Origin of the sequence: Paenibacillus rhizolycopersici (genome assembly GCF_014947195.2) — a bacterium.
Lineage (GTDB): Bacteria > Bacillota > Bacilli > Paenibacillales > Paenibacillaceae > Fontibacillus > Fontibacillus rhizolycopersici.
This window is the reverse complement of sequence record NZ_JADCNN020000001.1, coordinates 57,672-173,014: the sequence shown is the minus strand read 5'-3', so window position 1 is coordinate 173,014 and position 115,343 is coordinate 57,672. Positions and strand designations below refer to the sequence as shown.

General features: G+C 52.5%; 104 protein-coding genes (2 of these 104 cut by a window edge). 23 read left to right on the top strand and 81 right to left on the bottom strand.

From position 1 onward, the window contains the following. The 8 genes from IM700_RS00785 to IM700_RS00750 form a co-directional block, all read right to left on the bottom strand. Positions 1-215: the 5' portion of an ABC transporter permease subunit gene (locus IM700_RS00785; protein WP_193415667.1), read on the bottom strand. It extends 664 nt beyond the left edge of the window; only the first 215 of its 879 coding nucleotides appear in the window; its start codon is at positions 213-215; the stop codon falls past the left edge of the window. Between the two features lie 26 nt (positions 216-241). Beyond that, on the bottom strand, positions 242-1,699 hold the full coding sequence (locus IM700_RS00780; protein ID WP_336244860.1) for an extracellular solute-binding protein: 1,458 nt from the start codon (positions 1,697-1,699) through the stop codon (positions 242-244). Positions 1,700-1,739: 40 nt separating this feature from the next. Then, positions 1,740-2,768, bottom strand: coding sequence for a LacI family DNA-binding transcriptional regulator (locus IM700_RS00775; RefSeq protein ID WP_193415668.1), 1,029 nt, complete (start codon positions 2,766-2,768; stop codon positions 1,740-1,742). 213 nt (positions 2,769-2,981) lie between these two features. Further along, entirely contained in the window at positions 2,982-4,268 is a 1,287-nt protein-coding gene (locus IM700_RS00770) for an alpha-L-fucosidase (RefSeq protein ID WP_193415669.1), read from the bottom strand. 103 nt (positions 4,269-4,371) lie between these two features. Beyond that, positions 4,372-4,653 carry a TfoX/Sxy family protein gene (locus IM700_RS00765; RefSeq protein WP_239483474.1) on the bottom strand — a complete coding sequence of 94 codons (282 nt, stop codon included), beginning with the start codon at positions 4,651-4,653 and terminating at the stop codon, positions 4,372-4,374. A gap of 2 nt (positions 4,654-4,655) precedes the next feature. Next, on the bottom strand, positions 4,656-4,907 hold the full coding sequence (locus IM700_RS00760; RefSeq protein WP_193415670.1) for a zinc ribbon domain-containing protein: 252 nt from the start codon (positions 4,905-4,907) through the stop codon (positions 4,656-4,658). 34 nt (positions 4,908-4,941) lie between these two features. Next, positions 4,942-5,613 (bottom strand): TetR/AcrR family transcriptional regulator, encoded by a 672-nt coding sequence (locus tag IM700_RS00755; protein ID WP_204801101.1) that lies wholly within the window; start codon positions 5,611-5,613, stop codon positions 4,942-4,944. A gap of 156 nt (positions 5,614-5,769) precedes the next feature. Then, the gene (locus tag IM700_RS00750) at positions 5,770-8,265 is read right to left on the bottom strand and encodes a beta-mannosidase (RefSeq protein ID WP_193415671.1); all 2,496 of its coding nucleotides are present in this window, start codon (positions 8,263-8,265) and stop codon (positions 5,770-5,772) included. Positions 8,266-8,400: 135 nt separating this feature from the next. Here IM700_RS00750 and IM700_RS00745 point away from each other — a divergent pair, with 135 nt between their 5' ends. Continuing rightward, the gene (locus IM700_RS00745) at positions 8,401-9,285 is read left to right on the top strand and encodes a helix-turn-helix domain-containing protein (protein ID WP_193415672.1); all 885 of its coding nucleotides are present in this window, start codon (positions 8,401-8,403) and stop codon (positions 9,283-9,285) included. A 16-nt stretch (positions 9,286-9,301) separates the two neighbouring features. Here the strand turns inward: IM700_RS00745 and IM700_RS00740 are convergent, their stop codons facing one another. The 5 genes from IM700_RS00740 to IM700_RS00720 all read right to left on the bottom strand — a co-directional run bounded on the left by IM700_RS00740 (position 9,302) and on the right by IM700_RS00720 (position 17,606). Then, positions 9,302-9,649, bottom strand: a complete 348-nt coding sequence (locus IM700_RS00740) for a hypothetical protein (protein ID WP_155608322.1) — start codon at positions 9,647-9,649, stop codon at positions 9,302-9,304. 93 nt (positions 9,650-9,742) lie between these two features. Then, positions 9,743-15,235 (bottom strand): S8 family serine peptidase, encoded by a 5,493-nt coding sequence (locus tag IM700_RS00735; protein WP_193415673.1) that lies wholly within the window; start codon positions 15,233-15,235, stop codon positions 9,743-9,745. A gap of 173 nt (positions 15,236-15,408) precedes the next feature. Continuing rightward, positions 15,409-16,467, bottom strand: a complete 1,059-nt coding sequence (locus tag IM700_RS00730; RefSeq protein ID WP_193415674.1) for an NAD(P)/FAD-dependent oxidoreductase — start codon at positions 16,465-16,467, stop codon at positions 15,409-15,411. A gap of 129 nt (positions 16,468-16,596) precedes the next feature. Then, positions 16,597-17,298, bottom strand: coding sequence for a PIG-L family deacetylase (locus tag IM700_RS00725; RefSeq protein ID WP_193415675.1), 702 nt, complete (start codon positions 17,296-17,298; stop codon positions 16,597-16,599). Then, positions 17,295-17,606 carry a DUF1806 family protein gene (locus IM700_RS00720; protein WP_155608326.1) on the bottom strand — a complete coding sequence of 104 codons (312 nt, stop codon included), beginning with the start codon at positions 17,604-17,606 and terminating at the stop codon, positions 17,295-17,297. The genes IM700_RS00725 and IM700_RS00720 overlap by 4 nt, the downstream gene beginning before the upstream one ends. A 186-nt stretch (positions 17,607-17,792) precedes the next feature. Here IM700_RS00720 and IM700_RS00715 point away from each other — a divergent pair, with 186 nt between their 5' ends. From IM700_RS00715 to IM700_RS00705, 3 genes are all read left to right on the top strand, one after another. Next, the gene (locus IM700_RS00715; RefSeq protein ID WP_167521286.1) at positions 17,793-18,137 is read left to right on the top strand and encodes an iron-sulfur cluster biosynthesis family protein; all 345 of its coding nucleotides are present in this window, start codon (positions 17,793-17,795) and stop codon (positions 18,135-18,137) included. Positions 18,138-18,380: 243 nt separating this feature from the next. Beyond that, positions 18,381-19,298, top strand: coding sequence for an aldo/keto reductase (locus IM700_RS00710; RefSeq protein ID WP_193415676.1), 918 nt, complete (start codon positions 18,381-18,383; stop codon positions 19,296-19,298). Between the two features lie 91 nt (positions 19,299-19,389). After that, positions 19,390-20,595 (top strand): MFS transporter, encoded by a 1,206-nt coding sequence (locus IM700_RS00705; protein ID WP_193415677.1) that lies wholly within the window; start codon positions 19,390-19,392, stop codon positions 20,593-20,595. Positions 20,596-20,785: 190 nt separating this feature from the next. Here the strand turns inward: IM700_RS00705 and IM700_RS00700 are convergent, their stop codons facing one another. After that, positions 20,786-21,199 (bottom strand): NUDIX domain-containing protein, encoded by a 414-nt coding sequence (locus tag IM700_RS00700; RefSeq protein ID WP_193415880.1) that lies wholly within the window; start codon positions 21,197-21,199, stop codon positions 20,786-20,788. 200 nt (positions 21,200-21,399) lie between these two features. On the opposite strand from IM700_RS00700, the gene IM700_RS00695 reads away from it, so the two are divergent. Further along, positions 21,400-23,295: an FAD-binding protein gene (locus IM700_RS00695; protein WP_193415678.1), complete on the top strand. Its 1,896-nt coding sequence runs from the start codon at positions 21,400-21,402 to the stop codon at positions 23,293-23,295. 63 nt (positions 23,296-23,358) lie between these two features. Here IM700_RS00695 and IM700_RS00690 read toward each other — a convergent pair whose 3' ends face one another. Beyond that, positions 23,359-23,943, bottom strand: coding sequence for a TetR/AcrR family transcriptional regulator (locus IM700_RS00690; protein WP_193415679.1), 585 nt, complete (start codon positions 23,941-23,943; stop codon positions 23,359-23,361). A gap of 124 nt (positions 23,944-24,067) precedes the next feature. After that, entirely contained in the window at positions 24,068-25,720 is a 1,653-nt protein-coding gene (locus IM700_RS00685; protein ID WP_239483506.1) for a methyl-accepting chemotaxis protein, read from the bottom strand. Between the two features lie 406 nt (positions 25,721-26,126). Here IM700_RS00685 and IM700_RS00680 point away from each other — a divergent pair, with 406 nt between their 5' ends. Together IM700_RS00680 and IM700_RS00675 are read left to right on the top strand one after the other, a co-directional pair. Continuing rightward, on the top strand, positions 26,127-26,312 hold the full coding sequence (locus IM700_RS00680; RefSeq protein WP_155608333.1) for a hypothetical protein: 186 nt from the start codon (positions 26,127-26,129) through the stop codon (positions 26,310-26,312). Positions 26,313-26,328: 16 nt separating this feature from the next. Then, a complete protein-coding gene (locus IM700_RS00675) occupies positions 26,329-26,577 on the top strand; it encodes a spore coat protein (protein WP_155608334.1) in 249 nt (82 codons plus the stop codon). 328 nt (positions 26,578-26,905) lie between these two features. Here the strand turns inward: IM700_RS00675 and ssuE are convergent, their stop codons facing one another. From ssuE to IM700_RS00620, 11 genes are all read right to left on the bottom strand, one after another. Continuing rightward, positions 26,906-27,490 carry an NADPH-dependent FMN reductase gene (gene ssuE, locus IM700_RS00670; RefSeq protein WP_193415681.1) on the bottom strand — a complete coding sequence of 195 codons (585 nt, stop codon included), beginning with the start codon at positions 27,488-27,490 and terminating at the stop codon, positions 26,906-26,908. 20 nt (positions 27,491-27,510) lie between these two features. Next, positions 27,511-28,851, bottom strand: coding sequence for an LLM class flavin-dependent oxidoreductase (locus tag IM700_RS00665; RefSeq protein ID WP_193415682.1), 1,341 nt, complete (start codon positions 28,849-28,851; stop codon positions 27,511-27,513). 54 nt (positions 28,852-28,905) lie between these two features. After that, a complete protein-coding gene (locus IM700_RS00660; RefSeq protein WP_193415683.1) occupies positions 28,906-29,373 on the bottom strand; it encodes a DinB family protein in 468 nt (155 codons plus the stop codon). Then, positions 29,370-30,572, bottom strand: a complete 1,203-nt coding sequence (gene solA / locus IM700_RS00655) for an N-methyl-L-tryptophan oxidase (RefSeq protein WP_193415684.1) — start codon at positions 30,570-30,572, stop codon at positions 29,370-29,372. Before solA ends, IM700_RS00660 begins: the two co-directional genes overlap by 4 nt. Beyond that, positions 30,569-31,768 (bottom strand): amidohydrolase, encoded by a 1,200-nt coding sequence (locus tag IM700_RS00650; protein WP_193415685.1) that lies wholly within the window; start codon positions 31,766-31,768, stop codon positions 30,569-30,571. Before IM700_RS00650 ends, solA begins: the two co-directional genes overlap by 4 nt. A 2-nt stretch (positions 31,769-31,770) precedes the next feature. Then, positions 31,771-32,787: an LLM class flavin-dependent oxidoreductase gene (locus tag IM700_RS00645; protein ID WP_193415686.1), complete on the bottom strand. Its 1,017-nt coding sequence runs from the start codon at positions 32,785-32,787 to the stop codon at positions 31,771-31,773. Between the two features lie 14 nt (positions 32,788-32,801). After that, positions 32,802-33,554 (bottom strand): amino acid ABC transporter ATP-binding protein, encoded by a 753-nt coding sequence (locus tag IM700_RS00640; RefSeq protein WP_193415687.1) that lies wholly within the window; start codon positions 33,552-33,554, stop codon positions 32,802-32,804. Beyond that, the gene (locus IM700_RS00635) at positions 33,551-34,261 is read right to left on the bottom strand and encodes an amino acid ABC transporter permease (RefSeq protein ID WP_193415688.1); all 711 of its coding nucleotides are present in this window, start codon (positions 34,259-34,261) and stop codon (positions 33,551-33,553) included. Before IM700_RS00635 ends, IM700_RS00640 begins: the two co-directional genes overlap by 4 nt. Further along, positions 34,258-35,043 carry an ABC transporter permease subunit gene (locus IM700_RS00630; RefSeq protein ID WP_193415689.1) on the bottom strand — a complete coding sequence of 262 codons (786 nt, stop codon included), beginning with the start codon at positions 35,041-35,043 and terminating at the stop codon, positions 34,258-34,260. Before IM700_RS00630 ends, IM700_RS00635 begins: the two co-directional genes overlap by 4 nt. A 30-nt stretch (positions 35,044-35,073) precedes the next feature. After that, complete coding sequence (locus IM700_RS00625) at positions 35,074-35,907, bottom strand: transporter substrate-binding domain-containing protein (protein WP_193415690.1); 834 nt, start codon at positions 35,905-35,907, stop codon at positions 35,074-35,076. A gap of 102 nt (positions 35,908-36,009) precedes the next feature. Then, positions 36,010-36,918 (bottom strand): LysR family transcriptional regulator, encoded by a 909-nt coding sequence (locus IM700_RS00620; RefSeq protein WP_193415691.1) that lies wholly within the window; start codon positions 36,916-36,918, stop codon positions 36,010-36,012. Between the two features lie 233 nt (positions 36,919-37,151). Between IM700_RS00620 and IM700_RS00615 the strand changes: the two genes are divergently transcribed. Then, complete coding sequence (locus tag IM700_RS00615; protein ID WP_155608344.1) at positions 37,152-37,697, top strand: GNAT family N-acetyltransferase; 546 nt, start codon at positions 37,152-37,154, stop codon at positions 37,695-37,697. 141 nt (positions 37,698-37,838) lie between these two features. Continuing rightward, positions 37,839-38,588, top strand: coding sequence for a GTP pyrophosphokinase (locus IM700_RS00610; protein WP_193415692.1), 750 nt, complete (start codon positions 37,839-37,841; stop codon positions 38,586-38,588). An 81-nt stretch (positions 38,589-38,669) separates the two neighbouring features. On the opposite strand, the gene IM700_RS00605 is transcribed toward IM700_RS00610, so the two are convergent. The 3 genes from IM700_RS00605 to IM700_RS00595 form a co-directional block, all read right to left on the bottom strand. Next, complete coding sequence (locus IM700_RS00605; protein WP_155608346.1) at positions 38,670-38,813, bottom strand: DUF3934 family protein; 144 nt, start codon at positions 38,811-38,813, stop codon at positions 38,670-38,672. Between the two features lie 30 nt (positions 38,814-38,843). Further along, positions 38,844-40,082: a DEAD/DEAH box helicase gene (locus tag IM700_RS00600; RefSeq protein WP_193415693.1), complete on the bottom strand. Its 1,239-nt coding sequence runs from the start codon at positions 40,080-40,082 to the stop codon at positions 38,844-38,846. A 339-nt stretch (positions 40,083-40,421) separates the two neighbouring features. Then, positions 40,422-40,580 carry a hypothetical protein gene (locus IM700_RS00595; protein WP_193415694.1) on the bottom strand — a complete coding sequence of 53 codons (159 nt, stop codon included), beginning with the start codon at positions 40,578-40,580 and terminating at the stop codon, positions 40,422-40,424. A 243-nt stretch (positions 40,581-40,823) separates the two neighbouring features. Here IM700_RS00595 and IM700_RS00590 point away from each other — a divergent pair, with 243 nt between their 5' ends. Both IM700_RS00590 and IM700_RS00585 read left to right on the top strand, forming a co-directional pair. Beyond that, positions 40,824-42,599, top strand: coding sequence for an ABC transporter ATP-binding protein (locus IM700_RS00590; RefSeq protein ID WP_193415695.1), 1,776 nt, complete (start codon positions 40,824-40,826; stop codon positions 42,597-42,599). Further along, complete coding sequence (locus IM700_RS00585; protein ID WP_193415696.1) at positions 42,586-44,364, top strand: ABC transporter ATP-binding protein; 1,779 nt, start codon at positions 42,586-42,588, stop codon at positions 44,362-44,364. The genes IM700_RS00590 and IM700_RS00585 overlap by 14 nt, the downstream gene beginning before the upstream one ends. 82 nt (positions 44,365-44,446) lie before the next feature. Here IM700_RS00585 and IM700_RS00580 read toward each other — a convergent pair whose 3' ends face one another. Continuing rightward, on the bottom strand, positions 44,447-44,947 hold the full coding sequence (locus tag IM700_RS00580) for a CarD family transcriptional regulator (RefSeq protein WP_155606560.1): 501 nt from the start codon (positions 44,945-44,947) through the stop codon (positions 44,447-44,449). Between the two features lie 232 nt (positions 44,948-45,179). Between IM700_RS00580 and IM700_RS00575 the strand changes: the two genes are divergently transcribed. Next, positions 45,180-45,374: a hypothetical protein gene (locus tag IM700_RS00575; RefSeq protein WP_193415697.1), complete on the top strand. Its 195-nt coding sequence runs from the start codon at positions 45,180-45,182 to the stop codon at positions 45,372-45,374. 66 nt (positions 45,375-45,440) lie between these two features. On the opposite strand, the gene IM700_RS00570 is transcribed toward IM700_RS00575, so the two are convergent. From IM700_RS00570 to IM700_RS00530, 10 genes are all read right to left on the bottom strand, one after another. Then, positions 45,441-46,301 (bottom strand): restriction endonuclease, encoded by an 861-nt coding sequence (locus tag IM700_RS00570; RefSeq protein ID WP_193415698.1) that lies wholly within the window; start codon positions 46,299-46,301, stop codon positions 45,441-45,443. 385 nt (positions 46,302-46,686) lie between these two features. Continuing rightward, entirely contained in the window at positions 46,687-47,394 is a 708-nt protein-coding gene (locus IM700_RS00565) for a DNA alkylation repair protein (protein ID WP_193415699.1), read from the bottom strand. A gap of 105 nt (positions 47,395-47,499) precedes the next feature. Next, positions 47,500-48,366, bottom strand: a complete 867-nt coding sequence (locus IM700_RS00560) for a formylglycine-generating enzyme family protein (protein ID WP_193415700.1) — start codon at positions 48,364-48,366, stop codon at positions 47,500-47,502. Positions 48,367-48,450: 84 nt separating this feature from the next. Then, positions 48,451-49,083 (bottom strand): glycoside hydrolase family 11 protein, encoded by a 633-nt coding sequence (locus IM700_RS00555; RefSeq protein WP_155606564.1) that lies wholly within the window; start codon positions 49,081-49,083, stop codon positions 48,451-48,453. A gap of 308 nt (positions 49,084-49,391) precedes the next feature. After that, on the bottom strand, positions 49,392-50,906 hold the full coding sequence (locus IM700_RS00550; RefSeq protein WP_193415701.1) for a solute symporter family protein: 1,515 nt from the start codon (positions 50,904-50,906) through the stop codon (positions 49,392-49,394). Between the two features lie 5 nt (positions 50,907-50,911). Continuing rightward, positions 50,912-51,253 (bottom strand): DUF485 domain-containing protein, encoded by a 342-nt coding sequence (locus IM700_RS00545; protein ID WP_193415702.1) that lies wholly within the window; start codon positions 51,251-51,253, stop codon positions 50,912-50,914. Between the two features lie 97 nt (positions 51,254-51,350). Beyond that, positions 51,351-51,650: a hypothetical protein gene (locus IM700_RS23020; protein WP_239483473.1), complete on the bottom strand. Its 300-nt coding sequence runs from the start codon at positions 51,648-51,650 to the stop codon at positions 51,351-51,353. Further along, positions 51,623-51,850 carry a nucleotidyltransferase domain-containing protein gene (locus tag IM700_RS23015; RefSeq protein ID WP_239483470.1) on the bottom strand — a complete coding sequence of 76 codons (228 nt, stop codon included), beginning with the start codon at positions 51,848-51,850 and terminating at the stop codon, positions 51,623-51,625. Before IM700_RS23015 ends, IM700_RS23020 begins: the two co-directional genes overlap by 28 nt. 248 nt (positions 51,851-52,098) lie before the next feature. After that, entirely contained in the window at positions 52,099-53,736 is a 1,638-nt protein-coding gene (locus IM700_RS00535) for an MFS transporter (RefSeq protein WP_193415703.1), read from the bottom strand. Between the two features lie 419 nt (positions 53,737-54,155). Next, on the bottom strand, positions 54,156-55,505 hold the full coding sequence (locus IM700_RS00530; protein WP_155606565.1) for a sodium-dependent transporter: 1,350 nt from the start codon (positions 55,503-55,505) through the stop codon (positions 54,156-54,158). Between the two features lie 167 nt (positions 55,506-55,672). On the opposite strand from IM700_RS00530, the gene IM700_RS00525 reads away from it, so the two are divergent. From IM700_RS00525 to IM700_RS00510, 4 genes are all read left to right on the top strand, one after another. After that, positions 55,673-56,605 carry an AraC family transcriptional regulator gene (locus tag IM700_RS00525; protein WP_193415704.1) on the top strand — a complete coding sequence of 311 codons (933 nt, stop codon included), beginning with the start codon at positions 55,673-55,675 and terminating at the stop codon, positions 56,603-56,605. Positions 56,606-56,729: 124 nt separating this feature from the next. Beyond that, the gene (locus IM700_RS00520) at positions 56,730-58,592 is read left to right on the top strand and encodes a class I mannose-6-phosphate isomerase (protein WP_193415705.1); all 1,863 of its coding nucleotides are present in this window, start codon (positions 56,730-56,732) and stop codon (positions 58,590-58,592) included. Then, positions 58,579-59,586 carry an ROK family protein gene (locus tag IM700_RS00515; RefSeq protein WP_193415706.1) on the top strand — a complete coding sequence of 336 codons (1,008 nt, stop codon included), beginning with the start codon at positions 58,579-58,581 and terminating at the stop codon, positions 59,584-59,586. Before IM700_RS00520 ends, IM700_RS00515 begins: the two co-directional genes overlap by 14 nt. Before the next feature lie 15 nt (positions 59,587-59,601). Then, entirely contained in the window at positions 59,602-62,094 is a 2,493-nt protein-coding gene (locus tag IM700_RS00510; protein ID WP_193415707.1) for a glycoside hydrolase family 38 N-terminal domain-containing protein, read from the top strand. Positions 62,095-62,175: 81 nt separating this feature from the next. On the opposite strand, the gene IM700_RS00505 is transcribed toward IM700_RS00510, so the two are convergent. Together IM700_RS00505 and IM700_RS00500 are read right to left on the bottom strand one after the other, a co-directional pair. Continuing rightward, positions 62,176-64,314 (bottom strand): ATP-dependent helicase, encoded by a 2,139-nt coding sequence (locus tag IM700_RS00505; protein WP_193415708.1) that lies wholly within the window; start codon positions 64,312-64,314, stop codon positions 62,176-62,178. A 161-nt stretch (positions 64,315-64,475) separates the two neighbouring features. After that, positions 64,476-65,900 (bottom strand): MDR family MFS transporter, encoded by a 1,425-nt coding sequence (locus IM700_RS00500; protein ID WP_193415709.1) that lies wholly within the window; start codon positions 65,898-65,900, stop codon positions 64,476-64,478. Between the two features lie 108 nt (positions 65,901-66,008). On the opposite strand from IM700_RS00500, the gene IM700_RS00495 reads away from it, so the two are divergent. Beyond that, entirely contained in the window at positions 66,009-66,587 is a 579-nt protein-coding gene (locus IM700_RS00495; RefSeq protein ID WP_193415710.1) for a TetR/AcrR family transcriptional regulator, read from the top strand. Between the two features lie 82 nt (positions 66,588-66,669). Here IM700_RS00495 and IM700_RS00490 read toward each other — a convergent pair whose 3' ends face one another. Next, positions 66,670-67,665 (bottom strand): tRNA dihydrouridine synthase, encoded by a 996-nt coding sequence (locus IM700_RS00490; protein ID WP_193415711.1) that lies wholly within the window; start codon positions 67,663-67,665, stop codon positions 66,670-66,672. Positions 67,666-67,828: 163 nt separating this feature from the next. Here IM700_RS00490 and IM700_RS00485 point away from each other — a divergent pair, with 163 nt between their 5' ends. Beyond that, the gene (locus tag IM700_RS00485; RefSeq protein ID WP_193415712.1) at positions 67,829-68,476 is read left to right on the top strand and encodes a glycosyltransferase; all 648 of its coding nucleotides are present in this window, start codon (positions 67,829-67,831) and stop codon (positions 68,474-68,476) included. Between the two features lie 53 nt (positions 68,477-68,529). On the opposite strand, the gene IM700_RS00480 is transcribed toward IM700_RS00485, so the two are convergent. The 3 genes from IM700_RS00480 to IM700_RS00470 all read right to left on the bottom strand — a co-directional run bounded on the left by IM700_RS00480 (position 68,530) and on the right by IM700_RS00470 (position 72,875). Then, positions 68,530-71,142: an S-layer homology domain-containing protein gene (locus IM700_RS00480; protein WP_193415713.1), complete on the bottom strand. Its 2,613-nt coding sequence runs from the start codon at positions 71,140-71,142 to the stop codon at positions 68,530-68,532. Positions 71,143-71,392: 250 nt separating this feature from the next. Then, positions 71,393-71,911, bottom strand: coding sequence for an AraC family transcriptional regulator (locus tag IM700_RS00475; protein ID WP_193415714.1), 519 nt, complete (start codon positions 71,909-71,911; stop codon positions 71,393-71,395). 199 nt (positions 71,912-72,110) lie between these two features. Further along, positions 72,111-72,875: a carbohydrate-binding protein gene (locus IM700_RS00470; RefSeq protein WP_193415715.1), complete on the bottom strand. Its 765-nt coding sequence runs from the start codon at positions 72,873-72,875 to the stop codon at positions 72,111-72,113. A gap of 295 nt (positions 72,876-73,170) precedes the next feature. On the opposite strand from IM700_RS00470, the gene IM700_RS00465 reads away from it, so the two are divergent. After that, complete coding sequence (locus IM700_RS00465; protein ID WP_193415716.1) at positions 73,171-74,961, top strand: chitobiase/beta-hexosaminidase C-terminal domain-containing protein; 1,791 nt, start codon at positions 73,171-73,173, stop codon at positions 74,959-74,961. A gap of 45 nt (positions 74,962-75,006) precedes the next feature. Here IM700_RS00465 and IM700_RS00460 read toward each other — a convergent pair whose 3' ends face one another. The 4 genes from IM700_RS00460 to IM700_RS00445 form a co-directional block, all read right to left on the bottom strand. Then, complete coding sequence (locus IM700_RS00460; RefSeq protein WP_193415717.1) at positions 75,007-75,708, bottom strand: response regulator transcription factor; 702 nt, start codon at positions 75,706-75,708, stop codon at positions 75,007-75,009. A gap of 171 nt (positions 75,709-75,879) precedes the next feature. After that, entirely contained in the window at positions 75,880-76,863 is a 984-nt protein-coding gene (locus IM700_RS00455) for an alpha/beta hydrolase (protein WP_193415718.1), read from the bottom strand. A gap of 147 nt (positions 76,864-77,010) precedes the next feature. Then, positions 77,011-77,571 (bottom strand): CBM96 family carbohydrate-binding protein, encoded by a 561-nt coding sequence (locus tag IM700_RS00450; RefSeq protein WP_193415719.1) that lies wholly within the window; start codon positions 77,569-77,571, stop codon positions 77,011-77,013. Between the two features lie 170 nt (positions 77,572-77,741). Continuing rightward, positions 77,742-79,889 (bottom strand): sensor histidine kinase, encoded by a 2,148-nt coding sequence (locus tag IM700_RS00445; protein WP_193415720.1) that lies wholly within the window; start codon positions 79,887-79,889, stop codon positions 77,742-77,744. A 301-nt stretch (positions 79,890-80,190) separates the two neighbouring features. Between IM700_RS00445 and IM700_RS00440 the strand changes: the two genes are divergently transcribed. Further along, positions 80,191-80,547: a putative zinc-binding protein gene (locus IM700_RS00440; protein WP_155606583.1), complete on the top strand. Its 357-nt coding sequence runs from the start codon at positions 80,191-80,193 to the stop codon at positions 80,545-80,547. A 61-nt stretch (positions 80,548-80,608) separates the two neighbouring features. On the opposite strand, the gene IM700_RS00435 is transcribed toward IM700_RS00440, so the two are convergent. From IM700_RS00435 to IM700_RS00410, 6 genes are all read right to left on the bottom strand, one after another. Next, a complete protein-coding gene (locus IM700_RS00435; RefSeq protein ID WP_193415721.1) occupies positions 80,609-81,178 on the bottom strand; it encodes an SF0329 family protein in 570 nt (189 codons plus the stop codon). A 370-nt stretch (positions 81,179-81,548) separates the two neighbouring features. Further along, positions 81,549-82,799, bottom strand: a complete 1,251-nt coding sequence (gene fliD / locus IM700_RS00430) for a flagellar filament capping protein FliD (protein WP_193415722.1) — start codon at positions 82,797-82,799, stop codon at positions 81,549-81,551. A 768-nt stretch (positions 82,800-83,567) separates the two neighbouring features. Continuing rightward, entirely contained in the window at positions 83,568-84,983 is a 1,416-nt protein-coding gene (gene rlmD / locus IM700_RS00425) for a 23S rRNA (uracil(1939)-C(5))-methyltransferase RlmD (protein ID WP_336244869.1), read from the bottom strand. 679 nt (positions 84,984-85,662) lie between these two features. Continuing rightward, positions 85,663-86,553, bottom strand: coding sequence for a diacylglycerol kinase (locus tag IM700_RS00420; protein ID WP_193415723.1), 891 nt, complete (start codon positions 86,551-86,553; stop codon positions 85,663-85,665). A gap of 28 nt (positions 86,554-86,581) precedes the next feature. Further along, positions 86,582-87,403 (bottom strand): sirohydrochlorin chelatase, encoded by an 822-nt coding sequence (locus tag IM700_RS00415; RefSeq protein WP_193415882.1) that lies wholly within the window; start codon positions 87,401-87,403, stop codon positions 86,582-86,584. Between the two features lie 31 nt (positions 87,404-87,434). Beyond that, positions 87,435-87,725: a YerC/YecD family TrpR-related protein gene (locus IM700_RS00410; RefSeq protein WP_059047100.1), complete on the bottom strand. Its 291-nt coding sequence runs from the start codon at positions 87,723-87,725 to the stop codon at positions 87,435-87,437. A 343-nt stretch (positions 87,726-88,068) separates the two neighbouring features. Here IM700_RS00410 and IM700_RS00405 point away from each other — a divergent pair, with 343 nt between their 5' ends. Next, a complete protein-coding gene (locus IM700_RS00405; protein ID WP_193415724.1) occupies positions 88,069-88,572 on the top strand; it encodes a hypothetical protein in 504 nt (167 codons plus the stop codon). Positions 88,573-88,615: 43 nt separating this feature from the next. Here IM700_RS00405 and corA read toward each other — a convergent pair whose 3' ends face one another. The 4 genes from corA to IM700_RS00385 all read right to left on the bottom strand — a co-directional run bounded on the left by corA (position 88,616) and on the right by IM700_RS00385 (position 92,884). After that, positions 88,616-89,575 (bottom strand): magnesium/cobalt transporter CorA, encoded by a 960-nt coding sequence (gene corA / locus IM700_RS00400; RefSeq protein ID WP_193415725.1) that lies wholly within the window; start codon positions 89,573-89,575, stop codon positions 88,616-88,618. Positions 89,576-89,709: 134 nt separating this feature from the next. Next, entirely contained in the window at positions 89,710-90,699 is a 990-nt protein-coding gene (locus tag IM700_RS00395) for an inorganic phosphate transporter (protein ID WP_155606668.1), read from the bottom strand. A gap of 80 nt (positions 90,700-90,779) precedes the next feature. Then, positions 90,780-91,394 (bottom strand): DUF47 domain-containing protein, encoded by a 615-nt coding sequence (locus IM700_RS00390; protein ID WP_193415726.1) that lies wholly within the window; start codon positions 91,392-91,394, stop codon positions 90,780-90,782. Positions 91,395-91,810: 416 nt separating this feature from the next. After that, the gene (locus IM700_RS00385; RefSeq protein WP_193415727.1) at positions 91,811-92,884 is read right to left on the bottom strand and encodes a DUF3048 domain-containing protein; all 1,074 of its coding nucleotides are present in this window, start codon (positions 92,882-92,884) and stop codon (positions 91,811-91,813) included. A 217-nt stretch (positions 92,885-93,101) separates the two neighbouring features. Here IM700_RS00385 and IM700_RS00380 point away from each other — a divergent pair, with 217 nt between their 5' ends. Beyond that, the gene (locus IM700_RS00380; RefSeq protein WP_193415728.1) at positions 93,102-93,584 is read left to right on the top strand and encodes a DoxX family protein; all 483 of its coding nucleotides are present in this window, start codon (positions 93,102-93,104) and stop codon (positions 93,582-93,584) included. A 101-nt stretch (positions 93,585-93,685) separates the two neighbouring features. Here the strand turns inward: IM700_RS00380 and IM700_RS00375 are convergent, their stop codons facing one another. From IM700_RS00375 to IM700_RS00365, 3 genes are all read right to left on the bottom strand, one after another. After that, on the bottom strand, positions 93,686-94,474 hold the full coding sequence (locus tag IM700_RS00375) for a DODA-type extradiol aromatic ring-opening family dioxygenase (RefSeq protein WP_193415729.1): 789 nt from the start codon (positions 94,472-94,474) through the stop codon (positions 93,686-93,688). A gap of 117 nt (positions 94,475-94,591) precedes the next feature. Beyond that, entirely contained in the window at positions 94,592-95,416 is an 825-nt protein-coding gene (locus tag IM700_RS00370; RefSeq protein WP_193415730.1) for an alpha/beta hydrolase, read from the bottom strand. A gap of 145 nt (positions 95,417-95,561) precedes the next feature. Next, positions 95,562-95,783, bottom strand: coding sequence for a hypothetical protein (locus IM700_RS00365; RefSeq protein ID WP_193415731.1), 222 nt, complete (start codon positions 95,781-95,783; stop codon positions 95,562-95,564). A 251-nt stretch (positions 95,784-96,034) separates the two neighbouring features. Here IM700_RS00365 and IM700_RS00360 point away from each other — a divergent pair, with 251 nt between their 5' ends. Continuing rightward, the gene (locus tag IM700_RS00360) at positions 96,035-96,757 is read left to right on the top strand and encodes a DUF1129 family protein (protein ID WP_193415732.1); all 723 of its coding nucleotides are present in this window, start codon (positions 96,035-96,037) and stop codon (positions 96,755-96,757) included. 74 nt (positions 96,758-96,831) lie between these two features. Here the strand turns inward: IM700_RS00360 and IM700_RS00355 are convergent, their stop codons facing one another. The 17 genes from IM700_RS00355 to purB form a co-directional block, all read right to left on the bottom strand. Further along, a complete protein-coding gene (locus IM700_RS00355) occupies positions 96,832-97,590 on the bottom strand; it encodes a hypothetical protein (RefSeq protein WP_155606676.1) in 759 nt (252 codons plus the stop codon). Continuing rightward, on the bottom strand, positions 97,587-98,285 hold the full coding sequence (locus IM700_RS00350) for an ABC transporter ATP-binding protein (RefSeq protein ID WP_155606677.1): 699 nt from the start codon (positions 98,283-98,285) through the stop codon (positions 97,587-97,589). The genes IM700_RS00355 and IM700_RS00350 overlap by 4 nt, the downstream gene beginning before the upstream one ends. An 18-nt stretch (positions 98,286-98,303) precedes the next feature. Further along, positions 98,304-98,678: a GntR family transcriptional regulator gene (locus tag IM700_RS00345; protein WP_193415733.1), complete on the bottom strand. Its 375-nt coding sequence runs from the start codon at positions 98,676-98,678 to the stop codon at positions 98,304-98,306. 47 nt (positions 98,679-98,725) lie between these two features. After that, a complete protein-coding gene (locus IM700_RS00340) occupies positions 98,726-99,484 on the bottom strand; it encodes an ABC transporter permease (RefSeq protein ID WP_193415734.1) in 759 nt (252 codons plus the stop codon). After that, a complete protein-coding gene (locus tag IM700_RS00335; RefSeq protein WP_418888758.1) occupies positions 99,477-100,457 on the bottom strand; it encodes an ABC transporter ATP-binding protein in 981 nt (326 codons plus the stop codon). Before IM700_RS00335 ends, IM700_RS00340 begins: the two co-directional genes overlap by 8 nt. A gap of 407 nt (positions 100,458-100,864) precedes the next feature. Continuing rightward, on the bottom strand, positions 100,865-102,127 hold the full coding sequence (gene ilvA / locus IM700_RS00330) for a threonine ammonia-lyase IlvA (RefSeq protein WP_193415736.1): 1,263 nt from the start codon (positions 102,125-102,127) through the stop codon (positions 100,865-100,867). Positions 102,128-102,265: 138 nt separating this feature from the next. Next, a complete protein-coding gene (locus IM700_RS00325) occupies positions 102,266-102,499 on the bottom strand; it encodes a hypothetical protein (RefSeq protein WP_155606681.1) in 234 nt (77 codons plus the stop codon). 115 nt (positions 102,500-102,614) lie between these two features. Beyond that, entirely contained in the window at positions 102,615-103,886 is a 1,272-nt protein-coding gene (purD, locus tag IM700_RS00320) for a phosphoribosylamine--glycine ligase (RefSeq protein ID WP_193415737.1), read from the bottom strand. 491 nt (positions 103,887-104,377) lie between these two features. Then, positions 104,378-105,925, bottom strand: a complete 1,548-nt coding sequence (gene purH, locus IM700_RS00315) for a bifunctional phosphoribosylaminoimidazolecarboxamide formyltransferase/IMP cyclohydrolase (RefSeq protein WP_193415739.1) — start codon at positions 105,923-105,925, stop codon at positions 104,378-104,380. 131 nt (positions 105,926-106,056) lie between these two features. Further along, complete coding sequence (gene purN / locus IM700_RS00310; RefSeq protein ID WP_193415741.1) at positions 106,057-106,674, bottom strand: phosphoribosylglycinamide formyltransferase; 618 nt, start codon at positions 106,672-106,674, stop codon at positions 106,057-106,059. Beyond that, positions 106,674-107,717 (bottom strand): phosphoribosylformylglycinamidine cyclo-ligase, encoded by a 1,044-nt coding sequence (gene purM / locus IM700_RS00305; RefSeq protein ID WP_193415743.1) that lies wholly within the window; start codon positions 107,715-107,717, stop codon positions 106,674-106,676. Before purM ends, purN begins: the two co-directional genes overlap by 1 nt. Positions 107,718-108,069: 352 nt before the next feature. Continuing rightward, positions 108,070-109,551, bottom strand: a complete 1,482-nt coding sequence (purF, locus tag IM700_RS00300) for an amidophosphoribosyltransferase (RefSeq protein WP_193415744.1) — start codon at positions 109,549-109,551, stop codon at positions 108,070-108,072. Further along, the gene (gene purL, locus IM700_RS00295; protein ID WP_193415746.1) at positions 109,536-111,779 is read right to left on the bottom strand and encodes a phosphoribosylformylglycinamidine synthase subunit PurL; all 2,244 of its coding nucleotides are present in this window, start codon (positions 111,777-111,779) and stop codon (positions 109,536-109,538) included. The genes purF and purL overlap by 16 nt, the downstream gene beginning before the upstream one ends. Then, positions 111,757-112,446 carry a phosphoribosylformylglycinamidine synthase subunit PurQ gene (gene purQ, locus IM700_RS00290; RefSeq protein ID WP_155606686.1) on the bottom strand — a complete coding sequence of 230 codons (690 nt, stop codon included), beginning with the start codon at positions 112,444-112,446 and terminating at the stop codon, positions 111,757-111,759. Before purQ ends, purL begins: the two co-directional genes overlap by 23 nt. A gap of 3 nt (positions 112,447-112,449) precedes the next feature. After that, positions 112,450-112,695: a phosphoribosylformylglycinamidine synthase subunit PurS gene (gene purS, locus IM700_RS00285; RefSeq protein ID WP_155606687.1), complete on the bottom strand. Its 246-nt coding sequence runs from the start codon at positions 112,693-112,695 to the stop codon at positions 112,450-112,452. A 446-nt stretch (positions 112,696-113,141) separates the two neighbouring features. Then, on the bottom strand, positions 113,142-114,041 hold the full coding sequence (locus tag IM700_RS00280) for a phosphoribosylaminoimidazolesuccinocarboxamide synthase (protein WP_155606688.1): 900 nt from the start codon (positions 114,039-114,041) through the stop codon (positions 113,142-113,144). A 35-nt stretch (positions 114,042-114,076) separates the two neighbouring features. Then, positions 114,077-115,343, bottom strand: partial view of an adenylosuccinate lyase gene (gene purB, locus IM700_RS00275; RefSeq protein ID WP_193415748.1) — the 3' portion only. The gene runs 29 nt beyond the window's last position; only the last 1,267 of its 1,296 coding nucleotides appear in the window; its start codon lies off the right edge, out of view; it ends in the stop codon at positions 114,077-114,079.

Here is a 115,343-nt window from a genome sequence, read left to right as displayed (position 1 = left end):
ACCAGTGTGTTCGTCAGCGACTTCCAGAAGAACGGGTCATGCCAGACCTGCGAATAATTCGCAAGCCCGGCATATGGACCGTCCCCCATGAGTCGATAATCCTGAAAGCTGACCTGCAGCCCTTTAACGAGCGGATAATAACCATAGATGAGAAAATAGATGGCTACCGGGATCATCATGAGATATAAAGCTGCATGTTTTCGAAGAGCTTTCATGGTTATCGTCACATCCTATCTTTGGCCTATTCGTCGATGAGATTAGCTGCTTTCAGTTCCTTCTGCATTTGGCTCACCGCATCAGCCGCCGTCATTTCTCCGGACATGGCCTTCAGGGCGTAATTCTGCACGATTTTCTCTGCGTCGGCCCACTCCGGCAAGGACAGCTCCAAAGTGGCGTACTGCTTGACCAGATCCTGCGCTTCTTGAACCCCCGGCAGCTTGCCGAACGGCGGCTTCACGGTTTCGTTGTACCAGAACGGTACGCCGTGGTCCATGTTATGCTCTTTGCCAGTCGCAGTCAGTGTGTACTGGTCGCCGTCCTTCGTGTAATCATCGCCTTCGATCCCCAGGCTGCCCAACGTAATTCCCGCTTCGGTGTGCCAAAACTCCAAGAACTTCTTCGCCGCATCCGGGTGCTCGGCATTCACTGGCATCATCCAGTAGTCCGGATCCCCGCGGCGCATCAGCAGGCTGCCATCCGGTCCTGTTGCACTGGCCAAAGCTTTGGCCTCAAACGTGGTGTTCGGGTCGGCTTCCTTCCGCGTGCTGTTGAACATCCCGACCCAGGCATCCCAATACGTGACCATGCCGACGCGGTCGGTCAGGAACAGGTTGCGCATCTTGCCCGTATCGTTCGTGACGAAGTTCGGGTCCATGATGCCTTCCTTAGTCAGCTTAGCAAACCATTCGTACATCGGGATTGCCGCATCCGACGCATACGGAATCGTCCGTTTTCCGTCCTTCAGCACGTAACGATATTTCAACCCGGCCGCGCTCATGAAGCCTTGAATATCATACAGGCCGGAGGTGCTAAGCCCGTATGTATCGGCTTTGCCGTTACCGTCCGGGTCCTGCTCCTTGAACGCCTTCAGCACGTTATAATAGTCGTCAAGCGTTTTGGGCTCCTGCAGGTTCAGCTTGTCCAGCCAGTCCTTGCGGCCGATCGGCATCGTACCGCCTTGAAACTTGGAGAATACGGCGTAGATGTTACCGTCTTGACCTTTCAGTTGATCCCATTCCGCGGATGGAACGACGCTTGGATCTGACAATTGGCTCGAACCTTGCACGAAATCCGTTAAGTTAGTCAGCGCGCCTTGTTCGACGAAGCTGTTCAGCTTGCCGAGGTCGCTGCCTTCGATGAGGTCGTATTTCTCACCGGAACCTAGCGCTGTCAGCACCTTTTGGTCATAGTCGCTGGCCGGGCGCTCAATTGTCACGTCGATACCCGTTAACCGTTTGATTTCCTGCTCAAATTTGGCGTTCTCCTCCGGCGTTTTTCCGCCTACGTTGGCGGACAAGATGCGCAGCTTCATGTCCCCTGCCGGCGTTTCCGATGGCGCTCCGGTTGAAGCGCTGTTTTGCGTTTCGTCCGTCCCGCCATTCGCCGAGGTACCGTTATTAGGTGTATTTCCGCCGCAGGCCGACAGCAGCATCGAACCAATCGCCAGCAGCGCCATGAGATGAGTCGCTTTCCTTTTCACTGGATGATTTCCTCCTTGGTTTCTCTTCTAGATTCCTATCCTATCCTAGGGTTGATGCGCAGGAGCCACGTACCACGATCTCTGCCGGAATTAGCGTTCGTTTGGCGAGACGCTTGCCGGTTTCGAGCTGCTCCAGCAAAAGCAGCATGGACTCCTGCCCCAGTTGGTCGGCATGAAGCCGAACCCCGGTGAGGGGCGGTGAAAATTCCTGCGCCAATGGGCTGTCGTAAGCGAAGGACAACACGGACAGTTGCTCCGGTATGCTTAGGCCAAGCCGCTCCGCGGCCTGGTACACGCCTAGCGCCATCGAGTCGGTGTCGGCAAGAACCGCTGTGATGCCGGGATCCGCACGCAGTTGGGCCAACACCGTATCGCAGCCAAACGTCATCGACGAGGTGATTCCGTCTGGCTTGTGTACGATCATGTCCCTCGGAGGCGTTAAGCCTGCCTGCTCAAACGCATTCAGGTAGCCTTGTCCGCGGTCAACCGCCACGGTACGGTTCGCCGGAGCATTCAGAAACAGGATGCGACGGTGCCCAAGCGACATCAGGTACTGTGTCGCTTTCGCAGCGATACCGACATTATCGTTGTCGACATAACAGACACGGGACTCGTCCTCCTCCGACGGACGACCGATGACAACGATGGGAAGGTCCCGCTGTAAGCAATCCTCAATTCGGGAATCACCGATCACCGCATCAAGGATAATCTCGCCGTCCACCGGATCGGAGGCGATGTGTTCCACCTGATTTTTGTAGGTAGAAGACACGTTGTTGATTAACAGGCGATACCCTTGCTCATAACATACGGGCAGCACCCCGTTGAGCAGCGAATACTGAAACTGGTTCAGCTTCGCCTTCTGTTCGCCCCGCATATTCAGGCCGACGATGCGCGTCGTTTTGTTCACCAGACTACGGGCCCAGTAGTTTGGTCGGTAATTCAGCTCTTTTGCCACCCGGAGAACCTCTGCCGTCACTTCCTTGCTGATCGGGCGTTTTTTGCTGAACACACTGGATACCGTGCTCTTTGATACCCCCGCCGCCTTTGCCACATCATCAATCGTTGCCAAGGTCACTCGATCCTCTCTACAATTCGTACTAGTACGAACCTAGATTAAACCGGTTTTGTTAAAACCGTTTCGTCTTCCCGTCTGAAGTTTGTAAAATTGCAGCGCTGCGGTCTGTAAAACCGGTTTAACTGAAATGAATAGATTGCACAAAAAAAACGGCCAATCGGCCGTTTTTCATCGATAGAAAATGAATGTGTCTCGCAATCTCTAACTCTAGTTATGGGTGACAACGGCGCCGGATCCGCCGTACATTTCGATGGGCTCGGCAAACTCCAGCTTCAGGACAGTGACCTGCGCATGGCAATCCTCCGGCGTCATATATATCCACGTCGTACCCGGAATGTTAAACCAAGGCACACCACCATGGATGTCATAGTTCAGCTCCTTGCCCGTATGGAGGACGGTGATTTTGCGGATTGGATTGCATAATCCCTTTAAGCAGACGCTTTCCTTCGGATCATCGTAAACGAATAGATACAACGTCCTCCGGTCTTTGCTGAGCGTGCTTCCGCCTAACCAATACCGGGTCATGATCCCTTCGGCGGTTCCATACACCGCTTCTTCGTGCGTTCGAATCCAATCGCCCAATCCAAGCAGGATATCGACTTGTCTCGAATCGATCGTCCCGTCCTCGCGGGGACCGATATTGAGCAGCATGTTGCCGCCCATGGAAATACAGTCGCAGAACATCCGGATCATTTGGTTTAACGATTTATAGTTGTGGTCCTTCGGTTGATAACCCCAAGACGTATTGATCGTCGTGCAGAACTCCCAAGGTCCTTCGGGTCTTGTGATCGGCAGCCCTTGCTCCGGCGTTTTGTAGTCTCCATGGCCGGCTAGGCGCGAATTGAAGATGAGATCCGGGTTAAAGGAGCGAAGATAAGTTTTAAACTCCGGCAATCCCCACTGCTCCGCGCTGCGTTCCCAGTCTCCGTCGAACCAGAGTAAATCAACTGCGCCGTACCTCGTTAAAATCTCCTTCAGCTGATTCCGATTGAACTCTAGGAAGCTCTGCCATCTCTCCTCGTCCTGGATGCCGTCCAGCGGCTCCGAGAAACGGTTAACCTGGTTCAAATCCTCAGGCACGACTCCGCTTGGATACACGCTAGGGTAGTCCGGATGCGACCAGTCGATCAGCGAATAGTACATGCCAAGCCGAATTCCCCGTTTCTTGATCGCTTCGGCATACTCCTTAACGATGTCGCGTTCGGCCGGCGTTCGCTTCACCACGCTCAAGCCGCTGTATTGAGTATCAAACAGCGCTACGCCATCATGATGTTTCGTCGTCAACACCGCGTATTTGGCCCCGGAGCGCTCGATCAATTCGGCCCACTGGTCCGCATCGAACCGGGACGCCGTAAAACCGTTCAGCTGCTTCATGTATTCCTCATACGAGATCACGCCATTATGGAAAGACCAGGATTCCGAAACGCCATCAACCGCGTAGATTCCGTAATGAATAAAAATTCCCAACTTGGCATCTTCAAACCATGGCCGCATCGTCATGCCCCCTAATGTTATTTTTCTCTCTAACGATAGGCTTTGGGGGTTTGAACGGTAAATATGTTGTTTTTACGATAGGTATGTCGTTTTTGGAAAGTGCTTACTGGTTTACCTTTGCAAAGAATGCCTTGAGCTCGCTTTTAACCTCCGCATCCATATGATGCCAGCGTATGCCCCGAATGGCTCCTTCCAACGCATAAAGCATGTTCAGGCATGCCGTAGGATCTTGAAGCTTAATTCTTACAAAGGCTTCTTTGCTGCCCATCGCATAAAGCTGATCCGGCGTGTCCAGTCCGGCTTGCCGCAATTTACGCGTAATTACCGTACTGATATTAGTGAGGTCCTGAAGTTGAAGTTGCCGTTTTAAAGTACCCATTCCCATCCCTACCCTTCCCGTAGTTGCTCCTGCCAAGCCGGCAGCCGCGCCATCAGGCTTCGAGCGGTGGACCTGGCCGCCTGAGCGTCCAGCCCTTGAGTACGAACCATAAAGTCGGTCATAGATTTCAACTTCTCCTCCAACGACTGCATCGTACCATCTGGTCTCGCGCAGTGTACGCAGTAATCCTTACTCGTGTCGCTTAAGGCGAACTCGGACGGCTCTTGCATGGGCATGCCGCAGGCAATACAACTTTTCATCTTAAACACTCCTTTTTAGTTTGACTAGGTACCCTTATCCCCGAGGCGCAAGCAAACTTAGATAATGCTCCAGCAGTTCCTCCCCGTAACGTTCCAATACAGAGCCCTCCGGTGCAAATAGATCGTCGTTCGCCAAATAATAATGGAGCAAACCGATCCAGGTGTTGAACAGCAAATGAAGCGGCATGGTCCGGATCAAACCAGCCCGCATCTCCCGTTCGGCAGCGGCGCAGAGATGATGGGATACAACCGACTGGATCGCAGTCAAGATATGCCGCGATTCGTCCGGCAGCATCCGGCTTTCCCTGACCAGCCGGGCATAAAAAGTCTCTCCTTCCCGCAGCCCCGCCAAATGAGCCTGCAGCACCTCGCGCAGGCTGCTTCCCTGGGAAGCCAGCTCATGCATCCGGGCGGTCGTCTGTGCGCTAAACGCCTCGATCACTGCATTCAAGAGCGCCTCCTGCGTGGCAAAATGGGCAAATATCGTGCCGTGCGACACTCCCGCCTCCCGAGCTACATCCGCGGTACGAGTGGCTATCAATCCTTCCCGGGCATACAGAGACAACGCCGTATCGATTAACCGCTGACGGGTCTGTTCCTTTTGTTGCTGGCGCTGCGATTTAACCTTCTCCCCGCTCCCCTTGAATTCCAAGGCAATCCCCCTCTCCATTCCGTCCGTTGTTGAAGGCCCGTATACTCTGTTCATGAAGTATTTCTCCGTTCACAAATTATTGAGTTGAAACTCATTGAGTTTAAACTCAATATAAATCCATTGAGTTGAATTGTCAACTTTTGGTTTTTTCTTCTCCAGAACACAAAAAGAGTGTTCCCATAAGGAACACCCCCACCTGTCTTCTGCAGGTTAAATATCGAACACGCTGCGAACGGTGAGTCGCTCTCGCAGCTCGGCTAGCTCCGCCGGGCGACTCATTGCCGATTTGAGGACGGTAACCGTCTTCTGTGCCCCGGCCGACAAATCGAAATAGTTATCGTTGAAAATCGCGTCGAGCCCCGTAACATCCAGCTCTACGAACCGAGCATACGCTTCTGAGGTTAGCGTTATCGTAAAGCGATCTTCTGCCTCCGTGATCACGGCTTGGATGCCCGGGTCAACGAACCCGAAGTGCTTTGGTTTCACGAACAGGACCGTGCTGCCGCTTACGATCTCGCCGTCTTCGACCCAAGCATATTCGAGGTAGGTCTCCCGCAGCTTCGCTTTGGTGTCCAGCTCTCCGGCAAAATCAAGCTGTTCCAGCTCCTTGCTGGTAAACGGTGGGATTTCCGCCATCCGCTCTCCTTGCCGGAGCACTTCGGAACGCGCATTCCGCAGCGTCCAGACCAGCTGGCCTTTCGCGGTCCGCTTGCTTTCGTTGGATACGTGCAGCGCAACCCGCGTTCCTTCCTCGCAGGCGGATGCCAACACGGGGGCGAAGAAGCGCTTGGCCTCGTACTGCAACGCCTTCCATCGCCCGTAGTAGTCGATGCTCGACCAGGAGGCCACCGGCCAGATATCGTTGAGCTGCCAGTACAGCGCTCCCATACAGCGGCCCCGGTAACGCCGCCAATGCTCGACCCCGCAGCGCATCCCTTCAGCTTGGATCAGCTGGGAGGCATACAGCAAGGAGGAGAAATCCTTCGGATAACGGTACGTTTCCCCGATGTAGTAGAGAATTTTTTCGTTCCCTGTCCCGTTTTTCTGGTGGGATTCCATCACATACGAGAAGATGTTCCGGTCTTCAGGCAGCGTAAACGTCTCCACCGTCTTAAGCGACGGGAATGACTGCAGGCCGAACTCCGACATGTAACGCGGGTATAGCGTGCGGTAGGCGGTGAAAGGCTTTTTGCCGTGCCACACATCCCAATAATGCATGTCTCCGTAATTCTCGTCATTTGGCTTATCGAAGCTCCCCTTCGAGGACGGCGAAGCCCGCCAGTAGAACGTGTTCGGATCAATTTCCTTCGCGATCTCCGGCAGTAACACCTCATACATCTTGATGTAGTCCGCTTGCAGCTGCAGCGAGGTTTGCTCCGCCCAATTCCACTCGTCCCAAGCCAGCTCCTGTTCGTTATTCCCGCACCACAGCCCCAGCGAGGCGTGATGGCGCAGCCGCTTCATGTTGTCGATCGTCTCCTGCGTAATGTTCTCCTTGAATTCTTCGGTCAGCTCATAAACGCCGCACGCATACATGTGGTCCTGCCAAACGACAATCCCAAATTCATCGCATAGGTCGTAAAAATAATCCTCCGGATAATGCCCTCCGCCCCAAACGCGAATCGTATTAAAGTTGGCTTCGGCACAGCTGCGAATCAGCTGCTCCGTGCGCTCTCGGCTACGGCGCGGGAAGATGTTGTCCTCCGGAATATAGTCCGCCCCCATGGAAAAGAACGGGATCCCGTTCACGACAAATTGGAACGATTCGCCCCATTCGTCTTCTTCCTGCAGCACCGTCAGGGTGCGCAGTCCAATGCGCAGCTCGCGCCGGTCCAGTTCTCGCCCCTGCTCACTCACTACGACCTCAACCTCATATAGTGGTTGCTCACCGAGCCCATTTGGCCACCACAATTCCGGATTTGGAATCTCCACCGGGATGTGTTGCTCCTGGAGAGTACCGTCCGGCCCCACCGTTAACGGCTCGTTTCGTTCCAGGACGCCGGTTTCAACCACGTTACCCGATGGGCTGGTCACACGGACCGTGATCCCCCGGTTCCCTTCCGCCCAGCTGTCCGTCCGTACGCGCACGTCCAAAATGACCTTACCGGGTTCATGGGTTTGCGTGACGTACACGTCCTCGATCCGGGCGCGATCGTAACCCCGGACGGTCATCTCCCTCCAAATCCCGAGGTCGGGCAGCTGCGGTCCCCAATCCCAGCCGAACATCGAGTGCGCCTTGCGTAGATGCGATATGCCCGGTACAGCATCAGCGCAACCGATCAGCGGACGTTCCGCCTGTTTGCGCAGCACATATTCGACCGGCGATCGCAAGATCACGTAAATGTGATTTTCCCCAAGGGTCAGCAGCGACTTCATGTCTACCTCGTACGTGCGATGCATGTTGTCGGCGTTTAGAATCGCTGTCCCATTCAGGTACACCTCGGCCAGCGTGTCCAGCCCTTCGCAAAGCAGCACTACCCGGTCATGGTCCAGCGCAGACTCGTCCACAAGGAACGTCCGTTCATATTCGTAATCATATTTGGATAACTCAAGCACTTCGTACTCCTGATCACGGTAATACGGATCCGGCATTTGCCCGGCATTCAATAAATCGTAATAAACCGAACCCGGCACCGTCCCTGGGCTCCATTCGGTCTGGTCCAGCCGTTTCATCCGCCAAGCTCCGCCCAAATCGACAAGCAGCATCGTTTTGCCTCCTCATGTACTTTTTTATCCTGACTATGGTTTGATTGTACTAAAGAGGCTGGCTAATTTCTTGTATTGTGTTCACCCAAGTCATGTGCTATTTTAACATCAACTTATCATGGCGAGGTGTCATCCATGTTGAAATATACCGAGGAAAACTACATCGATCCGGAGGTGCCGGTCAACCCCTTCTGGGTGGAAAGCTTGTCCCAGGTTTCGCCGGAGCATACTCATGATTTTTTCGAATTTTTCGTGATCGAGGACGGGAGTTGCCGCCATGTCGTTAATGGAGAGACCCAATGGCTACAAGCAGGCTGCCTCGTATTTATAAGACCGGAAGATGTACATAAATATGAGCGGAACGGGGAGGAGGATTGCCGGTTTTACAATGTCCCCTGCCGCCATCGCTTGGTCAGCGAAGCGCTGGCCTATTTAGGGGAAGCGGAGATGACCGGACAGCTGCTGCAGTCGCCCACCCCCCGGGTCGCTATGCTGTCGCAAACGGAGGTCGGCGAATTCGTCGCCTTGTTCGAACGCATCAAGCTGTTGTCCAGCATCGATAAGCAGAAAGCTCGCATCGCTCTCAAAAGCGGGCTGATCGACCTTCTGACCCGCTACTTCTTCAACCCGGACCCGGTAAAGCAGGCGGAATTCCCACTGTGGCTGGAGTACGCCCTCGGCAAAATGCAGCTAAAAGACAACCTCCACCGCGGGTTACCCGCCCTGTATGAATTGTCGGGAAGGAGCGTTGGCCACGTGAACCGCGCCTTCCGGCAGTATTTGCAGCAGACCCCAACGGAATATCTCAATCAGCTCAAGCTGAATATCGCTCGCAATCTGTTGCTAACCACAGAGCTGCGCGTTGTGGAAATCGCTCTGGAGTGCGGGTTCGAGAATGTCAGCCATTTTTATCATCAGTTCAAAAAATGGTACCGCCAAGCTCCGCTAGACCTGCGCCGGAGTCGCCAAGCCGCCCCTAGGCCGACAGCCGGTCCCGGGGCAACGCGACAGCCGGAATAATTCCGGCTTTGCGCCGCTACTTTTTGTCCACCTGCACCAATGTGACTTGTTTGACGGAGAACGTCCCTGCCAGCTTGTCCTCGGGGATCACGTTCAGCTTCAAGAGTCCGGCTACCTTTTGCGCGTCCGCTTTGGAAATCAACCGCCATACTTCGGGATCCGGTAGCGCTTCATAGAGTTTATGATCATCGTACTCCTTTCGTTCCTGATGGATCGTTCTGACCCGATAGCCGTCCACGTCCAGTTCCGAGATACCTTGCTCCCGAAAATGATCCAAAATATCCCCGCGCAAAGCGGCAAGCTCCTGCTCCGTTTCTTTCTGCAGCTGCTTCAGTTCATAATAGCGATGCACTTTCTGATCCATTTAACCACGCTCCTTCAGTGAGTTCGAAACCTACCTGATGTATATGAAAACCGCCGTCGGCATCATGCGCGCCAACGGCGGTTCGAAAGAAACTTATTTCGTAAAGTCCTTGAAGATCCGGTAAACGACGACGGCTGCTTCAGCTCGGGTCGTCGGCAATTCGGCTTCGAAGCGGTTCCCCGCTTTGCCTTTCATGATGCCAAGGCCCGTGACTTTGGCTACCGCCTCGGCGGACCAGGCCGGAATCCGAGTTTGGTCTGCAAAGCCGTTCAGTGAACCGGCTGCACCCGCAGATTGGCCCAATGCTGCCAGCGCCTTGGCCAGAACTACCGCCATTTCACCGCGGGTAATCGGGCGGTCCGGTGCGAAGATGCCGCTGGCGTAACCGCTGATCAGACCTCGGGAAGTCGCAATTTTCACAGCCTCTTCGTACCAGCTGCCTGCAGGAACGTCACTGAAACTTACCGTGCTAACTGCATTAGGATCGGCCTTCAGTTCCAGCGCCCGTACCAGCATGGATACGAACTCAGCCCGGGTGACTTGGGTTTCGGGATGGAAGTTGCCGTCGACGGAGCCGGCAAGAATGTCCTTCGACGCCAGAATTTCGATGGCATCCACCGCCCATGCGAATTTCGCTGGGGTGACATCGGTAAAGGTAACGTTCTTGGCCAGGTAGATATAACGGCTAAACCCGTACAAGTTGGCAACCACCTTCCCATCCTTCAATCGTCCAAAGAATTGGTCTAATTCGCCTTTGTCTCCCAGTTTAAACAAGCTGATTTTTTCCCCTTTAATAGTCCCGGGGTTCAATGCTGTAAGTGGGATCGCCGCTTCGGCTGGTTTGCTGAGCGTGACAGGGTCCAGCGGTTTCCCGTCTTTCGTCAAAATGTTGATATCATAATAGATTCCAAACGATTGAATCCCCGCCGCCAGCTTCAAGCCTTCCAGCAGCTTCTTCGTATCTTCCTCGGTCGCCGGCGTGACTTGAACGTAAGCGGCCTCCGACGAAGTAATTGCGCCTGCGGGAATCGTCAGCGTAAACCCGTTCGGCAGCTTCACGACCGTAGGCTCGCCTGCCTTGATGGCTACGGCATCCTTAGGGATTGCCGGTGGAGCAGGTGGAGTAGGCGTCGTTGTTGGCGTAGAAGTGGAACCGCCGCTGCTCGATCCTCCCCCGCCGCTGCCGCCGCCATTGCCTCCTCCGCCTCCGTTGTTAGGCGGGTCTGCTGGAGTGACCGTGACGGTCACGTGTTCCACCAAACCTTGGTAGATCACGTCGATGGAGGTTGAGCCGGCCTTCACAGCCGAGATTAAACCTGTACTTGAAACGGTAGCAATCTGCGGATTTTTCGATTCGTAAACCGCATCCGTCACGGTGGATTCTGTGCCTTCCACATCCTTATACGTAACCGTTAACTGACCACTGGTTCCGGCTTTCAAGGACAGGGAAGCTGGCATGACGGTCAACGACGGTTCTCCTGGTTCTTCATTGCTGGTGACGGTCACGGAGATAGATTTGGTGAGGCCATCGTGTTCGACCTCAATCGTCGTCGTTCCGGCCGCCAGGCCCGTCACGTTCCCGGCATCCACTTCTGCGATCGTCGGTTCCGCTACGCGATAAGCGGCGGCTGCCGTTACATCGCTTTCCGTTCCGTCTACCGCTTTATAGGTGACGGCGAGCGTTTGACTCTTGCCGGCTTGAAGTGTCAACGTTTCCGGGCTCACCCGAAGCTCTGCCTGCTCTTCGCCGCCTTCGGCGGTGACGGTCACGGTTACGGTTCTTGTGAGACCTTCATACACCACTTCAATCGTTGTCGTACCTTCCGCTACCCCGGTCACGTTGCCGTTGGTAACTGTTGCGATCAAAGGATCCGCTACGCGATATTCCGCTGTTTCGGTTACATCGCTTTCCGTTCCGTCTATCGCTTTATAGGTGACCGCGAGCGCTTGGCTCTCACCCGCTTGTAGCGTCAGACTTTCCGGGTTCACCCGAAGATCCGCCTGCTCTTCGCCACCTTCAGGGGTGACCGTGACGGCAACGGTTTTCGTCAGGCCTTCGTGCTCGACCTCAATCGTCGTCGTACCTTCTCCTGCCCCGGTCACGTTACCTTGGTTGACCGTCGCGATAGTTGGGTCAACCACACGATATTCCGCTGTTGTCGTTACATCGCTTTCCGTTCCGTCTACCGCTTTATAGGTGACGGCGAGCGCTTGGCTCTCGCCGGCTTGAAGCGTCAACGTTTCCGGGCTCACCCGTAGCTCCGCCTGCTCTTCGCCGCCTTCGGCGGTGACGGTCACGGTTACGGTCTTAGTCAGACCTTCGTGCACAACCTCAATCGTTGTCGTACCTTCCGCTACCCCGGTCACGTTGCCGTTGGTAACTGTTGCGATGGTTGGATCAACCACGCGATATTCCGCGGCTGCCGTTACATCGCTTTCCGTTCCGTCCGCCGCTTTATAGTTTACGGCAAGCGCTTGGCTCTCGCCCGCTTGAAGCGTCAGATTCTCAGGATTTATGAGCAAAGCCGGTTCCACAGCGTGGTTGTATCTAACGATATGAGCCGGATCCCAATACCCATTGCCGGCCAAGTCATAGACGTAAACCTCGTAATAGTTGTCTCCAGGAACGACCGGAATTTCGATTTTGAAATTCCCCTGATTATCGATAGTCCCTATGCTTGTTTCAACCTCACCATTTGCGTTCAAATACAGCGCCTCAACGCCAATCACAACGTCCATATCCAGTCCGCCGGCGGTGACCAGATAATTGATCAGCATATCCTCTGTAACTTCGCCGTAAATGACCCCGGTCTGACCAGAGCTCTTCACTTTCAATGCCGGCTCGTTAAGCTTGGATACCGGTGCTGAGGTGTCAACGAAGAACACGTAGGCTGAATCTTCTGATGGAACGGAATCGAACATGGACGTGCCGGTATAAGGGACCAGCAGGTATTCTCCATCGGGAAGCGCGACTTCCTCATCAAATTCATCAAGGATCCTTCCATCCCATCCGCTCAACGTGTAGTTGTCAGGACTAACCCCTCCATCCGTTTGGAAGACCACGCCTAGCCAAGTTCCATCGATGTCGTGCACTTCCAACGAGAAATACTCGGCGTATTCGTTCACCGTAAACGAGATATCCGTGGTATCAAACAGATCATCGTCGTTCGGCGAGATCGGGTTGTTCGACAACTCAACGTCCGTCACTACATCCTGCTGCGGTGTATCGCCGACATAAACCGCCACCGGCAGTTTGATCTCATGCCCGGTCGTCGTTTCCGTCAAGATCACTTCGCCTTCGTATCGCTGGTTTGCCGCTTCTTCCGGCACCGCAACCTCGACGTCGAAGCCGGTTTCCCCGCCCGCGCTTACCGCTGCTTCAGCAGCAGACAGTGTCAGGTCTATCGGTGAATTTCCATACCACTGCGTGCGAATCGAGTAATTCGAGGACTCGCCGGCAATATCTTTGACGATCACATGTTGTTCGGCAGAGAAGCCGTTACCGACGTACCCAAACGACAAGCTGGCCGTATAAAAAGTTTCCGGGGCCTCTCCATCAACGTAAGGCGTCGAATCCTCCACCATCGCTACCGCTTTGGCCTCGAGTACCTGATCCAGCGCGATCCGTCCGGCTCCCTGATCCATATGCGTATAGCGGTCACCGTTTCGATCGTTTAACTTCACGGTATTATTCATGAATAACGACTTGATTTCATAAGGCGTCAGGTTTGGATATTTCTGCGCTGCAAGTGCCGCCGCGCCGGTAACATGCGGTGCGGCCATGCTGGTGCCATTTTGGGCGGCATACCAATCCTCATATTCCGGTACGCTGGAGCGGATGCTCATCCCCGGCGCGGAAATGTCCGGTTTGATGTCATAACCCGGTTTAGCAGGCCCGCGCGAGCTGAATCCTGCCATAATATCTTCTTCTATCGTCGAACTGAACTCGGCGGACAACTCCTGCGCTTGCATAGCGGTCCGAATTCGTTCTCCATAAGCCCCGGAAAGTGCGTACACCGGGATGTTAACCTCCACGTTCCCCAACGTCCCGCTTTCCAATGCTTCTGGCGCGTTGTTAAACACAATAGCGGCTACGGCACCCGAAGCTTGAGCATTCAAGGCTTTATCCGCAAAGGAGATTTCGCCGCGTTTGATGAAGGCAATTTTACCGGTTAAATCCTTACCCGCATAATCTCCCGGCTTGCCTAACCCGACATCGACCAGCGGGTAAGAATCCGTCAAATTCTCGATTCCCGTGGACTTATCAAACGTCTCCATAAAGAAGCCTTCCTCGCCCATCGCCGCAATCTGCATGATCGGCGTAACGAGCGGCGGCTTGGAAGCGCCGACCGTAATCGCCAGCTCCGAAGTACCCGGATCACTAACGGTAGCAGACCCAGGTCCGGAGTTGCCGCTGGAGACGACGGCTACAACGCCCGCCTTCATCGCATTGTTGACCGCAATCGAATCGGCGGAGCGCTGGTTATTGGTCTCTGAGCCCAGCGACAAGTTGATGACGTCCATCCCGTCCTCCACGGCCCGCTCGATCCCGGCGATCACGTCTTCTGTCGAACCGCTGCCGTAAGGCCCCAACACCTTATAAGCGTAAACCTCCGCTTCCGGCGCAACCCCTTTCACGCCAGCCAGTTCGTCCTTACCGATGCCGCGTCCGGCTACGATGCCCGACACATGGCTGCCGTGCGAGGTATAGTAAGGTCTACCGTCTGAGTTGAATTCGGGTTGTCCCGACTTCAAGAAATCATCGTAAGTCGTTTCATAGGGATCATTATCCTCGTTGACGAAGTCATATCCCCAATATCCATCAGGAATGGCTCCCGCCAAATCGGGATGGTCCTTGGCCGCGCCGGTATCGATCACGCCGACCTTAATGCCTTGGCCTTCGGTCCCTTCCTCCCAGAACGACCCGCTGCCGATGAATGACACGCTGTCCAACGGTGCAGTCGGAACCTCTTCTTCCTCGGTTGCATAAACCGTCTCATTCGGGTATACCGCCTTGACGCCCGGAAGCTTCAGCAGGCTTTCCACCTCGTTAGCGGGAATCGTCAACGAATACCCATTGAAAATATGTTCGTATTCGCGGTGAATGTTCGCCTTCAGCTTACTAACCGCTTGCGTCTTGAACGTTTGCTGTTGCAAATCGATCGCTTTTCTGTGGGAGCTCAGCGACTGGCTTGAACGCGCTTTGCTCTGCGAAACTTCAAACACTTTCAAAGGCGCTTCCTTCAGCTCAACGATCACCGTCGTTGGTTCGTTGCCATCCGTAAGCGGCACGAAGTTTTGCGGTTGAACCGCAGACGTTTCGGCATCCCGGCGCTCCAGAGTTAATCCGTTATCCGCAGCGGAGGCCTGCCCGGAAACTTGCCTTTTCTCCCTACCGCTGAGCTGAACCTCCGATGCCTGATTCCGCAGCACTTCCTGGGTCACGGCATCCTGATTCAGCCGAGGAACGCCTTCCCTCCTTCCATCGGCTCCCGCCAAAGCGCCGCCTTCCGCTCCCGCCATCGGTAGCAGCAGTGTAAACGCCAGGATGAAGCTTAAGATTCCTGCGACGACTCTCTTGCTCAAACTCTCATCTCCCTCACCATTCATAGTTTTCAAGGAGCCTATACAAGCTGATACCTTTATATCTATTGGTGAGGTTTCAATATATTCCCATTCTCAAGGTAAGAAAGCATAATAAGGATAAAAAAATACGCCTACCCATTTAAGGTAAGCGCATCCATATCAAGTAGATTCGGTCAATCTGCCAGTGCGGCAAACAGCTGCTTCTTCAGTTCCCGATTTTTCTCCACGAAGAGATCATTATGCGAAGAGACCATCCCGTAAGCCTCTGCCTCGGGGGTGATATACTGTTTGGCCCGGTTTACGGCATTGGCTGCATCCTGGAAAGCCCCGGCGATCAAATGCAGCTTGCCCTCATAAGCCAAGATATCCCCGGCTGCAAAAATCCCCTCCACCGAAGTTTCGCTCAGAGGAGTTCCGGCGACCCCGTATTCGTTAGCCATGTTCATCTGAATTTCGCTATTGTCCAGCAACGCTTTATCCCGTTCATATCCATGACTCACGACGACCTCATCGATTTCCAGTTCGACGATGGAGCCATCCTCATGATTTTGAATCCAGACGCTGTGGATCGTCTCCCCGCCCTTAGCCCCGGTCAATTTCACAATCGACGTGTTCAGCAGGCAAGCCACATTATTCCTCAACAGCTTCGATATCTCTGCCTCGTGGCCTTTCAGCGCTTCCTTACGATAAGTCAAATACACTTTCTTCGCAATCGGAGCCAGCTCGTTCGCCCAATCGATTGCCGTGTTCCCTCCGCCTGAAATCAGCACGGTTTTCCCTTTGAACCGGCCCAGCGATTTCACCGTATAATGGAGGTTCGTCACTTCAAACCGTTCGGCCCCTTCGATTTCGAGCTTCGTGGGTTTCAGGATCCCGCCTCCAATGGCAAGGATGATCGTCTTGGAATAATGTACGGTGCCCGATGCGGTGTGCAGTGAGAACGTACGATCTGCGTTTTGAGAAATCGACGTCACCTTCTCCCCAAGCACGACTTCCGGCTGGAACGTCAATCCCTGCTGGATCAACTGTTGAATCAGCTGTTCCCCGGTAACCGGCGTCAGGCCGCCGATGTCCCAGATCATTTTCTCCGGATATACATTCACCTTGCCGCCGAGAAAAGGCTGATATTCGATCAGCTTCGTTCTCATCTCGCGCAAGCCGCTGTAGAAGGCGGAATATAAACCTGCAGGTCCTCCTCCGATAATCGTGACATCAAACACGGTTTGTTCCATCGTCGCAACCTCTCCTTTTGCTCACATAAGGAAGTGAAATTTCACTAGGATGGAACCATCGTATCATATCTAATTGAGAATGAAAATCATTATTATTGGAAAAATGCACCTGGAACCGTCGATTCGATCTTAACTAAAAAGCGAATCCTTCTCCGGCTGCGACTGGCTGCCGCGGATAAAATATTCATAGCGGCCAAAGTTCCGCAGCGCTTTGTCATCCCGTTGCCATACCCATTCCATCAGCTCCGATTGGCAGCGGTGAGCGCGGAAGGCAGCCAGCTTAGCCTTCAAATGCTCTTGTACATCCACGCGGGCGATGTCGCCTGCGGTATAGCCGTACTTGTCCGGCTGCAGCATCATGTCGCCGAAGGAAACAAAATACAGCGCACCTTGCTTGTACCGACGAAACGCTGCCGTCGTCGCTTTACCGATCGCGCAGTGGTCCGGGTGTCCACCCAATGTCTCGTGGAACGTAAGTACCACGTCGGGCCGGAGATCCCTCATCAGTTCCTCGATCCGTCCGATGAGCAGTTCCTCGTTGATGAACTCGACCGTTTTATCGCGGATATCGAGAAATTTCAATTCGTATACGCCCAAATGGTCGCACGCCTGACGCAGCTCGATTTCGCGAGCTGCCGCCAACGTCTCCCGGTTTAAATAGGGCGGATTCCCCATTCGCCGCCCCATTTCGCCGCGGGTTGCACTCACCACCGTGACCTCCACACCTTCGGCGGCGTATTTGGCTAACGTACCTCCGCAAATAAACGACTCGTCGTCAGGATGGGCAAACACCGCCAGCAGCTTGCGTCCCATAGTATGTTGTGTATTCATTCCGGAAACGGCTCCCTTCCCAAATGCAGTGCAACGTCCATACGTCCCTTGTCGTCAAAGCCCTCTAGCAGGAGACGTCCTTGATCGTCAAGCTCTAAATGGGTCAGCCCTTCGATGCGCAGCCAACCCTGGCCGTCAAATCGCAATGCCGCCCGGTAAGGTCCTTCCCCGGCAATAAAGGCATCGGTCAGGTTCACCTTGAAATTACGGACAAACAGATACGATGTAGCTTCACTATGCAGATACACGTCCGATCCGACAAAAGCATTCAGCAGATCTTCCGCATGTTTCTTCTCAATGAGATTCATGTGGGCACGCAGTCCTTTTCGTTGTAATTTTGGCTATCGAAATCACAGTAACTATTATACGCTCAGGGTCTGGTTGCACAAGTGACTTTTCCCCGGTTGACAACCCCCTTTAAATTGATTATTATTAAATTGTAAACAATATAATTTTATGAAATTTAAAATACAAACTAAAGGATGTGTGTCGGAATGAGAGTAGACATGACGAATGATACGAAAGTGAAGCTGCAACAAACTCTGGGCGACCGGCCTGGATACTTCAAGCTGATCGGTGAATCGGAAGGGTGCAGCGCAGCCGGCGTTTATTCGCTGCATCTGATCAGCGAGCCGCTCCCCACCGACATCGCGTTTGAATCGGGCGGCTTCACCTTCTTGGTGGATCGCCAGCAGGAAATTTTGTTCGATGACGTGATGCGGTTGCTTGCCCATGACCCCTTCCCAACTTATCGTTTAAGCAGCGATTCGATGTTATACAGCAACAATGTCGTGCTGAAAGACAAACGCGTCGCCGCTCCTAGCGAAACCGTTCGCTAACTCTAAGATGTTCCTATTCCTTTCCGCTTTCGGCTGCCGGGATTCATGACCCGGCGGCCTTTTGGCTATTCTCCCCGGGTTCTTTCTTCCGCTCTTGAAACCATCGTCCTTCTATGTCACAATGATGGGGGCATCCAGGCACCCATAACGTCCAGTCCGTATGGATTGTTGCTTCTATCCGATTACATAGCTGCCCGGGTGACCCGTTCATCTATACCTATTCAACTGAGGAGGATCCGACTAATGAAGACCATCAAGCTGGGAACAAGCACGCTGGAAGTCCCCGTCATCGCCGTCGGCTGCATGCGCATCAACTCGCTGGACAAAGCCGGTGCGGAACGTTTCGTACAAACCGCGTTGGAAGAAGGCGCTAATTTCTTCGACCATGCGGATATATATGGAGGCGGCTCCTGCGAGGAGATTTTCGCCGATGCGATCCACATGAACCCGGAGATTCGGGAGAAAATCATCCTGCAATCGAAATGCGGCATCCGCCAAGGCTCCTTCGACTTCTCGAAAGAGCACATTTTGTCCTCGGTGGACGGCATTTTAAAACGCCTGAACACCGAATATCTTGACGTGCTGCTGCTGCATCGTCCGGATGCCCTCGTAGAGCCCGAGGAAGTTGCCGAAGCGTTCGACCAATTGCATACCGCGGGCAAAGTACGTCATTTTGGCGTATCCAACCAGAACCCGATGCAAATCCAACTGCTGCAAAAATACGTTAAACAGCCGATCGTCGCGAATCAGCTTCAGCTGAGCATCACGAACACCACGATGATTTCGGCCGGCATTAACGTAAACATGGAAAATGAAGCCGCCGTCAACCGCGACGGCAGCGTGCTGGACTTCTGCCGTTTGAACGACATCACGATCCAACCTTGGTCGCCGTTCCAATACGGATTCTTCGAGGGAGTCTTCCTCGGCAACGAGAAGTTCCCTGAGCTGAATCAGAAGATTGACGAAATCGCCGCGAAATACGGCGTTACGAACACAACCATTGCCATCGCGTGGCTGCTGCGCCACCCGGCCCAAATGCAGCCGGTGATCGGGACGATGAACATCGATCGTTTGAAGGACTGCATCCAAGCCGGCGAGATCCGCTTGACCCGCGAAGAGTGGTACGAAATTTACCGCGCTGCGGGCAACATTTTGCCATAAGCCAAGTCGTCCCTACGCGAAACAACCTAAGCCCTGTTTCTTACGGACTTAGGTTGTTTTTTTGCCAAAATTCCCGAAAGGAGGCGTTCCTATGCCATCCGGAAGCACACCGATTCGGTTGAGTCGGTTTCTGGTGTTGACCCTGGCCGTCACCGCCGGCATCGCCGTGGCGAATCTTTATTATATCCAGCCGCTGCTGGCGGAAATCGCCGCCGCGTTTCACGTCACGCAAGCCCAGGTGGGTTATGCCGCCACCTTGACCCAAGTCGGATATGCGCTGGGGATGCTGATGATCCTGCCGCTGGCCGATATCCGCGAGAAGAAATCGTTGATCCTGTTCATGCTCCTCTGCTCCGCCGGCGCCTTGTTATTTCTGGCGTTTGCCTGGAACAGCACCGTGCTGAGCATCGCTTCCTTCGCCGTTGGCTTCACTTCCATTGTGCCTCAACTGATCGTACCGCTCGCTGCGCAGCTGGCCGACCCGAAGGAACGCGGCCGAATCATCGGCACCGTCATGAGCGGACTCTTAATCGGGATTCTCGTCTCCCGGACCTTCAGCGGACTCGTAGGCGAATACCTTGGCTGGCCGTCCGTCTATTTCATCGCCTCCGGTCTCATGATCCTTCTGGCTGGCTTCCTGACGTTTCGTCTACCCAAATCCCCGTCCACGGCATCGGCGGGTTACGGGGCTTTGTTCCGCTCGATGGCGTCGCTTATCAAAGATCTACCGCTACTCCGAGAGGCGTCGCTGAACGGCGGTATGATGTTCGCCGCGTTTAGCGTGTTCTGGACGACGCTGTCGTTCCTGCTGGCCGAACCCCGCTTTGGGCTAGGCCCTGACGCGGCCGGTCTGTTCGGGCTCATCGGCGTCGTCGGGGCTCTGGCCGCTCCGGTTGCCGGGCGGGTGGCCGACCGGCGCAGCCCGCGCTTCACCATTGGCATCGGCATGGGCGCGGTCATCCTCGCCTACGTCTGCCTGCTGGGCTTCGGCTACATCCTGGCGGGGCTGGTTGTCGGCGTGATCCTGCTTGATCTCGGCGTCCAATCGACGCAAATCTCCAACCAGGCCCGCATCCACGCCATCAGCGACGAAGCCCGCAACCGCATCAATACGATTTACATGGTTTCGTATTTCGTCGGCGGTGCCCTCGGCTCCTGGGTCGGCTCGTTCAGCTATGCGCATTTCGGCTGGACCGGCGTGTGCATCGCCGGCCTGCTAACGCAGCTCATCGCCGTTTATGCGCAGGTGCGCGGGCGGCGGCGCGAGCTGGGCAGTAGATCGGAAGCACCGGCATAACGGAATCTAGGAACCTCATTGCCCCATTTTCCGGTGATATTTCATCCTAAGGGAACGCAAAGACCCTATTTCGCTCTAAATCACGTCCATGCAGGTGATTTGGAGGAAATAAGGTCTTCCACTTCCGTTAGGACTCCCATCATGCGAATTGGGGCTAAATAAGGTCGCTGAGTTCCGTTACAGTCCCAGCCTACTCCTTTCTCTGTAGCGCCTCAATTGCTGCCGCGGTGAAACTCGCCAGCTTGTCCGGCAAACGATTCAAAGGGAACCACTCCATCGCGCCGATAGCTCCCCCTTCCTCCATATTCCGAAGCTCACCACCGACAACCACCGCTTCGTAAATCACCGAAACCCAGTGCTCCATCTTTTCCGGCCGAATCGTCTCCGCCGTACACAATAGCCCCGTTACCTCGATATCGAGGTTTACCTCTTCCTTGATTTCCCGCACGACACCATGCTCCATCGTTTCGTACAAATCGATTTTTCCGCCGGGGATGCTCCAAGTGTCCTTTTCCGGTTCCCGATTGCGCAGCACCATCAGGATCTCCCCCTGGTCGTTCCGAATCACCGCACCTACCCCCAACCGCGGGACGGCCGTCTCCATTGTCTTCATGCCTCCTCCACCTCTCAACATTACACTCCCAAGTAGATTGCCGGTTTCTATTATAAAGTAAAAACCTTTTGCTTATTTTGTGAATTATTTCACTTTAATGCGCGAGGAATCGCGCTATTCTGATACTGACCACGGTCACTGACTTCGGTCATCGAACGCGGACAAATCAAGATTGAAGGGGAGTTTTGGCTATGAAATCTTGGATGAAGCCGGTAACGACAGGCTTATTAGGCCTAGCGCTGGTACTCGGCGGCGCACAAATCGGTAGCAAAGCCGTCAGCGATGTCAATGCCGCTGCGAGCAACAAGACGGGCACGGCGACAGAAAAAGGCTTTGGCGGCGACGTCAAGGTTACGCTCACCGTCGAAGGCAAGAAAATCACCAAAGTGACGATTCAAGCGGACAAAGAAACGCCGGAAGTCGGGGGCGCGGCCGCGAAGAAGCTGGAAGAGCAAATGTTAGCTAAGCAAAACGTTGAATTGGACGGCATCGCCGGCGCATCCCACACCTCGGCCGCCGTAATGGCTGCCGCTAAAGCGGCGCTGGCGCAAACCGGCCTGAAGCCTTCCGACTTGCAAACGGTTACGACGGGCGGCAAGGTACATACCGCTACGGCGGACGTCGTCGTCGTTGGCGGCGGCACATCGGGAACGGCCGCTGCACTGGCCGCAGTTCAAAACGGCGCGAAGGTGATCGTGCTGGAGAAAACCTCCGCGATGGGCGGTCTCTTAAACTACGCGATGGGCATCGCCGGTACGGAAACCTCCCTGCAAAAGAAAGCCGGAGAAACCGTAACGACCGAATACCTATTTAACTATCTGGAGAAATACAACCATTACCGCAGCAATGCCCCGCTGCTCAAGGCCGTTCTCAACAAATCGGGCAGTACGATTGATTGGCTGCAGGCCAACGGTATCGGATTGCGGCTGAGCCTTGGGGTCAACCAGAAGCTGCACGTCGATTCGCCAAAGACGTATCACCTGTGGACGAACGCGAAAGCAGACTTTGCCAAGCTGCATGAACGGATGCAAAAAGAACTCGGTGTCGACGTCCGCTTCAATACGACCGGCCAATCGTTGATCACCGATGCCAAAGGCCGCGTCATCGGCGTCACCGCCACCATGGAGGACGGCAGCATCCTGAAGGTGACGGCAAAAAACGTCATCCTGGCCAGCGGCGGATTCGGGGCCAATGAAGAGATGTTCAAAGAGAAAACGAAGGTGAACTACTATAACTATTACGGGTGGGGGAACAAAGGCGAAGGCGTGAAAATGGCCTGGGCGATCGGTGCCGACGAAATCGGCAGCGGCGTGATCCAAATCCACCTGGGCGACCTGTCGGGGACCAAAGGGATCTTCGAAAACTACAACGGCCGTCCGACCTTTACCGTTAAAGACCTTCCGCTGTTCTGGGTGAACAAAGAAGGCACCCGGTTCGTGGACGAAGGGGTCGTGTATGACAACGTGCTGTGGGGAAATGCCGCTTACTCCGTGGGCGGCGAATATTTTGCCGTGATTGACCAAGCTACCGTGGACAAGCTGACCAAAGAGGGCAGCAGTTTGTGCGGCGCTTATCAAGTCAATGGGGACGGCTTATTTGCCCAAGGGCGCAACGACGTTACCAAGCTGAAGACTGCTCCAATTAAAGATCTGCAGTCTGATCTTGAAACATTCGCCAAAGACGGCGTTGTCGCCATCGGCAAAACGCTGGACGATTTGGCTGCCAAAACCGGCATGAACGCAGCGAAACTGAAATCATCGGCACAAACCTATAACCAAGCCGTAGCAGCTAAAAAGGATACATTGTATTACAAGGACCCGGCTTACCTTCAATATAAGATCGAAAAAGGTCCGTTCTACGCCATCCGCGTCAGCGGTTCGACCTATGGGTCAATCGGCGGCGTACGCGTTAATGAGGACCTGCAGGCTTTGACCGCAGAAGGTAAAGTCATTCCTGGCCTTTATGCTGTTGGCAACGATGCTGGTGGTTTGTATGACAACAGCTACCCGGATGTGGAAGGCTTAACGATGGCCTTTGCCGTCAACTCCGGCCGAATTGCCGGTGAACATGCGGCCTCCCACAAATAACAAGGATACAAGCAAAGCAACCCGTTCCTCCGCGATATTGCGGGGAAACGGGTTGTTGTTATTTCATGAACGGATCGCATTCATCATAAATTCGAAATAATCCATGCCTTCCTGCATCAAGTCGTAACATTCGCTGTCGGCGATCCAATAGCGGACTAGACCGAGGTTGCCGTCCGACCAATAATGCCCGATTTTCTCCGGATTCAGCTCTTGGCGGAAAGCCTCCTGCTCTTGCCCCAGGCGAATATAACGCTCAATAAAACTGTTATGCAAGTCGGACACGTCTCCGCTGGAGAACTGAATCGTATGGATGATTTTGAAGATCTCCCGCGACATTGCCGGCCCGCATTCCATGACCGTTTGGAAATACATCCGGGTATACTCCCGAAGTTGCGGCTCTGCCGGCTGCGTAACATCAACTTCCAGACCGTGGAACAAACGGACGTTAATGTCCTTCAGAATTTCGATTGCAATCTCGCTCTTGGAGCTGAAATGGGTATAGAATGAACCCTTGGCCACCTCGCTCTTCTGGCAAATCTGCGAGATCGTGACCTCGTCGTATCCATAGGCCGTAATCAACTCAATCGAATTCCGCAAAATTTTCTCTTTGGTGAGCAGCGATTGCTGCTCCCTTTTTTTCAATCCCATGAGCTTGCCCCTCATTATCGATGATCATCCTACCCGCAACTTATCGTTCTACAACTCTTGTACCAGTGTAACGGATGTTTTGCTTGGGAGGCAAGTTCAGCACACTTCAGGCAGCGGTTTCGAATTAGAACTTAAATTGTCCCACCAAACCATTCAAATCGTCGGCGATTTCCTTCATCTCCCCGGTCGAAGCGGACACCTGCTCCATGCTAGCCAGCTGCTGCTCAGTGGAAGCGGAGATTTCCTCGGTAGCCGCAGTGGATTCCTGCGCGATGGAAGAGATGCTTTCGATGGTGCCGATCACTTCGTTTTTGTCGTGATTGACTTGAGTGATGCCGTCTATCAGTTCCTGCATCCCTGCGATCATATGATGAATCGTCTGGTCGATTTGCCGGAACGCCTTCCCGGTTTCCTGCGACACCTCACTTGTGCGGGTAATCACCTCGGCACCTTGCTGCATAAACTCTCGGGTTTTCGCAACCGCGGCGGCCACTTCCCGAACCATCTCCTCGATCCCTTGCACCGAACCCGTCGTTTGTTCGGCCAGCTTGCGGATCTGCTCCGCCACGACCGCGAACCCACGTCCTTGTTCTCCGGCTCTGGCGCTTTCAATCATAGCGTTCAGCGCCAACAGATTGGTTTGCTCGGAGATCGCCTTGATCACGGTCGTGACCTGAGTGATCGCTTCCGATTTATCGCTGAGATCGTTGACCTGCTCTTCGATATTGATGGTTACTTCCGCGTTTTCGCGGATCGCCTTCTGCAAATGCTTCATGCTGGTCATGGTTGTTTGGTTCGCTTCTTGGGTTTCCTCGATGCTGGTCTTCATCTCATCTGCCCGCCCGGTGAGCGAAATGATCTCCTCCGCCAATCGATTTAACCGCTCCAACCCTTCCTGTGCGTTTAACGCCAGGTCTCCCGACCCCGCCGCCAGCGCATCCGTCGCGGTCGAAATTTCTTTTGCCGCCTGCGAGCTCTCCCCGATCATAACCGAAAGCTGCTGCGAACCGGACGTGACCTGACCCGCGCGAAGCTGGATGTTCTCCATCATCCCGCCCAGCTTGCTGCGCATATGCGCCAAATCTGCCGCCATTCTCCCGATCTCATCCTCACTATCATGTACGAACTCCTCCGAGAAATCCCCGGCGGCATAGCTTTTGATACGCTTGGACATCATCGTGATCGGCCGGATCATCCGGCGTCCCATGAACAAGCCCAAGGCAACCGCTAACAGTAGAATTGCAAGTGAAATAAAGATCGTCTCTTTCAATGCTTCCCGGATCTGACCATACATGCTTTCCAGCGAGATCCCCACATTTAGTGCGCCGGAGAGCTCCTTGCTGTATGTAAAATCTGTCGAGATGTTATAAACCTTCTCCCCGCCGGCCGTTTCCAAGATACTGCCTTGGGTCTCCTGATTGGAAACCACGGTGGTTAAATCCGTGTTCGTTGATGTTGCCGAGGCCGAAGCCGTAGCGTCCGTCGCCTCAGCATCGTTCCCTTCCTGGGTCCGGCTATTGTCGGACACGATTAAATTCCCCTTCGCATCGGAGAGGGAGATATACACGATGTTGCCTTTTCCCTCCTCTTTGATCGTCTGGAATACCTTCTGAAGTTGGCCCATGTCCAGCAGCTCGTTGCTAACGATCTCGCGTTTGATATTCGTTACGAGGGTGGTCCCGTCACTTCTCATTTGGCTGGTCATCGATCTTTGCACCTCATAATAAGACACCAAAGTGAAGGAAACGGCGCATACTACCATTAGCAACACGATCATTCCCACCAATTTGCCGATTAGCGAACGAAATCTGAATCTCTTGAACCATCGGAATGGATTTCCTAGCCTGAACATTATAATTCCACCTTTGATATTATTTTCACATAAAGGACGACTTCAACAACGCTTGCATAATTGTCAATTAATACAAACGATGTTATCTTCCTAATTTTAACCAAAATGAATAATATCACAGTGACTATTTTAATAGTTCACATGTCACGGAATAGAGGACCTAAGTCCTGCGTGTAAAAAATACAAATCCTAGGGAACCCGGCTACCCCAATGGCCGTCACCAATTATTCACCACCCTGACCTTTTTTTTCGGGGATCACGAGCTTATTGCATATTTGTCCCGGTTTCGCAGACAATAACCAGCGAATACCAAATGAAAGGAGCAGATCACATGTCCCAAATCAACCAACAGGAGCTGCAGAGCCTGCGGCACCTGATCGGCGCACATGAAACGGCACATCAAAAAATGCTCACCTACGCGCAGCAGTCCGTCGATCCGCAGGTCAAAGCCTACTTTCAAAAATCGGCCCAAGACGCGATGAACACCAAGCAACAGCTGATGTCATTTTTGAATTAGGGAGGAACATTAACCAATGATGCAAGATAAAGAAATGGTGAACGACGCGTTGTCCATGGTCAAGAGCAGCTTGACTACTTACAGCAGCGTCATTTCGGAGTGCGCCAATCTCCAACTGAGATCCACCGTTCAACAAATCCGGGACAATTGCGAAAAATCCCAATACGAGCTGTTCCAACTGGCCGAGTCCAAAGGTTTCTACCAGCCGGCGATGATGGCGGACACTCAGGAAGTACAGCAAGTGAAGTCGCAGCTTGGCAGCTGAAGAGGAGTCCCCCTGCAGAAGCACGACAAGTAGCAAAAAGCTTCCTCGCATCTTTTTGATGCAGGAAGCTTTTTTACGGTTTTTATCTCCTTAGGGCGAAAGGAGGGGACAAGCCACAGATGTATGCGAAAAATCGAATACGTTTCAGTAATTTCGGCGATATTAGCCAATTGTATATGAAATTTCATACTTATTAGCACATCCGAAAGACATAAGCCTAGAATCTATATGAAAAGACGAATAGAATCCGGTTTTGAGGTCCTTCGAAACATTTTGTATGCGAAAAATCGAATACAAATAGGTAGTACGAGTACTCCATCTCATCAAATTAACCTAGCCCCACTACTTGCCCCTGCTTCTGCTCCTTTGCCGCCAGCTGGTCTCGGGCCAGTTCCCAGTTCAACTCAGCAACCGCCTCGTCCAGCCGCTCACGGAGCTGCTCCTCAAGCGCGTAACCTCCGGCGTTCTCCAAACGGCTGACCCACTGATCTACGGCGAACACGCCGCTGAGGATATGCGTCCCGCCAAGTGCCGCGACCACCGGTTTCAGAGCATAGTCCACCGCCAGCAAATGGGCGATTGTCCCGCCGATAAAGAGTGGCAGTACCACTTTGCCCTGCAGCCCTTTTTGCGGGATTAAGTCCAGGATCGTCTTTAGTGCGCCTGAGTAGGCTGCTTTGTAGACTGGACTCGCGATGACGACCGCATCCGCCGATTCGACGGCAGCGAGTGCCGCCTTTATGGCCGGGCTACCGAAGTTAGCCCGCAGCAAATCCTCCGCCGGCAGTTCCGCAGCCGAAATCCTATCGATGGCACTGCCCGTTTGGATCAGTCGTTCCCGCACGTAATCCGTTAATCCAAACAACCGCGAACCTGGGGTTGGGCTCCCTGCAATAATGGTCACTCTAGACATAACTCTCTCCCTCCTTTCCCTTAAGCCTTAGCTACCGCTTTTTGGCGCTCCAACGTATACCGGTTCTCCGGAACCGGCAAGCCCAGGTTCCCGCGCAGCGTATCGCTTTCGTAATCCGTCCGGAACAGGCCGCGCTCCTGCAAAATCGGAACAACCAGATCGACGAATTCTTCTAAGCCGTTCGGAACGGCGGAGGCAATCATGAATCCGTCGGCAGCCTCTCCTTCGAACCAGGCCTGAATGCGGTCCGCGACCTGTTCCGGCGTACCGATGAAGCCGCCGCGCGGCGTTGCAGCCTGCAGCGCCACTTGTCGCAGCGTCAGCCCTTTTTCCTTGGCGTCTTTTTTGATTTTGTCCGTGCCGCTTTGGAAGCTGTTTTTGCCCAAATCGCCGAGTTCCGGAAACGGCTCGTCAAGTGGGTATTGGGAGAAGTCGTGGTGCTCGAAGAACCGTCCCAAATAATCCAAGGCATTCTCAATCGTCACCAGGCTGGCGACCTCTTGATACTTGCGTTCCGCCTCCTCCGGCGTGCGGCCAAGGATCGGGCTGATGCCCGGGAAGATCAAGACTTCGTCCGGATTGCGTCCGAACGAAGCGGCGCGGGACTTCACGTCTTGATAAAAGGCTTGCGCGTCCTCAATCGTTTCATGTCCCGTGAACACGGAGTCCGCATGCTTTGCCGCATAATTTTTGCCGACCTCAGAGGAGCCTGCCTGGAAGATTACCGGCTGCCCCTGCTTGGAACGGGCAATATTGAGCGGCCCCTTCACCGAGAAGAACTCCCCGACATGATTGAGCGTGTGCATTTTGTCCGGATCGAAAAACACCCCTGTCTCCTTATTCCGTACGAAAGCGTCATCCTCCCACGAATCCCACAGGCCGCGGGCAACCTCCAGAAACTCGGTGGCAATCCGGTAACGTTTGGCATGATCCGGATGCTCTTTCTTTCCATAGTTGAGCGCGGAGCCTTCCAAGGGGGAAGTCACGATATTCCAGCCTGCACGGCCGCCGCTAATCCGATCCAGGGAGGCGAACTGACGGGAGACGGTGAACGGCTCGCTGTACGAAGTGGATAACGTCCCGACCAGGCCGACATGCTTACTGACCGCAGCCAGGGCGCTAAGGAGCGTTAACGGCTCAAAACGATTCAAGAAATGGGGGATCGATTTCTCCGTGATATATAAACCGTCTGCGATAAACACCAGATCGAATTTGCCCGCCTCCGCTTTTTGCACCCAATGTTTATAGACGTCAATATTGATGCTGGCATCAGGTTGCACTTCCGGATGTCGCCACAAAGAGGTCCCTCCACCTACCCCGTGCAGTAACGCGCCCAATTTGAGTTGTTTTTGCTTTGCCATCATTTCGTTCCTCCTTATCGATTTGATATAACTTACTTTGTTTCTTCCCCTGGCTTAGGCGACTTCGGCTGCTTGTTTGATCCGATTAATTTGCTCCAAGTGGCGCTGCACGTGGCGGGTAAAACCCTCCACGATATCCGTAATGGCGACGGTTTCCCCTTTGGCATTCACTCCGGTTTTCTTCAGGTCGGCCGCATCCAAGCGGCTGAGCAGCAGACTGTTGTACAGCAGGAGCGCATGGAAAGCCTGCAACACATCGGCTACGTTACCCGAGTTGGCATATTGGCCGCTGACCCAGGCATCTTGGTTAAAAGCCGGCAGCCGGGCCTCCGTCTCCGCCAGAATATCCCGGATCCGGAAGGAGATGACGATGCTGTGATCCACCAAATGGGACAACACCTCCAGTACGCTCCAGCTCTCCGGCTTCGGCTTCCATACCGTCTGTTCCTCGCTCAGGCCATCGATCGCCGAGATGAGTTGCCCGTGCGTATTCAAAAATGCTTCAAAATTGACTTGGGTCATTTGATCCCCTCCGATTCAAAATCAAGCTTCCTCCCTACTCCCCCCAGTGGGGCTGGCTGAACGAAACGATCGAGCGCAAAAGGCCGCAGGGAGTAACCGGCCTTCCCATCTCCTATGAAGTCCGCGAGCAGTTCCCCGACTACGCTGGCAAATTTGAAGCCGTGTCCGGAAAATCCGCCCGCCACCCAAACCTGCGGGTGTTCCGGGTGCCGGTCGATGATGAAGTCCTCGTCCGGCGTCAGCTCGTATTTGCAGGCCGCACCTTGCTTCAGGCGGCCAGCCGCCCCCGGGAAGTAAGCCTCGAGAACACGGCGCAGATCATCCTCATCCTCCGGATGGGCGCCGAACGGAGCCAATGTCTCACCCGGTGCCCAAGGAAGACCTCCGTCGTGGCGGCCAATCTTCAGGCCGGCTCCACCGATGCTCGGAAATCCGTAGTATCCGCCTTCCGGCGTCCCCAGCGTAAACCCCGGAAACCGTCCCGCGTCAAAACCAGGTCCGGAGGTTTCGAACCATCCGACCCCCTTGCGTACAGCGCGAATGGGGAGGTCGACGAATGGAGCCAACGTGCTGAACCACGCTCCGGCAGCAAGCAGAACGGCCCCCGCGTGGAACTTGTCGTCCGCCGTATATACCGTAACGCCGCCTTCTCCGCCGTGCACTTTCACCTCTCGAACGATGGAGTACGGCAGCAGCTCCGCGCCTTGCCTCAAAGCCAGCTTGCGGTACGCCTCGATGCATCGCTCGCTGTACAAATACCCGGCGTCCGGTTCGTACATCGCCTCAAACGAATCCGGAATCGTCAACTCCGGCCAGCGCGCGCGGATTTCCGCCGCGTCCAGCCATTCAGTGCGGACGCCCAGCGCCTCCGATTGCGCGATTCGCGGCTTGAAGGAATACAGCCCGCGATCCGCAAGATTTAACACGCCGGACGGCTCCAGCAGACGGGTCCCGGTTTGCTCCTCCACGTCATTCCATAACCGATGAGCTCGAATTGCCAATTCCGTATACAAGGGATCTCCGCTGTAGGCATGCCGGATCAGTCGGGGCTCGCCGTGATGGCTGCCCTCCCGGTGCGGAGGATCAAAGGCGTCGATCAGCAGCGTCCGGAGACCCTTGCGGGCCAGATAATAACCGGCGCTCATCCCCATGGAGCCCGCGCCGACGACAATGACGTCATAAGAGGCGTGCGTACTCATCGGGATGCACCTTCCCTCCGGCCGTCCTCCTGATCCAGACCGTTCAGGGCCAGCTCCGCCAGCTTCACGAAGAAGCCAATGCTTACCGGAATGGCCCGCTCGTCAAGATCGAAGGCCGGGTGATGCCATTCCCGCGGTCCATCCGTCCCCATGAAGACGAAGAGACCGGGAATTTTCCGCTGATAGAAGGAAAAATCCTCTCCCGCAGGCGACGGAACCGGCGTAACGGTCAGGTACCCTGACGCCTCCGCCGCCGCCAGCCCGAGCTCTGCCAGCGCAGCGTCGTTTAACACGGGCGGCGGCCCTTCGATCCAGCGGACAGCGGCCGTTGTGCCAAACGCAGCCGCCACTCCCTGAACAACTTCTTCGAAACGCTCCAGTACCCGCCGCCGCACCTCCTCGTCGAAGGTCCGGATCGTTCCCTCCAGCAGCGCCGATTCGGGGACGACGTTCCAGGCTGTGCCGCTATGCAGCCTCGTGACGCTGATGACGGCACTTTCCAAGGAGCCGACATTCCGGCTGATGATTGTTTGCAGCGCCGTCACGAGATGCGCGGCGGTGACGATCGGATCGTTGCCGGCTTCCGGCACGGCTGCATGGGTCCCCCGCCCGGCGATCTCAACAACAAAGCCGTCGGCGGCGGCCATCAGCGGACCGCTCTTGATCCCGATCGTCCCGACGGGAAGATCCGGCTTATTGTGCATGCCGAAGATAGCCTGCACCCCTATCAAGGCGCCGCTGTCGATGACCTGGCGCGCGCCTTTGGCTTTCTCCTCGGCCGGCTGGAAGATCAGCCGGACCGTGCCCTTCAGTTGCGACTCTCGGGCTTTAAGCGCATGCGCCGCGCCGATCAGGGCGGCGGTATGGAAATCATGCCCGCAGGCATGCATCTTGCCGGGATGCGTCGAGGCAAACGGGAGCCCTGTCTCCTCCTGAATCGGCAGCGCGTCGATGTCCGCCCGAAGCGCGATGACTGGCCCCTCCTGGAGCCCACCGACCTCCGCGACCAGCCCCGTCGCCAGCGGAACGTCCAGGATCCGGATGTCCGCTTCCTCCAGCCATCCACGGATACGGCGGGTCGTCTCGATTTCCTCGTTCGACAGCTCCGGGTACCGGTGCAGCTCACGGCGAATCTCCACGAACCGTTCTGCCGCAATCCCGGACGTCCCTTGAATCGTAAAAATATCGTTGGTCATGGTTACGCCTCTGCCTTCACTTCGACCAAAGCGTCGTGAAGCAGTTCAAAGGAGCGGACGCGCTTCTCAAAAGGGCTGATATTGCTGGTCACGATCATTTCCTCGATGCCCGTGTCCCGCTGCAACGCCAATAGCTGCTCACGGACAACTTCCTTGGTGCCTTTGACAATCCAGGGATCCTGCTCCTCAATCGTATAAGACTCTCCCGCTTGGCGGCCAAACTCTTCCGCTTGCTCCCGCGTGCCGAGCGTCACCGTTCTGCCACTGTCCAGCCGCACCTTCACGACCTTCTGCTTGCCGGCAAGTTCGGCAGCTTCCGCTTCGGATTCGGCGACGACGAGGGACAACGCCAGGATGACTTGAGGCTCCGAACCGTGCGACGTATCAAAGCTCTGCCGGTATGTTTGGATCGCCTGGAGCGCGATCGCCGGATCCCCGTTAATGAACAGGGAAAATACATAAGGCAAGCCAAGCCCTGCTGCGACTTTCGCACTGTCCACGCTTGCTCCGAGCACGTAAAGCTCGGGGGCCTGCGCCGGGTGAGGGGCAGCGCGCAATCCGGCCAACGGATGATCCGCCTCCAGACGGTCCTGCACGTATTTGCGCAGCTCTACGATTTTGTCCGTTAACGAAGCCGACTCTCGCGAACCTTGCTGCAAGGCCTGCGTGCTCTTCGGCAATCCTCCGGGGGCCCGGCCGACGCCAAGGTCCACCCGCCCCGGCTCCAGAGAAGCCAACACGTTAAAGTTCTCCGCCACTTTGTATGGACTGTAATGCTGCAGCATCACGCCACCGGAGCCGATGCGGATCGTGTTCGTTTTGGCTAAAAGGTAGGAGATCAGCACCTCCGGCGAGGAACCGGCCACCTGCTCCGAATCATGATGCTCCGACACCCAAAACCGCCGGAACCCCAACTCCTCGGCTTTTCGGGCCAGTACAACGGTATGCGCAAACGCCTGCTCCGCCGTTTCTCCCGGGTAAATCGGGCTTTGATCCAACACGCTTATCGTTAGTCCCATCTCTCTTTCGCCTCCTAAATGCTATAGCTGAGCTCGGGGGTAATTCGTTTCAGGAACTGCTTCGTCCGTTCTTCGCGTGGATGGTACAGCAGCTCCGTCGGACTCCCCTCCTCGACGATCACGCCGCCGTCCATGAACACGGCATGGTTGGCCACGTCCCGGGCAAACCCCATCTCATGGGTCACGACGATCATCGTAATCCCTTCTCTGGCGATCTTGCGAATGACCTCCAGCACTTCGCCGACAAGCTCGGGATCCAGAGCCGACGTAGGTTCGTCGAAAAGAATCACCTCCGGCTCCAAGGCCAGTGCCCGGGCAATGCCCACCCGTTGCTGCTGCCCTCCCGACAACTGGCTCGGATAGGCGCCCAGCTTGCTGGCCAGACCAACTTTCTCCAACAGCTCAATGCTGCGGGCTTTGGCTTCTTCCTTCGGCATTTTTTTGACGATGACCAGACCTTCCATCACGTTCTCCAGCGCAGTCTTATGCTTAAACAAGTTATATTGTTGAAACACCATCGCCGACTTTTGGCGGAGGGCATGGATGTCTTTCTTCGTCGCCTGGTTGCAGCTCAGTTGGAAGTCACCGATCGCAATCTCGCCGCCGCTGGGTTTCTCCAGGTAGTTGATGCATCGCAGAAGCGTTGTTTTGCCGGAACCACTCGGACCCAAAATGACTACGACATCGCCTTGGTTCACCGTCAGATCAATCGACTTTAACACCTGCTGGCGCCCAAAGGACTTAGAAATGTGACGAAGCTGAATCATGCCACTCCCCCTCGATTGTAGATTTGGATTCGTTTCTCGATCTGGGCAGTCAGACGTTCAATCAAGACGGTTAGCCCCCAGAATATCAACGCCGCCGCCAAATAGGCTTCAAAAAACTTCCAGTTGGTCGAGGCGACGATTTGCGCTTTGGCGTTAATGTCCACGACGGAGACGGTGAAAGCGAGCGTCGAGCCGTGCAGCATCCCGATCGCCGAGTTCGACAGGTTCGGGAGGCTGACCGCCAGCGCCTGAGGGAACACGATCCGCCGCAGCGCCTGAAACGTCGTCATCCCGACGGAATAAGCCGCCTCGATCTGCCCGCGGTTCACCGCCAGCACCCCCGAGCGGACCACCTCGGACATATAAGCTCCGGCCGTGATGGAGAATGAAATGAAGGCAAAAGCGATCATCGGAATGGAGGCGGATTTGAACCCCCAGCCGAACGAGGCGGACAAGCCGTCAAGGATCACCGGCAAGCCGAAGTAAATGAGCAGTAAGTGCGTCAGCATCGGCGTTCCGCGAATAAAAGTGACATAGGCGGTAGAAAGCTGACCCAACACAGGCACCCGATACAGCCGGAACAACGCGGTGATCACCCCGATCACAAAGCCGACCGAGACGGATACGGCGGTAATCAGCAACGTGGTAGGAATCGCTGACAACAGATGAAGGAACGCGGTCCAGATGAACGAGGGGTCGATTTTCATAGTTTTGCGCCTCCCTTCTCCGCGCCGATTCCGGCGAACATGCCACGGATCGATGGCTTCCGCTCGATGCGAAATCTTCTTCTCTCCGCCCCATCCGGCTGCTCATGCTTCAGCAAACGCCGTTCGGCTGCCCGCAGCAGCTTCTCCAGCGTGAAGCTCACGACCAGATAAATGAACGCCAGAGCCAGATACGCTTCAATAAAATGCTGGGTAAGCGCGCCTAGCGTCTGTGCCTTACCGGTTAACTCCATGACGCCGAGCGTAAACGCCAGCGATGTATCTTTCAACAAGGCAATCACCATATTGGAAAATACCGGCACCGCAACCGCCAGCGCCTGCGGCAATACGATTCTTGTGAACGCCTGAAGCCCCTTCATCCCGATGGCATAAGCCGCTTCGACCTGCCCCCGGTCCACGGCCATAACCGAAGCGCGGATCGTCTCCGACATAAAGGCTCCGGTGTGCAAGCCGTAGGTCAAAATGACGAAGAACAACACGGGGGCGCGGGAGATATCCAAGTGGGCGAACTTCAACAACTCCGGCAAGCCATAGTAGAACAGGAACAATTGGATCAAAATCGGCGTCCCTCTGAAAAAAGAAACGTAAACCTTCGAAAACGAATCCAACACCGGGATCCTGTAAAGCCTGGGGAGTGCAATCAGAAATCCGATAACAATCCCCGTCAGTAATGATCCGCCCACAATCAGCAAGGTCACGCCCAGCGTCGACCACAGCTTCGAAAAGGCGCCGATCACGAAAGAAAAATCAAACGGTGCCCCCACGAAAGTCCCCCTCCTCTCCCGTCATGTTGATTAGTTATCCGAGGTAAAGTCGTCACCGAGCCATTCTTTACTTAACTTGCCTAACGTACCATCCGCTTTCAATTCCTTGATCACCTCGTCGATGGCATCCGACAGCTTCTGTCCATCGGGATCGTCTTTGCGGAAGACGAAGAGAATATCGGCTTGCGAGAGCTCCTCCCCAGTCGTCTTCAGCTTCCCTTGAGGGTCGATCAGCGAAAGCGAGAAGTCCGCTCCCAGCGTGGCATCCACCCGGCCAGAGGTGAGCTGGCTAACCGTATCGTTAGCCGCACCGTTCTGATATACGATCTCGATGGCATTGTTATTTTCCTTATTGTAGTTCTCTAAAATTTGCGCCTGCGCGCTGGTTGCCGAGGTCAGCACCTTCTTCCCCTTCAAATCGTCTAGCGAATGAATCGTATCGTTGTCCTTGGCGACGATGATTTTGTTTCTCCAGTGGGCGTAAGGCTCTTTGTTGAACAAATACTTCTCGGTTCGCTCCGGATTCTTCTCCATTTCGTGGGCGACAAAATCGATCTTCTTCGTCTCCAGACTTAGCAACAGGTTGGAAAACTCCTGGGTCTGGAACTCGAATTCATATTCTGCCAGACGGTTATCGATTTCGCGAACAAGTTCAACGTCAAACCCGGTTAACTTCCCGTTCTCGTCGATAAAGCATACCTTTGGAAAACCCGTGCCCGTACCCACGATGATTTTCTTAATTTCCCCCGAAGCTGCGCTCGCCGCCGCGTCCTTCGATTCCGTCCCACCGGACGACCCCGCTCCGCATCCTGCCAACACTCCCGTTAACACAAGCACGACCGCGGCACTTAACCATCTCTTCATGTCCCTAACCCCTTCCCTATTTCCTATTTTCTTAGTTAACAATCCCTATAAGTTTAGTCAGGATTATGCTGACACTACTTTACTGTGATTTTTGTTACGCGTCTAATCGAGTTTTTCTATGGGTACATGCAAATCGTTGATGGGAGGAACACCTAGTTCCAATAAAGCGTCCATAAAGATGTTGTTTTCGCCGCTGAGGGAAATCAGGTGGGTTTGCAAGGAGATGCCTGCCGTCTCGAGGATGTCTACCGGGACGAGACTTCCCTCCTGTACTTCTTGTCTGGCAGACAAACCGGGAAGAAAGCATATCCCGGCCCGGCTTAACACGAGTTTCTTGGCGGTCTCGGCATTGTCGACTTGAAACAGGATGTTCGGCGGCTGCTCCAGACTTTCGAAGGCGCGGTGAATCCGCATCCAGTCGAGGGAGCCGCACTCGAAGAATATGAGGGGTTCCCGCCGGATGTCACGGATGGATACACTTTCGGCCGCGGCAAGCGGGTGATCCTTATAGACGTAAAGTCGGATGGGGTCATTATAGAAGGGATAGGATTGAAAGGCCGGGCTCATTTGCTTGCGCGCGAAAGCCAAGTTGATTTCCTTGGTCATCAGCTTCGCCGCAAGGACGTCCGTCGGGCCGGTTGTCACTTTGAAGTTGATCAACGGGAAGCGTTGATGCAGGAGCATAAGCAAATGCGGCATCAAGTAATTGGACACAGATACGGTGCTGCCGATCCGAAGCTCCTCGGGGGTACCCGGCTGGGAGTGAAGATGATGTTTCCCCTTTTGATATGTCTGGAGGATTTGCTGGGCGTAAGGAAGGAATTGTTTGCCTTTGTCCGTCAATTGAATCTGTTTCCCCAAGCGATCGAACAACCGGGTATCCAGCTCCCGTTCGAGCGATTGAATTCGCGCGGTTACCGTCGGCTGTGAAAGAAACAGCACCTCCGCAGCTTTGTTGAAGCTACCGTAATGATTAATGTAAACAAACGCCTCGATATGATCGATGTTCAAAAAGACCCCTCCCTTTGCCCCTATATATCTCACTATCCCAATCTATATAGATGGTTTTATTGAAATTATCCTTTATCTTAGGGAGCCCGCCACTTTTTGTCAATCCTCGGATATAGAAGTTTTTAATGGATGCGTAAATATTTTTATATTCCGATGCGCTTAGTAGGTATTTGGATTATACTAAGTTCACCTGATGGATGAATAAATTACCTCGATAAGGGAGTGTTGGAAAAATGAGCCGATTAGAGCAGGAAGTAAAGATTCGGGATGCCCGCGACGAAGAACGCGTACAAATTGCCAACGTGATGCTGGAAGCTTATCGGCAATATGCATTTGACATGCCCCATGAACGGTGGGAGGAGTATCAGGAGAACATACGGAGCTCCGTGTACGGCAATGGCCCCCACGCCCGACTCGTGGCGGAGCTTGGCGGAGACATTGTCGGCAGTTTGCAGCTTTTCCTAACCTCGGAGGCAGCTTATGGTAGGTCGGATCTTGGCATCGATTCGCCTATAATCCGACTGCTTGCCGTATCGCCTTACGCCCGTAGACGCGGCATCGCCAAGCTGCTCCTACGCGAGGCCGCCCGCAGATCCCTTCAACTGGGTGCCCGCACCTTGTATTTACATACGTCAGACATGATGGCTGCCGCAGTGAAGCTGTATGAAAGCCTGGGATTCGAACGGGCTTACGAAGCGGATACATCCAATGGAGCCACCCTTGTCAAATCCTACAAAATCCAATTGACGGACGCGCTGCCATTGCTGCAAACGACGTAATATGGAAGACGGACGACTCCGTACCGTTAAGGCATGTTCTCATGGGATCTATTCCCCTTTCTGGCTTCCGGCCTGTCCCCTAAGCTATAATGGAAATGGAATCATGATGAGAACTAAAGATAAAGGACGGATTACCCCCAAATGATTAATAATTCTTTTGTGAACCCCTTGGAACAAATGAAAGCATTGCAGAAGACGCTGACCCGATTTATGATGATGTACAAATTTGCTCTTCACGAGGTGGAGACGAAAATCGAAATTTTACAGGAGGAGTTTCAGCTTCTCCACGACTATAATCCGATCGAACACACGAAATCGAGAATCAAATCCCCCGAGAGCATCATGAAGAAGCTGTACCGTAAGGGCGGCGCCACCTCTCTGGAGGACATTAAGCGAAACATCCAAGATATCGCCGGCATCCGAATCACCTGCTCGTTCATCTCGGACATTTACCGGATCAGTGATATGCTGCGAGCTCAGAAGGATCTCAATATCCTCTCCGTGAAGGATTACATCAAAGATCCCAAACCCAACGGGTACAAAAGCCTGCATCTGCTGGTTGAAGTGCCGGTGTTCATGTCCGACGGCGAGGAGCTGGTTTGTGTCGAAATCCAAATCCGCACGATCGCCATGGATTTCTGGGCCAGCCTGGAGCACAAGATTTTCTACAAATATAATGAGTCGGTGCCGGACCGGCTGTTGGAAGATCTCAAGAATGCTGCCGACACCGCCTATGAGCTGGATCTGAAAATGGAGCAGCTCCAACAAGAGATGGAAGAAATCAAGCACGCGCATCAAGCCGAAGCCGCCGAGGACTTCCAGCTTCTCATCGACAACAAGAAGTTCAATATTCCGGAAAACCTGCTGAAGTTGTTGTCGGGCGTAGAATAACCCTCGTCCCTTTATATGAAAAGAGCTTCCCAACCGAAATCTCGGTAGGAAGCTCTTTTCTTTATGATGATGATTTGTAGCTTACTTTGATTCTGCTGGTCCCTTTTTATCCGCTTTACTCGTATAAGGTTTAGGAGCGCTTTTCGCTCTCCGCTCACTCGCTTGCCAGCGATTCCAACCTTTCTTGTCCGTTCCTCTACCCGTGCCGCCTTTCCCTTTGGCCATGTCATCACTCCGCTACAGTTGGTATACCTATTATCCTTTTACTTTTACCTTTTGTTTAACCCTTTCCATTTCCTTGCCTTTGTTTCTAGGTGCCCGCACAGGCTGGGCTTCTTTTGGGGTTGGTGCGGTCTGCGTCATCGGGTAAGGATGGTCCTTGATGACGGGGATCCGTTTGCCAATCAACTTCTCGATATCGGCCAAGTAAGGCTTCTCGTCGAAATCGCATAACGAAATGGCAACACCGCTTTGTCCCGCCCGGCCTGTCCGCCCGATCCGATGAACGTACGTTTCGGGGATGTTCGGCAGCTCATAGTTGATAACATGGGACAACTCGTCGATGTCGATCCCTCGTGCCGCAATGTCGGTCGCCACCAGGACACGTAAGGTACGGTTCTTGAAATTTTGCAACGCTGTCTGCCGGGCGCCTTGCGACTTGTCGCCATGGATGGCTTTCGCGCTGACCTGCGCTTTGGCCAAGTGGCGTACCAGCCGGTCCGCCCCATGCTTGGTCCGCGTAAAGACGATGGCGGATTCGATGGATGAGTCCTTCAAGAGGTGCAGCAGCAAGTCTTTCTTGTTGCTCTTATCCACAAAATACAAACGTTGTCCAATGGCGTCCACTGTGGAGGATACCGGCGTTATCGTTACTTTTACGGGGTTTCGCAATATGGAATCAGCCATCTGCGCGATCGCGCCGGGCATGGTCGCGGAGAAGAGCAAGGTCTGCCGCTGGGATGGCGTTTTGGCGATGATTTTTTTTACGTCGTGAATAAAGCCCATATCCAGCATGCGGTCAGCCTCATCCAAGATCAGCATCTCCACGTTCTTCAAATCCACCAGCTTCTGCTGGATCAGATCGTTCAGCCGGCCGGGGGTGGCGACCAGAATATCCACGCCCTTCTGCAGTGCGATCTCCTGCGGCTTCTGGGACACGCCGCCGAAGATGACGGCGCATTTCAGAGGCAAATTTTTGCCATAAGCGCAAAAGTTCTCGTAGATCTGCAGGGCCAGCTCACGGGTTGGCGTGATCACTAGCGCCCGGATGTTGCGGCGGCCAGGCTTAGGCGTATGGTTCTTATGGAGCAATTGCAGTGTAGGAATGGCAAATGCGGCGGTCTTCCCTGTGCCGGTTTGCGCGCAACCCAGCAGGTCTTTGCCGCTCAGAATAGGCGGAATGGCTTGTTCTTGAATCGGCGTAGGCGCCGTATAGTTCTCATGTTCCAATGCTTTTAATATCGAAGGGATCAAGTTCAGTTCTGTAAATTGCATAATAACTCCTTGCCGAAATCACTAATTTCGGCGGCCAGAGCTTCAGGTCACCGATCATATCAATATAACACGGCGCGGGTCACCCGGCAAATTCGGACTCTCGAGACAGCGATACCTGCCACCTGCCGATCAAGCGCTAAATATATGCGAAAAACCGAATACATTTCATGAATCCCGGTAATTTCAACCAATTATATATGAAATTTCATACACATTTGTCCATCCTGATGGCGTTTGCCCAGAATCTATATGAAAATTCGAATAGAAATCCAAATTTCGGCCGTCAGTACCATTTTATATATGAAAAACCGAATACAATTTCATATTGTCGAACCGAGCTCACCACGAGAAAAATACGGGGACTTCCGCCGATTGGAAACTAGAAGGCCGGATCGGGTCCAAATCGGGTGGAATCCGAAGTGCCACGTCCAATATCCTCTGCTTTCCATCGACTTCTTCGCGGATTTCTTCCATTAAATGGCCAAGTCCTTCGACCATCGCGGTCCCTCCTTCACATTTTCCTCAATCTGCCTTTAAAAACCTCGATATCCACTTCATATTCTAAAGATTTTACCGAAATAAAAGCAAAGGGGCGATCCCTTCGAGAAAACGCAAACATACGTGACAACAAGCTGGAATACGCGGGTTTTACCTGTGGGTGGTTGTGGTATAATCACGATGATTTGCGAAAACGGATTGCCATCCGGCAGCTTGCAAGAACAAACAGAAACGGGTGATCAGATGTTCGAACTCAAATGGCTATGGCAGAATTTGGAGGGCAACCGGGCCAGGTACATTACGGCGCTAGTGCTTTCCGTCGTGGGCTCTTCGCTCATGATTATCAATCCATACATAGGCCAACGCATTGTCGACACGTTTATCACGGGTGAGAATGCGGCACAAAATCTAACGCAGGAACGAGGACTGCTCATCATGCTCTGTATGGGCATGATCGGTTTTTCCTTGCTGCGCACGGGGCTTGCTTACCTAACAACGATGCAATACGAGCAGGCTTCGCAAAATATGTTGTACAAAGTCCGCATCTACCTGTACAACAAAATCCAAGGCCAGGATATGGAATATTACGACCATAACCGGACCGGGGACTTGATGACCAAGATGACCGGGGACCTGGACATGGTTCGCCACTCCATGGCGTGGATCATCAAGACGATTATCGAGTCGGTCACGATCTTCCTTGCGGCCGTCGTTTATTTCTTCACAATCGATGCCGTGTTGACGTTGTGGCTGCTGGTTTTGGCACCTCCGATCTTCGTCGTGGCTTACATTTTCGCGAAGAAGGTCCGTCCGATGTACATTGACCTGCGCGAGCGGTTGTCTCAGCTGAACACGACCACCCAAGAGAATATCTCGGGGAACCGCGTCGTTAAAGCCTTTGCCCGCGAGGAATACGAAATCGAGAAGTTTACGGACAAGAACATCCACTTCTCCCAAGCCAACAAAAAAGCTGCGCTTGTGTGGCTGGACTACTTCCCTTATCTGGAGACTTTCGCGCAGGCGTTTAACGTCATTTTGATGCTGGCCGGCGGCTACTTCGTGATGCAGGGACGAATTACTTTTGGGGAATTCTCCGCGTTCTCCGCGCTGATCTGGGCGATTTCCAACCCGATGCGCAATATCGGTATTATCATTAATGATATTCAACGTTTCTTCGCGAGCTTAAGCAAAATCGTGGAAATTTACTACGCGAAACCAAACATTGTGAACGAACACAAGGTTACCGAGAAACGTCGTTATGAAGGACGAATCGATTTCGATCACGTCAGCTTCAAATATGACGGTGGCGAAGTGCTTCACGATATCAGCTTCTCGGTTAAACCAGGAGAAACCGTCGCGATCATGGGCTCTACCGGATCGGGTAAAACGTCCCTCATGAATCTGATCCCGCGTTTCTACGACGTATCCGGCGGTCAAGTATTGGTTGACGGCGTCGACGTACGCAAGCTGGAGCTCGACGAGCTCCGCAGCAACATCGGCATCGCAACCCAGGATGTGCTGCTCTTCTCCGATACGATTGACGGGAACATCGCGTATGGCGATCCCGAGTTACCGGAGGAACAAACGGTCGAGTATGCTCGGTTGGCTGCGGCGCACGATTTTATCACGAAAATGCCGGAAGGGTATGATACGATCGTCGGAGAACGCGGTGTCGGCTTGTCCGGCGGGCAGAAGCAGCGGATTGCGCTTTCCCGGGCCCTTGCCGTGCATCGGCCGATCTTGATCCTCGACGATACCACGTCTGCGGTTGATCTCGAAACCGAGGAGCATATTCAGAAGAGCTTGCGCGAGCTAGACTTCCCGTGCACGAAGCTGATCATTGCCCAGCGCGTGTCCACGACGGCCGAAGCCGACCGCATTCTGATCCTGGACGGCGGCCGCCTGATCGAGGAAGGCACCCATACCGAATTGCTAGCCAAGCGCGGCTATTATTACGAGGTCTTTATGCTTCAAAACGAAGGTATCGGAAGGAAGGTGAGCGCTCATGGCCAGGAATAAATTCGATGTCGATGAAAACCTGGAGTCTCCCTTTGACATCAAGCATTTCAGGCGAGCCATGGTTTATATCCGGAAACAGCAGAAGCCGATGATCTTGGCGTTTGTGCTGAGCGCCTTGTCAGCTGCAATCGCGCTGTCGGCGCCTCTCATTATTCAACACGTCGTCGACGTGACGATTCCGGAGAAAGCCTTCGGCGCATTGATCTGGTGGTCCTTGCTCATGCTGCTCACGATCGTGGTCAGCGTCGAGCTGGCGACCATTCGCTCCCGGATTATGACCCGGGTCGGGCAGGATATCATCTTCGATATCCGCACGGATTTGTTCAAGCATCTGCAGAATCTGCCGTTTAAATATTACGACGACCGCCCTCAAGGAAAAATCCTGATCCGTGTCGTCAACTACGTCAACGCCGTATCGGACGTCTTGTCCAACGGGATCATCAACTTCATTCTGGAAATCGTCAACCTGATCTTTATCGCCGCCTTTATGTTCGCGGTGGATGTGCGGTTGTCGCTGGTCACTTTGGCCGGTTTGCCGGTGTTCCTCGGCGTCATGCTGCTGATCAAAACCCGGCAGCGCCGGGCATGGCAGGCGGTTTCGAACAAAAGCTCCAATATGAACGCCTATTTGCAGGAAAGCATCAGCGGGATTGGCGTCACGCAGATTTTCTCCCGCGAGAAGCATAACGAAGGCATCTTCACTCGTCTGGCCGGGAACTACCGCAAGGAATGGATGCGGGCACTGCGTTACAACGCTCTGATCCCGTTCACCGTCGACAATCTGGCGACGATCGTGACGACGCTCATCTATTTGGTCGGTTTGCTTGCGATGGGGCCGCAAGGCGTGACCTTCGGGGTCATCCTTGCAATGAGCAGCTATGCAGCCCGGTTCTGGCAGCCGATCCTAAACCTGTCGCAATTGTACAACAACTTTATTAACGCCGTTGCTTACCTTGAGCGGATCTTCGAGACGCTGGATGAGCCAGTGACGGTCAGCGACGTACCGGAGGCGAAGGAACTTCCGTCGGTGAAAGGTAACGTCAAGTTCAACGACGTGACGTTTGCCTACGATCCAGGCCTTAACATTCTGGAGCACCTGAACTTCGACGTGAAGGCCGGGGAGAGCATCGCCCTCGTCGGTCCGACGGGTGCGGGAAAAACCACGGTCGTCAACCTGATCTCGCGCTTCTACAACTTGACCGACGGCGAGATCCTGATCGATGGTCACGATATCTCGCAGGTGACGCTGAAGTCGCTGCGCAGCCAGATGGGGATTATGCTGCAGGACAGCTTTATTTTCTCCGGCACGATCATGGATAATATTCGATACGGCAAGCTGGATGCCACGGAAGAGGAGATTATCGCCGCAGCCAAAACGGTCTGTGCCGACGATTTCATTCGCGAGTTCGCGGAAGGTTACCAAACCGAGGTTAACGAACGCGGCTCGAAGTTATCCCAAGGACAGCGGCAGCTCATCTCGTTCGCCCGGACCCTGCTGGCCGATCCGCGCATCCTGATCCTGGACGAAGCGACCTCCTCGATCGATGCCAAGACGGAACGCCTGCTCCAGCAAGGCTTGAACGAACTGCTGAAGGGACGCACCTCGTTCATCATCGCGCACCGGCTGTCGACCGTGAAGAACTGCGACCGCATTATGTACGTGTCCGACAAAGGGATCGCCGAGTCCGGTTCGCATGATGAGCTGATGGCGAAGAAAGGTTTGTACTACCGCTTGTATACGGCGCAGAAGATGGAAGCTGTGTAATTACGTAAAGAAAGGCAATTCCGAAGCCCTATTCAGGGCTAACGGAATTGCCTTTTGTTTATTCCCGGATGACATCCATCCGTTATTCGTATTGGCCGATTCGGTTCTCAATATATTCTTCAACCTCTTCTTTGGGAATGTCCAAGGCGATCGCCAACTCGCCGTGCAAATTCTCAGAAGCTGAGCTCAATAGCCGTTCGTCCGATTGCCGCAGCTTTTTGCCTAAACCGTGTTGCTCTCTTTTTTTGTGCACCATCGCTTTGATGACCTTGATCCACTCCACGTAATCGCCTGTGCCGATCGCTTGCTTGCAGCTGGCTTCCCGGGCTTTATCGTTGCTGATCCAGGTCACGTCTATGCTTGGAATTCGGGAGATCAGACGCTCTGATTCTTCCCGCGAAATGATGCTGCGCATGATCACCTTGATATTGTCGACCGGCGTATAAATCGTAGTTCCTTTAAGATAAATCGGGTTGAGCAGATAATACTTGCGGTCCCCCTCCACTCCCGGCGGCGTGCAAATGTCTTTAATTTGGCAGACCCCATTGCTTCCGTAGATCACATACTCATTTACCGCAAACATATGCCTTCCTCCTTTAGTCTTCTGATGAGAAACCTTGAATCTGGACCCTAAAATATAAAAACACCGCCCACTCTATCTGAGTGAAACGGTGTCCGAGAACTCGCCGTTTGGTTATTTATCACCCTAAGGATGTACCTATAATTCCATTATAGACTAAATAACGGGGTTCATGTCATTTATTTAGGAAATACTAAATTTTATTCGATAATCCCTTAGGAGGTTAGGTGTACCGATGAGCGAAAACGAGAACGCCAAACAGCAGCTGAAACGAGCAAAGGCCAAGGATTCCACCGATGAAGGCCGAAAAGGCGCCTTCATGACGAAGGACGCCTGGAACCAAGACGGCAACCCCGCCGCAGCGGTGGACGAATTCGGCCCGGAGATGAGACCGGAGGATCCGCCGACGTTGAATGGGAAGCCGGATTAGGACAACCTTATGGCACAGGAGATATCGTCGATCAGGGAGGAGTGAAAGTCCATGACGCTTACATAATCACAACGCCTTGGTCTCACGGCATTTCGGATAGTTGCTACAACCCAAAAACTCAACGCCCTGTTTGTTTTTTCTACGAACCATCGGAGCTCCACATTTGCAGGTAATGGATTTGGCTGCAGCGACTTCCCTTTGCGTTTTGTTAATTTCGGCGTGGCCTGAGAATTCCTCCTTCTCGGCCGTTCTTCTTTTCTTCCCAGGTTGCCATTTCCCCCATACGCTAAGCTTCTGCTCAACAAGCCCTCCATGCCAATAGTCGACTTTAAACTGTTCCGCTTCTTTCTTCGCAGGGAGAGTCAAATCCGAGGTTGTAATGAGTAAAGACAAAATACAATCGTGATTACGTTTGGCTGCAACCAACTCACGTACGGTCATAACTTGAACAGGGTGACGGTCTGAATAACATTTAGCTTGTACTGCCGTTTTTTCTCCGCGCCGATCTATAATTACTAGATCAACTCCACCATCATTGCCACCGACCCCTACCTCTTTAACAATGTATCCCTGGTCTCGGAAGTATAGGGCCAGCAATCGTTCAAACTCCGCTCCTGACAAATCATCTAGTCGGCTCGTCAAAATAGCTCCATCTGGTCTGACCGTGTTGCTTGAACGTCTGGACGATGTCGCGCGAGATGTATTCTTATACGATCTTTTTTGTTTCTGCTTCTTTTGCTTTCTTCTTTTCCGTGTCCACATCCCACCAATAATTTCTCCTACAACTACAGAGCAAATTAATATACCGAAAAAAAAGCCCCAGTGGAGTCCTGGAATACTAAAATACAAAGAAAGTCCTCCAATAATGAATAACCCTCTTAGAACGTAAGCAATTTGCCTACCCTCTGCTTTATAAGTTCTAGCCATACCCTATTCTTCCTTCCTGTTATGTATACTTCCATCCTTTTCGACATTTTGTCTTAAAATCCTTTGGGCTTCTAACGAGGGACCTCGAATCTGGATCCTAAATATATAAACACCGCCCACTCTAGTTGAGTGAAACGGTGTCTATAATGAAATCTATATGATTTTTCGAATTCATTTTGCCGGAATCGTCGGAGTTGGCGGATTGTATTCGATTTTTCATACAGAATCTTGGATTCGAACCGTATCAAACACAAATCTGTATGATATTTCGAATACAATCGTTCAAAAACGGTGAAACCAGCGGATTCTATTCGAAATTTCATATAGAATGTACCCAACGGCGGTACGCGTTATATAGCTTGTAGCTTGTCGTTCCCACTCCGCATCAACAACGCACATACTTCCGCTTAAATCCAAGCTGTCCGCGATCCAGCGATTTTTGGATCGTTTCCGTGGCGTTCAGGAAGGTGTTTTTCTTATTCTCCCGTTTCATCTCTACCGGACCGACCGCCTTGGCGGCCTCGACCGCTTGCGCGTGGAGCGGCATATACGAAATCCCGACGGTGTAAATAAAGTTGTTCATCGCGGATTTCGTTCGTTCGGGCGCCTCGTGGATCGTGTTCTTCACCGTTTCTAGCATACCTGCGAGTTTGCTCTCGGCAAATTCGCTGTCCGGCTGGCTCCCCAATAGCCAGCAATAACAGCTCCAACCCGCCGACATTCTTAGCTCGTTTCCACTGGCGATCCACTTGTCGGCAACCTCCTGCGCAATATCCGTCTCCGCCAAAGTAACAGCCACCACATAATCCGATAGCATATAAAAGTAGGCGCCCTCGATCCATCGCTCGAAATCCGCGTGCGTCATCGCTTTCGGATCGGCAATGATCCCCGCAAAATACATCGCATCATAGTTTCCCGTCGCATAAAGCTGTTCGGCCAAAGGCTGATTGATTTTGATTTGCCGGAATAACGGTTTCATTTCTCCAGTCGCTACGCCAAACAGCGGCTCCCGCGCGCCGTTAGACATGTACATTTTCTTGAGACGCTCCTTACCAAGCGCTTCTAGCTCCTGCATTACGGTTTCCAGATTCATCGTTGGGCCAGCTCCCTTCATCCCGCATGGATTCTTTCGTCTAGCTTACTACGTTAGGAGGGCTAGATTCAAATCCCTGACCGGGTTGTTGAGCGTCCTGCCGTATTATTTGCTGCGTGCCAAACGGAACCCTTGATCCGGACCAAAGCCGTTCGCTTCAAACTTCCCGCGAAACGACACCTCACTGCTGCGAATATCGCCGATCCAACCGCCACCTTTGACCACTCGAAAGGAACCGCGATCCTCTCTCCGGCTCACATCGTCCCCGTACCAATCCCAGCACCATTCCCTCACATTGCCGGACATATCGTAAAGCCCCAGCTCATTGGGCTTCTTGCCACCGACAGGCTTGGGTTGACCATGATTGCTCTCGATGATCGGCCAGTTCCAGTCTCCGGTCAGGTATTTATCCCCGACGTTCCGCCAATACCAAGCCACATCGTCCGCGCGGGAGCTTCCGCTGTATTTGAAACTATTGCTCTCTTGACCGCCGCCAGCCGCATATTCCCACTCCGCCTCTGTTGGTAGTCGGTACCCGTTCGCCTCCGCATTAATCGTGACGAGCCATTTCAGTTGATCGTTATCGCTTTGATTATTCGGGTCTATCTTGCTCTTATCTATATGGTAAAAAGGTGTCAATCCCTCTTGTATGCTACGCTGATTGCAATACTCGATCACGTCGTACCAACTGACCATTTCCACCGGTAAATCGTTGCCTTGAATTTGGGATGGGTTACTCCCCATCACTTCCGTCCATTCCTTTTGGGTGATTTCATATTTCCCGATATAAAAATCCTCTAGCGATACGCTCGAACCGTAGTAGTTGGAAAGGGGGTTCATCACCTGCCCGCCTTTGACCAGCACGAAGCGATCCTTCAGCCGATCTGATTGTCCTGAGCCAACCTGCGAGCAGGCCGTGATCAGCACAAACATCGAGAGAAACAGAAACAGATACATCCATCGCTTCCTCATGGGTAACTCTCCTTTGATTGAAAGATCGACAAGGCCGCCGGCGGACACCGAACGGCCTTCTCACAAAGTTCAGCGATTAACCGGTTACCACACCGTCACGTTGGAGCTTCCGCTACTTTGATAGCCTTCCGTCGCCAGAACCTGGTAGGACCAGCTGCTTCCCAGATTCATGCCTTTGCTCTTCCAAGCATTCACATGATTGCTGAAAGTGATGGCAACGTTGCTGCCGGTTGGTCTTTTGGATTGCCGAACGCTCCAGAATTGTTGGAACGTCTGCGTACCGTCGATCGAAGGCGCATTGTAACGCATCGTCGTATAAATATCGTAGGTGCCTCCGTCACTGGTCACCGTACCTTTATAAGTGCCGGTCGGTCGGTACGTGCCCCAGCTGTCCACAACGTAATACTCGATCAATGAGTTTCTGGTCCATCCGTAAAGCGTCAAATATCCGTTACCCGAAGGAGCCCATACACCGGCGTTATAGTTGATCGTCCGATTCGGCGAACCTACATTCCAGCCTTTGCCGACCACGAAGTTCCCGGTATTGTACCAATTGACGCTGTAATTGCCCCCAGACCCGTTTACCGCATTCACCGTCCCGCCGCCGTCTGTCCAATTTTGCCAATAATCCGTCGCTGCATTTGAGGTCGCCCCAAACAAACCGAAACTCATCGAAGCTGTCAGGAGTAAAGTCAACATCTTTCTTTTCAATTTCATGATCAATTCCTCCTCAGAACTCTATTTTTTTAAAAAAAACCGTTCCTTCTCCCTGCTTCATACCGAGATGCGTCTTTGCTGTTGTGGGGCACCACCTACCTTGTGTCATAATCTAGAAACATTTAACTATCACCCCCTTTACTAGAAAATTATAGAAGGTAAGCGCATACATTTCACTTCGCAAAATAAAGGTTTTATCTTCTTTTTTACATAGATTGATAGAATCAAGCGATTTGGAAAGTAAAAAACGACCCCAACGGAGTCGTCTTGTGGATAGGGATCAGCTTTCATATGGAAGTTGCCGTGCATTAAACTCCGGTGTTTGCCTTAACGAGAACCTCGGCGTATTTCGCCTCGTCCTTGCTTGGGGAAAGGAGCGTGCCGACAAATGCGGCAAGGAAGCCCAGTGGGATCGAGATAATCCCCGGATTCGTCATCGGGAAAATCGCTGTCCCGGTCAAAATCGCCTTGCCCGGTTCCGGATCCCATACGTTCGGGCTCAGTGCCACGAGAATAACCGTACTGAGCAAGCCGACCAGCATGCCGGAGATCGCCCCCGTGCGGTTGAATCTACGCCAGAACACGGTGAACAGAATGATCGGCAGGTTGGCGCTTGCCGCGACGGCAAAAGCCAAGGAGACGAGGAAAGCCACATTCATCTTCTGGGCGAACAGGGCTAGCACGATCGAGATGATCGATACGCCGATCGAAGCCCAGCGGGCCATGCGCAGCTGTTCCCGTTCGGTCGCGTTGCCGCGGCGGACGATTTGTCCGTAGAAATCGTGTGCGAAGGCCGACGCCGCCGACAGAACGAGACCGGTGACAACGGCTAAGATTGTGGCGAAGGCCACCGCCGAGATAAACGCGAAGAGGAAATCGCCGCCAAGCGCCTTAGCCAGGAGCGGAGCGGCCATATTTCCGGCCTTGTCGACGGCTGTGATCTCCTCCGTACCGACGAACGCCGCAGCCCCGAAGCCAAGGAAGATCGTCATGACGTAGAAGATGCCAATGATCCAGGTGGCGTAGACCACGGAGCTGCGTGCCGTGCGGGCGTCCTTGACCGTAAAGAATCGGGTTAGAATATGCGGCAGCCCGGCAGTGCCCAGCACCAATGCCAAGTTGAGCGATATCGTTTCTAGCGGCACCTTGTACTTGTTGCCCGGGTTCAGATAGTTCTCCATTAATGGGGTTGCCGTTTTCATCTGCTCGAACATGCCGGTCAGGCTGAAATCGAACTTCGCGAAGACCATCAGCGAGATGACAAAAGTGCCACCCATCAGCAAAACCGCCTTGGTGATTTGTACCCAACTCGTGGCATGCATCCCGCCGAATACGACATAGACGGTCATCAACACGCCAACGATCAGCACCGAGGTGACGAAATCGAGGCCCAGCAGGAGCTTGATCAGCGCCCCCGCTCCAACGAGCTGCGCAATCATGTAGAAGATCGAGATGGCAATCGTATTCAGGGCTGCGAAGCCGCGCACTTCTTTATTCGCAAAACGGGCCGCAATCATGTCGGCAACCGTATATTTACCCAAGTTGCGGAGCGGCTCGGCAACCAGGTACAGCACGACGAGGTACGCAACGAGAAACCCGATGCTGTAGAAGAAGCCGTCGAAGCCGACCAAGGCGATGGACCCGGCGATGCCCAGAAATGACGCCGCAGACATATAATCGCCAGCGATGGCCGTCCCATTCTGCCAGCCCTTCAGCCCGCCGCCCGCCGTGTAAAATTCGCTGGTGTTGTTTGTTTTTTTCGCGGCAAAATAGGTAATGACCAGCGTCAACAGCACAATCGTGCAAAATAAAGTGAACGCCATAATCGTTACGCCCCCATTTCCCGCCGGATATCATCCACCAACCGGTCAAACTGCCTTGCAACGCGCGAGTATAGGATACAGAGCGCCCACGTCATCACAAACTGAGCGAACGCGAACATCCACGCCCAGGAAATCGGGCCGATCGCCGGTCGATTCAGCACCTCCGAATACGAGGTCATGATCGGGAGCGCAAAGTAAAACAGCAGAAAAAATACGGTTAACGGGATAATGAACTTTTTCTTGCGGGAGATCAGCGTTTTGAACTTGGCGGAATGCCACACCTCGGTGTAGCTTTTTCCTTTCGCGCTTTTTGCGCCCTTTGTGCTTTTTGCGCCTTTCGCACCCATACCTTCCCCTCCAATCATGAACTTTGAAGAACACCCATTATATGTAAGCGCTTCGAACTCATTTTATGCAGGATTCGGCTTGCTAAACGTTCAAATTTTAACCTTCCGACTTTTTCATATATTGATCATAGAGTTGCTCAAACGTATCGTAGCGGTTCACTCCTCTTCCCACTCTGTGGTGTTCCTCCAGATAATCCTCCATCACCCGCAGAAATTGACCTTTCACCCCATCCAGATGATCGGCATCAAAATAGGCCATGAGCACGTACTTAGGAGTTCCAATCAACTGTGTCATTTCATCCAGGAAACTCTGCGCCCCCATTGCCGCATGAAAGGCGTAGGATTTGTCTTTCATCCCCGTACTGGCAATCATCTTGTTGCGGTAGTTGCACCACAACTCCTCGTATGTCCCCGATCCGTGTTATTGATGATGATCAGGTCCAGGTCGCTTTTCTCGTGATAATCGCCTGTGCGAAACGAATCTGTCACCCCAATGATGGCAATATCCTCTGAGAAATCCCGCTGAGCACGTTCAATCACCATACGGATGATGTTCTCATTCTTCTCGAGCAGTTGTTGCCTCTTAAGATCCTCCATGACTCTACCTCCTGACCGTCCGGCCTTTGTCCTACAAGCCCCTGTCTAATTTCATTGTAGAGACGGATCGCGTCAAGTTGTATTCCGAGTTTCATTATAGAAAAGAAATACGGGGTGTTGCCGCACCTAACTTTGCGGTTCGTTTCAAGTGTTCTCAACCGATTGGCCTCCGCTAAAAAACGATAAAAAAGACACCTGCATCCTTGCTCAGGTGTCTTCAAGCATTCAAAGTTGGGTTTTGTTTCTGCTTATAACGTCTCTTCTTTTACTTCCCCGCCTTGCAAGCTCTTTTTTCTTAAAGGGATCAAGATAATCGCACCGACGATGATGCCTATCCCCAATATGGCCGCAGTCCAATAAAGTCCGCCAAACCCCGTCTGGGCGGCCATCTTCGTTACCTCAGTCACGCTGTCGGCAAGCACTTGCTTCAGCGTAGGATCCTGGATCGCTTGAAGCATCTCGGAAAGCTGACCTTCCGACACGCCAGAGGATCCTGAGGCCATCTGCTGCCCGATCTGCGCAAGTTCTGCCTGTGCGTCGGCTGACAACGTGACGCTAGCCAGATTTTGTTGCAAAATGCCTGGGAACTTCTCAGCAAACAGTGTACCCATATTGTTGAACGCGCGGGCGATAAATCCAGCATAGATCGCCGGGGCCAATGTCATCCCGATTTGGCGGAGCAGCGACAAGGAGGCTAGGGCCGAACCCTTATCCTTTTTCAAGCCTTCCGTTGCCAAAATGTTGAGCGGCGCCCCCAGAATGACCCCAATGCCGACGCCAGCGATGGCACTGGCTACGATAAATTGCCATCTGGTTTCAAGCCATAATGGGAAGAGCATAAAACCGATAGCTGCGATCACTCCGGACATAATCACTGTAAATACCGGACCTCGCTTGGAAACTAGTATACCGCCTAACCCTGCTCCTAATCCGGCAGCCACCGCCAGCGGCGTCATCCAATACCCCGAGTTTTCGGCCGAAATACCAAGCACTTGCTCGGTAAAGGACGGGATATAGATCATCGCAGCCAGCAGACCGCCCGATAAGGTACCGATCAGCAGGACCATCAGGTATCTGGGCTGCTTGATCAGACGAATGGGCAGGATTGGATCACCGGATCGATCCCGTTCCATTTTCCCTTCAAAGAACAGCAGTATCGTAAACAGCACAACCCCGCCAAGCAAATATCCCCACACATTCGGGCGCGTCAGACTTTCCGCAAAATTAATGTCGATGTTCGTAAGTCCTAGCATCAGGGACAAGATGCCCAGCGATAAAATGATCGTACCGATGAGGTCAAGCCGTCCTGGCGACGGATCCGACGATTCCTCTAGCTTCCGCAGCCCCAATAGAAACAGCACAATGGCGATCGGGACGTTGATCAAGAACAACACATGCCATTTCCCCGTTAAATCCAGAAGCAAGCTGCCGATATTCGGTCCAAGAACGGCAGCAACCCCGTTCATGGCGCCAAGCAAGCCTAAATATTTAGCTTGTTTGTCCGGCTCAACCGTACTCAAGATATGTGAGCTGCCGATAATGAAAATCCCGCCGCCTCCTAAGGCCTGCACGACGCGAGCAAATAAATAAAAGCCAAAGGAAGGGCTAAGCGCAACCAATAAAGAGCCTAATCCAAACAGAGCAATTTCGATAATAAATAGTTTCTTGCGACCATAGCGGTCCGACAATTTCCCTACGATTGGCAAGCTGATCGCGAGGCCCAACGTGTAAATCGTAATCCCCCATGCGCCCCAGTTGGCGGACACGTCAAAAGAACGGTTGATCGTCGTAAGCGCTGCGCTGATAATCCCGTTATCAAGCTGCGCCATAAATACGCCAACCGAAAACAATAAAATCGCCCAAAACTGCGATGAGCGTTTTGCCATAACAATTCCTCCATCTTGAGCCAGATTTTCATTAATATATAAAGCCATAACAGAACCGAAGCGCCTATAAACATAATTATAGTGTAGCTCAAGCCATTTATGTAACTTCCCCAATGCAGCAGATCCGACACCAACGGACGGAAATAAGAGATAGTGATCGGACTGATTTCACCGATCCACAGCAGTAATATGCCCGAAATCGTAGCCCGGATAACCCCGGTGCGAAAATACTCTTTTCACCACCGTTAGCTTACCTAATCTCATATATAGAATCGGTCCTAACACGCTAGACGCCAAGGTTGTGACAATAAAGATGCTAAACTCTAGTTAGCAATTTCTTATCGCATTTCCGCGATTCTTCGCATAGGCTCGACGAGCCAAAAAGGGACGCTTTGAACGCGCCCCCTCTGCTTGATTTCCTAAAACTTAATAATCCCGGTGGTATGGAGTAGAACCAGAAATACGAGAACCGGTGCAATATAGCGAACCATAAACAGCCATACCCGGAACCAGCCCGCCTTGAGCCCAGCGGCTTCCGCAGCATTCTTCCAGAAGTATCCCGCAAACACCGTGGTAATCAAACCACCAAGCGGCAACAAAATATTCGAGGTCATGAAATCAAGCCAGTCAAAGAAGCTCTTCCCACCCATATCCGTGAATACCGGAACGGCTCCAAAGGAGAACACCGACGGGAGCCCGATCAACAAAACCAGAACGCTGATGATCGTCACGGATTTTCCACGGCCCCAGCCCCAACGATCCATTACGTAAGTTACTGGGACTTCAAGCAGCGATACCGAAGACGTCAATGCCGCGATCGCCAGCAGGATGAAGAACAGACCGCCAAAGAAAGCTCCCAGCGGCATGGCCGAAAACGCGGCAGGAAGCGCAATGAAGACCAGAGACGGCCCCGCATCAGACTCCAACCCAAAAGAGGCGGTCGTCGGGAAAATAATCAGCCCCGCAATAAACGCGTAAATCAAATCACCCGCTCCAATCGCCAGGGTAGCCGGACCGAGGGATTGACGTTTGTCGACATAAGCCCCGTAGGTAAGCAAAATCCCCATGCCAAGTGACAGCGAGAAAAAGGCATGTCCCAGCGCAACCAATGCCGCTTCCGGACTTAATTTCGAGAAATCCGGCTGAAGGAAGAAGGATACGCCCGCACCAGCTCCCGGTAAGGTTAAAGCCCTAATCATCAAAATGATCAAAAGCACGATCAGGCCCGGAATCAGCACTTTATTAAATTTCTCGATGCCGCCGGAGATTCCTTTACCCACTACGATCCCGGTGATCAATACGGCCACGGCCTGCCATACCAGCGGCATGTAGCCTTCAGTAAACGAGCTGAATTGTCCAGCGTAGTCGGAGTTCGCAAACAGATTTCCGCTGAAGGACTGTATAGCATAGTGTAGTGTCCACCCGGCCACGATGACATAAAAGCTCAGAATCAGAAAAGGTGCGATGACTTGCAGCAAACCGAGACGGCCAAAAGCTTTAGGGCCGCCAGCTTTGACAAAAGACGTGGACGCGCTGCCTCTACCTGCTCGCCCGATGGCCAGCTCCGCCAAAAGCAAAGGCAAGCCAATCAAAATCAAACAGATGATAAACAGTAGGAAGAATGCGGCTCCACCGTTCTCCCCCGTAATATATGGGAATTTCCACATATTCCCCAGCCCCACGGAACTGCCGATGGCGGCCAAGATAAAACCGGTAGAAGAGAAGCGTTCATTCCGTCCTTGGTCTAGGTTGTTTTGTGATGGTTTCATGGTGATCCCCCATTTTTTATATATTCATCTATTATAATCAAAAACCGTGACAGAGGGGTATGAAGTTTCTCTTGTTAATGATCCTTCAATATAAGGGATTTATCGTTTACACTAAGGCAAAGGCCTACCATTCATATCAGATCATACAACCGGGGAGGAATCCTCTGATGAGCATAGAACCGTTATCCTTCATCCCGTCGTTTCGACGGGCCAATTCCGTCATGAACCGAACGCTAAGCTGTCTCAAAAAGCCGGATTTGGCCGTTCAGATCCACTATTGGGGCTTTATGCCCCGCCATTTCGACAATACGGAGCATAAGCATTCATTCTTCGAAGCTTGTTACGTGTTAACAGGATCCGGCTTCTACCTCGAAGACCATACGAAGTTCCCGCTTCAAACCGGGACCCTGTTTCTGTCCAGACCGGGAATCCCGCACAGGATTTTGAGCAAGGAAGGGCTGGCGTTGTGTTACGTCGCCTTCGAGCCGGAGGAATCGGCTTGCAGCGAACTTTATACCGCCGCGTTCGAGTTGCTTGCCAAACAGGGAATCCCTGTGCTTCAAGAAGGGACCGACCAAACGCCTGGACTACTCTGGCGCTCTCTCTTATCTCTGTTTGCTTCGTCTGCCGCCGGCGCAAATTACCCGCCGCCCATGCTGCACAGCTTGGCGGAGTCCCTGATCTTGTCCATCCTTACCGCCCACGGCCCCGGCTTCGATCATGAGACGGGCGGTACGGACAAGAATGACGAAGGCGCCTTCATGGTTCATCAGGCCGAATTATTTATCATGGATAACCTGAGCGAGACTCTATCCCTAGAACGGGTTGCCGGTCACCTGCACATCACAACACGCCATTTGACGAGGTTGTTCCGCAACTACGGGCACCAATCCTTTGTGCATTACGTACAGGAGCAGCGCGTACAAAAAGCCAAGAACCTCATCTTGAACACAGACCTTCAGCTTAAACAGATTGCCGCTTTGTGCGGATTTGAATCCATACACTATTTCACGCGCGTATTCACGACCAAGCTTGGCGTAACCCCTGCTCGCTTCCGGCGCTCGCAATTTACCGAAGGACGGTACGATTCCGATTTATAACCTGTCGCTAGAATCGATGTCCTGATCGTACAAAAACACTTCCTCTTTTTATAAAGACGGATTCTCCCTTCTGCTTCTACAATAGGACCGTAAGCTGATCCGAAGAAGGGAGGATCCATCCATCTTGAACCCTGTACCGGCTTTTCAAAAATATCCTATCAATAACTTACACTTCCGAGACAGCCCCGTGTTCATGCAGCGGGGTACGAGCTCCTGGTGTTCATTCATTCTATCTGCTTATCAAGAAACTGCGGGCACTTTCTATATCACGCTTGACGGGACTCACGGAGCTGATTTCTCCGCCTTGCTGGACCCCCTGCGGCAAGCTTGTGAAAAGGAAGGTATTCCTTTCTCAAGCGATTTCACAGCGAAATATGTGAAGCCTGAAGGGGAACTGCGTTCGGAAATGGCGGCTTACCTGACGGATAACCGGGCATTTGGCTATAAAGCAAACGATGTCCGTCCTATGCGATATTTTCGGAACGATGCCAAGGCATTCCTGGAGAAAAAAGCACTTGAACATGCACCGGGTGGCGGGATATATGTTCTCTACGGACCAGGAGCCGCTCTTCTTGCCGGAAAGGAACCCGATCTCGCTTTCTTTGCCGACTATTCCCGTGAAAACCAACAGTTGCGTCATGCCCAGCGGATGGGTAGCTTTGGCTTCGGCGAATCGGAAGACAAAGTCGAGACCTACAAGCACTGCCTGTTCCTGGAATGGCCCGTATGGGAGCCCTATCGCCAAGACTGGCTGACACTGAATGGAGGGCATCCGAATAAGAAGGCTTGCTACTATATGGACTTGAATCGTCCTGATGCTCCAGTATGGCTGCCGGTCGTAGCATTAAAGAGCGTACTCCGAGAAGCGGCGAAGCAGCCGTTCCGGGTGAAGCCGTTTTTTGCTCCCGGCATCTGGGGAGGGCAATATTTGAAGAAGTTGTGCGACCTTCCGGAGGAATGGGCGAACTGCGCCTGGAGCTTCGAACCGATCGCTCCCGAGAATACGCTTCTTTTCGAAGTACAGGGGATGTCCTTGGAAGTACCGTTCACCCTTCTTATGGAGGAAGCCCCCTACGATATTTTGGGAGAGCGTAATGTAGGGCTGTTCGGCAATTATTTTCCCATCCGGTTCGACTACTTGGATACGATGCAAGGTGGGGAATTATCGCTCCAGGTCCACCCGCTACAAGCGTATGTGGAATCTACATTCAACGAGCATATGACGCAGCAGGAATCCTATTACATCATGCGAAATGCACCGGGGGCCAAGGTTTATCTTGGATTAAAGGAAGGCGTCACCGGCGAGAAGCTGCTCGAAGCCGTGGAACACACCCACTCGACAAGAGAACCGCTCACGTTGTCTTCCTATGCGAACGAATACGAATCGGAGAAGGGCAATTTGTACCTCATTCCTCCGGGAACAGTGCACTGCTCCGGTAGAGACAATCTGGTTCTGGAGATTTCCTCAACCACCTGGTGGTTCACTTTCAAAATCTATGATTACCTGCGCCTGGATGCGGATGGCAAGCCACGTCCCATGAATCCCGAACACGCACGGCATAATATCAACGATGCCATGGACACCTCCGCCGTCGAAGGCGGTTTGATCGCTCGGCCGATTGTTGTTAGCAGACAGGGCCGGAGCACGGAAGAATTACTGGGGCAACGCGGCGATCTTCTGTTCCAGGTCAGCAGGCTGTCCCTGCAGAATACCTGGCACGCGGATACCCGTGGCGAATTTGTCATGTACAATCTGGTGGATGGCGAACGTGTCCGTCTTGTACCGGCGGACAACGAAGCCGCAGCGGTTGAATGGGGATATGCCGAAGCTTATATCGTACCGGCCAGCGTAGGCGAATACCGTCTGGAGAACCTCTCCGATTCCCCATGTACGCTTATAGCCGCTAGAGTAAATCCGGAATGGAGCCTTCCTCTCCTTCCGCCAACCTGGAATCCGAGCAAAGAGGCCTCCCATGAACTTCAGTAACGGACCGGACCTCGAAGCGGGAGCCCCTACCCTGATCACGCTGACGCTCGATGCCGGAGGAACCGTCCTAAAGGGGGCACTTCTCGTTAACGGGGAGATCGTACCCGATTCGTTCATGAGCCGACCATCCGAATCCCAGGGGTCTGCATCCAACACGATCGCCAGCTTTGCCGGAGTATGCCTTCATTTGCTAAGCTACTATACCGCAGCTTACAGACCTTTGCGTAATAACGATAAAATCCGGATCGGATTTGCCTTTCCCGGTCCGTTCAATTATGAGGAAGGCGTCGCGCTTCTTCAAGGGATCGGCAAATATGAAGCCCTGTATAAGCTGTCCGTTCGGGACCTGCTTCGTGAGAAATTGCATCAACTCTCTTCCCATACACCAGGCATCCTGACCGATTTGCTCGCCTCAGCCGAAATCCGGTTCGGGAATGACGCCCACCTATTCGGACTCGGAGTCGGCCTCCGTTTCCCGTCGGAACGACTGATCTGCCTCACGCTTGGAACCGGCTTGGGCTCCGCTTTTGTCGAGAACGGACAACTCGCCTCCTCCGCCGATGGAGTTCCGTTGAACGGCATGCTGTTCGCCGAACCTTATCGGGAGGCGATCGTTGACGACTATTTTGGGAGAAGAGGGATTCTTGGGATGGCGAAGGAGCGGGGACTCCTTGTGGAGAACACCGATGTCGCGGATCTGGCGGAGGCAGCTAAACACGGAGACAAAGAAACTCTGGAATTATTCCATGAATACGGCAGACGGCTGGGAGAGATGCTTTTGCCTTATGTTGCTGCTTTCAAGCCCGATCGCATTATTCTCGGGGGACAGATCTCCAACAGCTTCCCGCTCTGGGATGATGACTTTCAGCAATCTCTTGGCGAGTTCACGCTTCCGGTTATCCAGTTGCAGGATGGGATCACCGACGTATTTAAAGGCATTCATCGGCTATTCGAAAATACGGATGGACATCCGTCCGCCTCACTTCAAAACTAGGAGGTTATCTCAAATATGCACCATCTCAGCAAAAACGAACCTAAACCCGCCCGTCCCTGGACCCTCTTTGTCATCCACCATTCCCACACGGATATCGGCTATACGGAGCGTCAGGAGAGAATCGAACAGTACCATGCCGATTTTATCCGCCAAGCCCTGAAGATTACGGAAGCCGCCCACCGCGGGGAACGCCCGGAGTGGAAATCCTTCCGATGGACATGCGAAACGTTCTGGGCCGTGGAAAGATTTCTGGAGAGCGCTTCGGCCGAGGAGAAGGAAGCCTTCCAGCAGGCTGTGACCCGAGGGAATATCGAGCTGTCGGGAACTTACCTGAACATGACCGAGCTGCCCGACTTTGACCTCCTGCTTCGGAACCACAGCAAAGCCCAACAGTTCGCTAAATCGTTCGGACACCGGATCGACAGCGCCATGACGGCTGATATCAATGGATACGGCTGGGGTTATGCCGCAAGCCTGCTGCAAAACAACATCGAGCATCTATTCTCCTGTATCCACACGCATCACGGCATGTACCCGCTCGGCCGCAAGCAAACCCCGTTCTGGTGGGAAACGCCGGACGGCGTCAAGCTGCTCGTCTGGAACGGAGAGCACTACATGTTCGGCAATGAGCTGGGATTCTGTCCGGACGCGCTAGGAAAATATATCATCAAGGACGAAATCCAGCATTTCCTGATGGAGCCGGAGCCTCGTCATGACGAGATCGCATCCTTACGGATTCACCGTTATCTGTGGAATCTGGAGCAGGAGCAGTATCCCTATTCTTTCGTTCCGATCATGGTCTCCGGCCTGGGGACGGACAATGCTTCCCCGAATGCGGATATCGCGGAATGGATTGCGAAGTGGAATGAACAACACGGCGACCGCATTACGATCAAGATGGCTACGCTTTCCGAGTTCTTCGCAACGTTGAAACAGGAAGATCTGTCTTCTCTCCCAATACATCGGGGCGATTGGCCAGACTGGTGGACCGACGGCGTTGCCTCCACGGCGATGCACACCCAAATTTACCGCGATGCCCAGCGGACGCTGCGGAAAGTAAAAAAACTCGATCCAAACCATGAAGCAGCAAGTCTCGCCGACATTGACGAAGCGTCGCAGGCGCTAACGATGTACGCCGAACATACGTGGGGATATCATTCCTCCGTATATGAGCCTTGGCATCCGCAAGTACAGATGCTTGAAGTTCGTAAGCAGTCTTATGCGGCTGAAGCCAGCAAGTTGGCTTACCGTGCCTTGGATAAAGCGTTGATCGCTCGAAAAGGAGCTCTCCTGGCTCCCAAACGCCCGCTGCGATATGAGATCATAAATACGGAGCCCGCCAAAGCAACGCTTCTGGTGACGATTCCGCTGGATGGATGGGAAACCGTGCTACTGCAAAAGGAGTTCCTACTCATCGATGAATCAACGGGGCAAGCCATACCGTACCAGCTGTCCTCTACGCAAGCCATCGTCACCGAACTGACGCTGTTGCCAGGCGAGTCCCGCACGCTCCATCTTCATCCGGTCGATAACGCGGGACTCTACGCCGATTCGAATAAGATCGTGACGGCCCGGAATACCGAACCGATCCCCTGCGAAGGAGTCTACGATATCTGGTCTGCCTCTTCAGCCAAGCATCCGATCCATATTGGAGACGAATTCGTGGAATCCGACACGATGCGGATCGAATGGAGAATCAAAGAAGGAATCACGGCATGGATCGATAAAACCCTTTCCGCCGATTTGCTGGTCATGAACCGCAAGCATGCGCCATTCACTCCGGTATACGAAGTGACTCCTGCACAGGATGAACATAATCCTTCACAGATCTGTTCAACACGGTCACGTATGGGCCGGAATCGGAAAGGGGTAAATGTTCAGCGAGACAGCGGCCGCCTGACCAAGGTGAAGGTGCTGGACAATGGGCCTCTGTACGCGCTTGTGGAGATGGTGTATGAAGTAAAAGGACTCAGCTATTACGCCCTACATCTTAAAATGTTCGCCAATCAGCCTCGGGTTGAAGTATCCGTCCGCTTCCATAAGGACAGCGTATGGCTCCCGGAGAACGTTTATGTAGCCCTCCCCTTCTCGCTGGGACCGGAAGCAGAGCTTTACGTGGAGAAAGCCGGCTGTCTCGTTCGCCCATGGAAGGATCAGCTTCCCGGCTCCTGCCTGGATTACACCGCGGTACAGGAAGGTTTGTTCTGGCACTCGGCCAAAGATCAGGGAGCTCTTGCTCTGTCCATGACGGATACCCCATTACTGCAGCTGGGTACTCTGGAACGTGTGCCACGGAAGCTTCATACGATGCAATCCGAGGACAGCCGTCCCAGCACGTATGCTTGGATTCTGACCAACTATTGGGAAACCAATTTCAAAGCCACGCTGGGCGGTTTCTATGAATTCCGCTATGCGCTTGAACGCCTGCATCAGGTTGATCCGCAAGAGACGGTGGGATCCCTTCACGCCTCTACCGGACAATTCACCGTTCACCGCATTCAATCGTAGCAACTTCAGTAGAGACCGTCCCCTCACCGACAAAAAGGGCGTCCCGAGGTCAACCGACCTTCGGACGCCCTATATGTCATGTCATCCTTTTTCCCGTTCCAACAACCCCATTTCAAGGCAAGTTCTCGTCGATAAGGCCTTTTCTTCCGCTTCGAACCGGATATGAATACGTTCATCCGTCACCTTCACGATAACACCTGCTCCAAAGGCCCTGTGGTGAACCGTTTCCCCAACGATGAGTTCGTTTTCCGTACGGATCGCATTCGGATTGATCGGGGGCTTAACGGCAGCTGGATGCGATGTTGCAGGTTTCTTCGGAGGATCCTGAATATTCCTCACCGCCGTCATAAACCGTGACTCTGTCATTTCCGCCCCATCCCGTTTCTTATAAGTGATCAATTCCAAATGCTGCTTCGCCCGGGTCATCCCCACATAAAATAATCGAGTAGCCTCCTCCATCATCGCCGTGTTCCCTTTATCGTCCTTGGAAGGAAGAACCCCCTCCACAAGGTCGATCATATACACTCTTTCGAATTCCAAGCCCTTCGAACTGTGCATCGTGGAGAAGGTGACGGCCTTCTGTCCCCTCCTCGATCTTGAGGTTTTCAACGCAGACTCCAAGTACTTTAACCTGCTGGCAAACTCCTCCATCGTCGTTAACCCCGCCGCAATTTCCTCCAGCGTGTTCAGGATGCCGATCAGGTATTCCTTACGGAACCCAAGCCGCTCGCACATCTTCTCTAGGGCTTTCTCATAACCCAGCCGATCTCGAATGACCTGTATGGAAGGCAGGGGCGGCATCCCCTTCATTTCCTGAAATGTTTCCTTGCACATCTGCAGCTGCTTTACTTGATAGTCCTGCAGCTGTACTCGATTCAGCAAATTATCGAATACCGATTCGTCATTCCGGATCTCAAGCAAGGCCGCCATCTGCTGCTTGCTAATGTATCCATTGAATTTCAGATGAATCTTCTCCAAAATATCGGGACGTTTATCCGTGAACGTCATCCGCATGAAATTAAGGATATCCTCAACCACCCAATGGGAAAAGAACCGATTATCCGCGTCTTTCATATAAAAAGGAATGCCGACCCGATCGAATTCGTTCATTAAAGCGATGGACGACGAGTTATTTCGATAAAGTACGGCTACCTCTGAAAGGTCCTCGAGTTGTTGAATCTCCTGCACTAGATATTTGGCCTGGTTGCCGTAATCGTCCAAACCCCGCATTTCGATAGGCTTGTATGGAGAATTCTTCGTAAACATGTTCTTGTTGTAGCGGTCCTTATTTCGCTGGATAAACGTGTTGGCTACTTCCACGATCTCCTTGGACGAACGGTAATTTTGCTCCATGTACAAAGTCACCGCATCCGGATACACTTGCTTGAAGTTCAATAAATACATGGGGTCCGCCCCTCGCCAGCTGTAGAGACTTTGATCATCGTCGGCGACGACACATAAATTGTGATGCCTGTGCACCAGCTTCTCGATAATCGCATGCTGAACCCTAGACGTATCTTGACTCTCATCCGTAAGAACGTAATCGTAGCGCTCCTGATATTTGCGAAGCAAACTTTCCTCCCTCGCCAAGATCTGCTCGCAAACCACCAGCATGTCGTCATAATCAAGGAGCAACATCCGAGCTCCGGATTGCTTGAAGAGTTCGTATTCCCGTAGAATCCGTTCGGCATGGGGCACATCGACTTTCACCGTGGGCCACTGCTCGGACGGAATCATTTTATTTTTGATAAAGCTAATGTAAGTGGTGAGCTCATCTAGCTGGTCATCCGTGATGTTCTCTCCGCTAATCGCCTTAAAGAGATTCCGCAAAATAATCTTCTTATGCAAAGGTTGTTGTTCCGAAACTATGGTTTCTAGCTCGGCAGAGTTAACTTCCCCTTCAATGATTTGAAATGGAGTCTGGATCACGCGGAAATGCTCCCGCACCACCTCGTAAGCCAAGCTATGGATCGTAGAGAAATCAACGGGCGCGAGATGTGGATAAAAAGATTGAAATCGCTCCTTCATATCGCTTGCCGATGCTCGGCTAAAGGTCACGGCTTTGATCCTTCTAGGGGGAACCCTCTTCTCCTCGATCAGGTATCCGATCCGCTTAATGATCGTCGTTGTCTTCCCCGATCCAGGGGAAGCTAACAAAAGCAAAGGTCCTTCGGTATGAAGGACCGCTTGCTTCTGAATTCCATTTAATTCCATGCTCATGATGACTGACCCTTTCGAACGTTCATAGATAGATAGCTTTCAAGCTCCTCCGGTCATTATACCCTTCGATCAGGTATGGAACAACCGTTACGTGCCTGCCTTTGGCCTGAATATGGAAACCTCTGTTCTGATCAAGAGCGTCTCCGGGTATCCTCTAGCGTTTAACTCTGGGTTGCTCTTTTATTAGGCAAGAAGGCGATAAACAGAAGGGATAGGATCGTAAACCCCACGGACCACATAAAGGTGTGATGATAAGCCGTATTCAGCATGGTGATATCACGAGTGGATCCGGTTTTGATTTGATTTTGCAAAATGACGGCAAAAACAGAAGCGCCAAAAGCGCCTCCAATTTGCTGGAGAATCCGGGTAGCGCTGCTGGCATGCGGAATCAACTCTTGGGCTAATCCTTCGTAGGCGGTTGCCATTATAGGGAGCATAAGGCCTCCAAGTCCTCCGCCACGGACAATCAGGGATACTGCGAGCAGAACCTCGCTGGTGTCGGCTGCACCCAAGGCAAAGGGGAGGGTTCCGAGTAATGTCAGGAGAGTACCGCAGAGCACCACCCAACGTGAGCCGATGGTATCGGTTAGCTTCCCTGCTAGTGAACGCGTCAATAACATCCCTATGCCTTGAGGGATCAATAATAACCCTGAAGCAAGCACACTCTCTCCGCGTACCTGTTGATAGTAGAGAGGTAATAATAACATACCTGCATAAGTGGAGAGTCCCGATATAAACAGAAGGCAGGAGGACGCCGTAAAGGACTTGCTCTTAAATATCCGTAGGTCGATGAGAGGATGATGAGATTTTCTTAACCCATACAAACCGAAGGCCATCAGAAATAGAAGTCCAGTAATCATCGGAACAAGGACGGAGCTTTGAGAGAACCCCTTCTCCGAGCTGACTTTGGTTAGCCCAAAAAACATCAACACGAGACCAGGAGACAATAAGAATAATCCAGGCAGATCCAGCTTTTGAGGTTGATTGGCGGCATCGTCTTTGGGCAAACCCCTAACGGCAAGGAATAACGCAATCAAGCAAACCGGAATATTCACATAAAAAATCCAACGCCAATTCAGATCGTGGATTATCATCCCGCCTAAAACGGGGCCGAGAATCGGACCGATCAGAACCGGTAAACCCACAATCGCCATTAACCTGCCTAATTTCTCTCCACCCGCTGCGCGAACAATCATCGTCTGCATGATGGGCATCATCAGCCCCCCGCCCAAACCCTGAATCACACGAAAGGCAATGAGACTTCCCACATTCCAGGACAAGCTGGATAATACTGAACCTGCCATAAATAAACTCAAAGCCAATAACCACATTGTCTTTCCACCATATCGTTCAACCGCCCAGCCGGAAATAGGGATAACCATCCCTATGGCAAGTAAATATGCCGTCATGACCCACTGAATCGTTGTAACGGAAGCGTGTAACGCAGTTCCAAGGGTATCGATGGCTACGTTCATTATGGTAGTATCGAATAAAGGGGCAAGCAGCCCAATCAGCAGAATCCATGCCACTTTCATCACGGCTGGGTCTATTTGGGGGTTAGCTGCAAGTTCGCTTGGTTTATCCATTTCATTCCACTCCTTAACCGGATTAGAAACTTAACGTTTCTTATTTGAATTCATGATATAATAAACAAATAAGAAACGCAACGTATTTTATTGGAGGTTCGTTCGTTTATGAATAAGGTCAACGAAGGAGAAATATCGACGAGAAGAAGAGGAACAGAATTGGAGGCGGCCATTATTCAAGCCGCATGGGACGAGCTGATGGAAGTTGGTTTTCATAGCCTTACGATCGAAGGGGTTGCCGCCCGCGCTCAAACCAGTAAGCCCGTCATTTATCGACGTTGGCCAAATCGTGAGGAGCTTGTCCTGGCAGCTATCGTGCACCATTTACCGGCTGTTTCGGAGGAACTCCCGGATACCGGGAATTTACGCAGCGATTTACTCCTCTTGCTAAATCAGTTGAATGACATGCTGCACCAAATTGGACCCAAAACCATTCATGGCCTTATGTCCGTCCTCTCAGACATCCCTTTCTCCGAAATTTTAAATGTTCGGAGAACTAACGCAATGACGACTCTTTTGAATCGAGCTGCTGAGAGAGGAGAAATCCATCCTGAGAAAATCACGCCGCGCATTACAAGGCTGCCGGTGGATCTTGTCCGTCATGAACTGCTCATCACCTCCGAACCCGTCTCCAGGGAAACCATTGAGGAAATCGTGGATGACATATTTTTGCCGTTATTGATGTGAATCATAAGTTCGGGTATAAAAAAAGCTGTTCACTTCACCATTAATAGGCTTTAGTGAACAGCTGTTTAAGTTATAGCCATCGTTAAGTTGATTCTTGTCTTCCTGGCATCTCTTCCATCTGTTGAGCAAACTCGTCCAGAAGCGTACGTACTTCATCGGTAGACGTTGTGCTCATCAACAGATTTCTTAATTCACTTGCCCCCCGAAACCCTTTGACATAAATCTTAAAGAAACGATGAAGCGCCTTAAAGGGACGCACCTCCAGTTGTTCGGAGTACTGATCATGGAGATCCAGCTGTAGTCTTAACAGATCAAGATATTCCGTGCTGCTATGTTCTCTCGGCTCTTTTTCAAAGGCAAATGGATTCTTAAAAATACCTCGTCCGATCATGATTCCATCTACGCCATACTGTTCAGCCAGCTTCAGACCTGTTTGCCGATCCGGAATATCGCCGTTGATCGTAAGCAGGGTCTGCGGGGCCACCCGATCACGAAGCGCCTTAATCTCAGGGATCAGTTCCCAATGCGCATCGACTTGGCTCAGTTCCTCTCGTGTACGCAAATGGATCGAAAGATTCGCTATATCCTGCCTCAAAATATAGGTCAGCCAGTCCTCCCATTCATCCACTTGATTGAATCCAAGTCTCGTCTTGACGCTTACGGGCAATCCTCCTGCCTTTGCGGCTTGGATGATGTCTGCGGCAACCTCTGGACGAAGAATTAAGCCACTCCCCTTCCCATTGGAGGCTACATTAGGAACGGGACAACCCATATTGATATCGATTCCCTGGAATCCTTGCTTCGCCATATCGATACTCATCTTTGCAAAATACTCCGGCTTATCGCCCCATATATGTGCCACCATAGGTTGTTCGTCCTCGGTAAAAAGCAAACGACCCCGTACGCTATGATTCCCCTCCGGGTGACAATAGCTTTCTGTATTGGCAAACTCCGTAAAGAAGACATCCGGTCTTCCCGCTTGACTTACGACATGACGAAACACGACATGCGTCACATCTTCCATCGGTGCAAGTATAAAAAAAGGTCGCGGTAAATCACGCCAAAAATGATTCGTCATCTTCTAACTCCAATCCTCTCGTTGTCCCTAATACTCTATTATAATGGCTCTCCCTCGCTTAAGCATCCCCAGTTTCCTCCAATCCAAATGCATGAATATGGAAATTGTGAATCCTATTAAGACAGCCCGTGAAAATTCCAAACCACAGAGGAGCAAGATGAGGATGAAGAAATGGTTCCCGGCTTTACTGTTAACTTTGGGGCTCATATGCAGCATCGTGCAGCCCGTATCTGTAGATGCGAGGGCGATTCAAAAGGATCCCTCGACATGCCTTAGCCCCAAGATGGTGCAGTTGAAAACGGAGATGCAAAAAGTTTGGATCGACCATACGATTTGGACGCGAAGCTATATTGTCAGCGCCATGTCGGATCGTCCTGATCAGAAAGACGTGTTGGATCGGCTGTTGCGTAACCAGCAGGAAATCGGCGATGTAATCAAGCCGTATTATGGGGAAGCCGCCGGCAATCAGCTGGCTGAGCTGTTGAAAGAGCATATTCAGATCGCGGTCCAAATCGTAGCTGCTGCCAAAGCAGGCAATCAGGCGGACGTGAAGAAGTGGGATGCCGATTGGCATCGAAACGCGGACGTAATTGCCAAATTTCTAAGCAACGCCAATCCCAATTGGGCGTTTAAAACGATACAGGATATGATGTACACCCATCTGCAGTTGATTACCGAAATCGTCGTGAACTGCCTCAAAGGCGACTGGAAAGCAGATATCGCCGCGACCGACAAAAACGAGATTCACTTGATTCATTTAGCGGATATCTTGACAGAAGGCATCGTGAAGCAGTTCCCGGAAAAGTTCTAGGGGAAGACAACATGGAGAAGACACCCGGAGGGATTGCGGGTGTCTTCTGGCTTTTAATTCGTCATTCCCAAAGTTTGCAACATCCGAATGAGCACAACCGCCGTCTGAGCTCGCGTCGTTTCCGCCTTTGGACTAAACGAGCGGGGACCTGTACCGGTCATGATTTGCAGCTTGACCATCAAGCGAACGTCCTCCAGATGGGCTGCATCCATGCTTCCCAAATCCTCGTAGCCGTCCAGGTTAACAAATTCCTTGGTCAACGGCAACTTCTCAAACTCAACGACTTTTGCCAGCATGCTAGACATTTCCTCGCGAGTCAGAGGCTGGTCTGGCTTGAAGCTCTCGTCGTGAACAAAGTCTAATAGTCCAAGCTCCTTCGCTTTGATGATCTCTTCGAAGTACCAAGTGCCGGACTTCACATCGTCATAGGGCGACGTACTGCCGGAAGGTGCACCTTGTCCTAATGCACGAACCAGCATGGCGGCAAATTCCGCTCTTGTTACCGCTTTGTTGGGGTCATACTTGTCTCCGCCCATTCCGTCAACAAGCCCTTTTGCCGCAGCTAGCTCAACGAAGGTTTTCGCCCAATGCTTCTGCACATCGGCAAAGCTCGTCTTATTTTCCACTACAACATACATGCTGTTGGAATTCGAACTGATTAGTGTATACCAAGTGCCTTCAATTTGTACTTTCTTTGCAGGGACAAATTCGAAGTGCTTCGTCGTTTCGTTGAAGCGGAATGCCCCCCATTGAACCGGCATGTCCACCATGTCTTTAGGCATGGGGATCACCCGAGTCAACGCCTTGGTGAACTTATCCGCGGTTCCAACCATTTGCCCCGTTTTTTTGTTCACAATATCGATGTGAAAATCGACCACCGTGCCCAACACTTTACCGTAAGGCAAACCGGTAGCAAGCGCTGATTGCATGTTCTTGTCGCCGGACTTGTCCGTCAGAGTGACCTTGAAGCTAATGTCCTCGGCTTGCAGGTTGTTCTTGGCCAATAGATCTCCGAGTCCTGGAATCAAGGAGGCCAGATTTACCGGTATCTGATAGCTGCCGTATGGCGTCTTACTCTCGAAGAAGAATGCCGCATTCTTTGTTTCCAAGTGCGTCAAAATGCTGGCCGGTATGATCAAATAAGCTACGCCATCCTTTGGCGTCATTTGAAGCGTCAATGATGCCTTCGTGATGTCGATGGAAGCCGGGTCCAACGACACTCCGTTCTGATTGATCATTGGCAATTCAGGCGATGGCACCGTTGGTGTTGGTGACGGTGTTGGTGACGGTGTTGGCGTTGACGTAGGTGTTGAGTCGACCATGGTAATTGCGAGCGTATGTGTCGAACCGCCGCTAAAAGTCAACGTTAAGTAGGTCGTTCCCGTCGGTTGTGACGCTAAATAGGACTTTTTGATCGTCACCACATTCCCCGCGACGGTATAGTCTGTTCCTTCCGATAGTGTCACTGCACGGTTTGTAATGCGGGTCAGCGTGTTGCCGATTAGCGTCAAGGTTGTCGTAACATCCTTATTCGCCACGGCTCCGGCGAATTTGTCAAAGCTTGCACTGGTAGGATTTATGGATGGGACGCGTGTATCTTGAAGCGTTACCGTTCCAGACGATTGTGTACTTTCGACGGCATTCCCTGCCTGGTCATAAAGGGATAGTCCATCTGCCGGCACGAGTTCTAGGGTCTCATTACCGTCAGGAATACCCGTTATATCAAGCATTACGCGAATGGAAGTCTCCCCGCCAATCAAATTTCCTCCATCCAATCTCTTAATAGAATCAATAGAGACCGCGGAGGCACCTCCTCCATTTCGGTGGAAGTTTATCCGAAAGTCGCTTGGAGTGACTGAGCCTGTACCGGTACTCTCCGTATAAATGCCTTTACTAAACGTCAGGTCCAAATAGGCATTGCCGGCTCCTAAAGTGTAGCCGGAGATCGTCGGGGCAATGGCATCGATCAACACACCCGATGTACTGCCCACACTGTTTAGCGTTCTGTCCGCATCATTGCCAACGGAATCCTTTATAGAACCGCCATCCAGCGACAAAGCTCCTATAGTAATCCCGTCTGCATCCGTTTGTCCTGCTTGGACCGTGTAGCTGAAGAGTAACTCAGTACTCCCCGTACCGCTTACATAGGAAGCTTTAACAGACGTTCCTCCAATAACCACCCCAATACTTGGAGTCCCCGTAACGGCTACCGACTCACTCATATGCACCGTAAAAGACAAGGTATGTCCTGCAGCATAGGTGCCATTCGCAGGAACAGACATACTCGTCACCGTTGGCTGAACTGTATCGACGATATAGTTGCCTGATTGGGCAGAATCAGTTCCCGTATGGTTAAGCGTGATGTTATTCGTGGGGGCGTAGGTATCATCATTTGGCGTTAAAGTTGCGTTATAGATGATATTGTTGCTCGTAAAGAGGTTATCCAGGGTGGCGTTTGGTGCCGACAGGTTGTAAAGTGAGACTCCGGTTACCGGTTCCGAGAACGTGATCGTCACCGTGGCAGTATCGCCACTCTTCAAACTGCTCTTAGAGAGCACAATCGTTGCCGTTGTGGAAGCGGCAAAGGCTCTGGAGGTTATGTACCCTGGTAACAACAACCCTAGGATCATAACTACGAATAAACATCTTCTCATTCTTCTGTACAAACCGGATGTCCCCTCTCTCAATCGGACAAAATTGGTATAAACTGTTCCTTGATACCGATCAATTCTATCATTTTAATTTCTAAATGTCGCGAATTTAAAGAAAATTTTATACGGGAGGATGATCCGTCAGTGACCGATCCCTTATCGAACATCGGCTTAACGTAAAAGAACCGCCCAAATGGGCGGTTCTGCTTTACAGTTACTTTGATTCTAATCTTAATCCGTCCACTGGACGCATTCTCTTGATGGGTTAAGCCATTTCTTTGCAAGGCAAATAATAGCCAAACGTAAAGAGGTTCATCCCATCCTCTTGGATATTGGCATACTTCTCGAAGGAATAATACTCCATGGAGATGCCGACGACGGAATAATCCGGCTCATACCCGTTGGCCCTCATGATCTTCTCCGTTTTCCCATGCGCACCTTTCTCCAGATGGGACGTCGTTCCTTGGATCCAGCCGATTCCCATCAGACAATCAGGAATGTCACGATATGAAAATCCATTTGGAACCGCAGCATTCGGCTCGGCAAAAATCCCTGCGATATAAACAAACTCTTGGGTCTGGGGATTGTATTCCCCCATCCATCCGATCGTGTCTCCTTTTGGAGATACGCGCTCGGGCAAACTTTGGAGCAGATCGTTCGTTCCATCGTTCAAAATATGATTCCATAGCTCAGGAACCGGATTTTTCTTACCCACGACGACTTCTTTGCCGATAAACCGGACGGCTTTAAAAGGATGAACTTCAAAATCCACTTTGACTCCCATAGCAACCTCCCACGGGTATATATGATGAGAAATCATAGATGAGAAAAGTCTCTACGGATAGGATAATCGATTTTCTCAACGAACGCTTGACTGCGGCTGATCTTTTTATGAGAGATTCGTGAATTATGGCGCCAAGGAGGATCAAAAACAAGATCCACCTGAACCTTACGGTCGGTGGATCTTGTTTATCATTCATGCTTTAGTTCCTGCCGCCATAACCTTTATACGTCACGTACACCGAATTTGCATATTGATCGGCCAGAATAGGACGGCCATAGGAATCTGTAGCCCCAGGATACCAGTAATCGCCTCCGTTATAGTGCAATAAGCCGTTATAGATGTCGCCGAATCTAACAATCTTCTCATTCAAAATCAATGCGCCCATATACACCTGATCCTGTTCACTGCTGTGATTATAGGCATGGCCAAATTTAGCACTAAATGGAGATAAATAAGCGTTACGCGTATTGGGTTCAACCTGCATCAATCCGTCGCCGGCTGAGGGGCTGCCCGGCAAACCTGCCCCAAAGCTGCTTTCCTTTTTAATCACAGCACTCAGCAATAAAGCAAAATCTCCGCCTTTACCATAGGCATTGTCTGCATTCATGACGTAGGTCCATATGTGACTCGGAACTTCTGCAGGCTTTGTTACTGGTGATGGTGTTGGGTTTGGTGTTGGGGTTGGGTTTGGTGTTGGGGTTGGTGTAGTTCCACCGCCGCCACTTCTCCCCCATAAAGCAGGAACATTGGAGGGTTCCCAACCTACGAGGGATGTATGTGCCTGAATACAAGTATAAGTGCTTCCGTTATAGGTTACTGTATCGTTTACTGCATATGAAGTATTCGGAGCCCAAGCTCCTCTCGAGGCCGCACTAGCTGGTAAAACTGCTAAAAATGTGGATAGGAATACGGTTAAAACTACCAAAAGGGATACGGTTTTATAAGAGACCTTCTTACGAGTCATTTTTATACCTCCTTTTATTTAGGATCTGTGGCTCACCGAGAGACGAACCGCAGATGTGTAACCACACTATCTTCTAAATATTTCATATGCTGACGAATTAATCAATATATTACATTTCTGATCATACAAAAATATGAAATAATTCCAATAGTTCCCAGGTCCCGTTTTTCCCAATGTGCCTTGTCCGCAAGTGGATTTTAAAGTTTTCTTTAAGTTTCATGAATAGGCTAATCTAGCATGATAAAGTAGTAGGAGAAAAATCAATGCCATTAATCACACTTCAGGAGGGCAAACGATGAGAAAAAAAGTTGTCGGATTATTGATGACTATGCTGCTTTGCTTTGTTTCCGTCATTTACTTTGCCGATAGCGCAGCAGCGGCGAAGACTTCAGCCGACTTCACGGACTTGAAGGATCTGGATGCAGCAACGAAAGCCAAATTCGACGCGATGATCGAAACCGGCATATTCGAGGGTGTAAAGGAGGGCAATTTCGGACTCAATGATAAGATGAACCGGGCACAATTCGCCAAGGTTGCGGCGTTGATTTTCAATTTGGATGTGGATAAAGACTTAAAGTCATCTTCATTCTCCGACGTCAAAGCCGATGACCCTGCCAATGGTTACGCATTGCCTTATATCGAAGCAGTGAAAGCCGCGGGCATTACGGACGGATATGGGGAGGGCAGCTACAATCCGGCGGGTGAAGTAACCAAGGAGCAGCTAGCTACGTTTCTTATTCGCGGGCTGGGAAAGGATGCGGAGGCCAAGGCAACACCGGGCGTAAGTGATACGACGGTATCTGACTGGGCAAAAGGGTATGTCGCCTTAGCGTTGGAAAAAAAATTGTTGGAAAACGGAGCGGACGGGACGTTCGGCGGGACTTCCCCCGCAATTCGAGCTCAGCTCGTTCTAGCCTCATACGAAGCAGATCAGCAGTACGTTGAAGTGAAGAGGCAGGAAGAAGAACAGAAGAAGAAGGAAGAAGAGAAGAAGAAAGAAGAGGAAGAGAAGAAAAAGGAAGAGGAACAGAAATCGCCTGAGCCGTCTTCGTCTCCAGCTCCGCAGCCAGACTCGTCTTCTTCTCCATCTCCGCAGCCGCCAGTACAGGCTACCGTTCAGGCTCCTACGGCATCTCCTGCAGGCGGCACCGTGACATCGGGGACGCAAGTCACTTTAACTACGGTAACCGTATCTGCGGCGGTGTATTATACGACGGATGGAAGTGAACCAACCACATCCAGCACACTGTATACGGTTCCGATCACCATTACAAGCGATACAACGATCAAGGCAATCGCCGTGAAGGACGGATCAAAGAATAGTTCAGTTGCTAGATTTGATTATACGGTCACAATGCCCATTGTTCTACCCGAATCGATTTCGCCTATGACCGCAGGAAGTTCCTATACTGGCAGCGTAGCGAAGCTGTCTGGAGGAACGGGAGCCATTACTTATGCAGTAACAAGTGGCGCATTGCCTGCGGGGCTGACTTTGAATCCAAGTACAGGTGCAATTACCGGAACCCCAAGCGTGAGCGGTGCGTATGATTTTACGATTAGCGCGACAGATTCGGCAACGCCGCCGGCAACCGCAACCCTGCAATATACCGGTAATGTCACGCCTGCACTATCCAAAACGCCACTACAATTGATCAATGAAGCAGCGGAATCCGGGGATTGGGCCGGGGTTGATGAGTCGACGTTTGCCGATGCAGGTATTACGGGCGTCACTACCGAGTACTTACCCGGCATCCAAGGCGTATTGCAAGACTATGATTTGCCTTCAAGAGCACTGCCGAAAAATACAAGTCAGATTCAAACCATTGTGAATGAAACCATTAACCTAACGCTAATCAATAATTACTTTGGGTATGGTTACGGGACTGAACCCGACAAGGAAGTCTTTGAACTCGCTGGTTTAACAGGAGTTACTGACTTGAACTTAGCCGATATCGTAGCGCACCTTCAATCGGAATATGGCGGAGCAGGTGGCGGTCCTGGCGGTGGTTCCGGCGGATCATTGTCCCCTATGTCCACGAAACTACAAATCCAGGCTGTAATCGACGATTACTTGAACTCACTATAGCAAGATAAAAGCGGCGCAGGGAGATCCTCCCTGCGCCGCTTTTATTCATGACGATTGCCCCCCGCCTCTGGCAACCAGCATATATCCGGTCCCCCGAACCGTAACAATTCGCTCCGCATGAGCAGGGTCAATCTCCATTTTTTTGCGTAAATTGCTGATGTGTACAGCGACCGTTCTCGTATCCTCCAGACTCTCCGTTCCCCAGACGAGCTGAAACAACGCATCGACACTGACGGCACGATTCACGTTTTGTGCCATAAAGGACAGCAGACTGAACTCTTTTTTCGATAAAAAGATGGTCTCACTCCCCATGATGACGGACTGTGAATAGAAGTCGAGCGTCAAACCCGGTAACTCCAGCAGTTGCTCCTTTCTACCCGTCGACACTCTGCGAAGATGAGCCTTGATCTTGGCCATGAGGACTCCAGGACTGAACGGTTTGGTCACATAATCGTCGCCGCCATCGGATAGTGCACTGATTTTCACCTCGTCTTCTTCATGACTGCTCAGAAACACAATCGGCGCATTGGTGTAACCCCGAACGTTCCTGCACCAATCAATGCCGTTTTCATTAGCCAGCAGTACATCCAGTACAATCAAATCTGGTTCGAACGACGTAAGCAGCATCCTAGCTTCTGCCCCGTTATGACAGTAGGTTGATATGAAGCCTTCTCGCTCGCAATAGGCCTGAACAATCTCGCAGATATGGGGGTCATCATCGACGATCATAATTTTGTACGTGTCCATCCCGTCGTCACCTTCCCTCTTCTCGAATGCAAGGGAGCAATAGAAACAGCATCCCGGTAATCTCTGCTTGGTATCTGGAGTCAAACCTATCTTATCATGGTAGGCCAACCCATTTGTGAAATATAAAGAAAACTTTAAGCCTGCGCTTGCAAGGTGCTTTGGCAACCAAGTTCAATGAACCGTTCCAGGCATGGTCTCAATGAACCCATTCACATTATTGCTCATTTCCTTATATTGCGTCCAATGTAAATAGTGCTCTCCTTCTAGAACGACTATTTTTTTCGCATTCACATGTTGGAGTTGTGTTTCATAAAAGTTAATTTTTGATTTTCCAAATACATGGTCTTCCTTAGGAGTAAAGATCATAACAGGCAGATCCGACGGTAATGTCATATTCTTGGTTTTATCCACGTTATTCTTTAACTCGTTCATTTCGGCAACTACATTTTTGTTGTAGGTTTTCCAGGCAGAGATTGCCTTTGTTATTCTGAGGTTTTCTTCTGTATAGGTTCCCTTCTCTGCATGCGGCAGAACTTCATTGGGTTGGAAGTATACCATGAATCTTGCAATACCCGATGGCGCCAGATAGCTCATATAGTTAGGCATCGTAGGAAAAGCAGATTCACCGAAATACTCCATCATTTGAGGTAAGGTAGAATCTATGCCTATGATAGCTTTCACCTCATCAGGATACCGATTGGCATAATACATACTATAAATTCCGGAAATGGAATGAGGCATCAAGATATAAGGGCCTTTGATGTTGGATTGTTGCAATGCAGCCCTTGTTTCCTCTACGATGTTCTCCACCGTTCGCCCCCTGTTGGTTGTCTCGCTCCATCCATATCCGAACGCCTCTACGACGACCACCTTATTTGTCTTTGACAATTCATTGATCAAAGGCTCGAAATCCAGTGCGGGTGCTGGAGTTCCCAATCCACTTAATAAAACGATCGTATTTTCCCCTTCTCCCTTTGTATAGACATGCATATGCTTACCCTCTACTTCGACGAATTCTCCTAGTGCTGGATATTTATGATGTTCATACTTCGTCATCACAAGATGGGTCATGAACCAAATCACACCTACGGTTACGATGGCTAAAAAAATATTCCTTACAACTCTCCAAAGTTTAAATCTATTTCTGGTTTTCATTCGTTGAACCTCTCCCTTCATCGTTAGTCAAATGATATCTAGGGGAACTTTCCTTTTCCTTAATCATTCCTTATAAATTACTTACTTTTTAGGTAATCAAAAAGCGACGCAAGGAAGGTATCCCTACGCCGCTATGACTCACCAACCCTAACTCACAAGGACAAGTTCAGGCCTTTGATTCGCATTGTTAGTCGATTTAATCGTGATTTCGCTGTGTCCATCGCCAGATGAATTGCCTTCAAAAATGAAGGAGACATACTCATTCTGTACACGCTTCAATTGATCATTCACATAATCGGTAACGACAAATTCCTTCCATTTCCCAGACTCAAAATGATTTTCTTCCTCACCTGTAAGGGGGATAGCGATCGAACCATCAGGAAATGCATCCGTATCATCCGTCCAATCAACCGTATCCGTACCATATAACTTAACAGATGGCGTATTCAATGTACCCGTTACATACACCCTTAAGGTTGCTCTTCGGATCTCCTTCACCTGAGGGGGCAATTCAAATCGGAGAGCCGTTCTTGACTTTCCATGAGGCAATGATCCGATATAATTTACAGATGTATTGCCCACTTGAATTCCACCTGCATAATTTGTGCCAAAGTCATCAAGCTTATCGAAGTCGGCACGGATCGTAACTTCCTTCGCAGAAGCGTCTTTATCAGAGAAGGATAAAAGTCTAATCATCTTTACAAACATACCAGTCCCCCCCAAACCTACAAGACTCGTCTATGATCTCCCCTATACTATCATGGTAGACTAGCCGATTTGGGAAACTCAAAGAAAACTTTAAGTTGTGCTTGCATCGCACCTCCTTCATATGGGGGGCATGATCGACGACCATCATTTTGTACGTGTCCTTCCCGTCGTCACCTCCTGTCTTCTTGAATGCATGGAAGCGATACATAGAAGATCGATCCCGTTTCGCCGTCGCTCTCCGCTCGAACCGTCCCTCCGTGTGCTTGCACGATCTCCCTGCAAATCGCCAGCCCGAGCCCGCTTCCCTCTACACCATTTTCCATGCCCGGTCGATCAACCCTGTAATTGCGATTGAAGATTTGCTCAAGCTGCTCTGGCGGGATACCCATTCCAGTGTCTTGCACACTAATGATTGCATAGCGGATCTCATTCACCTCTTTCACGGCTAGTGCAATACGTACCTCACCACCTCTAGAGGAGAACTTCATGGCATTCGACACCAGATTGAACAACGCCTGCTCCAATCTTTGCGCATCCATCTCTACAACAGAAGAGCCCGGCCCTTGATCTTCCGCATCTCCGATATCCAGCATGAAATTGAGCCCCGCGTCACGCACAACTAGCTCATATTGTTCATAAAACCCACGCAAGAAGCGAACGACATGAACCGGCTCCATTCGGTACGAGACTTGTCCTGTCTCCAAATGCGACAAGAAGGACAACTCCTCAATCATGCGGTTAATCCTTATCGTGTTATCCCGTATGTATTTCAAGTACTGTTCATCGCGTTCCGGCTTGACCCTATCCTGCACAGCCTCGACATAACCAAGCATGCTGGACAGCGGCAAACGCAGATCGTGCGTAATATAGGCAAGGAGCTTTTTCCTTCCTTGCTCGGATAGAAGCAACTGGTCATACGATGACCGGAGATCCTCATGAGCTATAGATAAGGCGTGCGTACGCTCCTGCACGGTCTGTTCCAAATTCATATTCATTTCGATCAGCTTGTTGTTCGCGTCCTGTAATTGACGTGCAATCCTTTCTTCGTTAGTTGCCGCCCTCGTAAATCTGGAAGAAAGCAGAAACATCTGCGCGATCGTAAACACCAACAGACCAAGCGGAGAAGTGTTCCCGATGGGTGACCATTCATTGAAATATAGAAAATCATTGACGACCGTAACCAAAGCAACCACCGACACCAATAGGAAAAACAGCGCTCCCTCCATACGCCGTACCGCCGATTGGACCAGCCCAACCATCAGATACACCATATGCAGAACAACGACCACACCGATCACCGTTAATAATTGGGTATAAAAAAGTGCAGGGGTTGCCACGACAACTAGACAGAGTGTACCTGTTACGATTTGCGAACCAAGACGAAACCATCGCGACACGGAATTCGGAAAAATGCAACTCGAGTACTTGGTGATAATATATCCACCGCTGCAAAGGATCAGGTACTCCATCTTGAACTGGATTTCCCATGGAAATGTCGGCCACAATTGGGTAAGCAAGTGCTCGCCGACCAGCAAGGATCGGATGCCGAACAACAAGGTGAACAACCCAAAATACAAGGGAGCCCTGTCTTTGCGTCGTAGTACGAACAGCAGCAGGTGATAAATGCCAATCACCAGCAGGCTTGCGGTCACGAACATTTCACCAGCGATGTTCAGATGGGTCCTGACCGTTAACCCATCACTGCCGCCCAACTCGATGACCTTAGTGATGCCGCCTCGCTTATGATGGAAGTTGGCTACTTGCATCACCAGTTCCACGGTGTCATTCTCGGGCTGGAAGAACACCAGCCGTGTTGCCAGTTGCGGTGTCACGCTGCGCTTGTCCTGACCAACGACACCGACTTCGGCCAGCAGCTCGCCATTCACCCACAATTTATACGCATGAAAAATGGTCGGCAGCCGCAGAGCAAGCCGCTCGTTTCGATCCTGCTCGCTAAGCTGGATGACCAGCCGATAGGTTGCAAACCCTGTACCGTTCAGCTGCTGGTCATCTAGCCGATAGCCCAGCCAGGAGCTTGGGATACGGATCCAGCGGTCATGACTTCCGTCCCTGGCTAAGCGATTCTGTATGTCCTCAGGCGACAGCAACTCTTGCCAATAGAACTCCCACTCCCCATTTAACTTTTGCGGATTCTCACTGATGCGAACCTGCGTTAAATCCAGAATGCCTTCTTCACTTCGGAATTTAGGGGAATCCGGCGCAGGGATGACGGCATAGCTTGCCACCAAACCAATAACGATGGCAGCAGCTACATAAAGCATAATCTTTCGTGAACCGAATCGAAGAATACCCCTCATGACGAATCCGACCCCAATCTACAAAATGCGACATAAACATGCTAATTATTTAGATAATAACATTTTTAAAGTAAAATGTGCCCTGCGAATATCTGCGAGGGGATAATATGGACGGGATCTGAGGGGAACCTAATAGATCTTCGATTAACCGAGTTCGTTCGCATAAAAAAACCTCCACCGCGTGATCGGTAGAGGTGATAGGATAAGCTTCGGCTCATTATCAATAGTGACCCGCCTCACTATTCAACCCGTCATCCCGGATTATACTGACAATTAATTTGTTGAATGGAGAGGGATACCCATGAATAAAAATGATCTGCCTCTAGTCTACTCCTGCTCCGGATGTTCCTCGGCTGCTCAAACCGCTAACCAGGTTGCGATTAAAATGGATCGGGAAATGATCGCCGAAATGTCCTGCATTGCTGGTGTCGGAGGTGACGTAAAGCCGCTAGTGAGAACAGCAAAGTCCGGACGTGACATCATTGCCATTGACGGTTGCCCGTTGGCCTGCTGCAAAAGCTGTTTAGCTAGGCATGACGTCCAACCCAAGCATCATTTTGATTTATCAAAATTCGATGTGCCCAAGCGTCTTGGAGAAGATCCCAATCCCCAGCATGTTCAGAATGCCTATCATCTGATTCTCGAACGGATCAAGTAACAACAAAAATCAAAATTGCACGTCCTCTAGGCCATCTCTAGTCATTCGCGGGGATCAACCTTCACAAGGTATTGCGCCGCAATTCATAGAAAAACTGGACAATCGGATGCTTTAACTTCATCTTCTCGGACATATTCAAGATCCGCTTCTTTCCAACTCTTTTGTCCACTAAAGCTAGAATATTCAATAAGATATCATTGCTCTCCAGACTCTCCTCTATAGGAGTAGTCAAAAATGTATTAGCCACAACGTTGAAATTCGATTTACTTAATGCAGCCTGTGCGGACAAAAGCTCTTTTGCATGTTCCGTACTTTTTTTGCTTCTGGCTATGACGATTAAGCGATCCTCCGGCACTGTCCCCTTGGTATCTTTTCTGACCGCTTCCATTTCGTCACTGCTTACAGGAACTTGGAATTCCGGATCATTCTTGATCTCCAGCTCGGTTTGATACCATCGGATCAAGTTCGTTTTATCTCTCATATTGAGTACGTTCTTTTTATTTACCGTGATATAACAAGTACCTGATTTATCAGGTAAATAGCGGTACGCGGGGGCTCGGTATTCGACCCTGCCAATTAACGCTGGACTGAGAAAACCCTCCAGTTGTTGCTTCAATTTACTCCAAGACATGATTTTCTAACTCCTCTGATTCTCTAAAGACGATTTTTGTTCCTCTTTATCTGTCGAAACACGAATATATATTGCGCATCTCATGAGTTACGCAACCCCCTCACTATGAGATGTGTTGGCGTTGCTATCATTATACTGGAAATGCGAGAGTTGTTCTTGATCAAATTATTACAAGTGGTCCCCCTAAAAGGATCTATGTTGGGAACAAATACCCCCGAGCCATATCGTCCCATCCCTTTAAAAACAGAGAAAAGAGCCGAGGAAAAGCAGGAGTGAATCCCTGAGTTTTTCGCGACTCTTAGGTAGACTATTTAGGATTAATGTAAACTTGGCACACTCCGAATGCACCGTTGAGGTGGGCTGTATCGAGTTAATACAGCGTATTCACGAACCACCCGCTTTCCTGTGTTGGCATAGCCATTTGCATCGATGACTGGTACATCGCGAATTGCTGCATCTGGCGAGCCTTCGAGTTCAGCAAGCTGCTTGCCGGGACTTCATTGTATCTTTCCACTGCTGATGATAAACGGTCAGCTAGACCATAGTTGCCGCTAATCGCTTTCGTTGTTTGCTCGAAATTTGAGCTTAAGCTCTTCCTAAGCTGCTCTTCATCCAGTTTGATAGTACCATCACCGTTACGATGAATACCGATTCGCTCATAGGAAGATGAGCTGACTAACGATTCCATGCTTTTTCGGACAGACGAATTCATAACTCCACCGGCTTCTTTCAAACGCTCATGCATCGAATTGTAACTCGACACCAAATCTTTAACTTGCGCGATGATTTTGCCTTCGTCCGGTTTGATTTGAATGTTCACAGCTTCCATCGATGGAGCGATTAGTGTCGCCGTAGCTTTGCCCTTTTCCAGATCAATCGTGTTCGACTGCGAGGTTTGAGTAGCGCCGCCATTCACGCTGTAGGAAGCATTCGACGCTAGTTGCGTAGCATACTGAACGCCGGTTGTCGACATCGCGTTGCCGGTAACATCTTCAACCCTGAAAGCCTGATCCACTCCTGTCTTGTCGCTGCTTAACTCAAGCTTCTTATTACCTGTCTTATCATCCGTTACAATATGGGCGGTTACACCCGTCTTCGCTGTATTGACCGCATCTTTCAGCTTGGTCAGTGCTTGATCGTTCGTATCGTTATCCGAGATGGCAGCCGATACCTTCGTTGTCTTGCCGCCTATCGTAATGTTGAACTGATTCATGCCCTTGCTTACAACGGAATGGTCTACTTTAGACAGAAATGTTCCACTGTTCGTTTGAGAAGTCGCGATCGCATTCACGTTAAGTTCATAAGTTTTGCTCGCAGCTCCGGCCAATGCAGTTGCGGTAACCTTCTTGCTATCCGATGATTCCGCCATCCTTGTTTGGAAAAGTGAATTTTCCTTCTGCATTAACTTTTGTGCCGATGCTTGCATATCCTGCGCAGATTTCATAAAATTCGCAATCCCGGTTGCCGCTGTCTTGATATATTGCTCATATGATTTGCTCTTCGAAACGAACTTCGAGAATAGCGATGGGTTCGCACCCAGACTATCGGAAGCTTGGAAACTCAAAGACGTCGTTCTGCTAACCGGATTCATCAAGTTATACGAGTTAATCGATAACGCCATCCATCTACCCCTCCATACTGTCGCAAAATATTAATGATCATCTCTGCTTCAACCTAAGTTGGCTATGGTTTCACCCCCGCAATTTACGAGGTGCGCAGCTTCTTGCCCTGCACGCATATACCATCCCCTTAACAGCCAGCGATTCTTCGTCAGAAGCCTGTAAATATTACCAGTAATATATCATAATAGATTGTTCCTTATATGGAACATAAAGAAAACTTTAAGTTCGAATTTATAAGTAAGGGCAATAACGAAACAAGCACGATTCCAGTAAACGAAGCCAGTTCGGCCGACTTTACTGTTATTATCTAAACCTAACACTTATTCTAAGACTCACAGCTAAACAGCCTGCTCCGATGGGAGCAGGCTGTTTAGCTAGCTTTGAACTGTTTAAGGTTGATGTACTTCATCGCAATCTCTATATCATAAATACCGGGGCTCCAAACTGGTCTGACAATAAAGTTCACATCTATGTTTTCGTTACTGTCTGCAGCGACCTATAGCCACCGAATTTCGTCTACGTTAGTTGGGGAGATGCCGGCATACTCTACGACGCTCAGGAAATTGTTCCCGAACTTCATCACCGTCACCTTCTCTTAACAATAGGAGTTGTAACCAATATATGCCTTTTCTCATTAATAACAGGATCTTCACTAACCAAAGGGGTATTTTGATGGATCTGGTTTTTGCCAGTTCTCCATTCATCCCTTCCCCAACTCGTCTTTATTTGATTTTTAGCACAGGTTTATTATGAATATCAGGGGTTTATTAGAGTTCAACAAAATCCCTCACCAACAACGCCACACTCTCCACATGTACCGTATGCGGGAACATATCCACCGGCGTGACCTCAACGGTCCGATACCCGCCGTCCTCCAGGATGCGCAGGTCGCGGGCCAGGGTTGCAGGATTGCACGACACGTACACGACCCGCTCAGGTTTCATTTCAAGGATGGTGTCCAGCAGGCGCGGGTCGCAGCCTTTGCGCGGCGGATCGACGACGATAACGTCGGCTTCAATGCCCTGTTCTTTCCAAGCCGGGATGATGTCTTCCGAGGCCCCCACCTCAAAGGTGACGTGGCTCATTCCGTTCAGTTCGGCGTTGACGCGGGCGTCCTCGATCGCTTCTTTGACGATCTCCACACCGTACACCCGTTTGGCATGCTGCGCCAGGAACAGGGAGATGGTGCCGATACCGCAGTAGGCATCAATGACCGTCTCTTGGCCGGATAGACCGGCGTAATCCACGGTTTTGCCATACAGAACTTCCGTCTGGAGAGGGTTCACTTGGTAAAAAGAACGCGCCGAAATCGCAAATTTCACGTCGCCGATAGAATCAAAGATCACTTCGCGCCCCCATAGGACGCGAGTTACGTCGCCGAAGATGACATTCGTCTGCCGCGTATTGACGTTCTGGCAAATGCTCACGACGGACGGCATCTCCTCGCGAATCGCGGCGATCCACTCGTCCTCATGAGGGATCCGGTCACCATTCGTAACCAGCACCAGCATCATTTCGCCGGTGCGGAAGCCGACCTTCACCACGACATGGCGGAGCAGGCCCTTCCCCGTCTCTTCGTCGTAGGCGGTGATGCCGAGGCGGCGGCCGATCGCTTTGACGCGGCTAACGACGTCATCATTGCTCTCGTGCTGGATGAGGCATGTCTCCATGTCGACGATGCGATGGCTGCCGCGGGCATAGAAGCCGCCGACCAACGCGCCGTCGGTGACGCCGACGGGCACCTGCGCCTTGTTGCGATAGCGCCATGGCTCGGCCATGCCGAGCGTCGGCCGCACGACGACGGCATGGTCGCCGTCCGCAGGCGCGCCCTCCGCTACGCGCAGCTTGCCGATCCGCTCCAGCGCGTCGACGACGTGCTGCCGCTTCCACGCGAGCTGCGCATCGTAGCCGAAGTGCTGCAGCTGGCAGCCGCCGCACTTGTCGTAGATCGGACAAGGCGGAGCCACCCTGTCCGCACTTGCCTCGACCACATCCAGCAGTTTGGCGTAGCCATACTGCTTTTTCGTCTTCAGCACCTTGACCCGGGCTTTCTCGCCCGGCAAGGCGCCAGCCACAAACAGCGTATAGCCCTCGGCCCGGCCGACGCCTTCGCCGTCGTGGTTCATCCCGATGATGTCAATCACGACTTCATCGTTTTTCGCTACGGGAAGGCCGGCGATCACCGCATCGGCCACTGCCGCACGCCCCCGCGATTTAAGACTGCCTCCGGCTTCGCCTCGCCCAGCGCGACCGCTTCGATCGCCACTAGCCAAGTTTTCTTTTCCTCGGGCTCCACCCATCCGACCGCCACCGGGACGATCGTTGTTACTCCGTTGCTTCTTCATCATGTTCTCCTTCTATGTTCAACTGAACCGGTTCCTCAAATTTGCTTCCATCCAACGTAGTCCTACCTATATACTTTAACCCCCGCCATCGAGGGAAGACCGCCTGTTCATCGTTCTTGTAGCTCCTATAGTTCCTGTAGCGCTCTGAAACTAACTAACTGTAAATCCTCCATCTAATTTACCCGTTTGGCCCGATTTCGCAAAAATAACTGGAAATCCTACACTTCATTCGGCGCATCCATCCCATTCTCGCCTAAAACCCCGATATTAACTGTACGATTTCCATCACATTCTCGCCCGGCTCGTCTTCTCCATAAAATAACTGTAGAATTTCCACTTCGTTTGTTTCGAACCCCCATGCGAGACTCCTTAGCTCATCCCATGGGATCCCATATAACTCGCCGTACAGAGTTCAGTTTACGTTATCCTTGGTCATTACCTTCGTGCACGTCCCACCCAAGCCAAATCCCCCGCCAACCCGGCGGGGGATCGTCTCAACCATCTTTAATCTCTTCCCTCATTCACCCTCAGCAAAAATCCGCAAATGCTGCGGCAAAATCTCGAACACACCGGGCAATTCGCCGCCCAGCTCGCCGTCGAGATTGAGCAGCACGCGGCCGGGCGAGGTCACTTCCATGCGCCGCGTCTTGAAGTGGACGACGTGCGAGTCGCCCAAGTGATCGCCTCGTAGCGCCATCGTCACCAGGCGGATGAATTCCGCCAGGTTGCACTTCTTGACGGCGATCACGTCGAACAGTCCGTCGTCGATGCGTGCACCCGGCGCCAACTTCTCGAAGCCGCCCACCGAATTGCTGTTGGCGATCAGGAACAGCATGAACTCGCCTTCCATCGTCTCGTAGCCTTCCGCATCGATGATCAGCGTGGTTGGCGAGAGGCTGGCCATCTTCTCGATGCCCTTCATGTAGTAGGCCAGTTGCCCGATCATCGTCTTGAGCCGGCTAGGCACCTCGTAAGTCAGCTCAGTGAGCGAGCCGCCGCCGGCGATGTTGATGAAATGCCGGCCGTTCACCCGGCCGATATCAATCGGTCTCGTTTGATTCTCGATGACCAAGTCGCAATAATCCTCCCAGCGCCGGGAGATTCCCATAGCGCGAGCGAAATCGTTCGTCGTGCCCAGCGGAAACACCCCTAGCGGCGGCAAGTTGCTCTTCCCGGCCATGCCGTTGACGACCTCATTCAGCGTCCCGTCGCCGCCGGCCGCGATAATGATGTCGTATCCGCGTTCCACCGCCAGAGCAGCTTCACGCGTCGCATCGCCTTCCCCGGTCGTCGCATGGCACGACGTTTCGATGCCGCCCTGATCCAGTCGCTCCAGCACGTCCGGCAGAAGGCGCCGCATTTCTTCTCTTCCCGAGGTTGGATTATAAATCAACCTAGCTCTTTTCATTCTACAAACGCCACCTGACCTCAAAATGTCAACATGTCAATGATCCCATTATATTCAATATTTGCTGCGACATCCAGCGAGCCGCCAAAGGATGGGGCAACAAGGCATCCCCCGAATACCGATGCGGCAACCCCTCCAGCCGCGACGGGATCGTCACCTTCGTAAAATATCCGGCGCTTAAGAAGAGCGGCGCTATGATCACATCCATCCCCCGCTGCTCCGACCAATACTGCACCTTCGAACGGATGTTGTCCGGATTTAGCAGCGCGTAATCAGCCCCGCCCGCTAACCCGGCGAGTTCTCCGCATTGTGCTGCCAACGAAGCGATGCCGCGTTCCCACCGCTGTAAAAATCCTGGGTGCCCGCTGCCATGTCCTACGAGTAGCAGCACTTCGCGCTCCGGTTGCAACGACAGCCTCTTCACCTTGTCCCATACCATCTTGGCGACGAGCGGCCCCTCATCGATAGGATCGCCAAAAAACACCCGAGCGGAAACCCGAAAACGTTCCAGATCGGTTTCCTTCTCCGGCGTATCCTTCACGCCAAGCGCATAAGCAATCTCATCGATATGTGTGCTCCCAGAGGACACGAACAAGGGAATGACGATCATATCCGTCACTCCCTGAGATTCCAGTCGATCGATGCCATCCTGAATCAGGCGACCTTCCACGGTTTCGAGAAAAGCGCAGGCCAGCGGAAGTCCGGCAGGCAAATCACCCGCCGCTTCCGATACCGCCGCCTCCACGAGGGCCACCCAATGCTCGTCCGGGGAACCGTGGCTGATCACCAGCACGCCCGGTTTCCGGGAGAGCTCCGCTTGAAGAGCCTCCCGGCCAGCATCCGGCACCATCGACTGTGCTTGTATTTCCTTGGTCATAGGCTTAACGCCCTAAACGATCCAGCGCCATTTTGTAGCCGTCGTTGCCGTAGTTCAGGCAGCGCTTCACCCGCGAAATCGTCGCCGTGCTCGCGCCGGTTTCCGCTTCAATCTGGTTGTATGTGTTGCCTTTGCCCAACATACGGGCCACTTCCAGACGTTGCGACAAAGACTGGATTTCATTTACGGTACACAGGTCATCAAAAAAAACGTAACATTCCTCGATGTCTTTTAACGTTAAGATGGCTTCGAATAATTGATCGATCGTTTTGTCGTTTAACTTCTTCAGTTGCACTGAATTATCATCCCCTACCGTTACTGTAACCACAACCTCATTGTACCCGAGTGGCGTACTCCTTTTCAAGCATTAACGGTTTCACGCATCACAGAAAGAACGCCCAAAATCCGCGAACGCCCACCAGAACCGGGACATTCGTCCATACGCAAGACCCGGCGGGCACATACAGTATAGTAATACAAACGCCTAGCTAGGGAAAATAACGCCGACTCCAATGAGCGGGTCCCCTGCGGCGTATACCGCTCCAAACCTAGGTCTTGTCTCGGATGGGCGGACAAGAAGGAAACGGGCCTTCATCGTCTGCCTGCCCGACAAAATATCCGAAAAGGAAAGTGATACCATGCCCCAAAACTATGATTCACGCCAAGGTCCGGTGCCCCCGTTCTATCCGTACACCCATTACTACCCGGGGGTGAATCCGTACGAAATCAAAGCGGAGGCTTCCTCGCTGGTCCCTTACTCCCCGCCGTCCCCCACACCAACCCAAGCGCCGGCCGCCGCAACGCCGAAATCCGGCGGCGGATTATCGCTGCCCAGTTTAGGTGACCTGAAAGGAATCGTCGACCGGATGGGCGGGATCGACGGCATCTTGGCCACGATGGGCCAAGTGCAAAAGGTGATGCAAACCGTGCAGCAGTTCGCCCCGATGGCGAAGTTGTTCACCGCTTTATTGCCCGGAGGCAAAGGCAAATCCGGTGGCGGTAGAACCGGCCGGATGGACGATTCCCGGCCACGCCGTAGCAAATCGACCCGCAAGAAGAGCGGAAGCCGTACCGGAACCAGCCGCAGCGGAAAACGCTCGTCGACCGGGAAATCCGGCAAATCGGGTAAGCGCCGCCGTTAACTCGGCGGCGGCTTTACTTTCAGCAACACGCTCGCGAGTCAACTTACTTAAACCAGCCCCGTTTACTAAACCAGAGAATCATCCAGCCGCCAAGCGCGGCCATCAGCCCGATGACGGCAAAGTACCCGTATTTCCACTGTAGCTCCGGCATATTAATGAAGTTCATCCCGTAAATGCCGGCGATCAGCGTCAGCGGCATAAAGACGGTGGTGATAACCGTTAACGTCTTCATGATGCCGTTCATCCGATTGGAATTCAGCGAAATATAGGAGTCGCGTAAATCCGCGGTCATTTCCCGATCAGCATCGATCATCTCCGACAATTTGAGCAGATGGTCGTAGATGTCCGCATAATAAGCCCGCGGCTCCTTGTCCCCTTGGACATGCTGCGAATTCAGGATGCGGTACATGAGGTCACGCATCGGCACGATCGTCCGGCGCAACTTGAGCAGCCGGCTGCGCAGGTCGAATACCTGGTTCATCAACTGCTCGACCGACTCGCTGCTGCCTTTACTCTCCAATTCATCAAGTTCATCTTCGATTGAATATACGCAAGGGAAATAATGGTCCACCAGACTGTCGATTACCATGTAGGCCGCTGAATATGGCCCGTGCACCCAGACCTTACGGTCATGAGCCCGTTTCAGCATACTGTTCCACGCTTCATCCATTTCGTCCAGCCGTCGCTGGTGAAACGAAACCAGACAGTCATCTCCGATAAACAGATCCACTTCTACGGTATCCAGCGTTTGTTCATCGATCGCATGCAGCACCAGAAACTGAAAATCTTCATAATAGTCCATTTTCGGCCGTTGCAGCACATGCAAGCAATCCTCGATCGCCAGTGGATGGAAATGAAAAAAACTCGCGAGTACCTCGGCTTCCTCCGACGTAGGAGCGTCCAAATCAACCCAGGTCCACACGAACTGCCCGTCTTTGATCCGCTCCAACGGAAGGTCCGTCAAGACCTGATGGTCCCGCGTCATCCCCATGACCCTGATCATAATACGCCGCCTCCTCAAAAAAAGCCAATCCTCGGCAGATTGGCTTTCGTCGTTATTCCTAAATAGGTTGATTCGATGTCGAATCCACTTCTTGTCCAGCTTCGTGATCAAAAGACGACTTTTTGAACTTCCTCTTAGAAGAGCAGCTTGTAGATGGCTCCGGCCATGATAAACACGATCGGGATCGTAATCACCCAAGCGATGACGATACGTCCGGCCATCGACCAACGTACGGCGGAGAACCGTTTAGCCGAACCTACACCGAGGATCGCCGACGTAATCGCATGCGTCGTACTGACCGGTAAATGGAACAATGTCGCTCCAAAGATAACGGATGCGGCCGAAATATCCGCAGCGAAACCGTTGATCGGCTCGATTTTGAAAATTTTCGTCCCCATCGTTTTGATGATCTTCCAGCCGCCGATTGAGGTTCCCAACGCCATCGCTGTTGCTGCGGCGAGCTTAACCCAAAGCGGCACTTCCATATGATCCTGGAAGTCGGCCGTCACCAAGGCGAATGTGATAATCCCCATGGCTTTCTGCGCATCGTTCGTACCATGCGTGAAGCTTTGCAGCGCAGCAGTCACAATCTGCAGCGAACGAAAGCCTTTATTTACGGTATGCGGGCTACGTCTGGCAAAGATCCACTTTAAAACCAACATGACGATATAACCAATGGCGAAAGCGATCAGCGGAGAGAAGACCAGACCTTCAACGATCGTCGTAAACCCACTCCAGTTGAGCTTGTCCGGTCCTGCGCCAACATACACGGCCCCAGCCAAGGAGCCGATCAGTGCATGGGAAGAAGACGACGGTATCCCAAACCACCACGTAATTAAGTTCCAAATGATTGCCGACAGCAAGGTAGCGATCAAGACTTCCAGACCGTTATCCAGCTTTGCTGGATCGGCCACGCTGCCCCCGATTGTTTTGGCGACGCCGGTAAACAAGATCGCGCCCAGAAAGTTCATCACGGCTGCCATCATAATCGCCGTCCGCGGCTTCAACGCGCGCGTTGAGACCGAGGTCGCGATCGCATTGGCCGTATCATGGAAGCCATTGATGAAGTCGAACCCCAGCGCCAGCACGATAACGATAAGAATAATCAGTAAACTCGTATCCATAGCTTTTTTGCACAGATGGTGTTCTCTATGTAAATCCGCGCAATTCTAACCTCCCGAATATCAAATATAGAGTGAAGTTCTTAAGAATTACGCATGATGATGGATTCCAGCATGTTGGCTACCTTTTCGCAGGCATCCGTTGTCGTTTCCAATCGTTCGTAGATCTCTTTCTTCTTGATTAGCACGATTGGATCGGTCACCTTCATGAACAGTTCCTTAATGCAGATGCGCAGCAACTCATCGCCTTGATTCTCCAGATCGTTCAGACGGATCGTATATTCACGAATCGCAAGCAGCTTTTTCTGGGAAAGCAAATGGATCGCCTTTTGGATTTCATATGCCGAATTGCGCAGAATTTCCGCGAACCGGGCGATATATTCGTCAGGCTCGGTCAAATGATACATGAAGAATCGAGAAGTCGAAGCTTCCAACCCGTCAATCACATCGTCCAGCGCCGTGATTAGATGCATGATGTCGTCCCGTTCAATGGGGGTAATGAACGTTTTGTTCAATTCTACGATGATTCTATGGGTGTATTCATCGCATTTGGATTCGTATTCCTTCATCTTCTTGGCGAACGCTTCAACGTCCTTGAATTCCGCCACTTGCTGGGCAAAATAATCAGCCGAATGCACGATCGTATCCGCCATATCCTCTAACGTCTGGAAAAAGATATCTTTCTTCTTCACTCGCATCAGTATCCCCTTTTCTCTCCATAAGGTATTTCTTACGGTCGTTTATAGAGTTGTTCAAAAGTCATCTTTCCATGACGAAGCAGAGCTTGTGAAGTGGATTCGACATCGAATCTTGAATTCAGCCGGTCCAAGCGGATGCTTCCGAAGTATGTTTCCTGCGGAAACATTTCAGTTGCTCACGTACCCAAAACGTACGCTCCGCTACTCACTCCCTAGCTTCATCCAACCTTCTCGGTCCTGAAAACCTGACTTTTTGAACATGCACTTTTACACAACCTTGAATATCTTATCACAACTGCTTAACAGATAGGAAATAATGTCGCAAACATTTCACGATCATGTGCTTATAATTCCCCTTATTCTGTCAGAGTTATCCTTCCATCGCCTTAAAAATACAAGATCTGCCTTTCCCGCCTTTACTCCGCCTTAACATGACTGGAGAAATCCGGGGTATTCGGTACGACGTGGATGAATGTCTTGCCCGGCACCATCGGCAGCTCCACGTTATCTTTGATGAAGCGGATGATGTCGCCGTCCTTGCGGATCCATTCGGCCCGAGTTACTTTGCCTTGCTGGAACAACATCGCTTCTCCGCCAAGCGACAGTCCGACATCTAACCGGCCAACGTCGTCCAACACCTGATGATCCGCCCCCATGACAATCACGTTCGCGGCAGTTATTTGCTCTCCGCTCTCCAGATCGGTATGCGGCTCGCCATTGATGGACCGTTTATACTGCCCGGTCGCGGCATCGTATAAGTAACTTACCCGGTAATTGTCCAGTTGAAATTTAATCTCCACGTTGTTGACCGTCTCCAGGGAATTCGGTTGTTCGTTCTCCTTATAAAAAGTGTACGCAGGTACTGCCGTCTCCTCCGTCGCATACCCGCGCTTAGCGGCTCCTTCCATGAGCTTCTCCACGTTGGAATACAAATTATGCGGCGCCTTCCGGGACTTGTCCCGCCAGAAGAAAGAGCCCGCATTCGTGATCTCGTCCAGATCCTCCTTGTGTTGTCTTTGCAGGATCGCATAGGCGTCATTGCTTGCTCCGGCATGCACCAGCACGCCGTGGTAGCTTTCGCCCAAATCGATCATATAAGGGCGGATGCTGCGAATCGGACCGATCTTGGCATTGTCGGCCTGACTGTGGAAGATCGATATCAGCCGCGTGACCCCGCCTTCGGCCAGTACCTCGTAGACGACGTCCGCATCGATCAAGCCCGATTGCGGGCGGGCAGCCGGCGCATTGTTGATCATGATGGCGAGCGGTCTGCGAGTGAGCGGCTCCTCCAGCGGAAGCCCGGTCAGCGGGGCGGTATAAGCGGGAATCGCCGGTTCGGGCGGCAGGGTCTCCTCCGGGACCGCCGTTTGCGGCGGAGCGATGCCGTCCGCAGGAGGGACCGTTTCCCCGCTCTTCCCGCAGGCGGAGAGCAAAACGACGAGCAGCAATATGAGCAGCAGCCAACTTAACTTCGATGATTTCAAAGGCATATCCTCCGTCATAATTCCTGAGTTTTCTACATTATACGTTGAATCGCCAATTTGAGGGAAGCCAGAACCTCACGAAGGTAATCTTATGGTTAAAATTTAAAATAATAATTGAATGTTTTAAATTTTGATCCTAATATAAATACTATAAGGATAGGAGAAAATTTCCACGAAAAAGAACGAACACTGTCACCGCCTATAGCGGAAAGGAGATGTAGATATGATCGTAAAATGGTTAAGGGAGAATACGATTGCTTCTGTGCTGCTCTTGCTGGTAAGACTTTACGTCGGTTATGAATGGCTGACCTCGGGATGGGGGAAAGTGACCGGCGGTTTTGATGCTGCTGGATTCCTGACGGGAGCCTTGGCGAAGAGCGGCGGTGAACACCCGGCCGTGTCGAGCTGGTGGGCTTCGTTCCTTGAACACTTTGCCGTACCGAACGTCGGCTTGTTTAATATCTTGGTACCTTATGGCGAGGTACTCGTCGGACTAGGCCTCATCCTCGGCACCTTTACTTGGCTGGCTGCCTTCTTCGGCATGGTCATGAATTTTGCCTTTTTGTTCTCGGGCACGGTGAGCTCGAACCCGCTGCTGCTGCTGCTCCAAATCTTTATCGTCGTGGCCGGTTCGAATGCCGGGCGGATCGGTTTGGACTACTTCATCCAGCCTTACTTTCGTAAGAATTTCGGACGACGGCGTTAACCTCGTTCCAGCCAGAAAAAAGCGCAGACCCCAAACCTTGGGTTCTGCGCTTGATTTATTTAGACCGGTTTCTTCGTTAGCCGGAAGAAGTTTTCCATCCATTAACTGCCGCCGAACCTCCAGCAGTTTAAGCTAAGGCTGCCGTACTGATAATCCTGAAACAGCTTCACAGCCTGACGCTCGTCGTCCGCAGCCCCCATGGCGTACAGCAACGGCGCGAAATGCTCTCGTCCGTAAGTCGGTATCGCCATTCGCACATGCGGAGCTTTACGATCATAATCAAATAACTGACGCAAGTCCCAGCTCTGAAGCTGCTGACCCACCCAATCGTCGAATTCAACCGCCCAGGCTTCTGGTTCCCGCGCTTCCCAATCCAATAGGCGAAGATTGTGAACCAATCCGCCGCTGCCGATGACGAGTATATTCTGATGCCGTAGCTCGGCCAGCATCTTGCCGATGGCATATTGTTCTTCAGGTTCGCGTTTGGCGTCCACGGATAGCGCTACTACCGGGATCTCAGCAGACGGAAATAACAGCTGCAAGACAACCCAGGCCCCATGGTCGAGTCCTCTACCCTCCGAAGGCTTATACGGCAAGTTGTGCGCTCGAAAGATCGCCTCAATTTCTTCACTCAGCTCGGGACTGCCCGGAGCCGGATATTCGATCGCATACATTTCTTCCGGAAAACCGTAGAAATCATGCATCGTCGTATGCCTCGTGTCGGTCGTGACCCCTTGTACTGGATCATCCCAGTGAGCTGAGAAAATCACAACGGCTTTGGGGAGCTCCAGCGTTTTTTGACCCAACTGACGAAGAAATTCCGTATACGCGTTTTGCTCAATGGCCAAAGTAGGCGATCCGTGTGCAATAAACAATGCAGGCTGAGACATCAGCTCCCAAACCTCCCTACGCCAAAAAATGGTTACATCTTCATTGTATCCATCCCGGAAGGATTTTACCAGTTTTTGTGTATCCGAGTCGGGTGCATGCCTTCTCCCCCAGCTAACTTATATCATCCAATGCTGCCATTCGGTTTGCTTGGCTTCCAGACCACCGAGCCATTCCTTCGTCTTCCGGATCACTTGATGCTGGTGCTCGCCGGACGAGAACGTGTGATTGCCCTGGAAAATAATCTCTTTATCGCAGCGCCCCTCCGGCCGCATCCAGAACACCTTCTGATACAAGAAGGCGTAATCTGCCGGAATCGTATCATCCGAAGTCCCATGCACCACAAATACGTCGCCGTTGAATTTCACAGCTTCCTGGAACGGCTGAAACTCGCCAAGCGAATCGAAGAAATTTGGCGTCAAACCAAACCCCAAATAATCCGCGGCCCCGTGCTTCACCGCCCGGTCATAGAGCTCGCGCCCGGTGATTTTGACGATATCGCTGAACGGATAGCCAACGGCCGACCAGAGGACAAGGTTCTTCACGCGCCGGTCGCGGTTCGCGGTCAAGAGTGCGATCATCCCGCCGAGGCTATGCCCGATTAGCGTCACCCGAGTCGGATCGATATCGAAAGCCCCGAGACCATAGTCCAGTACCGTCCGGGTCTGGGCGATCATCGATTCAACGCCGTGCTCGCCGTAATTCCCGCTGCTCTCGCCGCAGCCGAGGTAATCGAAACGAAGTACAAGGAATCCGTCTGCCGCCAGTTCCCTTGCGGTCTTGACGAATAGACGATCGACGCCGATGCGACTGCCTACGAATCCGTGGCAGATGACGACTAGGGGAGCGCGGTTGCAGCGCCCCCCTTGTTTGTTCTCGGCCGGGTAATGTATGCTGGCCGCAAGCTGTTCTTCTCCATGATTGATGACGATCTGTCTTTCCATATCCCCGTCTCCTCCCCGTACTCCGGCAATGAATCGTATAGTTTAGTATTCCAGTAAAATCCGATAAGTTTAATGTGATTTAAGCTTATCTTATCATTACCGGAACCGGAGTGTCAATCGGATCGCCAACGGGATGCACTAATCCCTATTCATAAGATTGACGGAAATAAGAATGGGTCGTGACCCGGCCCTCCCAGTCTTTCATAAATTGGTGATTGCCCATATGACCTTCGTCGCAGGCCTCGTCATCTCCACACAACATGTCGCCATCCTCGGCGGTATCATTCGTCACGACTTCTTCCAGGCTGCCCCGAGAGTTGCTGTTCAGCAAATACCTCCGGGTCAGCTCCGATTCATATTTTCCCACTGGCTCTGCCTCCCGCAACTGATAAATGTACAGGCCGCTTCATGGCAACAGTTCTCACCTTTTTCGCCGACACCTGCCGTTGTACTTATGCTGTAGTTTTTGGAGGATCGGACGCTTTTTATTCCTTGTTCAAGGAATGTTCATAATCCATTAGTTCTGTTCCACTGCCGATTCAGCCCTGCCATGGTCCCTTGCGAATCGGACAAACTATGCAGTATACTACGGAAGAAACTGGGAGGAGAGATACTACCATGTATATCCACGAAATGATCGGCGAGACAAAACGGTTGCGGCAGCAAATGACGCCGGATAACGAAGCGTATTTCGGGGAGATGGTCTTGTACTTCCGTTCCGGCGCAAGCTCGCTTACTGAAGCCAAAGGGGAAGAGATCCTGCTGGACCTGGCCCGGCAAATCGTCAAGAACCAAGCCAAGGGAGTCTCGGCGACAGAACTTTTCGGAGCCGATCCGAAGGCGTATTGCGCGGAGATGGAAGAGGATGTGCAGAGACGGAAGCCCCGGACCCTGAAGGACAAAATCAAATATTATACGATGATTCCCTGGGTAGCCTTGACCTGGGTCTTCTTTATTTATATGATCACCGGTTTTTTCAGCAAATGGTTTGGCGGAGAACTGGAATATACGCAGATCAGCAGCTCCTCGCTGCTGATCATCGCCGGCTTGTCGATCGTGCTCATCGAACTGGTCACCCGCTTCTTGGGCAACAGCTCCAAAGCCGCGGACGGCAAGGAGGAATCCGGAACACCGGGAACTGGACCCTCCTCCGGTCCCGGCGGATTCAATCTCCGGGCATTCGGTACTTATATCGCGGTAGCCGCCGTGCTGATCATCGTTGGCACCTTGTTGAACCGGATCATGCCAGCCTTCACCGTATCCCCTTGGGATAGCCTGATCGTATTTGTAGTTGGATTGGCCGGGCAAATCTTCTTCTTCGGACGCCGCTCGAAGAGTTAATCCATTCAAAAAACCGCAGAGTCCGCCCCCTTCAAGGAAGGAAGGCGCGACCTCTGCGGTTTTTTCGTGAGATCTTAGATTTGGACCCGTTTACGGAGCAGATAAGAGATGACGTAAATCATCAGGCCAGCCAGAACAACCTCGAACAGGAGCGGACCGAGAGACATGAAGTTCACCGCTTCCGCGGTTCCCGTACGGATCTCCTCCGAGGTTCCAATACGAATCGTTCCGTAATTCAGCATTGTGGTATCATTCCCTCCAAAGAGCAGGCTTTCCAGCCAAGAGATCCCGTTTTGGATCAAGAAAAAGGAGATAATGCCGACCCATGTTCCAGCTTTGCCCTGAATGCTCACGCTGGCGCCAATCGTGATGGAGATAAAAATCGTTAGGATCAGCAGCGTATACACCCAGATGATACTTAAGACCATCAAGATCACGTCCTTCACGCCAACCAACTCAATGCTCACGAAATCGATGGGAACCTGAGCCAGCGAAAGATACAACGCCGCATGTGCCCCGATAATGACCACGATCATCAGCGCCACAAGCCAGCTGAACAGCAGCGAGGACAAGATCGTCCAGATGGGATGCAGCGGGAGCAACCGACGATGATACGCCTTAATGCTGCTTGCGAACGTTTTGCATGCCTGGACGATCATGATGATTGCGGCCGTAAGATAAAGCACGATGGTTAAGACGAAGATGGCTTCTGGATCCCAATGGCGAAGATTACCCGCAATCGATAGCAAGCCTTGCACGATCACCAAGACAGCGGCCAGCCCCAACAAGGTATTGGCATTTTGCTTGATATCGTACTTCAATAGTTTCATCATTCTGCAAACACCTCTCTGAACATGTCATCGACGCTTTTGCCATATTGGATCCGCAAGTTCTCCACTTCCTCCTGCATGACAACCTCGCCGCCCCGGATAAAAATCACCTCATCGAAAATCCGCTCGATATCCCGCACTAGGTGGGTGGAAATTACCAGGCTGCTCTCCTCATTATAGAACTCCACGATGGCGTCCAAAATTTTGGCCCTGGCCACCGGGTCCACCCCGCCGATCGGTTCGTCGAGCAAATACAGTTTCGCATTTCTCGACAACGTCAGCGTCAGTTGAAGCCGCTCGTTCATACCCTTGGATAGGGCGTTGATCTTTTCCTTCTCATGCAAGTTCATGAAGTCCAGCATCATACGAGCCTTCTGCTCATCGAAATCCGGGTAGAAATCCCGGTAAAATCCCACGGCGTCCCGTACTTTCATCCAGGATTCCGTTAGAGGACGATCGGGCATAAATGACACCAGCGATTTGGTCGCTAACCCTACGGGGGTTCCGTCTACCGTGATTTTACCGCCAGAGGGGTGGATCAGGCCGGCGGCGATTTTCATCAACGTGCTTTTTCCGCTGCCGTTCGTGCCGAGCAGGCCGACGATCTTCCCTTTACCGATGCTGAAGGACACCCCGTGCAACGCTTTTTTGCTGCCGTACGATTTCGATACGCCTTGCACTTCCAATAATTGTTCCATTGCTGGTTGCCCTCCTCCCTAGTGTTGATCGTCCGATTTCATAGCGTCAGCGACCAGCGCTGCAATATCTTGATTGGTAAAACCCAGCTCCTGCATTCCCCCAATAAAACGGTCAAGCAGTTCCCCGGCCATTTCTTTTTTAATATTCATAATTTTCGATTCCTCACTTGTCACGTATCTTCCGAGTCCCCGTTTCGTTTCCACGACGGTTTCACGCTCCAATTCCTGAAAAGTCCGCTGCACGGTATTCGGGTTGATCTGCAGCTCAGCTGCAAGTTCGCGTACGGATGGGATTTTATCGCCGGCCTTCAATCTACCGGTGACGATTTCTCTTTTTAAATAGTTCATAATTTGCAGATAGATCGGCAGATTATTGTCAAATTCGATGCTCACCTTTCATGGCTCCTTTCCGCCGGATGTCGCTAACGTGAATCATTCGGTCAAGCGACATCTCGTTTTTTAAACGTAACAAAGCTGACTGCGAGAAACAAGACTAAATAAGCGGCGATCACCACGGAGGAAAAGGTCAACGTCATGCCGGGCATCGGTGGATTCCCATTCGTGTAAACCGACAAATCGGCGTTAGCAAAGATCAAGTATTTTGCGAACTCATATCTCGAAAGCAAGACGACAACCAATTCCTCCAGGACAACGAGGAACATCCCGATGCCGATCGTCGCTCCCGATGAACGCGTTAAGATGCTGGCAAGGAAAGCGATCGTAACATAGACGAGCGTATAAATGACTTGATATAAGGCTCCGCTTAGGACATCGTTCCAGCTGGTCTCCTGCGAACCGCCGAATCCGAAAACCAGCCCTCCGCCGAGCAAAGCTGCCGCAAGCGTAAAGACGAAGATCGAGAAAATAAACAACAGCACGGCTACGTATTTGGAGGCTAAAATCCGGCTGCGGCTTTGCGAGCGGATCAGCAGCAGCTTGATGGTTCCGAGACTGTGCTCCTTCGCCACGATGCCCGCCGTACAGATGATAACCAGCAAAGTAAGCATTTGACCTAAACCGTTTCTGGATATCGCCATCCCGGCAAATTCAAGGAACGACGGCAACTGATCCGAGTAATTGTACATCATATATAGCATCCCGGCGATAAACGCGGCAATTAGTACATAGGGGACTAGAAAGCTGCGTTTCTTGGACATCTTCAGCCATTCGTTAACGACAAGATTGGTAAAACTACGCAATTTGGTTTCCTCCCGTCCATTTCAGGAATTCATCTTCCAGCGACGCTTTGACTTCCTCGATCCGGTAAATCGCGATCCCTTCGCTGCCCAGCGCGCCAACTACGCGCGGAATGTAACTGTCGCGAACCGAGATCGTCACCTCTCCCCGTTCCGGAGATACTCCCATCATACGGATTTCTTCCATCCGAACGAGTCTAGCCTTCGCGGCTTCCGTATCGCCGACCCGGAACGTCACGTTCACCCGTTCCTCCGCCTTCTCCGCTGCTTCGCCGAGAGTACGTTCAGTCACGAGCTTCCCTTCCTGAATGACGACCACGCGGCTGCACATCAGCTCCATCTCCGCCAGCAAGTGGCTGGACACGAGGACGGCAATGCCCTCCTCGGAGGCGATGCGCTTGAGATAGTCACGCATTTCCCGGATCCCCGCGGGATCCAGTCCGTTCGTCGGCTCATCGAGAATCAGGATCGACGGACGATGCAGCAAGGCCTGCGCGATGCCGAGCCGTTGACGCATGCCTAGCGAGTAAGCCTTCACGCGTTTGTTCATCGCCTTCTCCAAGCCGACCAGTCGGGTAACCTCTTGAATCCGCTCTTCCGTGATCCCTTCGCTCATCCGCTGATATTGCTTCAGATTGTCGTACCCCGTCATATACGGGTAGAACTCCGGATTCTCAATGATCGCGCCAACGTGGGCGATCGCTTTGGCGAAATGCTGCCGGACGCTGACGCCCTTCACTTGGACATCGCCCTCCGTCATGCCGATCAGGCCGACGATCATGCGGATCGTTGTTGTTTTCCCGGCCCCGTTTGGTCCCAACAAACCCACGATTTCTCCCCGTCGAATATCAAAAGACAGCTTATCGACGATCGGTTTGCTGCCGATTCTTTTCGTAACCTGCTTTACTGATAACACGACCGGTTCCCGCCCCGGCAGGTTACCCGCCGCGTCTAAGCCAGGCACGGTGTTTTCCATATGCTGAAACTGCGCGTTCATTTCATTCACTCCTTCAATGTATCGGTGTCATAGTTAAATAGTACACTAGTGTGTTGGTATTGTAAAGCCTAATTTCAAAAATATTCAGGGCGAGCCTCTGATTCGGTAATCTCCGTCAACGCTAACGGAACGTCGTGACGTTATTTTCAATTTCCCGCGTGGTTTCCCAAGCTAACGGAACGAGGTGACCTTATGGGGTACAAAACCGTCATAACCACCGCGATTCGAACCATATAACGCCTCTCAGTTCCGTTAGAAATTGGTGAGGGCTTTTTCCTCGCAAAATAAGGTCTCTACGTTCCGTTATACACGAAGCTGCACACCAAAAAAGCCCTCCTCGACTTCTGTCGAAGAGGGCTTCTCGCCATACTATTTTTTGCTAAAACTCAAATCAGCAAATTAAACAAATTCAAATCCCGGTTGAGCTCGGTATAGGCGATCCCTTTGGCGGACATGCGGCCAACCAGCCCTTCGTAATCCGCTTTGTCGCTCAGCTCGATGCCCACCAAAGCGGGACCGTTCTCCTTATTATGCTTCTTGGTATACTCGAACCGCGCAATGTCGTCGTTGGGACCCAGCACCTCTTCAAGGAACTCGCGCAGCGCTCCGGCACGTTGCGGGAAGTTGATCAGGAAGTAGTGCTTCAACCCTTCGTAAATCAACGAACGTTCCTTCATCTCCTGCATCCGGTCGATGTCGTTGTTACCTCCGCTGATCACGCAAACGACCGTCTTCCCACGAATCTGATCGCGGTACATATCCAGCGCGGAAACCGGCAACGCCCCGGCCGGCTCCACGACGATGGCGCTGTCATTGTACAGCTCCAGAATCGTTGTGCATGCTTTGCCCTCCGGTACTTGGACGATGTCATCCAGAATATCCGCGCAAATTTCGTAATTCAAGTCGCCAACCCGTTTGACCGCGGCTCCGTCGACGAACTTATCGATCGACTCCAGCGTCACCACTTGCTTCTGCTTCAAAGCTTCCGTCATGGAAGCCGCACCGGACGGTTCAACCCCGATGACCTTCGTCTCCGGGCTAACCGTCTTGAAATACGTTCCTACACCGGATACCAACCCGCCGCCGCCAATGGTCACAAAGACGTAATCAGCCGGTGCCGTCAAACTTTCCATAATCTCCATACCAATCGTCCCGTTCCCCGCGACGATCTTCGGATCGTCAAACGGATGAATGAACGTCATGCCGCCTTCCCGGCAAGCTTTCATCGCCTCCGCATAGGCATCATCGTAAGTGTCGCCGATCAGAACGACCTCCACATGTTCCCCGCCAAATCGTTTGACTTGCTTGACCTTCTGGTTCGGCGTCGTGCTTGGCATATAGATCTTCCCTTGAATCCCTAGCGCGTTGCAAGAAAATGCCACGCCCTGCGCATGGTTACCGGCGCTCGCGCATACGATACCCTTCTCCAGATCCTCGGGCTGCAGGCTGCGAATCATGTTATACGCCCCACGGATTTTGAAGGAGCGAACAACCTGCAGATCCTCTCTTTTTAGATAAACGCTGCATTCGTATTTGGCTGATAAGGTCGCATCGAGCTGAAGCGGCGTCCGGATCACCACTTCCTTCAGTATGTGATGCGCTTTGACGATGTCTTCCATGCCTACCGTTTGTCGTTCCGCCTGATTCATCTATTTCTCCTCGCTTTAACTCAGTTCTCTCATTCTATTAAAGTTACACCTGAAACCGCCTCCGGTTCAAGTTATTTTGCACGGCGGCAGGCAAACGCCCCTCCAACGGGAAACATCCCGCTTTGGAAGGGCGCCTGGTTAACCTTCTTTTTTCGCTTTTTTGTGTAATAAGCGGTCATCGGTATGGCCTTTGGAGTTTTTCTCTTGGGAGAGCTCGCTCAGTTCCCATTCCATCGTGCCGTACACCGGGTCGGAAGGGAATTCCTCGCCCTTTTGCAAATATTCCTCGCGTCCCAGTTCGTCCCGGTATACGCCGTCGACTTCCACTTCTTCGCGTGAAACCGGTAGCATTTCCTTCATTTTATCGCTCATGGTGATGCCGCCTCCCGATAGAGAATTGCGGGGAATCCGTTGATCTATCCCCAATATCCCTTAACATGCACGAATCGGAAGCGGATTATCCTTGTCTGGCACCCTAGCTAATGATCTAAACCAATGCCTTCGCAGCGATGTCCGTACGTTGATGCCTGCCTTCGAACGCGATAGATCCTGCCGCTTCGTACGCTTTGTCCCGGGCCTCAGCAATCGTCTTGCCGAGACCCACAACGCCAAGTACGCGTCCGCCGTTCGTGACCAGTTCGCCGCCCTTCCCCCTAGCCGTTCCGGCATGGAACACCAGCGCACCCGCAGCCCCCGCCTCGTCTAGACCCCGGATCGGCAAACCTTTCGGATACGAAGCCGGATAACCGCCGGAAGCCAACACGACGCAAACCGCCGCCTCGTCGCTCCACTCGATCTCCGCTTGATCCAACGTCCCGTTTACGGCTGCCAGAAAAATGTCGAGCAGATCGCTTTTCAACCGGGGCAAGACCACCTGGGTCTCCGGATCGCCAAATCGAGCGTTAAACTCGATCGTCTTCGGTTTACCGTCCGGCGCGATCATTAAGCCGGCGAACAATACGCCGCGGAACGGCCGTCCTTCGGCAACCATTGCCTTGGCGGTCGGCTTGATGATCGTTTCAATTGCCTCTTCAATGATCGAATCCGCGATATGCGGTAGTGGGGAATAAGTACCCATACCGCCGGTATTCGGACCTTTGTCGCCGTCATACACCTGCTTGTGATCCTGCGCCGCGGCCATGGGGCGGACCGTTTCCCCATCGACAAACGACAGGATCGACATTTCCTGCCCTTCGAGGAATTCCTCGATCACGACCTGGCTGCCGGATTCGCCAAACACTTTGTCGATCATGATGCTCTTCAGCGCCGTTTCCGCTTCGTCGCGGGTAAAAGCAACCGTCACACCTTTACCTGCCGCAAGCCCGTCGGCCTTGATGACGATCGGCACCGGGCGGCTTTGGAGATAAGCTAGAGCCTGCTCGTAATTGTCGAACTTCTCGTAGGCGGCGGTAGGGATGTTATATTTTTTCAGCAGATCCTTCATAAAAGTCTTGCTGCCTTCGATATGCGCGGCATTTTTGCGCGGACCAAAGACCGGGATCTTCTTGGCCTCAAACACGTCCACAATCCCGTCCGCAAGCGGATCGTCCGGACCGACGACGACCAGGCCAATCCGCTTCTCTTCAGCAAAAGCGGCCAGCTTGTCGAATTCATTCACTTGAATCGGTACCAGCTCAGCCAGTTCCCCGATGCCCGCGTTTCCTGGGGCGCAATAAATCGTCCCGGCCTTCGGGCTTTTCGCCAAGCTCCAGCAAATCGCGTGCTCGCGCCCTCCGGCGCCAATCACCAAAATATCCATAGTCTCCTCCTTCGTTTCAGGGATCTCCATTGAATGGTTGTTAACCTAAATCTGCTGTAGGTAACTAGTTCGAGGTCATCTGTGCTAATGAACGATCCTCTCGCCTGCCACCTAGGTCCGCAGACCAAACTAACTGGAAATTCTACCGTTAATTTGGCATCCTACCCGCATCTGAGCACAATTAACTGGAAAATGTGCCGCTAAATTATGCCTTTGACCAGGTTGGCGGCCTTTTCGCTCAAATTAACGGCAGGTTTTATAGCTAATTCGGCTAATCCCCGCATTATCTCAGCATTAACGGTAGGTTTTACCGGTAAATTGTTTGCGTCAGAACGTTGGGCAGATTGCATGTCACCACGCAGCCATTGCCCCTCGGCTTGCCGCCAGCGTCGGCCTGTCAGCCTAGCCCGTCAGTGCTCTTCTACAGCATCCTCACCGCGAACCCGCGAAAAACGGCAGGCCGCCGCAGCGGTCTGCCGTCTGACTCCGGCTTAGTGTTTGAAATGGCGCACGCCGGTGAAGACCATCGCGATCCCGTATTCGTTCGCGACTTTAATCGACTCCTCATCCTTCACGGAGCCGCCCGGCTGGATGATCGCGGTAACTCCGGCCTTGGCGGCCGCCTCTACCGTGTCGCCCATCGGGAAGAAGGCATCCGAGGCTAGAACGCTGCCCTTCACCTTGTCGCCCGCTTGCTCGATCGCGATCTTGGCCGCACCCACGCGGTTCATCTGCCCCGCGCCGACGCCAACCGTCATATCGTCCTTTGCTAACACGATCGCATTAGACTTCACATGCTTAACGACTTTCCAGCCGAACAGCAGTTGCTTCAACTCCGCATCGGTAGGCTTACGGTCGGTCACGACCGTCAAGTCAGACTCCTTCAGCGAATGCACATCGCTTTCCTGCACGATCATGCCGCCATCGATCGAGGTGACAACGAACTGGCTGCTGCGGCTCGCGCCCAGCTCCAGGCCACCCAGCTTCAACAGGCGGATATTCTTCTTCTTCGTAAGGATCTCCAGCGCTTCATCCGTAAAGCCCGGCGCCAAAATAATCTCCAAGAAGATTTCCTTCAATAGCATCGCCGTATCAGCATCAATGATGCGATTGGCCGCAACAATTCCGCCGAAGATCGACACCGGATCGGCTTCGTACGCTTTTTGGTAGGCTTCGAGCACACTCGCGCCAACTCCGACGCCGCAAGGATTCATATGCTTGACGGCCACGACTGCCGGCTCCTCGAATTCCTTGACGATTTGCAGTGCCGCGTTAGCATCGTTGATGTTATTGTAGGAGAGCTCTTTCCCGTGCAGTTGCTCTGCTCCGGTCAAGGTGTCGGCCGCCGCCAGCGGTTTGCGGTAAAATGCCGCTTTTTGATGCGGATTCTCGCCATAACGCAGGTCTTGGATCTTTTCGTAGGTGACGGTATACCGTTCAGGCAACGGATCGCCATTTACCTTCGACAAATAGTCGGAAATCAGGGCATCATAAGCCGCCGTGTGGCGGAAAACTTTGGCCGCAAGCCGTTTGCGCGTCTCAAGCGTTGTATCGCCGCCTGCACGCACCTCATCCAACACCGTCCCATAGTCGGCGGCGTCGACAACAACGCTGACGAACGCATGGTTTTTCGCGGCAGAACGAAGCATCGTGGGGCCGCCGATGTCGATATTTTCGATCGCGTCTTCATAAGAGACGTCCGGCTTGGCGATGGTTTCCTGGAATGGATACAGGTTCACGACCACCAGGTCGATATAATCCAGTCCCAACTCCTTCATCTGCGCTTGGTGTTCCTCGCTGTCGCGAACTGCCAGCAGCCCGCTATGAACCGCAGGATGCAGCGTTTTGACACGTCCGTCGAGGATTTCTGGGAACCCGGTTACGTCGGAGATGCCGATGACCGGCACTCCCTCTTTCGCCAGCAGGTTTTTTGTGCCCCCTGTCGAAATGATTTCCACACCTAGCTGCGACAGCTCGCGGCAAAAATCCACGATGCCCGTTTTATCCGACACGCTCACGAGCGCTCTTTTTATACTCACAATCGGCTCCTCCTTTATTTTGGCGAATCATGCCCCCGATATTTCTCGGGAAATATCGAAACCTCTCCACATGTTCCTTAAGCGATCCATTTCCTCCGAAAATCCTGCAATCAAGCGTGTTCAAAAGGTTTCTATTCCGACAGAATGGTGACTTTTCTGCCTTCCAACCGCACTTGGTTTGTAGCAAACCACGACACGACCTGCGGATATAAGCGTTGTTCCGCGTCATGGATTTTCGCTTCGAGCGAATCCAGCGTATCGTCTGGTGTAATATCCACCGCCGTTTGCGCAATCACCGCCCCGGTATCCATTCCGCCATCAACCAAATGCACCGTAACTCCTGTCACTTTCACGCCGTATTCCCAAGCCTGACCAATTGCGTCTTTCCCCGGAAAAGCAGGCAACAAAGACGGATGGATATTAATCATCCTGCCGGCATAAGGCTCTACCAACACAGAGGTAAGCAGCCGCATATAACCAGCCAGCACCACCAAATCGACGCCGCGCTTTTCCAGCTCGGCGGCGATTTCCGCTTCATAATCCTCGCGACGCGCGTACGACTTCGGGTTAAACAGATAGCATTCGACGCCAGCCCGGCGAGCCCGTTCGACGACGAAGGCTTGCGGCTTGTCGCAAACGAGCAGCACAATTTCGGCATCCAGATCCCCCGTCCGCGAAGCGTCCAGCAAGTTTTGAAAATTGCTGCCCTGCCCCGAGGCAAACACGGCGATCCGATACTTGGCGCCCATTAGACGTCCGCCCCCGCAAAAGTCACTACCCTTTGTCCCTCGGTCGCTTTACCGATGACGTAAGGCGTTTCGCCTGCTTGCTGTAGCGCTGCGATCGCTTGCTCCACCTGATCCTCAGCCACGACAATCACTAACCCAATTCCCATGTTGAACGTCGTGAACATATCCCGAGGACTGACGTTCCCCTGCTTTTGCAGCAAGTCGAAAATCGGCAAAATCGGCCAAGACCCATAGGCGATCTCCACGTCTACCCCTTCCGGCAGCACGCGTGGGATGTTTTCGATGAATCCGCCACCTGTAATGTGAGCCATGCCCTTCACGTCCACCTGCTCTAGCAACGATAACACCGGCTTGACGTACAGCTTGGTTGGCGTCAGCAGCACATCGCCCAGCACCTCACCATCCAGTTCAGGGAGTTTGTCTGTCAATGCGTAGCCCGCTTCTTCCAGCAGGAGCTTTCGGACGAGCGAAAACCCGTTGCTATGCACCCCGCTGGACGCAAGTCCAATGACCGTGTCGCCGGGAGCGATGCGGCTGCCGTTCACGATTTTGCTCTTGTCGACGACGCCGACGGTAAAACCGGCAATGTCGTATTCGCCTTCGCTATACATTCCCGGCATTTCGGCCGTCTCTCCGCCGATTAACGCGCAGCCCGATTGGCTGCAGCCTTCTGCGATACCCGCGACGATCGCCTCGATTTTCTCCGGTACGACCTTATCGCATGCCAGATAATCAAGGAAAAAGAGCGGTTCTGCCCCCTGCACCACGATATCGTTCACGCACATGGCCACCGCGTCGATGCCGATCGTATCGTGCTTATCCATGGCAAAGGCGATTTTCAACTTCGTGCCTACGCCATCCGTTCCCGAGACGAGAACCGGCTCCGCGTATTTGTCCTTATTCAGTCCGAACAAAGCGCCAAAGCCGCCCAAGTCGGTCATCACTTCCGGACGGAACGTCCGTTTGACGTGTTTTTTCATCCGCTCAACCGCTTCATTCCCGGCCGCGATATCAACGCCGGCTTTCTTGTATGCTTCAGACACGAGAGGGACCCACTCCTTTGGATTAGAGGTAGTTCAAAAAGTCATCTTTCGATCACGAAGTAAGTCAGTGAAGGTTATTCGGCGTCGAATCTTGAATTCAGCCGGGCCTTCCGTTGCTCACGTAGCCTCTGGCTACGCTGCGCTACTCAGCCCCTAGCTTCATCCAACCTTCTTGGTGCTCCAAACCTGACTTTTTGAACATGTATTAATCAAACAATTAATAACATGAACCGTGAGATATGCACGAAAAATCGAATACAATTCGTAGATTCAGTAAAATGCAACATCGAAACGCTCCATTGCCTTCAGCCGCAACCCACAAATAGCAGCACTCAGCTTAGGCTTCCACCCACTAGCATGTGCAGCCAAACTTCTCTTCCCCGTCGAAATCCGTCCGGGTTGGATAATCGTTGTCAAAACAAGCCATGCAGAGGCCGCCTTTATAATCCTTGGCGTTCTCTCCACCTACCGCCTGGATCAGCCCCTGTGGGCTTAGAAACTCCAGCGAATCCGCATGGATCTCCCGGCAAATTTCTTCCACCGTTTTGTACGAGGCGATCAACTCGCCGCGGTCCGGCGTATCAATGCCGTAGAAGCATGGGTTCTTGAACGGTGGCGAGGTAATGCGAACATGCACCTCTGTCGCACCGGCTTCGCGCAGCAGATTAACGATCCGCCGCGAGGTCGTGCCTCGAACGATCGAGTCGTCGATCATCACCACGCGTTTGCCCTCCACGACACGGCGCACCGCGCTCAGCTTCATCTTCACGCCTTGCTCGCGCAGCTCCTGACTCGGCTGGATGAACGTACGACCGGTATATTTATTTTTGATCAGGCCCAGCTCGTAAGGGATGCCGGTCTGCTCCGCATAGCCGATGGCAGCGGAAATGCTGGAGTCCGGAACGCCGGTCACGACATCCGCGTCGACGAACGACTCCTGCGCCATCACCTGCCCCATCCGCTTGCGGCTGGCATGCAGGTTCGAGCCGTTCATGTCGCTGTCCGGACGCGCGAAGTAAATGTACTCCATCGCGCAAAGCGCCTTGCGGGCCGGCTCGGCGTAACGCTCCTCGCGAAGGCCGTCCCGGTCCAGCACCAGCATTTCGCCCGGCTGGATTTCGCGAAGCGTCTCCGCGCCGACGACCTCGAACGCGCACGTCTCGGACGAGAACAGGTACGCATCGCCGAGCCGTCCCATGACAAGCGGACGCAAGCCGTTCGGATCGCTGGCGGCGATCAGCTTATCGTTGGTCAGCAGCAGGAAGGCGAAGCCTCCAACCAGTTGACCCAACGCGTCCTTCGCCGCTTCGACGAAATCCTTCGGCGAGCGGGCGATCAAGTGCGCGATCACTTCCGTATCGCTTGTCGTTTGGAAGATCGAGCCGCTTTGTTCGAGCTGGCGGCGGATTTTCGGCGCATTCACGATATTGCCGTTGGTTGCTACCGCCAAATCGCCGTCGCGGTATTTGAAAATCAGCGGCTGCGCGTTCGTCAACTTGCTGTCCCCGCTCGTCGAATAGCGGACATGGCCGATCGAACGGTCGCCTCGCAACGAGGTCAACTTATCGCGGTCGAACACTTCCTTAACGAGTCCCATGCTGCGGTGATAATTGAAGTCCGCCCCGTCGGTCGTGCAAATTCCCGCGCTTTCCTCACCCCGATGCTGCAACGCGTGCAGTCCGTAGTAGGACAGGGAAGCCGCTTCGGCATGGCCGAATACGCCAAACACGCCGCATTCCTCGCGCAACGTATCGAACGGATCCGCGTGCCCTGCCCCTTCGTTATAGTAGTCTCCGGTCCAAAGTCTCTGCGCTGGCATCATTGCATCAGACATGGAATGACATCCTCCCAGACGCGTTTCAACTGCTCCACCGGTTTGCTCAGAACCTCCGTCCCATTGACGGACACGCTCAGTTCCGAACCTTCCACGACCCCGATCCGCGCTGTAGGCACGCCGCGTTCCGCGAGCAGCTTCTCCAGCGTCTCCGCCTTCTCCGGCGAAGCTGACAGCAGAATCCGCGACTGCGATTCGCTGAACAACGCAAAATCGGAACGCAGCTCGCTCGCGACGTCAACCTTGGCGCCGATTCCGCCGCTCATGCACGATTCAGCCAAGGCAACGGCGAGGCCGCCTTCGGACAAGTCGTGAGCCGAACGCACGAGCCCGCCTTGGATCGCCGCAAGCACTGCGCCAAGCAGTTTTTTCTCCACATCCAAATCAAGTTGCGGCGGTCGTCCTTCCACGACACCATGCACGATGGCTTGCAGCTCGCTGCCGCCCAGCTCCGCTTTCGTCTCGCCCAAGAGGAACACGACATCCCCAGCCGCTTTGAATCCTTGCGTCGTAATATGATCCGTATCATGCACCAGGCCGACCATCCCCACGACCGGCGTCGGGTAAATCGCGCCTTTGGCGTTCTCGTTGTACAAGCTGACGTTCCCGCCGATGACCGGCGTATCGAGCACGCGGCAAGCTTCCGCCATTCCGTCAACCGACCGTTCCATCTGCCAGAAAATATCCGGCTTCTCCGGGCTGCCGAAATTCAGGTTGTCGGTAATCGCCAGCGGCTCCGCCCCGGAGCAGACGATGTTGCGCGCTGCTTCGCTGACCGCGATCCGCCCGCCAACTTCCGGATCCAAGTACACGAACCGTCCGTTGCAGTCGGTCGTCATAGCCAGCGCCTTACGCGTGCCATGAACCGTCACCACCGCAGCATCCGAACCCGGACGAACAGCCGTACTCGTACGCACCATGTAATCGTATTGGTTGTATACCCACGCTTTGCTCGCGACGGAAGGCGATGCCAGCACTTGCTCCAGCGCCGCTCCCAAATCGCGCACCTCTTCGTAGCGGGTTGTATCTACCGATGCGTTTTGTTCATAATAAGCCGGCACTTCCGACGGCTTGTTGTAGATCGGACATTCATCCACGAGCGCCGTAACCGGCATGTCGCCAACCAAATCTCCGTGATGGAACAGCTTCAGACGTCCATCGTCCGTGACTTTGCCGACTTTTGCACAGATGACTCCCCAACGCTCAAAAATCTCCCGCGCCTGCGTCTCATCCTTCGGCTCAACGACGAACAACATCCGCTCCTGCGATTCCGATAACATCATTTCGTAGGCAGTCATGCCTTGCTCACGCTGCGGGACCTGATCGAGATACAGTTCGAGACCATTCCCGGCTTTGCTGGCCATTTCCGCGCTGGAACAGGTCAACCCCGCCGCACCCATGTCCTGGATGCCCAGTACGATGCCCGTGTCTATCAATTCGAGGCAGGCTTCCATCACGAGCTTCTCCATGAATGGATCGCCGACCTGCACCGCCGTCCGCTTCGCTTCGGATTCCTCCGTCAACTCCTCCGAGGCGAACGTAGCGCCATGAATGCCATCGCGGCCGGTTGGAGGACCCACGTAAAACACCGGGTTACCTACGCCCTTAGCGACACCGCGTTGGATTTTGTCATGATCAATCAGTCCCACGCACATTGCGTTGACCAGCGGATTGCCGTCATAGCTCTCATCAAACACTACTTCTCCGCCGACCGTCGGAATCCCGATGCAGTTCCCGTACCCCGCGATCCCGGACACCACATGCTCAAACAAATACTTCACCCGGTCGCTTTCCAGCTTGCCGAATCGGAGTGAGTTCAGCAGGGCAATCGGTCTGGATCCCATGGAAAAAATATCGCGAATAATCCCGCCCACGCCCGTCGCCGCGCCTTGGTACGGCTCCACCGCCGAGGGGTGATTATGGCTTTCGATCTTGAATACAACCGCTTGGTTGTCGCCGATATCGACGATCCCAGCGCCTTCGCCCGGCCCCATCAGCACGCGTGGACCGCTGGTGGGAAACCGCCGCAGCAGCGGCTTCGAATTTTTGTAGGCACAGTGTTCGGACCACATGACGCTAAACACGCCGATTTCCGTATAATTCGGCTTGCGCCCGAGGAACCCGCAAATCAGTTCGTATTCGCTGTCGGAAACGCCCATCTGTTTGTAAATTTTCTGCTCCGCAATTTGTTCTGCATTTGGTTCCTTAGCGGACACTTGCTGACTCATGCCGATCCCTCCAAGCTTTCAAAATGGATGTAAACATCTTCTTGCCGTCCTCAGAACCAAGCAAGGAGCTTACCGCCCGCTCCGGATGCGGCATCATGCCGACGACGTTTCCGCGTTCGTTGGAGATGCCGGCGATATCGTCCACCGAGCCGTTCGGATTTTGAACGTATCGGAATATAATCTGATTGTTCCGTTTCAACTGCTCTAGCGTTGCTTCATCGCAATAATAGTTGCCTTCACCGTGCGCGATCGGAATCGTGATTACATCGCCCGGTGCATATAGCGAAGTAAACGGATTATCGTTGTTCTCCACGCGCAGCTCGGTGTCATGACAACGGAATTTTAAAGACTCATTGCGGCGCAACGTACCCGGAAGCAGACCGGCTTCCGTCAGGATCTGGAATCCGTTGCAGATGCCCAGCACATATTTACCTTCCTCCGCGGCCTTGGCCACTTCCGCCATCACCGGCGCAAAGCGGGAAATCGCCCCGCACCGCAAATAGTCGCCGTAAGAGAACCCGCCGGGTACCAGAATGCAGTCGTAAGCGGACAAATCGGTGGCCGTGTGCCACACATAGTCGACCGGTTCACCCAGCGACTCTTCCACCGCTTTGTAACAGTCGATATCACAGTTGGAACCGGGGAATACGAGTACCGCGAATTTCATGGTTTAGGCCTCCAATTCGAAGCGGTAATCTTCTACCACCGTATTGGCCAACAGCTTCTCGCACATCGCTTTGACTCGGGCTTCCGCCTCGAAGCGATCGTTCGTGTCGAGCGTCAGCTCCATATATTTACCGATGCGGACACTGTCCACCTCTCTGAACCCCATGGAATGGAGCGCTCCCTGAACGGCTACCCCCTGTGGGTCAAGTACGCTTTGCTTGATCGTGACATAAACGCTCGCTTTCATCATGTTCCTCGTGTTCCTCCTAAGTTTGGACTTGTGCGGCACGGCCGCTTGGTTCTGGATGGTTCTCATCATTGCGTATGGATCTGCAAGGATACTTACTTGCTCTCTTTCTTGATCGCCTGTCTTCTTGCTCCCTGTCTCCTACCCCTCCTGAAGAAAAGGGATAATCCTCAAAAGGCTGCTAAAGGAGACCTTGGGGCACTGGGCGCGTTGGCAAACGGCCTCTTTCCCAGCCCTCGAACTCCTAACGAACCGTAGCGACGTTATTTGCTCATTTCCCGGGTATTTCCCGGGCTAACGGACTCCACAGACGTTATTTTACCTAGATCAACTCCATATCAGACTGTCAGGCCCAAATAGGGTCTCCTCGGTCCGTTACGTGAGCCAAACCCGGGTACCTAGCCTAATAAAGGCCGTGGGGTCCGTTAGCGCGAGGCGGCAACCTGCGCCTACTCCAACTCCGCTCCGGTCAGTCGTTGGTAGATCTCGCGGTAGCGCCGCGTCGTTTCTTCGACGACATGCGCCGGGAGCGGGTCCGGCTCGCTGTTCTTATCCCAGTCCGAACCGGCCAGATAAGCCCGCACCGGCTCTTTATCCATGCTGTCGATCTCGATGTCCAGCGCGTAGTTCTCTTTGGCCCAAAACCGCGAAGCGTCCGGCGTAAACATCTCGTCGATCAAAATCAGTTTGCCGTCCACCAGTCCGAATTCCAGCTTGCAGTCGGCGAGGAGAATCCCGCGTTCCTCGCAGTAGTCACGGGCGAAGGCGTACATCTCCAGGCTGCGGTCCCGCAACTGCTCGGCCAGATCGCGGCCGATTTTGTCCGCCATCTCGGCAAACGAGATGTCCTCGTCGTGGCCGACGTCGTTCTTGGCCGCCGGGGTGAAGATCGGCGCCGCCAGCTTTGCGTTCTTGCGCAGCCCTTCCGGCAACTGAATGCCGTTAATCGCACCGGTCTGCTCATACTGCCGCCAGCCTCCGCCGGTCACGTAACCGCGTACCACGCATTCGATGTCGATACGCTCCGCCTTGCGGGTCACCATGATCCGGTTCCGCAGTACCTCGCGATGCTCCGCCGGAATCACGTCCCCGAGCCGGTCAACGTCCGTATGAATCACGTGGTTATCCAGCACATGCCGCGTCTTGTCGAACCAAAACGCGCTCAGCCGGTTCAGCACATTCCCCTTGTCCGGCACCGCCGGTGCCAGAATGTAGTCAAACGCGGAAATGCGGTCGGTGACCACGATCAAGAAAAACTCGCCAAGATCGTACAACTCCCGGACCTTACCTTTGTACAGCAACGGGGCATTCACCAAATCCGCCGCCGTGGAAATTGCCGGTACCGCCATGAAAGTTCTCCTCCCCTATCCCAAACTCTGTTCGATTAAATCAAGCCCAGCTTCCGGAAAATCGTGTCCACATGCTTCAAATGCCAAGACGGATCAAACGCATCGTCGATCTCTTCCTTGCTCAAGACCGCGGTAATTTCCGGCGTCTCCTCGATAATGTCGCGGAACTGGCGTTGCGTTTCCCACGCTTGCATTGCCCGCGGCTGCACCGTATCGTACGCTTGCTCGCGACTGCAGCCTTTGTCGATGAGTTTTGTCAACACGCGACCGGAGAACGGTACGCCGTACGTGCGGCCCATGTTGCGCTTCATATTTTCCGGGAATACCGTCAGGTTCTTCACGATATTGCCGAAACGGTTCAGCATATAGTTGAGCAGCATCGTGGCGTCTGGCAGAATCACCCGTTCCACCGAGGAGTGGGAGATGTCGCGTTCATGCCACAGCGTGACATTTTCGTAAGCCGAAATCATATGCCCGCGGATCACGCGGGATAAGCCGGAGATGTTCTCGCAGCCGATCGGGTTGCGCTTGTGCGGCATCGCCGACGAACCTTTTTGCCCTTTGGCGAAGGCTTCCTCTACCTCGCGGAACTCGCTCTTTTGCAGGGCGCGAATTTCGGTAGCGAACTTGTCGAGCGACGTTGCGACCAAAGCCAATGTCGACATGTACTCGGCATGACGATCGCGCTGCAGCGTTTGCGTCGATATCGGCGCGGGGCTCGTGCCCAGTTTACGGCAAACGAATTCTTCCACAAATGGATCGATGTTCGCGTAAGTGCCGACTGCGCCGGAGATTTTGCCGAACTGGACGTTGTCTGCTGCCCGGCGGAAACGCTCCAGATTCCGCTTCATTTCCTCGTGCCAGAGCGCCATCTTCAGGCCGAAGGTCGTCGGTTCAGCATGCACGCCGTGCGTGCGGCCCATCATCGGGGTATCTTTATAGGCCAAGGCCTTATCCTTCAAAATCTCGATGAAATTCACGATATCCCGTTCCAAAATTTCATTTGCCTGCTTCAGTAAATACCCCAGCGCCGTGTCCACCACGTCCGTGGAAGTCAGGCCGTAGTGCACCCATTTGCGCTCGGAGCCCAGGCTTTCCGATACGGCACGGGTAAACGCGATGACGTCATGGCGAGTTTCCTGCTCGATTTCATAGATCCGATCGATATCGAATGAAGCCTTCTCGCGCAGCGTCGCTGCGTCTTCCTTCGGGATCACGCCGAGCTCAGCCCAAGCTTCACAGGCGCAGAGCTCCACTTCCAACCAAGCCTTGAATTTGTTCTCCTCCGTCCAGATCGCTCTC

Excerpts from the sequence above, each read along its gene's own strand:
- IM700_RS00525 (WP_193415704.1), top strand. The coding sequence starts at position 55,673 with ATGAGCATAGAACCGTTATCCTTCATCCCGTCGTTTCGACGGGCCAAT.
- IM700_RS00680 (WP_155608333.1), top strand. The coding sequence starts at position 26,127 with ATGTCCCAAATCAACCAACAGGAGCTGCAGAGCCTGCGGCACCTGATC.
- purN (WP_193415741.1), bottom strand. The coding sequence starts at position 106,674 with ATGGGCGCCAAGTATCGGATCGCCGTGTTTGCCTCGGGGCAGGGCAGC.
- IM700_RS00600 (WP_193415693.1), bottom strand. The coding sequence starts at position 40,082 with ATGCAATTTACAGAACTGAACTTGATCCCTTCGATATTAAAAGCATTG.
- IM700_RS00755 (WP_204801101.1), bottom strand. The coding sequence starts at position 5,613 with ATGAACAGAGTATACGGGCCTTCAACAACGGACGGAATGGAGAGGGGG.
- IM700_RS00705 (WP_193415677.1), top strand. The coding sequence starts at position 19,390 with ATGCCATCCGGAAGCACACCGATTCGGTTGAGTCGGTTTCTGGTGTTG.
- IM700_RS00715 (WP_167521286.1), top strand. The coding sequence starts at position 17,793 with ATGAGAGTAGACATGACGAATGATACGAAAGTGAAGCTGCAACAAACT.
- IM700_RS00690 (WP_193415679.1), bottom strand. The coding sequence starts at position 23,943 with ATGGGATTGAAAAAAAGGGAGCAGCAATCGCTGCTCACCAAAGAGAAA.
- IM700_RS00730 (WP_193415674.1), bottom strand. The coding sequence starts at position 16,467 with ATGGAACAAACCGTGTTTGATGTCACGATTATCGGAGGAGGACCTGCA.
- IM700_RS00750 (WP_193415671.1), bottom strand. The coding sequence starts at position 8,265 with ATGCTGCTTGTCGATTTGGGCGGAGCTTGGCGGATGAAACGGCTGGAC.
- IM700_RS00580 (WP_155606560.1), bottom strand. The coding sequence starts at position 44,947 with ATGTTTGCGGTAAATGAGTATGTGATCTACGGAAGCAATGGGGTCTGC.
- IM700_RS00500 (WP_193415709.1), bottom strand. The coding sequence starts at position 65,900 with ATGGATAAACCAAGCGAACTTGCAGCTAACCCCCAAATAGACCCAGCC.
- IM700_RS00415 (WP_193415882.1), bottom strand. The coding sequence starts at position 87,403 with ATGGTGCCGGATGCTGGCCGGGAGGCTCTTCAAGCGGAGCTCTCCCGG.
- IM700_RS00385 (WP_193415727.1), bottom strand. The coding sequence starts at position 92,884 with ATGCCTTTGAAATCATCGAAGTTAAGTTGGCTGCTGCTCATATTGCTG.
- IM700_RS00470 (WP_193415715.1), bottom strand. The coding sequence starts at position 72,875 with ATGACTCGTAAGAAGGTCTCTTATAAAACCGTATCCCTTTTGGTAGTT.
- ssuE (WP_193415681.1), bottom strand. The coding sequence starts at position 27,490 with ATGTCTAGAGTGACCATTATTGCAGGGAGCCCAACCCCAGGTTCGCGG.
- IM700_RS00350 (WP_155606677.1), bottom strand. The coding sequence starts at position 98,285 with ATGGAACAATTATTGGAAGTGCAAGGCGTATCGAAATCGTACGGCAGC.
- IM700_RS00615 (WP_155608344.1), top strand. The coding sequence starts at position 37,152 with ATGAGCCGATTAGAGCAGGAAGTAAAGATTCGGGATGCCCGCGACGAA.
- IM700_RS00570 (WP_193415698.1), bottom strand. The coding sequence starts at position 46,301 with ATGGCTAGAACTTATAAAGCAGAGGGTAGGCAAATTGCTTACGTTCTA.
- IM700_RS00280 (WP_155606688.1), bottom strand. The coding sequence starts at position 114,041 with ATGGCGGTACCGGCAATTTCCACGGCGGCGGATTTGGTGAATGCCCCG.
- IM700_RS00760 (WP_193415670.1), bottom strand. The coding sequence starts at position 4,907 with ATGAAAAGTTGTATTGCCTGCGGCATGCCCATGCAAGAGCCGTCCGAG.
- IM700_RS00380 (WP_193415728.1), top strand. The coding sequence starts at position 93,102 with ATGATCGTAAAATGGTTAAGGGAGAATACGATTGCTTCTGTGCTGCTC.
- IM700_RS00405 (WP_193415724.1), top strand. The coding sequence starts at position 88,069 with ATGCCCCAAAACTATGATTCACGCCAAGGTCCGGTGCCCCCGTTCTAT.
- IM700_RS00335 (WP_418888758.1), bottom strand. The coding sequence starts at position 100,457 with ATGGAAAACACCGTGCCTGGCTTAGACGCGGCGGGTAACCTGCCGGGG.
- IM700_RS00575 (WP_193415697.1), top strand. The coding sequence starts at position 45,180 with ATGAGCGAAAACGAGAACGCCAAACAGCAGCTGAAACGAGCAAAGGCC.
- IM700_RS00745 (WP_193415672.1), top strand. The coding sequence starts at position 8,401 with ATGTTGAAATATACCGAGGAAAACTACATCGATCCGGAGGTGCCGGTC.
- IM700_RS00740 (WP_155608322.1), bottom strand. The coding sequence starts at position 9,649 with ATGGATCAGAAAGTGCATCGCTATTATGAACTGAAGCAGCTGCAGAAA.
- IM700_RS00530 (WP_155606565.1), bottom strand. The coding sequence starts at position 55,505 with ATGAAACCATCACAAAACAACCTAGACCAAGGACGGAATGAACGCTTC.
- IM700_RS00765 (WP_239483474.1), bottom strand. The coding sequence starts at position 4,653 with ATGGGAATGGGTACTTTAAAACGGCAACTTCAACTTCAGGACCTCACT.
- IM700_RS00565 (WP_193415699.1), bottom strand. The coding sequence starts at position 47,394 with ATGAATCTGGAAACCGTAATGCAGGAGCTAGAAGCGCTTGGTAAGGAG.
- IM700_RS00635 (WP_193415688.1), bottom strand. The coding sequence starts at position 34,261 with ATGAAAATCGACCCCTCGTTCATCTGGACCGCGTTCCTTCATCTGTTG.
- purF (WP_193415744.1), bottom strand. The coding sequence starts at position 109,551 with ATGTCTGATGCAATGATGCCAGCGCAGAGACTTTGGACCGGAGACTAC.
- IM700_RS00560 (WP_193415700.1), bottom strand. The coding sequence starts at position 48,366 with ATGAGGAAGCGATGGATGTATCTGTTTCTGTTTCTCTCGATGTTTGTG.
- IM700_RS00485 (WP_193415712.1), top strand. The coding sequence starts at position 67,829 with ATGAAGAAATGGTTCCCGGCTTTACTGTTAACTTTGGGGCTCATATGC.
- IM700_RS00665 (WP_193415682.1), bottom strand. The coding sequence starts at position 28,851 with ATGGCAAAGCAAAAACAACTCAAATTGGGCGCGTTACTGCACGGGGTA.
- IM700_RS00675 (WP_155608334.1), top strand. The coding sequence starts at position 26,329 with ATGATGCAAGATAAAGAAATGGTGAACGACGCGTTGTCCATGGTCAAG.
- IM700_RS00475 (WP_193415714.1), bottom strand. The coding sequence starts at position 71,911 with ATGGGAGTCAAAGTGGATTTTGAAGTTCATCCTTTTAAAGCCGTCCGG.
- IM700_RS00770 (WP_193415669.1), bottom strand. The coding sequence starts at position 4,268 with ATGCGGCCATGGTTTGAAGATGCCAAGTTGGGAATTTTTATTCATTAC.
- IM700_RS00725 (WP_193415675.1), bottom strand. The coding sequence starts at position 17,298 with ATGAATACACAACATACTATGGGACGCAAGCTGCTGGCGGTGTTTGCC.
- IM700_RS00710 (WP_193415676.1), top strand. The coding sequence starts at position 18,381 with ATGAAGACCATCAAGCTGGGAACAAGCACGCTGGAAGTCCCCGTCATC.
- IM700_RS00455 (WP_193415718.1), bottom strand. The coding sequence starts at position 76,863 with ATGAAAACCAGAAATAGATTTAAACTTTGGAGAGTTGTAAGGAATATT.
- IM700_RS00610 (WP_193415692.1), top strand. The coding sequence starts at position 37,839 with ATGATTAATAATTCTTTTGTGAACCCCTTGGAACAAATGAAAGCATTG.
- IM700_RS00720 (WP_155608326.1), bottom strand. The coding sequence starts at position 17,606 with ATGAATCTCATTGAGAAGAAACATGCGGAAGATCTGCTGAATGCTTTT.
- IM700_RS00505 (WP_193415708.1), bottom strand. The coding sequence starts at position 64,314 with ATGAGCATGGAATTAAATGGAATTCAGAAGCAAGCGGTCCTTCATACC.
- IM700_RS00510 (WP_193415707.1), top strand. The coding sequence starts at position 59,602 with ATGCACCATCTCAGCAAAAACGAACCTAAACCCGCCCGTCCCTGGACC.
- IM700_RS00660 (WP_193415683.1), bottom strand. The coding sequence starts at position 29,373 with ATGACCCAAGTCAATTTTGAAGCATTTTTGAATACGCACGGGCAACTC.
- IM700_RS23015 (WP_239483470.1), bottom strand. The coding sequence starts at position 51,850 with ATGGAGGATCTTAAGAGGCAACAACTGCTCGAGAAGAATGAGAACATC.
- IM700_RS00460 (WP_193415717.1), bottom strand. The coding sequence starts at position 75,708 with ATGGACACGTACAAAATTATGATCGTCGATGATGACCCCCATATCTGC.
- solA (WP_193415684.1), bottom strand. The coding sequence starts at position 30,572 with ATGAGTACGCACGCCTCTTATGACGTCATTGTCGTCGGCGCGGGCTCC.
- purD (WP_193415737.1), bottom strand. The coding sequence starts at position 103,886 with ATGGATATTTTGGTGATTGGCGCCGGAGGGCGCGAGCACGCGATTTGC.
- IM700_RS00325 (WP_155606681.1), bottom strand. The coding sequence starts at position 102,499 with ATGAGCGATAAAATGAAGGAAATGCTACCGGTTTCACGCGAAGAAGTG.
- IM700_RS00645 (WP_193415686.1), bottom strand. The coding sequence starts at position 32,787 with ATGGGACTAACGATAAGCGTGTTGGATCAAAGCCCGATTTACCCGGGA.
- IM700_RS00420 (WP_193415723.1), bottom strand. The coding sequence starts at position 86,553 with ATGAAAAGAGCTAGGTTGATTTATAATCCAACCTCGGGAAGAGAAGAA.
- IM700_RS00535 (WP_193415703.1), bottom strand. The coding sequence starts at position 53,736 with ATGGCAAAACGCTCATCGCAGTTTTGGGCGATTTTATTGTTTTCGGTT.
- purQ (WP_155606686.1), bottom strand. The coding sequence starts at position 112,446 with ATGAAATTCGCGGTACTCGTATTCCCCGGTTCCAACTGTGATATCGAC.
- IM700_RS00685 (WP_239483506.1), bottom strand. The coding sequence starts at position 25,720 with ATGATCGTGTTGCTAATGGTAGTATGCGCCGTTTCCTTCACTTTGGTG.
- fliD (WP_193415722.1), bottom strand. The coding sequence starts at position 82,799 with ATGGCGTTATCGATTAACTCGTATAACTTGATGAATCCGGTTAGCAGA.
- IM700_RS00700 (WP_193415880.1), bottom strand. The coding sequence starts at position 21,199 with ATGGAGACGGCCGTCCCGCGGTTGGGGGTAGGTGCGGTGATTCGGAAC.
- IM700_RS00490 (WP_193415711.1), bottom strand. The coding sequence starts at position 67,665 with ATGACGAATCATTTTTGGCGTGATTTACCGCGACCTTTTTTTATACTT.
- IM700_RS00515 (WP_193415706.1), top strand. The coding sequence starts at position 58,579 with ATGAACTTCAGTAACGGACCGGACCTCGAAGCGGGAGCCCCTACCCTG.
- IM700_RS00355 (WP_155606676.1), bottom strand. The coding sequence starts at position 97,590 with ATGATGAAACTATTGAAGTACGATATCAAGCAAAATGCCAATACCTTG.
- IM700_RS00375 (WP_193415729.1), bottom strand. The coding sequence starts at position 94,474 with ATGTCTCAGCCTGCATTGTTTATTGCACACGGATCGCCTACTTTGGCC.
- corA (WP_193415725.1), bottom strand. The coding sequence starts at position 89,575 with ATGATCAGGGTCATGGGGATGACGCGGGACCATCAGGTCTTGACGGAC.
- IM700_RS00440 (WP_155606583.1), top strand. The coding sequence starts at position 80,191 with ATGAATAAAAATGATCTGCCTCTAGTCTACTCCTGCTCCGGATGTTCC.
- IM700_RS00650 (WP_193415685.1), bottom strand. The coding sequence starts at position 31,768 with ATGACCAACGATATTTTTACGATTCAAGGGACGTCCGGGATTGCGGCA.
- IM700_RS00695 (WP_193415678.1), top strand. The coding sequence starts at position 21,400 with ATGAAATCTTGGATGAAGCCGGTAACGACAGGCTTATTAGGCCTAGCG.
- IM700_RS00435 (WP_193415721.1), bottom strand. The coding sequence starts at position 81,178 with ATGTCTTGGAGTAAATTGAAGCAACAACTGGAGGGTTTTCTCAGTCCA.
- IM700_RS00590 (WP_193415695.1), top strand. The coding sequence starts at position 40,824 with ATGTTCGAACTCAAATGGCTATGGCAGAATTTGGAGGGCAACCGGGCC.
- IM700_RS00605 (WP_155608346.1), bottom strand. The coding sequence starts at position 38,813 with ATGGCCAAAGGGAAAGGCGGCACGGGTAGAGGAACGGACAAGAAAGGT.
- IM700_RS00555 (WP_155606564.1), bottom strand. The coding sequence starts at position 49,083 with ATGAAATTGAAAAGAAAGATGTTGACTTTACTCCTGACAGCTTCGATG.
- IM700_RS00395 (WP_155606668.1), bottom strand. The coding sequence starts at position 90,699 with ATGGATACGAGTTTACTGATTATTCTTATCGTTATCGTGCTGGCGCTG.
- IM700_RS00595 (WP_193415694.1), bottom strand. The coding sequence starts at position 40,580 with ATGGTCGAAGGACTTGGCCATTTAATGGAAGAAATCCGCGAAGAAGTC.
- ilvA (WP_193415736.1), bottom strand. The coding sequence starts at position 102,127 with ATGAATCAGGCGGAACGACAAACGGTAGGCATGGAAGACATCGTCAAA.
- IM700_RS00360 (WP_193415732.1), top strand. The coding sequence starts at position 96,035 with ATGTATATCCACGAAATGATCGGCGAGACAAAACGGTTGCGGCAGCAA.
- IM700_RS00585 (WP_193415696.1), top strand. The coding sequence starts at position 42,586 with ATGGCCAGGAATAAATTCGATGTCGATGAAAACCTGGAGTCTCCCTTT.
- IM700_RS00495 (WP_193415710.1), top strand. The coding sequence starts at position 66,009 with ATGAATAAGGTCAACGAAGGAGAAATATCGACGAGAAGAAGAGGAACA.
- IM700_RS00450 (WP_193415719.1), bottom strand. The coding sequence starts at position 77,571 with ATGTTTGTAAAGATGATTAGACTTTTATCCTTCTCTGATAAAGACGCT.
- IM700_RS00370 (WP_193415730.1), bottom strand. The coding sequence starts at position 95,416 with ATGGAAAGACAGATCGTCATCAATCATGGAGAAGAACAGCTTGCGGCC.
- IM700_RS00625 (WP_193415690.1), bottom strand. The coding sequence starts at position 35,907 with ATGAAGAGATGGTTAAGTGCCGCGGTCGTGCTTGTGTTAACGGGAGTG.
- IM700_RS00550 (WP_193415701.1), bottom strand. The coding sequence starts at position 50,906 with ATGGCGTTCACTTTATTTTGCACGATTGTGCTGTTGACGCTGGTCATT.
- IM700_RS00445 (WP_193415720.1), bottom strand. The coding sequence starts at position 79,889 with ATGAGGGGTATTCTTCGATTCGGTTCACGAAAGATTATGCTTTATGTA.
- purS (WP_155606687.1), bottom strand. The coding sequence starts at position 112,695 with ATGATGAAAGCGAGCGTTTATGTCACGATCAAGCAAAGCGTACTTGAC.
- IM700_RS00465 (WP_193415716.1), top strand. The coding sequence starts at position 73,171 with ATGAGAAAAAAAGTTGTCGGATTATTGATGACTATGCTGCTTTGCTTT.
- IM700_RS00640 (WP_193415687.1), bottom strand. The coding sequence starts at position 33,554 with ATGATTCAGCTTCGTCACATTTCTAAGTCCTTTGGGCGCCAGCAGGTG.
- purL (WP_193415746.1), bottom strand. The coding sequence starts at position 111,779 with ATGAGTCAGCAAGTGTCCGCTAAGGAACCAAATGCAGAACAAATTGCG.
- IM700_RS00390 (WP_193415726.1), bottom strand. The coding sequence starts at position 91,394 with ATGCGAGTGAAGAAGAAAGATATCTTTTTCCAGACGTTAGAGGATATG.
- IM700_RS00545 (WP_193415702.1), bottom strand. The coding sequence starts at position 51,253 with ATGGGTGCGAAAGGCGCAAAAAGCACAAAGGGCGCAAAAAGCGCGAAA.